General features: G+C 47.0%; 101 protein-coding genes, 1 pseudogene and 1 riboswitch (1 of these 103 cut by a window edge). Of the genes and pseudogenes, 69 read left to right on the forward strand and 33 right to left on the reverse strand.

Annotated elements, in window-relative coordinates; all coding sequences use genetic code 11:
- The 21 genes from nifB to MKY35_RS05320 form a co-directional block, all read left to right on the forward strand.
- Positions 1-620, forward strand: the 3' end of a protein-coding gene (nifB, locus tag MKY35_RS05220; protein ID WP_342445793.1) for a nitrogenase cofactor biosynthesis protein NifB. It extends 880 nt beyond the left edge of the window; the window shows 620 of its 1500 coding nt (coding positions 881-1500); its start codon lies off the left edge, out of view; its stop codon occupies positions 618-620.
- A 6-nt stretch (positions 621-626) separates the two neighbouring features.
- Positions 627-1493, forward strand: coding sequence for a nitrogenase iron protein (gene nifH, locus MKY35_RS05225; RefSeq protein ID WP_025683102.1), 867 nt, complete (start codon positions 627-629; stop codon positions 1491-1493).
- Between the two features lie 88 nt (positions 1494-1581).
- Positions 1582-3030: a nitrogenase molybdenum-iron protein alpha chain gene (gene nifD, locus MKY35_RS05230; protein WP_342445794.1), complete on the forward strand. Its 1449-nt coding sequence runs from the start codon at positions 1582-1584 to the stop codon at positions 3028-3030.
- Complete coding sequence (nifK, locus tag MKY35_RS05235) at positions 3027-4556, forward strand: nitrogenase molybdenum-iron protein subunit beta (RefSeq protein WP_342445795.1); 1530 nt, start codon at positions 3027-3029, stop codon at positions 4554-4556. Before nifD ends, nifK begins: the two co-directional genes overlap by 4 nt.
- Before the next feature lie 79 nt (positions 4557-4635).
- A complete protein-coding gene (nifE, locus tag MKY35_RS05240) occupies positions 4636-5997 on the forward strand; it encodes a nitrogenase iron-molybdenum cofactor biosynthesis protein NifE (protein ID WP_342445796.1) in 1362 nt (453 codons plus the stop codon).
- Positions 5987-7294, forward strand: coding sequence for a nitrogenase iron-molybdenum cofactor biosynthesis protein NifN (nifN, locus tag MKY35_RS05245; RefSeq protein WP_342445797.1), 1308 nt, complete (start codon positions 5987-5989; stop codon positions 7292-7294). Before nifE ends, nifN begins: the two co-directional genes overlap by 11 nt.
- Entirely contained in the window at positions 7291-7680 is a 390-nt protein-coding gene (locus MKY35_RS05250; protein ID WP_069010336.1) for a NifB/NifX family molybdenum-iron cluster-binding protein, read from the forward strand. Before nifN ends, MKY35_RS05250 begins: the two co-directional genes overlap by 4 nt.
- Positions 7681-7774: 94 nt before the next feature.
- Positions 7775-8539, forward strand: a complete 765-nt coding sequence (locus MKY35_RS05255; RefSeq protein ID WP_342445798.1) for a HesA/MoeB/ThiF family protein — start codon at positions 7775-7777, stop codon at positions 8537-8539.
- Positions 8517-9653, forward strand: coding sequence for a homocysteine methyltransferase (locus MKY35_RS05260; RefSeq protein ID WP_322251209.1), 1137 nt, complete (start codon positions 8517-8519; stop codon positions 9651-9653). Before MKY35_RS05255 ends, MKY35_RS05260 begins: the two co-directional genes overlap by 23 nt.
- 246 nt (positions 9654-9899) lie before the next feature.
- Positions 9900-11636, forward strand: a complete 1737-nt coding sequence (locus tag MKY35_RS05265; RefSeq protein ID WP_209950078.1) for an ABC transporter ATP-binding protein — start codon at positions 9900-9902, stop codon at positions 11634-11636.
- On the forward strand, positions 11617-13455 hold the full coding sequence (locus tag MKY35_RS05270; protein WP_342445799.1) for an ABC transporter ATP-binding protein: 1839 nt from the start codon (positions 11617-11619) through the stop codon (positions 13453-13455). The genes MKY35_RS05265 and MKY35_RS05270 overlap by 20 nt, the downstream gene beginning before the upstream one ends.
- A gap of 322 nt (positions 13456-13777) precedes the next feature.
- Positions 13778-14434 carry a DJ-1/PfpI family protein gene (locus tag MKY35_RS05275; RefSeq protein WP_039269397.1) on the forward strand — a complete coding sequence of 219 codons (657 nt, stop codon included), beginning with the start codon at positions 13778-13780 and terminating at the stop codon, positions 14432-14434.
- A 143-nt stretch (positions 14435-14577) separates the two neighbouring features.
- Positions 14578-15777 carry an MFS transporter gene (locus MKY35_RS05280; protein ID WP_342445800.1) on the forward strand — a complete coding sequence of 400 codons (1200 nt, stop codon included), beginning with the start codon at positions 14578-14580 and terminating at the stop codon, positions 15775-15777.
- A 16-nt stretch (positions 15778-15793) separates the two neighbouring features.
- Positions 15794-16429, forward strand: a complete 636-nt coding sequence (locus MKY35_RS05285) for a TetR/AcrR family transcriptional regulator (protein WP_342445801.1) — start codon at positions 15794-15796, stop codon at positions 16427-16429.
- A gap of 146 nt (positions 16430-16575) precedes the next feature.
- A complete protein-coding gene (locus MKY35_RS05290; RefSeq protein ID WP_069010343.1) occupies positions 16576-17487 on the forward strand; it encodes an AraC family transcriptional regulator in 912 nt (303 codons plus the stop codon).
- Positions 17488-17944: 457 nt separating this feature from the next.
- Positions 17945-18604, forward strand: a complete 660-nt coding sequence (locus tag MKY35_RS05295; protein WP_342445802.1) for a hypothetical protein — start codon at positions 17945-17947, stop codon at positions 18602-18604.
- A complete protein-coding gene (locus tag MKY35_RS05300) occupies positions 18592-20016 on the forward strand; it encodes a phage baseplate assembly protein V (RefSeq protein ID WP_342445803.1) in 1425 nt (474 codons plus the stop codon). Before MKY35_RS05295 ends, MKY35_RS05300 begins: the two co-directional genes overlap by 13 nt.
- A gap of 15 nt (positions 20017-20031) precedes the next feature.
- Positions 20032-20460 carry a DUF4280 domain-containing protein gene (locus tag MKY35_RS05305; protein WP_342445804.1) on the forward strand — a complete coding sequence of 143 codons (429 nt, stop codon included), beginning with the start codon at positions 20032-20034 and terminating at the stop codon, positions 20458-20460.
- Between the two features lie 20 nt (positions 20461-20480).
- Positions 20481-23666, forward strand: a complete 3186-nt coding sequence (locus MKY35_RS05310) for a contractile injection system protein, VgrG/Pvc8 family (RefSeq protein ID WP_342445805.1) — start codon at positions 20481-20483, stop codon at positions 23664-23666.
- A gap of 13 nt (positions 23667-23679) precedes the next feature.
- Positions 23680-24012, forward strand: coding sequence for an Imm8 family immunity protein (locus tag MKY35_RS05315; protein ID WP_340954497.1), 333 nt, complete (start codon positions 23680-23682; stop codon positions 24010-24012).
- 357 nt (positions 24013-24369) lie between these two features.
- Positions 24370-24681 (forward strand): hypothetical protein, encoded by a 312-nt coding sequence (locus MKY35_RS05320; protein ID WP_340954499.1) that lies wholly within the window; start codon positions 24370-24372, stop codon positions 24679-24681.
- A 237-nt stretch (positions 24682-24918) separates the two neighbouring features.
- On the opposite strand, the gene MKY35_RS05325 is transcribed toward MKY35_RS05320, so the two are convergent.
- The 5 genes from MKY35_RS05325 to MKY35_RS05345 form a co-directional block, all read right to left on the reverse strand.
- The gene (locus MKY35_RS05325) at positions 24919-26319 is read right to left on the reverse strand and encodes a sugar porter family MFS transporter (protein ID WP_342445806.1); all 1401 of its coding nucleotides are present in this window, start codon (positions 26317-26319) and stop codon (positions 24919-24921) included.
- A gap of 227 nt (positions 26320-26546) precedes the next feature.
- Positions 26547-27884, reverse strand: coding sequence for a helix-turn-helix domain-containing protein (locus tag MKY35_RS05330; protein ID WP_342445807.1), 1338 nt, complete (start codon positions 27882-27884; stop codon positions 26547-26549).
- A complete protein-coding gene (locus MKY35_RS05335) occupies positions 27859-29304 on the reverse strand; it encodes a sensor histidine kinase (RefSeq protein WP_342445808.1) in 1446 nt (481 codons plus the stop codon). Before MKY35_RS05335 ends, MKY35_RS05330 begins: the two co-directional genes overlap by 26 nt.
- Positions 29301-30299 (reverse strand): substrate-binding domain-containing protein, encoded by a 999-nt coding sequence (locus MKY35_RS05340; RefSeq protein WP_342445809.1) that lies wholly within the window; start codon positions 30297-30299, stop codon positions 29301-29303. Before MKY35_RS05340 ends, MKY35_RS05335 begins: the two co-directional genes overlap by 4 nt.
- 229 nt (positions 30300-30528) lie before the next feature.
- Positions 30529-31374 carry a Cof-type HAD-IIB family hydrolase gene (locus MKY35_RS05345; protein WP_069010348.1) on the reverse strand — a complete coding sequence of 282 codons (846 nt, stop codon included), beginning with the start codon at positions 31372-31374 and terminating at the stop codon, positions 30529-30531.
- Positions 31375-31638: 264 nt separating this feature from the next.
- Here MKY35_RS05345 and MKY35_RS05350 point away from each other — a divergent pair, with 264 nt between their 5' ends.
- From MKY35_RS05350 to MKY35_RS05405, 12 genes are all read left to right on the forward strand, one after another.
- Positions 31639-33138 carry an alpha-glucosidase/alpha-galactosidase gene (locus MKY35_RS05350; RefSeq protein ID WP_342446609.1) on the forward strand — a complete coding sequence of 500 codons (1500 nt, stop codon included), beginning with the start codon at positions 31639-31641 and terminating at the stop codon, positions 33136-33138.
- Positions 33139-33686: 548 nt separating this feature from the next.
- Positions 33687-35831 carry a glycoside hydrolase family 6 protein gene (locus MKY35_RS05355; RefSeq protein ID WP_342445810.1) on the forward strand — a complete coding sequence of 715 codons (2145 nt, stop codon included), beginning with the start codon at positions 33687-33689 and terminating at the stop codon, positions 35829-35831.
- 175 nt (positions 35832-36006) lie between these two features.
- Entirely contained in the window at positions 36007-36942 is a 936-nt protein-coding gene (locus MKY35_RS05360; protein ID WP_322251225.1) for a nucleoside hydrolase, read from the forward strand.
- Between the two features lie 148 nt (positions 36943-37090).
- On the forward strand, positions 37091-39766 hold the full coding sequence (locus MKY35_RS05365; protein WP_342445811.1) for a PAS domain S-box protein: 2676 nt from the start codon (positions 37091-37093) through the stop codon (positions 39764-39766).
- A 164-nt stretch (positions 39767-39930) separates the two neighbouring features.
- On the forward strand, positions 39931-40320 hold the full coding sequence (locus MKY35_RS05370; RefSeq protein WP_025723754.1) for a GntR family transcriptional regulator: 390 nt from the start codon (positions 39931-39933) through the stop codon (positions 40318-40320).
- Positions 40313-41215, forward strand: coding sequence for an ABC transporter ATP-binding protein (locus tag MKY35_RS05375; RefSeq protein WP_342445812.1), 903 nt, complete (start codon positions 40313-40315; stop codon positions 41213-41215). Before MKY35_RS05370 ends, MKY35_RS05375 begins: the two co-directional genes overlap by 8 nt.
- Positions 41190-43286, forward strand: a complete 2097-nt coding sequence (locus tag MKY35_RS05380; RefSeq protein WP_342445813.1) for a multidrug ABC transporter permease — start codon at positions 41190-41192, stop codon at positions 43284-43286. Before MKY35_RS05375 ends, MKY35_RS05380 begins: the two co-directional genes overlap by 26 nt.
- Positions 43287-43495: 209 nt before the next feature.
- Entirely contained in the window at positions 43496-44260 is a 765-nt protein-coding gene (locus MKY35_RS05385; protein WP_322251230.1) for a class I SAM-dependent methyltransferase, read from the forward strand.
- Between the two features lie 196 nt (positions 44261-44456).
- Positions 44457-45911 carry a substrate-binding domain-containing protein gene (locus MKY35_RS05390; protein WP_342445814.1) on the forward strand — a complete coding sequence of 485 codons (1455 nt, stop codon included), beginning with the start codon at positions 44457-44459 and terminating at the stop codon, positions 45909-45911.
- Positions 45912-46060: 149 nt separating this feature from the next.
- Positions 46061-47302 carry a hypothetical protein gene (locus tag MKY35_RS05395; RefSeq protein WP_342445815.1) on the forward strand — a complete coding sequence of 414 codons (1242 nt, stop codon included), beginning with the start codon at positions 46061-46063 and terminating at the stop codon, positions 47300-47302.
- A gap of 13 nt (positions 47303-47315) precedes the next feature.
- Positions 47316-48179, forward strand: a complete 864-nt coding sequence (locus MKY35_RS05400; protein ID WP_342445816.1) for an aldo/keto reductase — start codon at positions 47316-47318, stop codon at positions 48177-48179.
- Positions 48180-48193: 14 nt separating this feature from the next.
- Positions 48194-48739 carry a mismatch-specific DNA-glycosylase gene (locus MKY35_RS05405; RefSeq protein WP_029516095.1) on the forward strand — a complete coding sequence of 182 codons (546 nt, stop codon included), beginning with the start codon at positions 48194-48196 and terminating at the stop codon, positions 48737-48739.
- A gap of 81 nt (positions 48740-48820) precedes the next feature.
- Here MKY35_RS05405 and ald read toward each other — a convergent pair whose 3' ends face one another.
- Complete coding sequence (gene ald, locus MKY35_RS05410; RefSeq protein WP_342445817.1) at positions 48821-49951, reverse strand: alanine dehydrogenase; 1131 nt, start codon at positions 49949-49951, stop codon at positions 48821-48823.
- Between the two features lie 244 nt (positions 49952-50195).
- Here ald and MKY35_RS05415 point away from each other — a divergent pair, with 244 nt between their 5' ends.
- The 7 genes from MKY35_RS05415 to MKY35_RS05445 all read left to right on the forward strand — a co-directional run bounded on the left by MKY35_RS05415 (position 50196) and on the right by MKY35_RS05445 (position 59864).
- Complete coding sequence (locus MKY35_RS05415) at positions 50196-51860, forward strand: PucR family transcriptional regulator ligand-binding domain-containing protein (protein WP_342445818.1); 1665 nt, start codon at positions 50196-50198, stop codon at positions 51858-51860.
- Between the two features lie 101 nt (positions 51861-51961).
- Positions 51962-53485 (forward strand): copper amine oxidase N-terminal domain-containing protein, encoded by a 1524-nt coding sequence (locus MKY35_RS05420; protein ID WP_029516098.1) that lies wholly within the window; start codon positions 51962-51964, stop codon positions 53483-53485.
- 189 nt (positions 53486-53674) lie between these two features.
- Positions 53675-54985 carry a galactokinase family protein gene (locus MKY35_RS05425; RefSeq protein ID WP_342445819.1) on the forward strand — a complete coding sequence of 437 codons (1311 nt, stop codon included), beginning with the start codon at positions 53675-53677 and terminating at the stop codon, positions 54983-54985.
- Positions 54986-55101: 116 nt separating this feature from the next.
- Positions 55102-56019 (forward strand): PD-(D/E)XK nuclease family protein, encoded by a 918-nt coding sequence (locus MKY35_RS05430; protein WP_209950039.1) that lies wholly within the window; start codon positions 55102-55104, stop codon positions 56017-56019.
- A 168-nt stretch (positions 56020-56187) separates the two neighbouring features.
- The gene (locus MKY35_RS05435) at positions 56188-56847 is read left to right on the forward strand and encodes an SGNH/GDSL hydrolase family protein (RefSeq protein WP_342445820.1); all 660 of its coding nucleotides are present in this window, start codon (positions 56188-56190) and stop codon (positions 56845-56847) included.
- 141 nt (positions 56848-56988) lie between these two features.
- Positions 56989-58329: a hemolysin family protein gene (locus MKY35_RS05440; protein WP_342445821.1), complete on the forward strand. Its 1341-nt coding sequence runs from the start codon at positions 56989-56991 to the stop codon at positions 58327-58329.
- Positions 58330-58592: 263 nt separating this feature from the next.
- Positions 58593-59864, forward strand: coding sequence for a methyl-accepting chemotaxis protein (locus MKY35_RS05445; RefSeq protein WP_029516103.1), 1272 nt, complete (start codon positions 58593-58595; stop codon positions 59862-59864).
- 94 nt (positions 59865-59958) lie between these two features.
- Here MKY35_RS05445 and MKY35_RS05450 read toward each other — a convergent pair whose 3' ends face one another.
- Positions 59959-60171, reverse strand: a complete 213-nt coding sequence (locus MKY35_RS05450; protein WP_013309048.1) for a hypothetical protein — start codon at positions 60169-60171, stop codon at positions 59959-59961.
- Between the two features lie 140 nt (positions 60172-60311).
- Here MKY35_RS05450 and MKY35_RS05455 point away from each other — a divergent pair, with 140 nt between their 5' ends.
- Positions 60312-61106 carry a TIGR02206 family membrane protein gene (locus MKY35_RS05455; RefSeq protein ID WP_342445822.1) on the forward strand — a complete coding sequence of 265 codons (795 nt, stop codon included), beginning with the start codon at positions 60312-60314 and terminating at the stop codon, positions 61104-61106.
- Positions 61107-61235: 129 nt separating this feature from the next.
- Here MKY35_RS05455 and MKY35_RS05460 read toward each other — a convergent pair whose 3' ends face one another.
- On the reverse strand, positions 61236-62027 hold the full coding sequence (locus tag MKY35_RS05460; RefSeq protein ID WP_029516105.1) for an SDR family NAD(P)-dependent oxidoreductase: 792 nt from the start codon (positions 62025-62027) through the stop codon (positions 61236-61238).
- Positions 62028-62092: 65 nt separating this feature from the next.
- Here MKY35_RS05460 and MKY35_RS05465 point away from each other — a divergent pair, with 65 nt between their 5' ends.
- The 3 genes from MKY35_RS05465 to MKY35_RS05475 all read left to right on the forward strand — a co-directional run bounded on the left by MKY35_RS05465 (position 62093) and on the right by MKY35_RS05475 (position 64438).
- On the forward strand, positions 62093-62224 hold the full coding sequence (locus MKY35_RS05465; RefSeq protein WP_275041130.1) for a hypothetical protein: 132 nt from the start codon (positions 62093-62095) through the stop codon (positions 62222-62224).
- Positions 62214-63647 (forward strand): N-acyl-D-glucosamine 2-epimerase, encoded by a 1434-nt coding sequence (locus MKY35_RS05470; RefSeq protein ID WP_342445823.1) that lies wholly within the window; start codon positions 62214-62216, stop codon positions 63645-63647. The genes MKY35_RS05465 and MKY35_RS05470 overlap by 11 nt, the downstream gene beginning before the upstream one ends.
- A gap of 119 nt (positions 63648-63766) precedes the next feature.
- Entirely contained in the window at positions 63767-64438 is a 672-nt protein-coding gene (locus tag MKY35_RS05475) for an MgtC/SapB family protein (protein WP_165144485.1), read from the forward strand.
- Positions 64439-64664: 226 nt separating this feature from the next.
- Here MKY35_RS05475 and MKY35_RS05480 read toward each other — a convergent pair whose 3' ends face one another.
- Entirely contained in the window at positions 64665-65342 is a 678-nt protein-coding gene (locus tag MKY35_RS05480; protein ID WP_029516108.1) for a peptidylprolyl isomerase, read from the reverse strand.
- 329 nt (positions 65343-65671) lie between these two features.
- Positions 65672-65929, reverse strand: coding sequence for a YqkE family protein (locus MKY35_RS05485; protein WP_029516109.1), 258 nt, complete (start codon positions 65927-65929; stop codon positions 65672-65674).
- Between the two features lie 130 nt (positions 65930-66059).
- Here MKY35_RS05485 and MKY35_RS05490 point away from each other — a divergent pair, with 130 nt between their 5' ends.
- Positions 66060-67292: an MFS transporter gene (locus MKY35_RS05490; RefSeq protein WP_342445824.1), complete on the forward strand. Its 1233-nt coding sequence runs from the start codon at positions 66060-66062 to the stop codon at positions 67290-67292.
- A gap of 150 nt (positions 67293-67442) precedes the next feature.
- Positions 67443-67622 (forward strand): aspartyl-phosphate phosphatase Spo0E family protein, encoded by a 180-nt coding sequence (locus MKY35_RS05495; protein ID WP_023987319.1) that lies wholly within the window; start codon positions 67443-67445, stop codon positions 67620-67622.
- Between the two features lie 116 nt (positions 67623-67738).
- Here the strand turns inward: MKY35_RS05495 and MKY35_RS05500 are convergent, their stop codons facing one another.
- The gene (locus MKY35_RS05500; RefSeq protein ID WP_342445825.1) at positions 67739-68641 is read right to left on the reverse strand and encodes an EamA family transporter; all 903 of its coding nucleotides are present in this window, start codon (positions 68639-68641) and stop codon (positions 67739-67741) included.
- A gap of 154 nt (positions 68642-68795) precedes the next feature.
- Between MKY35_RS05500 and MKY35_RS05505 the strand changes: the two genes are divergently transcribed.
- Positions 68796-69656 (forward strand): TrmB family transcriptional regulator, encoded by an 861-nt coding sequence (locus tag MKY35_RS05505; protein WP_029516112.1) that lies wholly within the window; start codon positions 68796-68798, stop codon positions 69654-69656.
- 83 nt (positions 69657-69739) lie between these two features.
- On the opposite strand, the gene MKY35_RS05510 is transcribed toward MKY35_RS05505, so the two are convergent.
- The 4 genes from MKY35_RS05510 to MKY35_RS05525 all read right to left on the reverse strand — a co-directional run bounded on the left by MKY35_RS05510 (position 69740) and on the right by MKY35_RS05525 (position 73762).
- Positions 69740-71359, reverse strand: coding sequence for a nucleoside hydrolase-like domain-containing protein (locus MKY35_RS05510; protein ID WP_342445826.1), 1620 nt, complete (start codon positions 71357-71359; stop codon positions 69740-69742).
- 236 nt (positions 71360-71595) lie between these two features.
- Positions 71596-72678 (reverse strand): bifunctional 3-deoxy-7-phosphoheptulonate synthase/chorismate mutase, encoded by a 1083-nt coding sequence (locus MKY35_RS05515; protein WP_029516113.1) that lies wholly within the window; start codon positions 72676-72678, stop codon positions 71596-71598.
- A gap of 553 nt (positions 72679-73231) precedes the next feature.
- Positions 73232-73411, reverse strand: coding sequence for a hypothetical protein (locus MKY35_RS05520; RefSeq protein WP_029516114.1), 180 nt, complete (start codon positions 73409-73411; stop codon positions 73232-73234).
- Positions 73412-73501: 90 nt separating this feature from the next.
- Positions 73502-73762 carry a hypothetical protein gene (locus MKY35_RS05525; protein ID WP_029516115.1) on the reverse strand — a complete coding sequence of 87 codons (261 nt, stop codon included), beginning with the start codon at positions 73760-73762 and terminating at the stop codon, positions 73502-73504.
- A 183-nt stretch (positions 73763-73945) separates the two neighbouring features.
- Here MKY35_RS05525 and MKY35_RS05530 point away from each other — a divergent pair, with 183 nt between their 5' ends.
- Positions 73946-74233 carry a hypothetical protein gene (locus tag MKY35_RS05530; RefSeq protein ID WP_023987328.1) on the forward strand — a complete coding sequence of 96 codons (288 nt, stop codon included), beginning with the start codon at positions 73946-73948 and terminating at the stop codon, positions 74231-74233.
- Between the two features lie 132 nt (positions 74234-74365).
- The gene (locus MKY35_RS05535; RefSeq protein ID WP_342445827.1) at positions 74366-76255 is read left to right on the forward strand and encodes an ATP-binding protein; all 1890 of its coding nucleotides are present in this window, start codon (positions 74366-74368) and stop codon (positions 76253-76255) included.
- A 99-nt stretch (positions 76256-76354) separates the two neighbouring features.
- On the opposite strand, the gene MKY35_RS05540 is transcribed toward MKY35_RS05535, so the two are convergent.
- Both MKY35_RS05540 and MKY35_RS05545 read right to left on the reverse strand, forming a co-directional pair.
- Positions 76355-76591 (reverse strand): NHLP leader peptide family RiPP precursor, encoded by a 237-nt coding sequence (locus MKY35_RS05540; RefSeq protein ID WP_013309068.1) that lies wholly within the window; start codon positions 76589-76591, stop codon positions 76355-76357.
- A 75-nt stretch (positions 76592-76666) separates the two neighbouring features.
- Complete coding sequence (locus tag MKY35_RS05545; protein WP_342446610.1) at positions 76667-77602, reverse strand: hypothetical protein; 936 nt, start codon at positions 77600-77602, stop codon at positions 76667-76669.
- Positions 77603-77794: 192 nt separating this feature from the next.
- Here MKY35_RS05545 and MKY35_RS05550 point away from each other — a divergent pair, with 192 nt between their 5' ends.
- Positions 77795-78265 carry a hypothetical protein gene (locus MKY35_RS05550; protein WP_342445828.1) on the forward strand — a complete coding sequence of 157 codons (471 nt, stop codon included), beginning with the start codon at positions 77795-77797 and terminating at the stop codon, positions 78263-78265.
- A gap of 92 nt (positions 78266-78357) precedes the next feature.
- Here the strand turns inward: MKY35_RS05550 and MKY35_RS05555 are convergent, their stop codons facing one another.
- From MKY35_RS05555 to MKY35_RS05565, 3 genes are all read right to left on the reverse strand, one after another.
- Entirely contained in the window at positions 78358-79236 is an 879-nt protein-coding gene (locus tag MKY35_RS05555; RefSeq protein WP_342446611.1) for a (Fe-S)-binding protein, read from the reverse strand.
- Between the two features lie 161 nt (positions 79237-79397).
- On the reverse strand, positions 79398-79856 hold the full coding sequence (locus MKY35_RS05560) for a MarR family winged helix-turn-helix transcriptional regulator (RefSeq protein ID WP_342445829.1): 459 nt from the start codon (positions 79854-79856) through the stop codon (positions 79398-79400).
- Between the two features lie 211 nt (positions 79857-80067).
- Complete coding sequence (locus MKY35_RS05565; protein WP_342445830.1) at positions 80068-80517, reverse strand: AbrB/MazE/SpoVT family DNA-binding domain-containing protein; 450 nt, start codon at positions 80515-80517, stop codon at positions 80068-80070.
- A 204-nt stretch (positions 80518-80721) separates the two neighbouring features.
- Here MKY35_RS05565 and MKY35_RS05570 point away from each other — a divergent pair, with 204 nt between their 5' ends.
- Both MKY35_RS05570 and MKY35_RS05575 read left to right on the forward strand, forming a co-directional pair.
- A complete protein-coding gene (locus tag MKY35_RS05570) occupies positions 80722-82104 on the forward strand; it encodes a helix-turn-helix transcriptional regulator (protein ID WP_342445831.1) in 1383 nt (460 codons plus the stop codon).
- 221 nt (positions 82105-82325) lie between these two features.
- Positions 82326-82508: pseudogene (locus tag MKY35_RS05575) on the forward strand (aspartyl-phosphate phosphatase Spo0E family protein); the annotation flags it as partial.
- A gap of 266 nt (positions 82509-82774) precedes the next feature.
- Here the strand turns inward: MKY35_RS05575 and MKY35_RS05580 are convergent.
- Positions 82775-84001 (reverse strand): acyltransferase, encoded by a 1227-nt coding sequence (locus MKY35_RS05580; protein WP_342445832.1) that lies wholly within the window; start codon positions 83999-84001, stop codon positions 82775-82777.
- Between the two features lie 218 nt (positions 84002-84219).
- Here MKY35_RS05580 and MKY35_RS05585 point away from each other — a divergent pair, with 218 nt between their 5' ends.
- From MKY35_RS05585 to hcp, 4 genes are all read left to right on the forward strand, one after another.
- Complete coding sequence (locus tag MKY35_RS05585; RefSeq protein ID WP_342445833.1) at positions 84220-85227, forward strand: substrate-binding domain-containing protein; 1008 nt, start codon at positions 84220-84222, stop codon at positions 85225-85227.
- A gap of 34 nt (positions 85228-85261) precedes the next feature.
- Complete coding sequence (locus MKY35_RS05590) at positions 85262-87262, forward strand: sensor histidine kinase (RefSeq protein WP_342445834.1); 2001 nt, start codon at positions 85262-85264, stop codon at positions 87260-87262.
- Positions 87213-88514 carry a response regulator gene (locus MKY35_RS05595; protein WP_342445835.1) on the forward strand — a complete coding sequence of 434 codons (1302 nt, stop codon included), beginning with the start codon at positions 87213-87215 and terminating at the stop codon, positions 88512-88514. The genes MKY35_RS05590 and MKY35_RS05595 overlap by 50 nt, the downstream gene beginning before the upstream one ends.
- A 144-nt stretch (positions 88515-88658) precedes the next feature.
- The gene (gene hcp, locus MKY35_RS05600; protein ID WP_342445836.1) at positions 88659-89951 is read left to right on the forward strand and encodes a hydroxylamine reductase; all 1293 of its coding nucleotides are present in this window, start codon (positions 88659-88661) and stop codon (positions 89949-89951) included.
- 41 nt (positions 89952-89992) lie between these two features.
- Here hcp and MKY35_RS05605 read toward each other — a convergent pair whose 3' ends face one another.
- Positions 89993-90340: a helix-turn-helix transcriptional regulator gene (locus MKY35_RS05605; RefSeq protein WP_029516129.1), complete on the reverse strand. Its 348-nt coding sequence runs from the start codon at positions 90338-90340 to the stop codon at positions 89993-89995.
- A gap of 353 nt (positions 90341-90693) precedes the next feature.
- On the opposite strand from MKY35_RS05605, the gene MKY35_RS05610 reads away from it, so the two are divergent.
- The 5 genes from MKY35_RS05610 (at position 90694) to mmsB (ending at position 95867) form a co-directional block, all read left to right on the forward strand.
- Positions 90694-91233: a hypothetical protein gene (locus tag MKY35_RS05610; RefSeq protein ID WP_342445837.1), complete on the forward strand. Its 540-nt coding sequence runs from the start codon at positions 90694-90696 to the stop codon at positions 91231-91233.
- A gap of 76 nt (positions 91234-91309) precedes the next feature.
- A complete protein-coding gene (locus tag MKY35_RS05615; RefSeq protein ID WP_342445838.1) occupies positions 91310-91642 on the forward strand; it encodes a nucleoside triphosphate pyrophosphohydrolase in 333 nt (110 codons plus the stop codon).
- Between the two features lie 409 nt (positions 91643-92051).
- Positions 92052-93137 (forward strand): multiple monosaccharide ABC transporter substrate-binding protein, encoded by a 1086-nt coding sequence (gene chvE / locus MKY35_RS05620; RefSeq protein WP_165144542.1) that lies wholly within the window; start codon positions 92052-92054, stop codon positions 93135-93137.
- Between the two features lie 32 nt (positions 93138-93169).
- The gene (mmsA, locus tag MKY35_RS05625; RefSeq protein WP_342445839.1) at positions 93170-94720 is read left to right on the forward strand and encodes a multiple monosaccharide ABC transporter ATP-binding protein; all 1551 of its coding nucleotides are present in this window, start codon (positions 93170-93172) and stop codon (positions 94718-94720) included.
- The gene (mmsB, locus tag MKY35_RS05630; protein ID WP_023987351.1) at positions 94704-95867 is read left to right on the forward strand and encodes a multiple monosaccharide ABC transporter permease; all 1164 of its coding nucleotides are present in this window, start codon (positions 94704-94706) and stop codon (positions 95865-95867) included. The genes mmsA and mmsB overlap by 17 nt, the downstream gene beginning before the upstream one ends.
- A 105-nt stretch (positions 95868-95972) precedes the next feature.
- On the opposite strand, the gene MKY35_RS05635 is transcribed toward mmsB, so the two are convergent.
- Both MKY35_RS05635 and MKY35_RS05640 read right to left on the reverse strand, forming a co-directional pair.
- A complete protein-coding gene (locus MKY35_RS05635; RefSeq protein WP_029516135.1) occupies positions 95973-96872 on the reverse strand; it encodes an SDR family oxidoreductase in 900 nt (299 codons plus the stop codon).
- A 76-nt stretch (positions 96873-96948) separates the two neighbouring features.
- Entirely contained in the window at positions 96949-97701 is a 753-nt protein-coding gene (locus MKY35_RS05640; protein WP_342445840.1) for an MBL fold metallo-hydrolase, read from the reverse strand.
- 159 nt (positions 97702-97860) lie between these two features.
- On the opposite strand from MKY35_RS05640, the gene MKY35_RS05645 reads away from it, so the two are divergent.
- Positions 97861-98286, forward strand: a complete 426-nt coding sequence (locus MKY35_RS05645; RefSeq protein WP_165144551.1) for an Lrp/AsnC family transcriptional regulator — start codon at positions 97861-97863, stop codon at positions 98284-98286.
- 249 nt (positions 98287-98535) lie between these two features.
- On the opposite strand, the gene MKY35_RS05650 is transcribed toward MKY35_RS05645, so the two are convergent.
- A complete protein-coding gene (locus MKY35_RS05650; RefSeq protein ID WP_051717886.1) occupies positions 98536-99012 on the reverse strand; it encodes a GNAT family N-acetyltransferase in 477 nt (158 codons plus the stop codon).
- Positions 99013-99145: 133 nt separating this feature from the next.
- Between MKY35_RS05650 and MKY35_RS05655 the strand changes: the two genes are divergently transcribed.
- Entirely contained in the window at positions 99146-100060 is a 915-nt protein-coding gene (locus MKY35_RS05655) for an EcsC family protein (protein ID WP_342445841.1), read from the forward strand.
- Positions 100061-100161: 101 nt separating this feature from the next.
- Here the strand turns inward: MKY35_RS05655 and MKY35_RS05660 are convergent, their stop codons facing one another.
- Both MKY35_RS05660 and MKY35_RS05665 read right to left on the reverse strand, forming a co-directional pair.
- Positions 100162-101430, reverse strand: coding sequence for an MFS transporter (locus MKY35_RS05660; RefSeq protein ID WP_342445842.1), 1269 nt, complete (start codon positions 101428-101430; stop codon positions 100162-100164).
- A gap of 208 nt (positions 101431-101638) precedes the next feature.
- On the reverse strand, positions 101639-102325 hold the full coding sequence (locus MKY35_RS05665; RefSeq protein WP_342445843.1) for a hypothetical protein: 687 nt from the start codon (positions 102323-102325) through the stop codon (positions 101639-101641).
- 286 nt (positions 102326-102611) lie between these two features.
- Between MKY35_RS05665 and MKY35_RS05670 the strand changes: the two genes are divergently transcribed.
- The 5 genes from MKY35_RS05670 to MKY35_RS05690 all read left to right on the forward strand — a co-directional run bounded on the left by MKY35_RS05670 (position 102612) and on the right by MKY35_RS05690 (position 110769).
- On the forward strand, positions 102612-104381 hold the full coding sequence (locus MKY35_RS05670) for a phosphatase PAP2 family protein (RefSeq protein ID WP_342445844.1): 1770 nt from the start codon (positions 102612-102614) through the stop codon (positions 104379-104381).
- Positions 104382-104670: 289 nt separating this feature from the next.
- Positions 104671-106077: a sucrose-specific PTS transporter subunit IIBC gene (locus tag MKY35_RS05675; RefSeq protein WP_322251256.1), complete on the forward strand. Its 1407-nt coding sequence runs from the start codon at positions 104671-104673 to the stop codon at positions 106075-106077.
- Between the two features lie 18 nt (positions 106078-106095).
- Positions 106096-108351: a beta-glucosidase BglX gene (bglX, locus tag MKY35_RS05680; protein WP_342445845.1), complete on the forward strand. Its 2256-nt coding sequence runs from the start codon at positions 106096-106098 to the stop codon at positions 108349-108351.
- On the forward strand, positions 108344-109723 hold the full coding sequence (locus MKY35_RS05685) for a glycoside hydrolase family 32 protein (RefSeq protein WP_342445846.1): 1380 nt from the start codon (positions 108344-108346) through the stop codon (positions 109721-109723). Before bglX ends, MKY35_RS05685 begins: the two co-directional genes overlap by 8 nt.
- Positions 109724-109935: 212 nt before the next feature.
- Positions 109936-110769, forward strand: coding sequence for an AraC family transcriptional regulator (locus MKY35_RS05690; RefSeq protein WP_029516146.1), 834 nt, complete (start codon positions 109936-109938; stop codon positions 110767-110769).
- Between the two features lie 113 nt (positions 110770-110882).
- Here MKY35_RS05690 and queF read toward each other — a convergent pair whose 3' ends face one another.
- From queF to MKY35_RS05720, 6 genes are all read right to left on the reverse strand, one after another.
- The gene (queF, locus tag MKY35_RS05695) at positions 110883-111380 is read right to left on the reverse strand and encodes a preQ(1) synthase (protein WP_029516147.1); all 498 of its coding nucleotides are present in this window, start codon (positions 111378-111380) and stop codon (positions 110883-110885) included.
- Between the two features lie 218 nt (positions 111381-111598).
- Entirely contained in the window at positions 111599-112462 is an 864-nt protein-coding gene (gene queE / locus MKY35_RS05700) for a 7-carboxy-7-deazaguanine synthase QueE (protein ID WP_342445847.1), read from the reverse strand.
- Complete coding sequence (queD, locus tag MKY35_RS05705; RefSeq protein WP_342445848.1) at positions 112455-112946, reverse strand: 6-carboxytetrahydropterin synthase QueD; 492 nt, start codon at positions 112944-112946, stop codon at positions 112455-112457. Before queD ends, queE begins: the two co-directional genes overlap by 8 nt.
- A complete protein-coding gene (gene queC, locus MKY35_RS05710) occupies positions 112939-113622 on the reverse strand; it encodes a 7-cyano-7-deazaguanine synthase QueC (protein ID WP_342445849.1) in 684 nt (227 codons plus the stop codon). Before queC ends, queD begins: the two co-directional genes overlap by 8 nt.
- A 133-nt stretch (positions 113623-113755) precedes the next feature.
- A riboswitch (PreQ1 riboswitch) is annotated at positions 113756-113799 on the reverse strand.
- A 79-nt stretch (positions 113800-113878) separates the two neighbouring features.
- The gene (locus MKY35_RS05715; RefSeq protein ID WP_069011542.1) at positions 113879-114583 is read right to left on the reverse strand and encodes an AIM24 family protein; all 705 of its coding nucleotides are present in this window, start codon (positions 114581-114583) and stop codon (positions 113879-113881) included.
- 25 nt (positions 114584-114608) lie between these two features.
- The gene (locus tag MKY35_RS05720; protein WP_342445850.1) at positions 114609-115049 is read right to left on the reverse strand and encodes a hypothetical protein; all 441 of its coding nucleotides are present in this window, start codon (positions 115047-115049) and stop codon (positions 114609-114611) included.
- Positions 115050-115077: 28 nt separating this feature from the next.
- Between MKY35_RS05720 and MKY35_RS05725 the strand changes: the two genes are divergently transcribed.
- Complete coding sequence (locus tag MKY35_RS05725; protein WP_069011544.1) at positions 115078-115266, forward strand: hypothetical protein; 189 nt, start codon at positions 115078-115080, stop codon at positions 115264-115266.
- Positions 115267-115343 lie beyond the last annotated feature (77 nt).

Here is a 115343-nt window from a genome sequence, read left to right on the forward strand (position 1 = left end):
AGAACATTGCGGCTGCTCCTCCCATGGATGAAGAGGCAAGGGCACAATTTCAGAAAGAACTGGATGAGAAGGTGAGAGTGAGAATGGAACGCAAGGAGGGACAATCGCACCCCAAACAACCGTCAACCGGGGCTGGATGTAGCTGCCCGTTATCTGGGGATAAGCCTGAAGTGAGCTTTACCTCAAAGCCAGTCCTAATCGCTGTGGCCAGTCGTGGCGGAGGGAAGGTGAATCAGCATTTCGGCCGTGCCAAGGAATTTATGATCTATGAAAGCGACGGGATTATCGTAAATTTCATAGGCATTCGTAAGGTGCAATCCTACTGCCACGGGAAAGCCGATTGCAATGGAGACAAGGCCGAGACGATGAAGGAGATCCTTTCCATGGTGCATGACTGTGCATTGCTGCTGTCGGCCGGCATAGGCGAGGCCCCCAAAGAGGCATTGCAGGAAGCTGGCGTGCTGCCTATTGTATGCGGCGGGGATATTGAGGAATCCGTTCTGGAATATGTAAAATTTCTACGTTATATGTATCCTGTGCAGAGCAATAAGGGAAGTCAGCGTAATAAGGGAGTTAAGGGCAGTCATTCGGATTTACCCATTGAACATTTTGGAGGCTGAGAAAATATGAGACAAATTGCGTTTTACGGTAAAGGCGGTATCGGCAAATCGACAACCTCGCAGAATACACTGGCTCAACTCGCGACCAAATTCAAACAAAAAATTATGATCGTAGGCTGTGATCCCAAGGCAGACTCCACCCGTCTTATTTTGAATACGAAGGCCCAACAGACTGTGCTGCATCTGGCGGCTGAAAGGGGTACGGTGGAGGACCTGGAATTGGAGGACGTTGTCCAGAAGGGCTTCGGTGACATTCTGAACGTGGAATGCGGTGGGCCGGAGCCTGGTGTCGGCTGTGCAGGGCGCGGCATCATCACGGCCATTAATTTTCTGGAGGAAGAGGGGGCCTACGAAGGGCTGGATTTCGTATCCTACGATGTACTGGGGGACGTCGTGTGCGGGGGCTTCGCCATGCCGATCCGGGAGAAGAAGGCGCAGGAAATCTACATCGTATGCTCAGGCGAGATGATGGCTATGTACGCTGCCAACAATATTGCACGCGGGATCTTGAAGTATGCCAACAGCGGTGGGGTGCGTTTGGGCGGCTTAATCTGCAACAGCCGGAATACGGACCTGGAAGCGGAATTGATTACAGAGCTTGCAAGAAGACTGAACACGCAGATGATCCACTTTTTGCCGCGTGATAATGTTGTCCAGCACGCTGAGCTGCGCCGTATGACTGTTACCCAATATAACCCGGAACATAAGCAGGCTGCGGAGTATGAAGAGCTGGCAGGTAAGATTTTGAATAATGACATGCTAACGGTTCCCACCCCTATTTCCATGGAAGAGTTGGAGGATCTGTTGATGGAATTCGGCATTATTGAGGATGAAGAAACCGCAATTAACAAAGCTGAGGCGTCCGGGCAGTAGGCTACAGCCAGAAGGCTTAATGACGGAACCATCGTGTGATGATGGGAGGAGCTGAACGCGTAGCTCGCAGGAGGGAGGAATAGGTCAAATGAGCAGTATTGTGGATAAGGGTAAGCAGATCGTAGAGGAGATACTGGAGGTATATCCCAAGAAGGCCAAGAAGGACCGGACCAAGCATTTTGAGATCGCGGATGAGGAGCTTGTGAACTGCGGGACCTGTTCCATCAAGTCCAACATGAAATCACGACCCGGCGTCATGACAGCAAGGGGCTGTGCTTATGCAGGGTCCAAGGGTGTGGTATGGGGCCCGATTAAAGACATGGTGCACATTAGCCATGGTCCCATCGGCTGCGGACAATACAGTTGGGGTACTCGACGTAATTATGCGAATGGGATATTGGGAATCGATAATTTTACCGCCATGCAGATTACAAGCAATTTTCAGGAAAAGGATATCGTGTTCGGCGGAGATAAGAAGCTAGAGGTGATCTGTAGGGAAATTAAAGAGATGTTTCCGCTGGCTAAGGGCATCTCCGTGCAATCTGAATGTCCGGTCGGACTGATTGGTGATGATATCGGGGCTGTGGCCAAGAAGATGACAGAGGAGCTGGGCATTCCGGTCATTCCCGTACGCTGTGAGGGCTTTCGCGGGGTGAGTCAGTCTCTGGGCCATCACATTGCTAATGATGCTATCCGCGATTTTCTGATGGGGCGCCGCGAACTGAAGGGGTGCGGGCCTTATGATGTCTCCATTATCGGAGACTACAATATCGGCGGTGATGCCTGGGCTTCGCGTATTTTGCTGGAGGAAATGGGACTGCGGGTCATAGCGCAGTGGTCGGGTGACGGTACGATCAATGAGCTGGGGATTGCGCACAAATCCAAGCTCAATCTGATCCATTGTCATCGTTCCATGAATTATATGTGCACAACGATGGAGCAGGAATACGGAATTCCCTGGATGGAATATAACTTCTTTGGCCCGACCAAGACAGTGGAGAGCTTAAGGGCGATTGCAGCTCGTTTTGACGAAACGATTCAGGAAAAATGTGAGCAGGTCATCGCCCAATATATGCCGCAGATGGAGGCAGTCATCCGTAAATACCGCCCACGTCTGGAAGGTAAAAAGGTGATGCTTCTGATTGGCGGGTTGCGGGCAAGGCATACCATCGGTGCCTATGAGGATCTGGGGATGGAAATTGTGGCTACAGGCTACGAATTTGCCCATAAGGATGATTACGAGAAGACATTTCCCGATGTAAAGGAAGGCACTATTCTGTACGATGATCCAACTGCCTATGAGCTGGAGGAACTGGCCCAGCGGCTGAATATTGACTTAATGGGCGCCGGAGTCAAGGAGAAATACGTGTATCACAAAATGGGCATTCCCTTCCGTCAAATGCACTCCTGGGATTACAGCGGGCCTTATCATGGTTTTGACGGCTTCCAGATTTTTGCACGTGATATGGATATGACCATAAACAGTCCAGTTTGGAGCCTGCTGCCGTCCCGGCAGACTGCGGAGGTGTCGGTATGAGCGAGCGTCTGAATATTGTCGATCACAATCAGCTGTTTCGGCAGGATAAATATGTGCGCCAGCGTGAGGAGAAACGAGCCTTCGAGGCCCCTTGTTCGCCAGAGGAGGTTACCGACACCCTGGAGTACACCAAGACCAAGGAATACAAGGACAAGAATTTCGCCCGCACAGCCGTAGTCGTGAACCCGGCCAAGGCTTGTCAGCCGCTGGGAGCGGTCATGGCTGCACTGGGCTTCGAAAAAACGCTCCCGTTCATTCATGGCTCACAGGGCTGTACGGCTTATTTCCGCAGCCATCTTGCCCGCCACTTCAAGGAGCCTGTTCCTGCCGTCTCCACCTCGATGACCGAGGATGCCGCCGTATTCGGCGGCATGCGCAACCTCATTGACGGTATAGAGAACTGTATTGCCTTGTATCAGCCGGAGATGATTGCGGTATGCACGACCTGTATGGCAGAGGTGATCGGAGATGACCTGTCTGCCTTCCTGGCTAATGCCCGTCAGGAGGGAGCCCTTCCCGAGGATATGCCAGTTCCTTTTGCCAATACCCCCAGCTTCTCCGGTTCACATATTACAGGCTATGATGCCATGCTGCGCTCTGTGCTGGAGACGCTGTATAACAAGTCAGGCCGGACGCCGCAGCCTGGTCATGAATTGAAGCTGAATGTACTGCTCGGGTTTGACGGGTATACGGGAAATTTTGCGGAAATGCGGCGCATACTGGGGATGTTCGGCGCTACGTATACCATTTTGGGTGACCACAGCAGTAATTTTGATTCAGGAGCTACTGGAGAGTACAGCTACTATTACGGGGGAACGCCGCTTGAGGATGTGCCCAAGGCCGCAGATGCTGCCGGCACGTTGGCGATCCAGCAGTACTCTCTTCGTAAAACATTAGGTTATATGAAGCAAACCTGGGGGCAGCAGATGTTCTCCATCTCCACACCGCTGGGTATCCGGGCCACAGATCGCTTGCTTGAGGAGATTAGCCGCCTGTCCGGAAGAGAAATACCCGAGGCATTGAAGCAGGAGCGTGCTCGAGTTGTGGATGCCATGATGGATTCGCATGCTTATCTGCACGGCAAACGAGTGGCTATGGCAGGAGACCCGGACATACTCATCGGCCTGATTGGCTTTTGTCTAGAGCTGGGCATGGAGCCGGTGCATATTGTTTGCTCCAATGGAGACCGGAAATTTGAGAAGGAAGCAGAGCTTCTGCTGAAGTCCAGCCCTTACGGTGCAGAAGCCACGGTTCATTCTGGTCAGGATTTGTGGCATATGCGTTCGCTGCTGTTCCAGGACCCGGTGGACCTGGCTATTGGCAGTTCCCATCTGAAGTTTGCGGCGAAAGAGGCGAAAATTCCTTTGCTCCGTGTGGGCTTTCCGATCTTCGACAGGCATCATCTACATCGTTATCCGATTATCGGCTACCAGGGTACGCTGAATCTGCTTACCCAATTCGTGAATACCGTACTGGATGTCATGGAAGAGCAGGCTCCGGATCATAGCTTTGATTTGGTGCGCTAATTGCTGTATCGCGTAGATGGAAGTTGGCAGCTTGGCTTGTGATTTCAATGGATTCTATCTGAAATAAGGGGGTGTGCGGATGGAGCCGGCTGTGTCTAACGGAAGGCTGGAGGTATCCTGCGGCAACAAAATTCCCAAAAGCACGCCCTGTCCCCGGCCTGTGCCGGGGGAGGCTTCGGGTGGCTGCTCCTTTGACGGGGCCCAGATTACACTGATCCCCATTGCAGATGCGGCTCATCTGGTGCACGGGCCGATTGCGTGTCTCGGCAATAGCTGGGAGAGCAGAGGCAGCCTGTCCAGCGGCCCGGGGCTGTCGGCGTATGGCTTCACTACTGATCTTGGAGAACAGGATATCATTTTTGGTAGTGAACAGAAGCTGCATGAATCGATCCGCTACATTGTCAGCCGTTTTGCTCCTCCCGCTGTATTCGTCTATACCACATGCGTCACAGCCCTCACCGGTGAAGATATCGAGGGGGTCTGCAAGGCTGAATCGGAGCGGCTGGGGACGCCGATCATTCCGGTGAACAGTCCGGGATTTGTGGGCAGTAAGAATCTCGGGACTCGGCTGGCCGGAGATGTATTGTTCCAGCATATTATCGGCAGTACCGAGCCGGAACAGACAACCTCCCATGATATCAATCTCATCGGGGAATACAATATTGCGGGCGAGATGTGGCATATCGAGCGGCTGATGCAGCAGACGGGAATGACTATCCTGTCCCGAATTACCGGGGACGGTCGGTTCCGTGAGGTGGGATGGGCGCATCGTGCCAAGGCCAACATGGTCGTATGCAGCCGAGCTTTGCTGGGCCTAGCAGTCCAAATGGAGCGTAAATACGGCATTCCTTATTTTGAAGGTTCATTTTATGGAGCAAAGGAGACGAGTTATTCCTTGCGCCAGATGGCTTACCTGACCGGAGATCGTGATGTAGAGCGACGGGTGGATAAGCTGGTCGCACGGGAGGAAATGAGGCTATCGCTGGAGCTGGAGCCTTATCGCAAGCAGTTGAAGGGAAAGCGGGCAGTGCTCTATACCGGGGGTGTAAAGAGCTGGTCTGTCATTACGGCTTTGCAGGAGCTGGGCATAAAGGTGGTAGGTGTAGGCACGAACAAGAGCACTGCCGAGGATGTATCCCGGATTGCTGACCGTATCGGGGATGATGCGGAATACATCCCGGAAGGCGGTGCCCGGCAGATTCTCAAAACCGTACGGAGCCGCAAGGCAGACATGGTCATTGCCGGGGGCCGGAATATGTATATGGCGCTTAAGGAACAGATTCCTTTTGTGGACATCAATCAGGAGCGGCACAAAGCCTATGCGGGCTATGACGGGCTGTTGTCTCTGGCGAAACAGCTTGTGCATACGCTGCAGCATCCGGTGTGGGAGCTGACCGCCAAACCAGCTCCATGGGAGGAGGAGACGGAATTTGCCGATTAAATCCGCCACGAAGCCTGTCAGTATCAACCCGCTCAAGGTAGGACAGCCTTTGGGGGGCGTGCTGGCTCTGCAGGGGATGTATCGCTCAATGCCTCTGCTGCACGGCGCTCAGGGCTGCTCGGCCTTCTCCAAGGCGCTGCTGACTCGCCATTTTCGAGAGCCGATAGCCGTTCAGACCTCTGCACTGCAAGAGATGGACGTTATATTTGATGCAGACCGGAATCTGGAGGAGGCATTGGATCATATCTGGTCCAAACACCATCCAGATGTCATCGGCGTCATCAGCACAGCCCTCACCGAGGTGGCAGGCGTTGATTTTCAGTCCAGGGTAAAGGCGTTCAAGCGAGAACGGGCCTTGAAGGACAGTCTGCTGTTTTCTGTATCGCTGCCTGATTTTCACGGCTCTCTGGAGACGGGCTATAGCAGTACAGTAGAGTCGCTAATGGATGCCGTACTCGGGTTGGCCGGAGGTAAGTCTCCCAAAAAACAGCGCCGGACGCAGGTCAATCTGCTGCCGGCTTCTCATCTGACTGCCGGAGATGTCATGGAAATCAAGGATATTATCGCTTCCTTCGGCCTGGAGGTTATTACGCTCCCCGATATCTCCACTTCCTTGTCCGGTCACCTGCTGACAGGCTTCTCCCCTTTGACAAGAGGGGGGACTCCGCTGGATTCAGCCTGCCAGATGCTGGAGTCTTCCTGTACCATTGCCATTGGCGCGAGCATGGAGCGGCCGGCGCGCAGGCTGACTCATGCCGCAGGCATTCCCTACCACTTGTTCGCTGGTCTGTCTGGCTTGGCCGCGAGCGATGCGTTCATACATTTTTTGCAGAAAATCAGCCGCGAGCCAGCCCCCGTTCGCTTCCGTTGGCAGCGTGAAAATCTGTTGGACAGCATGCTGGATGCCCATTTCTATTATTCCGGTGCTTCGGCTGTAGTGGCGCTAGAACCGGATCATATGCTGTCGACTGCAGCCTGGCTGGAGGAGATGGGAGTGGAACTGAAGCGGCTAATTACACCCTGCAGCACGCCCGCACTGCAAAAGACAGAACGGGAAGTCTGGGCCGGTGACCTGGATGATGCAGAGGAGAGCGCGCAGGGTGTTGATTTGTGGATCAGCAATTCACATGGAAGAAAGGGAGCGGCACGGGCTGGGGCCTCATTCGTACCGGCAGGCTTGCCGGTGTATGACGAGCTAGGCGCCCACACATCCGTAAGCGTCGGATACCGTGGAACCATGGAGTGGGTGAATAAGGTGGGCAATGTATTGCTTGCCGAGAGGGGGAGGGGAGGATGAAGGTTGCATTTGCGACGGAAGACGGCGTGCTTGTGAATGCTCATTTTGGGCAGAGTCCTATGTTCACTGTATTTGAAATCCGGCACTCAGGCGTCCAGTTCCTGGAGCATCGGCGGATAGCCCTGGGGAGCGATGAGAACGAGGCAGGTAAGATCGCCAGCCGAATTGGCCTGATTGAGGATTGTACCTTGATCTTCCTGGTACAGATTGGCGCTTCGGCCGCCGCACAGGTTACCAAACGGACCATTATGCCTGTGAAGGTGGCCTTCGGTAGCACCATTGAGGAGCAGGTCCAGCGTCTCCAGAATATGCTGGCTCGCAATCCGCCCATGTGGCTTGCCAAAATCCTGCATGCTGAGGAGGGCAGCGGCAAAGCCGAATCATGAGCTCTCCTGTAAGGAAGAGCAACCCTATAAGTTATCAAGATCCTGCGGACCGAATATCTTAAAGGCGGGAGCCGCACATGGAGGGGGTGGACGAATGGTACAGCTGCTGGAAGACAGTAGATACGGACGCCAGTTGAAGCTGTTGGGAGTAGAAGGTCAGAACAGGCTAAAGCAGGCTACTGTTATGGTTGCAGGCATCGGAGGATTGGGGGGGACAGCGGCCATGTACCTAGCCGCTGCTGGAGTGGGAAAGCTGATATTGGCCCATGAGGGCGTAATCCATCTGCCCGATATGAACCGGCAGGTGCTGATGGACAGCGGACGAATCGGGGAGGAACGGATGGAGACGGCATTACAGCATTTGCATCGTATCAATCCGGAGACGGAGCTTGAGGGCCACGCCCACAGAATCACGGAAGAATCCTCTGGGCCATGGGTAGAAGCGGCGGATATCGTGATTGATGCACGATATGACTTTCCGGAAAGATATGCGCTGAACAGACTATGTGTTCGACATGGCAGACCAATGATAGAAGCGGCCATGTACGCCTATGAAGTATCATTGATGACCATTGATCCCGGTAAGACGGCATGCCTGGAATGTCTTTACCCGGAAGGCGGACAGCCTTGGGAACCTTTGGGATTCCCGGTCCTGGGAGCCACCTCCGGCTTGATTGGCTGCATGGCTGCACTGGAAGCGGTCAAATGGATTACAGATGCGGGCAATCTGTTCACTGACCGCATGTACCGTATGAATGTGCTGGATATGAGTAGCTGCACCATAGCAGTCAAACGCAACCCGCGTTGTCCGTGCTGCGGAACGGGAGGGGATACAGATGAGTCGGTTGCATATTTGTGATACAACACTTCGTGACGGAGAACAGGCTCCGGGCGTTGCCTTTTCAGCCGAGGAAAAAACTGAAATTGCCATCATGCTGGACTCGGCGGGGGTGGAGCAGGCTGAGATCGGAATTCCGGCAATGGGAAAGGCGGAGTGCAGGTCTATTGCCAGGATTGCTGCTCTCGGACTTCAGATGAAGTTAATGACCTGGAATCGCGCGGTATTCACAGATATTGATGCAACTGAATCGACAGGTGTCGGCTGGGCCCATATTTCGGTTCCCGTGTCGACGGTGCAGATGAAGGCCAAGCTGGGTATGAATCCTGAGCAGGTGACGGAGCTGATCCGCAAGTCTGTCGATTACGGTCAGTGTAAAGGAATGACTATTTCCGTAGGCTTTGAGGATGCTTCAAGGGCAGATGACCTGTTCCTCGAGCAGTTGGCGAATCAGCTCTACAGAGATGGTATCCGGCGCTTTAGATATGCCGACACGCTGTCCGTTCATCATCCTGCTGCCATAGCTGCCCGTATAGACAGGTTTGTATCGCGCGTGCCGCAGGATGTGGAGCTTGAGATTCACTGTCATAATGATTATGGCCTGGCGCTTGCCAATACTTTGGCAGCTTTGCAGGCGGGAGCTGTCTGGGCCAGTACCACGGTGTCGGGGCTTGGGGAAAGGGCAGGTAATACGGCGCTGGAAGAGGTGGTGATGTCGTGGAGGGACCTATATCAAGGAACCTGCAGCGTCCGTCCCGAACTGCTGAACCCGCTGGCTGCACTGGTGTCCCAAGCCTCCAACCGAATCATTCCCGAAGGCAAGCCCATTGTGGGAGACATGGTATTCGCCCATGAATCCGGCATACATATCAACGGTCTGCTAAAGGAGCGCGCCGCCTACCAGGCCCTTGATCCGACCGAGCTGGGCACTGACCATTCGTTCGTACTCGGCAAGCATTCGGGCAGAAGTGCAGTTCAATATATGCTGGAGCAGGAAGGAATCGCGGCAGGCTCCGGTGAAATCAACTTCCTGCTGGAGCGGCTTCGCCTAGTCGGTGAAGATCCCAAGCGTGTCATTCATAGCGCGGATTTAAGGCGCTGGCTGCAGTATTATCCGGCTGAGCTGCCGAAATAACCGAAAAGGCGTTCCCGTCCGGTAAGTGTGACCGTGACTGGAATGCTTTTTTTGTATATTTGTTAATTCCTGCAACCGGAGTCTCCAATTTGCTGGTTAAACGAAGCCGTTCAGAAGGGTATAATAAAATATAGTGCTGTATAAAGTGCGTATATATGGTTTTACAGCAGGCAGGTTCAAATCTTATAACCATTACACGCTGACCTGGAAGGACGGCTATAGGCAATTGGAGGAATGCTTGTGGGGATGATGTTCTCTTTTCTGAAAAAATATCGGGTTCCAGCCATCGCGGCGCTCGTGATGATGTTGCTGGAATTGACGGTAGAGTTATCGCAGCCGTATTTGATCTCCAAAATCATAGATGAGGGCATTCGGCAACAGGATTTGTCTGTCGTCTGGTTATGGGGCAGTGTACTGGTGGGCAGTGCTGTTATCGCTTTTATGGCGGGGATATCCAGTTCTTTTTTTGCTTCACATGCAAGTCAGGGCTTCGGCTATGATTTGCGGGAAAAGCTGTACCGTAAAGTGCAATCCTTTTCGTATCCTGTGTTTAAACGTTTTGCTACTTCGTCGCTGATTACGCGCCTGACCGGGGATGTCACGCAAGTACAGGATACGGTGTTTATGAGCCTGCGGTTTATGACACGGGTTCCGCTTGTAGTCATCGGCAGTATTGTGATGGCACTGGTTGTACATTTCAGGCTTGGACTATTATTGGCGGTTATGGCCCCGGTGCTGTTTGTGTTTGTGTTGGTGATGATGCGGCGAACGGTCACTTTATTTAAGGGTGTCCAACGTCGCTTAGATGACGTTAACGGAGTAATCCAGGAGAACCTGACAGGTATCCGCCTCATCCGGGTTTTTGTACGGATGCGGCATGAAATCGAACGTTTCGCCCATTACGGAGGCGAATTGATGAAAGGGACGGTGTCCGCTCTACGCTGGACGGAAACGACGATGCCGTTCATTTTGTTTACGATGAATGCAGGGATTATTGCAGTACTTTGGTTCGGACGCGGCCAAATTTCCACTGGGGATGCCAGTGTAGGACAGGTGGTCGCAGTCGTCAATTATTCACTGCGGACGATTGGAGCCTTGTCTGCCTTATCAGGTATCGTTGTTGTGTTTTCCCGGGCAACTGCATCTACGGGGCGGATCCGAGAGATATTGGAAACTTCTAATGAAGATAGGCATGGGCTGGAGCCTGTTTCAACACATCATACACGGATTGAGGGACAGGTGGAAATGGACCGGGTGAGCTTTCATTATCCGGGCAGTGATCTGGCTGTCCTAAAGGAAATATCTTTTAAAGCGCAATCGGGCGAGCGGATAGCTATTATGGGGGCCACTGGCTCGGGAAAATCCTCACTTGTGCAGTTGATTACGCGTCTCTATGAAGAGGATGAAGGTCATGTGCGCTTTGACGGAAAGGACGCTCGTGAACTGGATGCGTCCATATTGCGAGAGGCCATTGGCTATGTCCCTCAGGAGGTACTGCTATTCACCGGCTCGATTCGGGATAATATTGCTTGGGGGCTGGAGAATGCCAGCCTGGAGGAAATTAAGGAAGCCGCACGCATGGCGCAAATCCATAATATGATTGAACGCTTGCCGCAAGGCTATGATACGATGCTCGGGCAGCGTGGCGTCAATCTGTCTGGCGGACAGAAACAGCGACTTTCGATTGCCCGCGCGCTGGTACGCCAGCCGGCAGTGCTGATTTTGGACGACAGCACAAGTGCGCTGGATGTAGGGACGGAAGCAGCACTACTGAATGCACTCGATGGCCTGTCCTGTACGACATTTCTCATTACGCAGAAAATCAGCTCGACCGCATCGGCAGATCAGATTTTACTGCTGGATGAGGGTCGTCTGATGGCAAGCGGAAGTCATAAGCATCTCATGGATAGCTCGGATCTGTATCGACGTATCTATGGATCACAATATGGAAAGGAGGAGTCGCATGTTCAAGGAACTCATTGAACCGTTCCGTCAGCCTACACCGCCGTCCGGTGTGCTGCGAAATCCGGCGGGAGCTGAAGGACGCCGCAAGGCCAAAGCGAAAAACTGGTCTGGCACCTTAGGACGGATATGGGCTTATCTGGCTCGTCGTAAGGCCAAACTGATGCTGGTACTGTTCATGGTGCTGCTCAGCTCCGGGCTGGCTCTGCTGGGTCCATATCTGGTTGGTGTAGCGGTGGATGATTTTCTCGAAGGTCCGGGTGGACGCACGTGGATTTATTTTCTCATCGGATTAGGGGCTGTATATCTACTGAACTCGCTGACCTCCTGGCTGCAAAATATCTGGATGATTGAGATTGCCCAAGAGACGGTGTACCGTATGCGTTTCGATCTGTTTTCACATTTGCATCGACTACCGATTCCTTTCTATGGCAAACGTCAGCAGGGAGAGATCATGAGCCGTCTGACCAATGATATCGAAAATGTCAGTTCTACGCTCAACAGCTCCGCCATTCAGATTTTTTCGAGCATATTGACGCTAATCGGTACACTCACGGTGATGCTGTGGTTAAGCCCGCTGATGACCCTGCTGACCTTTATCGTAGTGCCACTGATGGCTGCCGGGATGCGCTGGATTACACGTCGCACCGGGCCCTTATATAAGGAACGCCAGAAGAATGTGGGCGAACTGAACGGATACATCGAAGAAACGCTGTCCGGGCAGCAGATTATTAAAGCATTTTCGCAGGAAAAGAGAGTCATCCATGGTTTTGGCGAGCGCAATGACCGTATTCGGCTGTCGGGCTTCTGGGCACAAACGATTTCAGGCTTTATACCGAAGCTGATGAATGGACTGAATAATCTCAGCTTTGCTATTGTAGCGGGGATCGGTGGGATTTTGGCCATTCGCGGCTCCATTACTATAGGTACAATTATTGTATTCGTAGAATATGCCCGCCAGTTCACCAGACCGCTGAACGATTTGGCTAACCAGTGGAACACCCTGCTGTCTGCTATTGCCGGAGCTGAGCGTGTATTTGAAATATTGGATGAAGATGAAGAGTCCAAGGATGAACGCGGGGCAGTGGAGGTAGCGCATGTGGAGGGGGCGGTGCGGTTTACGGATGTTTCCTTCGGTTATGATGAGGGAAGTGCTACACTGGAAGGTATCTCTTTTGAAGCCAAACCTGGTGAAATGATCGCGCTGGTCGGTCCGACCGGGGCAGGAAAAACAACACTGATCCAGCTCCTTTCTAGATTCTATGGCCCCGACAAGGGCACGATTACGCTGGACGGACGCGATATTACCACCATACAGCGTGAAAGCTTGCGCTCCCGCATGGCATTTGTGCTACAGGACTCCTTTCTGTTTCAGGGGACGATTCGTGAAAATATCCGTTTCGGCAGACTGAACGCCACCGATGAGGAGGTTGAACAAGCATCGAAACTGGCCAACGCCCATTCCTTTATCATGCGAATGAAGGACGGATACGACAAGGTGCTGGAAGCGAACGGCAGCGGCATCAGTCAAGGGCAAAAACAGCTGCTGGCTATTGCTCGTGCTATTTTGGCCAACCCTTCCATTCTTGTACTCGACGAGGCAACCAGCAGCATCGACACCATTACTGAGATGAAGATACAAGAAGGACTGGAGCGGCTTATGCAAGGGCGAACAAGTTTCGTCATCGCGCATCGGCTGAATACCATTCGTCAGGCAACCCGGATTCTGGTCTTGAAGGATGGCCGTCTGGAGGAGCAGGGCTCTCATGATGAGCTGCTGGCTCACAAAGGCTTTTACAGTGATTTATATTATGGTCAATTGAGTAAGCAAAGCTCTTAAGCCGGCTCTCGATTCACAGATTTGTAGGCAAGATGTAGAAGCCTTATGATGCTAAAAAAAAGGACTACCCTGGGGGTAGCCCTTTTTAAGTATGCCTTTTTGTGACAAGAGATGTTTGAAATTAACATACCCCCTTGAGGGCAGAGGCTTTTACGCTGGTAAGCGTATTATTACTTCAAAAGGTCACTGTTCTGGTTGTGGGCAATATCGTCTATGAAGAAAGCCGAGCAGTTTTTTTACAAAATTAAATATACCCATACCCCGTATATGTATGTTAGTATGGGTGTGCAAGAATAAAATCCCACTTCAAAGGAGAGTCATCATGAAAATCGCAATCATGCTTTTCGATGGAATCACAGCATTAGATGCCATAGGTCCATATGATGTATTTGCTGCTACACTGAAATGTGAAGTGAAGTTTGTCGCTAAGAAAAAAGGGTTAGTCAAACTGGACTCAAATATGGGTTATTTGCATGCCGATTACAGTTTTTCTGAAGTACCTTCAGCTGATATTCTTGTTGTTCCAGGCTGCAGTCCGCCAAATTATAAAACTCCAATGAATGACGAAGAAACGTTAAACTGGATTCGCCAAATACATGAAACTACGAAATGGACCACGTCGGTTTGTAATGGCTCTCTGATTTTGAGCGCCGCAGGCTTGTTAAATGGAACCGTAGCCACCAGTCATTGGGGCTCCTTAGACCTGCTTCAATCTCTTGGAGCCATTCCAACAGATGAGAGAGTGGTTCGTCAGGGCAAAATCATTACAGCAGCCGGTGTCTCCTCTGGTATTGATATGGCACTCCAGCTAATAGCATGGGAATTGGGAGAAGACATGAGTAAAGGAGTCCAGCTGATTTTGGAATACGATCCTCAGCCTCCGTTTGACACGGGTTCACCCAAGAAAGCACCTGCTATATTGGTAGAACAAATAAGAGGTATGTTACAAGAGTTTGCAAAAAGGGAGCCTCATGTGTAAATCAAGAATAACAAGATCTCTTTTCGGTATTAGCTAGGCTCAATAGGTTTGTATTTTTATTTACAATGCCCCCTATTTCAACTAATATAGTTTACACATAGTAAAGGGTTACATAGTGTAAAGGGTTGGAGGGGGTTACAAACATGAGCAGCTTACCTAAGTCTGCTACATTTCCGCTTTTCATTCTGATGCTGAATTTGTTTATTGCTTTATTGGGTCAAGGCATGGTGATTCCCATTCTGCCTGAATATCTGAAACAATTTAATGCGGCAGGAGCTGCTGCGGGGTATCTTATTGCCGCATTTGGAGCAGCACAGTTTATTTTTTCGCCCCTAGGTGGGCAGCTTTCGGATAGATGGGGTCGAAAATCCATGATCATCACCGGTCTGTTTTTAACGGTCATTTCGGATCTCATGTTTGCTGTATCTACGACATTGCCCCTTCTATATATCGCCCGATTTATTGGGGGGATGGGTATTGGATTAATGGTTCCTTCCAATATGGCCTATGTTGCTGATATTACCACTCCTGAAACTCGCGCTAAAGGGATGGGGTACTTGGGTGCTTCCATGAATTTGGGGATGGTGCTTGATCCGGGGTTAGGCGGTATGATCGCTGAGTTTGGCATAAGGGTGCCCTATTTTTTTGCTGGTGGACTTGGACTTGTTGCTACGCTGCTTAGCTTGTATATGCCAGAGACACTACCCAAGGAAAAACGAAAACCCGCTAGCCATTGGGTCCGCCGGGAACCCATTCGCAACCAAATCCTAAATTCATTTCGGACATCCTATTTTCGTTATCTTCTCCTCATTCTGATCATGACATTAGGTTTGATGAATTACGAAACAGTGTATGCTCTTTTTGTGGAACGAAAATATGGTTTTGATGCCACCAAAATCTCAATGATCATTACGGTTGGTGCAATTATAGGCATCGTTGTACAGATATGGCTACTTGATTATCTCATCAAGAGACTTGGTGAGATGAAGCTTATACGTCTTTCTTTGATCATGACAGCCATCGCTTTACTGTTAATGATCATTAAGATTAATCTAGGTTATTTGCTGGCGGTATCTGCTCTGTTTTTTGCTTTTAATGCCTTCCTAAGGCCAACGGTAAGTACAATGATCGCGAACTCAGCTGGTGATCGCCAAGGATATGCCGCTGGATTGAATACGACGTATACCAGCCTAGGCAATATATTGGGACCCATTTTAGCGGGCTTGTTGTTTGACAAACACATTCATATTCCTTATATTTTTGGTGCACTTATCCTTGCATCTGCCCTTTTCTTAACCTTACAAAAATCGAAAAATAAGAAACGGATGGTTGTGAATGACTGAGAACTGGCATCAGAACTTGAAAAACAAAAATCGGGAAGAACTCATTGCGGCTGCAAAGGAACTTTTTATGAAGCAAAGCTTTCTCAAAGTTAATATTAAGGATGTATGCAACGTGGCTGGTGTAAGCAGGGTCACATTCTATAAGCACTTTCAGTCCATGAACGAACTGATCTTTGAGGTCCAGATGGAAATCCTTGAGAGCATGACCGAATTTGTTAGAAGAGCACCTTCAGCCGAAATGAGCGGTAAGGAGATGCTTACTTCGATGCTTGATGCATGGATTAATTACGCTTGGCAACATCCGGAATACATCAAGTTTATTCTTTTATTCGATCTGCATTACGAAGCTTATGATTCAAATCAAGAACTCAAAGAACAGTACAACAATTTTGTTAGCCGGGAAAAGGAACAACATTTCCTGATAGATGCTCTGGAAGCTGGAATCCAAGATGGATCATTAAAGTCCGACACAGAACCCTTGAAGACCGCTCATTTTATTTTCACTTCTATGATGGGTATACTCCAGAAAATGAGTCTGACGTCCAGGGGCGATTGGAATAACGAACTTGAGGATATACAAATCGCTAACCGATTTGTGGGAATGTTGATTCAGTATTTAAGTCCAGAAAGTGATGAACCCCCTACCTTTTAGGTAGGAGTCGCCTGCTACATTCCAAAGGATTATAGATCGTCCAATGGACGAAATAGAAGTACACGGTTCAGTCTGCTAAACTGTGAAAATAGAGCGATTACATATACTTGCCATATTAGCCTTATCTATTTCACGGAGGTGCGGGGATGAACGGAAGTCTGTTTGAGCCACGGCTGCGTGACGGGGATTATATTCCCCGCTTTTTTGCTTACTATTACAAGCAATGGCATGACTATACGATGTCTTACCACGATCATCATTCCACTGAAATTATGTACATGATTTCCGGCTTTTGCAGGGTAGATGTACAAACGGGAGAGAACACGGAAGAAAGCATCACGCTGCGTAAAGGCGAGTTTATTATGCTGGACGCAGGTGTACCGCATCGACTGGTGGTGGAAGGAGAACAACCGTGCCGGATGCTAAATGTAGAGTTTGGTTTTACGGAAGGGGTGAGGGTAGGGCCGTCTATCCGACAAATCGCAACGGAGGAGCAGGAGGTCACGACTCTCATGTCACGTCCGTTCCCGTATCTGGTACTATCGGACCCGGAAGAGGTATATTATGCGCTGAAAAGTCTCGTGCTGGAGCTGGACCAACGAAAAGAACAGCCGGGTGCAATGGCAGAGATGCTTTTTATGCAATTGCTAGTACGAATTGCACGTCTACGGGAAGAGGCAGAGCGTAGCAACACGCAGCAAACGGATATGTACATCAAACGATGCATTGAATTTCTCCATCTGAACTATGATCGAGAGATTGTGGTCAAGGACATGGCGGCGGCCGTGAATCTGCACCCAGGTTATTTGCACCGTATTTTCAAAAAACATACGGGGCTAACACTCACCGCGTATTTAACAATGCTGCGAATGGACAAGGCCCGTATGCTTCTTCAGCAAACGGACATTCCCATTCAAGAAATTGCCGATTATGTAGGCGTAGCCAGCAGGCAGTATTTTCATATGCTGTTCAAAAAGCACACAGGCCAAACCCCTGTAGAATACCGCTCTGCTGTAGAGCGCAATGTGAGGAACTATGCGGAGGAGGAAGGGGACTGAATATATAGGAAGTTTTATGATTTATTCATATTCGCGTGGAGCTTACCTGATAAAAAGGTAGGCTTTTTTTGATTTTGAAAATAGGCAATTGGATTCAGGTTCAAAAGAATCATTTTTTGGGAATTGAAATTCATATGATTATTTTAAATTGAAGATGTTCATAGGCGAATTAACTTTATTTCTTTGAAAATGAAGACGTATTTTCACAAGTATGGATGCTTGCTTTGGGTAAAAAGAATCTGAATGATAGTAAATCTTTCATTTTTATGCATGATAATAGGTCTTATATCTTGATTGTTTTATAAGAGTTATAAATTGACAATAACAAAAACACTTCGTATGATACCTATAATGTAAGGTATAAATTGGAATTCAAATGGTTCTTTGGATTCAATTATGTTATAAAGTTCCATGAAATGAATATTGAGATTGAACATATAAAGGAGTTTTACCGTCGATGGGACATATGGATGAACAAATTGCAGACATGATTAATGCTGCACGGAAGGAACAACAGGGTGCATCTGGTCTCCCGAAATCGGATTTACACAATTACATAGAATCTGAGAGCGGCTTGGAACTTTATCCACTTAAGATGCTGGACGGAGAACGAATCGCTTTTGCAGAACGTCCTTTGCTGAACGACAAAATTTCGATATGGTTGCCCCGGACTTTCACCGAGATGGGTGAGCGGGAGATTGAACTTAAATATCCTTCGAGTTATCGCCCACCGCTCATTTTGACCGATCCAACAGGGGAGATCAATTTTTCTTTTAACCTGACACCAAGCGAACTGACGGATGAGGAGCTAGAGGCGTTCACCAGCGAGATGATCTACATTTTGCACCACACGCAAAAGTTGACGGAATGGTATGCAGACGGTGTGTGCAAGGTGTACGGACGACGGGTCGGATACTGTGAATTTATGACTCCGGCTTTGAATACGCGTCTGTATAATCTGACCTTTTTTGCAGCTCTGGAAGGGCATGCGCTTATATGCTCATTTAACTGTACGGAGGAACGTATGGATACATGGCGTCCGGTCGCTCAACGTATGATGACCACACTAAAAATCCTGCCTAGTGAGGCTGAAGGAGAAGGAACATGGAGCAGATAAGCACCACCTATTCTAATCTGAAAATCACGCCTTATCAGCTTATCAATGTACAGGAGCTCTACCTGGTCAAGCAGCTGAACGACCACACTCGGTTGCGTTTTACCGCTGTCGTGCCTGAGGAACTAAAAGACACTTATGTGGATATGACCCAATTTGACTCACCTGTCGGAATCTCGCAGCTGGCTGAGGATGGCACGGAGGTTCCCTTGTTTAGCGGAACAGTGCTGGCGATTGAAGTGAAGGCGGTACGAGATGTGTACTACCTGGAGGTAGAGGCTGTGTCGCATACCTACAGGCTGGATGTACGCCCCCAAAGTCGTTCTTTTCAGGACAAAAATATGAAGGTGGATGAACTGCTGCGTCGTATTTCGCTTCTTTATCCTAGCTTGGACATCATGGATTCGGCCACCGGAGGAGTGTCGATCGGGCGGATGTGGGTGCAGTACCGCGAGACTGATTGGGCTTTTCTCAAGCGGCTGGCTTCCTATTACCATACCTCCCTTATGCCCGCGGCCATATTTGATACCCCAAAGTTCTATTTTGGCATTGAGGAAAGCGGAACGGCTGTTCAACTGGACAATTATCATTACACGGTAAGCAAAAGAATCTCGGCATATCGCTACTTTGCAGGCAATGATACAGCTTCGGTGGACGAGCAGGATTTTCTCGATTATACCGTTGAAACAGAGCAGGTGCTGGAACTAGGCAATGAAATCCAATTCCGTGGCAAAACGCTATATGTATACGAGGCACAAACTCGTATGACGCAGGGAGTACTGCTGCACACATATACCTTGACGACACATAAGGGGTTGCGACAGAAAGCGTATTATAACGAGCAGTTGACGGGTCTGTCTCTGGAGGGAAAAGTGATCTCTGTCGAACGTGATCGGGTTAAAGTGCATCTGGATATCGACCTGGAGCAGGACAAAAATACAGCCCACTGGTTTCCATATGCAACAGGGTATAGTGCAGAGGGGCATAGTGGCTGGTATGTGATGCCTGAGCTGGGGGATAAAGTGCGTATTTATTTCCCGAACCAGCATGATGATGAGGGCATCGCGAGTAGCTCGGTCCGGCAGGATCGGGGGGATGGCGGCCACAATCATTTGAAGCATCCCGACGTAAAAATATTCCGAACGCCACATGGTAAGGAAATCCGCTTGACACCGGAAGAGGTGGTGATTACCGGCAAGGATGGCGCTGTTTTCATCAAGCTGAATCAGGGCGACGGTATTCATATGGTGAGCAACAAAGATATTCATTTTTCGGCAGGCGGTAACATCCACATGGAGGCGGGGCAAAAGGTGACTATTTCCGCCGGTCAGGAAATCAACCTGTCCAGCCGCAGCAGCCATATTACACTCGGTGGTGACACATCGGTCGTTGGCAGCGAAGTCAAAACGAATTGACGGAGGAAGCAGACCATGGCAAAAGAAAAAGCATCCATGACCATTCAGGCCGGATCAGGTGCAAAAAAAGGATATGTGGTTGCAGGGGCTATTTTGAAATGCAACCGTGGTACACAACCCACCCGGCTCAAGCGTCCGTTTAGCCACGGTGTTTACATCAAGGACAAGGCCCAGATGAATGTGGGGGATCACGAACCGGGAGTTCATATATCTGGGTTTGGTAACTGTTTTAGCTCGGCCAATCCGGCGGTTCAAAATAGCGAGATGGTGGACATTTTCGGTGTGAAGAAGGCGCCTTGTGTTCCGGTCATTCTTCGACCCTGGATTGGGGGCAAGCAGGATGTGCTCGTCGAGGGACAGCCTGCCTTGCTGGAGCATTGTACCAATGCCTGCCTGTATTGCGGAGCAATAACGATTGAAAATGACGGGCAGAATCTGGAATGATAGTGGGGGTTTCTCATCAAATGGACAAGGTGCAGGAAACATCCGGTTACCGTCATGTGGAATTACTGAGTAAAGTTCCGCTGCAAACCATGACAGACATTCGTATTGAGCGTAGATTGGGCGACCATGTACGTTTGGTAGTAAGTGGCATCGTGCCGGAGGAAAAGCAGGAACGGTTTATGGAGTTAGAGAGTGAAGCCGAACCGGTTGAAGTCATCGAAAAGGACAAGGATGGCCAGCGGCTGCGTACGTTGTTTCATGGACAAATGACGCGTATCACGCTGAAGCAAGTACACGGTATTCATTACGTACAGTTAGAGGCCATATCACATACGATTCGACTCGATGCGAGGCCTGTGACCCGGTCTTTTCAAGATCATACCATGACGTATGGGCAGTTGCTGAAGCAGGTACTTACTGGTTATACAGGTGCAGATGTAATTGATACGGTCAGCGGGGATACCCAACTGGGCGCTTTGACATTGCAGTACAGAGAAACAGACTGGGCATTTTTGAAAAGGATGGCTTCCAGATTTGGAGCCGTGCTTGTGCCGGAGGCTGCCGCAGATGGTCCCAAGTTCTGGTTCGGTATTCCCGAGGGACGACCCGCAACACTGGATGAGGTCCCGTATCACTCAAGAAAAAGCTTTGTCGGCGCGGATGCAGCTTTTTCTGACGGGGACGGTTTGACATATGGAGCGTCGTTGGTGTACGAAGCCGATGGAATCCATGGCGGTCCGCTTCTGGGATCGGGTCATATGGACGACGGAATAAAATATTTTTGGAGTGATTCAAGTAGCAGTGAGCGACTATCTGCTGTCAGCGTGGATGGCTTCATGGGTAGAGCATTGCCTGGAGGAGCATACCTTTGGCAAAGACAGCCGGGGATTCAAATCGGTATGCGCCATAACGAAGCCAACACCCCCTATGGTACGTTCTATACTGTGGAGAGTGCACGATATTTCCGCCCGGGAGATGTACTTTCTTTTCAAGGCAAGGAACTGCTCGTTGCGGATGTCGTGTCCCGGATGGACCGGGGGTTGTTTTTACATACCTATACACTGGTTTCTGAAGATGAAATTCGGCAAAAGCCGATCTGGAACTATTCAGTGAGAGGGGCCTCCCTAGAGGGCCAGGTACTGGAAGTTGAGCGGGATCAGGTACGTGTACATCTCACCATAGATGCTGTACAGGAACGGGAAAAGGCATGCTGGCTCCCCTATGCAACAGGCTATAGTGCAGAGGGCCATAGCGGCTGGTATGTGATGCCCGAAAAAGGAGACATGGTGCAGGTACAGTTCCCGACCCTGCAGGAGTCGGATGGTTTTGCAGCCAGGTCTGTGAGGCGTAGTGGCAAACCTGTACCGGAGCTGAGCAATCCGGACATTAAATACTGGGGCACTCCTCATGACAAGCTGGTTAAGCTAAGCGCGCAAGAGTTGCTGGTATCGGCTAAAACGAATAGCGTATATATTTCACTTGATGCAAAGGGAATACAGGTACACAGTGACCATATGCTTTCAATTGCGGCCAAACGGGAGCTGACGATCCATGCGGAGGACACAGTGGATATAGCGGCAGTCGAGGCCATTTATTTGCAAGCAGGCAGCAGCAGTATGGTGATGGATGGCGAGACGGATATTCGTGCATCCAGGGTTAAACTGGATGGATTTACAAAACGCCCTGTTTTCGTAGCGGATTTAGAGCCTGTACCGGAGCCGCCGCTGATGTCCATTCAGGCTTATCAGGCTGCTCATGCGCCCAAAAGTACTGGCGGATCTGGAGCGGGCTCACCTAACGGAGGAAACTCAAGTGGTGGCCAGGCGAGGAAGACAGGTGCTTCACCCACCACACCTGCATCGCCGAAGGCAAACCTGCTTGGGGGGATACTAAACGTAGCTCAGAAGGCGCTGAGTATCATCGGTACGGTTCCCGTATTGGGGACGCCTGCCCGGATGGCGAACAGCAAGCTCACTTCGATTCGCCGTGACGTTGCCAAGGGAGGGCCAACCCGTGCCTTGAAGTATGCGGCCGCTGGTTTATCCATGCTGGCAGGCGTGCCATCAGGAGGCTGGGCTGTGCTGGGCGGAAGGAATCTGGCGCGGGAAGCCGCAGCCTTTAGCCGCCGGGTAGCTGCTTATAAAAAGAACGGCGTCGGACAACGCTACGCCTCCGCTTACAGGGGCAAAGTATGGACAGCAGCCCGCAACGTCGCTAGTTCCAGATCATTAGGGGAGCTAGCGAAAAATCTAGCCCATAATATGGACAAGCTAAACACGGAGTATCACAAAATTCCGCTTGAAGTAAGAGCGGGCTGGAAGCCCAAGAATATAGAACAGCCTCCAAGGCAACCTTGGGGAAAGATGAGTGTGCAGGAAAGGATAGAGCCTACAGAGGAAGATAAAAAGAAATGGGGAATTCGTGGAACGTATGTTTATATAACAGTTAATGAGGACTACAGACCTGATATACCGGAAGGAAGTTATTGGGCAGCAGATCGAGTGGTGCGCAAAGCAAATGGCGATCCTGATTTAAAATATTATGAGGATTGGAAAAAAAGTTATCCTGACGACTTTTTGATTTTATCGAATAAAGAAGGTATATCTCAAGAAGAGCAAAAATGGATGTCATTATCTAACATGACGGAAGGTCCTTTTGTATTTGATGGACGAGGCGGAGGACGTGGCCCAAGTGCAGAAGAATTTAAACAGTTTTTCTCACAATCAAGCAAGAAACAAATAACCGAGGAAATAATTTCAGATAGTGTCCCATTGAAACAGCAATCGAAAAATATACTCCAGCAAGAAGTTAAACTTGGGACTAAGGAGACGGGCAAGCCTAAATGGTGGCATTCTGGATATGTAGATAACTTGACTAATTCTCAAATTCTTCTTGGAGTTAAACAATCATCAAAAGGATTATCAACTCTTGGTAGTTCTACTCGTGCAGAGGCGATGAGTGCCGGTAAAGCATGGGTAGGTAAGGGGGGGAAAGATATTCTTAATAAAACGACAGGTGAAATTGTTGGTTTTTCAAGTGTAGATGGAATGAGGGCTTTTAGAATTCAATTTAAGAAGGGAGAAAATATGGTAAGAGCAAATTTTCAGGAAAATATCATGATTAGGACAGAACGTAACTATAACGACTATAATAAGACTTGGGCACCGAAACAGATTAAAAATGTTCATATTGATATTTTGGATTAGGAGGGCACATTAAATGCTTGCTATAAAAGCTCTAACAAAAATATTTGAGGATTGGGGTGAAGATATAGACGATTTTTATATTACTTATCATGTAGATATCGGCCCTAAAGAGATAAGTGGAGCATCAGACTTATTTTCATTTGAACTAGTTAGTCCCAAAAGGTTAGACAGGATGGTAGGTCAAGGTAGTATCATTATAGGACGTGGTCATATTATAACAAGTGACTTTAATGAAAAAAAACTTGAAGAAACATTAAGTCATATTATTAATAAGTGTTCAGATGATGATATTAATAAGGCAAACCATAATCTTTCTAAATACTTTCGTTGGGAGATGGATGAGTAGTTAAGAGTCTGAAAAATAGTTTGTGTAAACGGAGTTTACAATCCCATTAACAAGATCGTACAATATACAACCAACAAACCAAACGCTTTAAAACTTGACAAGCACACTTGATAAACTTTCAAAGGCTTATTCCAACTTGAATTATGAGTTAGGAGTGAGCCCTTTTAGTATAGAGAAATCAATGAAGGAGTTGAATGAAATGGCAAAACGTGAACAGGTAGTAGCAGAAAAGATGAACGAACAACAACAGAGTTAGATTCTGTACCGAAGCCGTCGCTGATGTCAATTCAGGCTTACAGGCCACCCATGCGCCCAAAAGCGCGCTAGCAGATCTGGAGCGGGCTCACCTAACGGGGGATGCTCAGGTGGTGGTCAGCGAAGAGGGCAGGTGCTTCCCCTGTCACACTTGCATCGTCAAAGGCAAACCTGCTGGGCGGGATGCTGAATCTAGCGCAGCAGGCGCTGAGTATCATCGGCACAGTCCCCGTGTTGGAAACGCCCGTCCGAATGGTGAACAGCAAGCTTACCTCCATTCGCTGTGACGTCGCCAAGAAAGGGCCAACCTGTGCCTTGAAGTGCGCGGCTGCAGGCTTATCCATGCTGGCAGGAGTGCCATCAAGAGGCTGTGCTGGGCAGAAGGAATCTGGCGCGGGAAGCCACAGCCTTTAACCGCCGGGGAGCTGCTTATAAAAAGAACGGTGTTAGTCAACGCTACGCCACAGCTATCCATTAATCAAAAACAGCCTATTCATAATTTCGAGTGATTAAAGGAGAAGCAGGAGGATAAATTACACATAAGCAACAAGAAGCCTCTGAACCATTACCGATTTAGGTCGGTATGAATTCAGAGGCCGTGTGATTTCATGCATTATAACAGTGCTGGGCTTCTTGAGAGCTAAAGTTGGGTCATTTCCCAAGCCACATATTTTCCATCTGTTCAAGTGATCTCCCCTTGGTTTCGGGAACCTTGCGCCATAAAAAGATTACGACGAACAACGAGATGGCTCCGAATAACCAGAAGGTATTAGACGGGCCAGCTGAGCTCAGCAGAGGAGGGAATGCCTGCGATACCAGATAATCACCGGCCCATAGTGCCATCGAAGCGATGGCTACAGCTTTGCCGCGAATGCGGTTCGGAAAGATCTCAGAGATCATGACCCATACGATTGGCCCAAGCGATATAGCGTAGGAGGCCACGTAGATCAATATCATGATGAGTACGAGCGGTCCGGTGGTCAAACCCATTTTGAATGCGGCTCCAATAATGACCAAACAGCAGGTCATCAACGAGGTGCCGATTATCAGCAGGATTTTTCGTCCCGCTTTGTCGATCAGCCATACAGATACGATGGTAAACAACACATTGATCAACCCGATCCAGATGGTCTGGGTCAAAGAAGCGTCCGTACCGAGTCCCATTCCTTTAAAGATAACCGGCGCGTAGTACAAAATGGCATTGATGCCGGTAATATGCTGCATAATGGCGAGCATGACACCGATAAAGAGAGCGACCCGAATACCGGGAGCGAACAATTGTTTCAATGAGTTGTTCTCATTTTTGAATGATTCCTTGATATCAAGCACTTCCTGCTTAGCGGCTTCTTCACCGTGAATTTTCAGCAATATCGGCAACGCTTCATAAGGCCGATTCTGTTTAATAAGCCATCTCGGGCTTTCGGGTATGAAGAGCATCAAGAGCATAAAGATCAGTCCTGGAACAGCTCCCACTCCGAACATCCAGCGCCAGGCTGTTGAGACACCCCAGGCTTCATCCCCCAGGCTGACGATCCACGAATTCTGAAAATAAACCAGGAAAATGCCCGTTACGATCGCCAGCTGATTTAAAGCAACCAAACGGCCGCGGTATTTGGCAGGAGCGATCTCCGCGTTGTACACCGGACAAACGGTGGAAGTGATGCCTATGCCAATGCCGCCGATCATGCGAAAGATAACATACCCGGTGAACGAGTCTTGAAGCGCAGAGCAGATCGAGCCGACGACGAATAAAAATCCGGCGGCCAGTAATACCTTTTTTCTACCGATCCTTTCACTCATGTAGCCAGAGAGAGCCGCTCCCGTGATACTCCCTACAATCAGACTCGACACCGCCCAACCGACCTGAAATTCGCTCAGCGAAAAACGCTGCTGTAGGAATTCAACTGCTCCCGAAACGACCGCGATATCAAAACCGAACAGTATCCCTCCAAGCGCAGCTACGATGGATACTAGCGTCACAAAAAGCATATTGGGTTTTTCCGATTGAAGCGCTTTCTGTTGAGCGCTTTCATTATGAATGATTACTCCCATATAATCATCTCCCCTCCAGATTCCTAAAACCTCATTCCGTTCTTCGAGGAGAAGTATAACATGCGCTTATAAAAGAAAGGCCGGTTATCGTCTTCAATAAACGGACCTTTTCACGCACGATTTTGGCTTCGGTTCCCGAATTGGAGACGGAGGGGCTAAATCTAGCATTACCTTGTCATTCGAGCTTAAAAAAATCCATGCCGATGGTCGGCATGGATGAATTTCTACTATTTTTGGCCTTTGAACTCAGTGGGAGGAACGCCCGTTATCTTCTTAAAGACACGGCTAAAATAGTTTGGGTCCTTATAACCCACTTCAAAGCTGATTTCCTTCAGAGCAAGGTTACCCTCCTTGATCAGAGAAATAGCTTTATCAATCCGTAGCCGGGTTACGAAGTCGATGAACGTCTCTCCGTATTCCTGTTTGAAAATTTTACTGAAGTAGTGGGGATTCAAATGGACAAAATCAGCCACTTCTTCCAGCGAAAGCTCATCGTTGAATCGTTCCTCGATATACATTTTTGCTCTGCCCAGCATAGTCAGTGTTTGAACCTCCCGCTGTTCGCGGATCCGTTGCAGTGCTGACATGACGTACGTCTGCTGAAGCATTCCATTCTCCGCTTTGACGGCAAGCACAGAAGCGTTTCCAGCCTCTGACGACTTCAGTTCGTCAAAGTGGCAGTAACCTCCATCCCGCTTGCGTAGGGTGGAGGCAAAAACGGCTTCGAAATAGGACTTGCGAAGTCCTTCCTCGCCGCTATGCAGCGATCCGATTCCAATGGCCGTCTTAATGCCAAGTTGCTGCTGGGCAAGCTCGGAGAGCTGCTGAACGAGGTGTTTAACCAACTGGCGCCAGTCGTTTTCGCTGGTGGCAGGCGGCTTGCATAAAAAAGTGGCTACATGATGGTCGATCAGGGAGCTTACAATGGCATTCGGGCCATGTGTTTTTACATAGCTTCGGAAATGCTCGTAAATTTTCTTTTTATCCTGCTCGTCCGTATATCCGTCAAAGGCGGCAATGATGGCGCTTCCCTGATCAAGAGGAAAGTCCAGCCATTCTGATAGCTGGGAAGCGCTCGAATCCACTGTCTGGTCGACCATGAGCATTAAAGCCAGCTCATTTTCTGCGAGCGGCATCAGCTGTGAGATTTTGTGCCTAAGCTCCAATTCTTCCGTACGTGCTCGCTTCTCGCACTCAATTTCTTCAATCAGTCGTTTCAGTGTGCCGATGATCAGTTCTCGCTTCGCCGGCTTCAAAATATATTCTTTTACGCCCAAAGAGAGCGCCTTCTGGGCATAGGCAAAATAATCGTAGGCAGTGACGAGCACGAATCGGGTATCGGGAAGCCGCTCCTTTAATTCACGAAGCGCTGCAAGCCCGTCGATTCCGGGCATATTGATATCCAGAATCGCAATATGGGGACGGTGCTCTTCCGCACATTCAATCGCCATGCGACCGTTGCCGGCATGAATAAACCGGAATATCCCTGGCATCGCCCGTTCCACTGTCAATTCCAGTCCTTCTCTCTCTAAAGCCTCGTCATCCGCGATTAACAACCGATACATCAGTCTGCTCACTCTCCTTCTTGACTGGAATTCGTATGGTTATGGTAGTACCTCGTCCGGTACTGCTACTGATTTCAACCATTCCTTCTTTTCCGTAGAACAACTGCAGCCGCCTAAACACATTTTGCATTCCAAGTCCTGTTGAACTGTCACTTTCGACTTTGCCTTCAAGACGGAGCACGGACAGTCGGGTTTCCTCCGTCATACCCTTTCCGTTGTCTGAGATTTCAATTTGTACATCCTCGTTCGCTCGCGACAACGTCAACGTGATAATGGCTCCGTCCTCCATATCTGCCACACCATGAAGAAAAGCGTTTTCAATAAATGGCTGGATCGTCAAGGCCGGAATTTGCTGCTGAAGAACGGAAGCGTCAAAGTGAAGATTAAAGAGAATTCTGTCCCGAAAGCGTGCCTGCTGGATGGTTACGTATTCGCGAATATGATCCAGTTCCTCCTGAAGTGTTACGGGTTTGTCCAGCTTCTGCAGGCTGTACCGTAGTAGATTGGACAGCGAGACGATCAGGTCGCTGGTTTTCTCCGCCCCTTCCAGGATTGCCAGCTTGGAGAGCACATTTAAGGTATTGAATAAAAAGTGCGGATTAATTTGATTTTGCAGAGCCAGAAGCTCCAGTTCCTTCACAAGCCGCCGCATTTCCAGACTCTGTTTATCCTTCTCAATGAGGATACTCAAATCGGCGGACATTTGCGAAATGGCGTCCGACAGTACGCCTAGCTCGTCATCCCGTCGCGGTGGGGGCTTGATATTCAGATCACCTGTAGCGATTCGCTTCGCCAGTCCGACAAGTCTGCCGACAGGGCCAGTAATGCTGCGCGAGATCCAGATTGCAAGCAAAACCCCCATCAGCGCGTTCATGCCGAACAATGCCACTCCTAAAACGTTCATTCGCTCATTTTTGTTCCGAATGTTCTCGATGATCGGCCGGTAATAGGCCAGTTCAGCATCGATCAGTCGCTGTCCCTCCTCATGAATATAGCTGACGGTTTTCTCCGCTTCAATATAATGTTCAAAAGCCGATTGAGGATCTTGTGTATTTGCATCCAGAACTGCGGCTTGTTTCTGTTCAAGAAATGTGGTCAACAAATTCACGTAGTTCTCCTCGGCGAAGGAAGGGTCGGTCGAGTCGGAGACTTCTTGGATTTTGCCTTTCAACTGCATTAATTGGTATTCTGTCGGACCCTGCATAGCCTTATCGTCCCTTGGATTAAGCAGATAGGCATATAGGAGCTTTAAGTTGCTCTCCGCCGATTCGGAGGTTTGCTCGATGAGGAGAATGCGGCCAAGCATTTCATCGTAGCTCTGTTGTACGACCTTTCCGCTTTGGAATACAAAATAAGCGATGATATTGGCGAACACAACTAGAAGAGGGATGAACAGAAGCAGCTTCGTTCTGATCGTCATCGTCTGTCATCTCCGGACATGTTGTCGGGAGTGTCCGCATGCACTTCATATACCCTGGTGTATGTTAATTGCTGGGGATCATTCCCCTTTAGATAATCATTCAGCAATTTTATGGCCTTAGCCCCCATTTCTTCTGGCTGTTGAACAAGGGTCAGTTCGATTTTGCGATCTTTGATCGCTTCCAACGTCTCGGCCATATCGTCAAAAGCGAAAATCTGCAAATTCCGCGCGCCGCGCCGCTCCGAGGCTTCCAGAATGCCAAGGCCGTCCAGCGCACTGAATCCGACCATGTAGCGGATCTGCGGATATCGGGCGAGCATGTTTTGAGCTTGCTGGGCTGCCTGAAGCCGTGAAATATTTGAGGAGCGAATCTCCACAATGTAGAGATTGGGATAGCGGCTGATCACGGAGCGAAATCCGGCAAGCCTGAGTCGCTGATTCTCGACGTGCTCGCTACTGATCATAACTCCAATGTCGCCACGCTCTCCAGAGGCTTTCGCTAACAGCGCGCCCATCTGTTTTCCTGCTCCTTCGTTATCCGTTCCGACGTAAGCCAGCCTTCGGGAGTCCGGTTCGTCCGTATCGATCGCGATGACAGGTATGCCAAGTCCGGCTGCTTTGTCGATTAATCGTCGATACTCCGGATCATTTATCCCTTGAACCAGAATTGCATCCGCCTTGGCAGCGATCGCTTTATCCAGCAGTTTGATCTGCTCGGACGGATTAATGCGGTCTGGACCGATATAATCGAGCCGCATACCGTACTGTTCCGCTTCTTTTCGGGCTCCTTGTTCAATGGACCGCCAGTAATAATTGTCTAGCTCTTGCGATATCAATACCACTTTTGTATCGGAACCCCCGTCGTTTGGTGAAACCGTCTTCAATTGTTCTGCAAATTGGTGGATTTGAAAGGAAGACAGAGTGAACTGAAAGAGCAGCCAGGCAAATAGCAGGAAGACTGGGATAAGGATAAATGTCCATTTACGGTTTGACATGTCTTGCTCCTTTGTAAATATTTAGAGACTTAACTCATTATACAGTAACCAAAAAAGCGTAGGCAGCTATCGCCAGCATAAGCGCGATTATTGAGGAGATGGAAGTCGAGCAGGCACTAAGTGAATTCCGTGGAAAGATAGCATTGGAGATAGGCCCCTACCAGTAGGATTAGGACATTTTTAAGTTGAGAAACTGCTGCAGGGGCTTAAGTATATAAAAATAACCTCACTAAATCAGACCATGCTTTTTAAAGCTGTGAAACAGTCCATCTTCATCCACAGCATCCGTAATGTCATCTGCAATGGCTTTGAGGCCCGGTTTGGCATTTCCCATGGCAATTCCTAGTGCACAATATTCAATCATTTCAGCATCGTTCATCCCGTCTCCGATAGCAATGGTGTCTTCTTGGGATCTTCCCAAATGCTCAATAAGCTTTTCAATAGCTACGGCTTTGTGAATACCGGGAACCATTAGCTCACCACTGTCTTGCCCGAAAGCAGATACAGTACATTGAATAACCTCAAATTTCCCTGCGAATTCCTTTTTGATTTGTTCAAAAGGAACATTTTTATTTTCCAAAAAACATGCTTTGTTCACGTCACTACGGTACAGGTTGTCCTCTCCTATAGTTAGGCCGGTGATAAAAGGATGCGGGCGTTGTTCTTTTTTTTCTCTGGCTACGGGATCATTGTCCACATCTCCATAGATAAGCCGTTCCACATGGGGCAGAAAGTTTTTACTCGCAAACAGTCCCCCGTTCGATTCCAAATAAAAGTCCAAATCATGTTCATCAAAGTAATCGACCATATGCCTAACATCTTCATCCGATACTTTGTGGTGATATAACATCTCACCTTCGATTTCTACAAAGCCCCCGCCAGCTCCGATGATCCCGTCAAAACCGACCTCCATGATAAAATCATAAATCTCCGCTTTGGATCGGCCAGTGCATAAATAAATCAGATGTCCGTTCTTTCTCGCTTCGATACATGCTGTTTTTGCAGATTCGGGAATCATACCATCATCATTCACTAGCGTTCCATCTATATCTAAAAAGATAATCTTTTTGTTCATCTTAGGCTGCTCCTTGCTCTCCAATGTTTTCTTTTATGTTACTACATTTACCGCACTTAAAGTACATATTGAACTGAAAAAACACTAGATAGAAAGAGAGAAACAGGATGGATCAAAATGGAAATGGGCAACTCTCTGATCACGCGAAAGTTAGGATTTTTGACACCTAAATACGAAACTGGTCATGATTTTGATAACGCTTTCCACATCCCTATTGCTACAATGACGGTATATACCCATTCTAATTACCGGAGGTTGAATGCCGTGTCATTTAAAGTAGCTTTTATTGGAGCAGGAAGCATCGGTTTTACCCGTGGAATTTTGCGAGATCTGTTATCGGTGCCGGAATTTAATGATATTGAAGTGGCTTTTACGGATATCAGTCAGCACAATCTGGATATGGTTACTGAGCTGTGCCAGCGGGATATTCGCGAGAATGGTTTGTCCATACAAATACAGTCCTCTACGGACCGTAAGATAGCTTTAAAGGATGCCAAATACGTCATTTGTACGATCCGGGTTGGCGGGCTGGAGGGCTTTGCAACCGATGTGGATATTCCGCTGAAATATGGCGTGGATCAATGCGTGGGCGATACACTGTGTGCAGGAGGGATTATGTACGGTCAGCGTGGTATTGCTGAAATGCTGGCCATCTGCAAGGATATCCGCGAGCTAAGTGCACCGGATGTATTGCTGCTGAACTACTCGAACCCCATGGCAATGATGACGTGGGCCTGTAATAAATACAGCGGTGTGCGTACAATCGGTCTATGTCACGGCGTACAGCATGGGCATCACCAAATTGCCGAGGTGTATGGTCTGGAGAAGCAGGATGTGGACATTGTGTGCGCCGGAATCAATCACCAGACGTGGTACATTCAGGCGTCACATGAAGGCAAGGATCTGACAGCCGGGCTGCTGGAGGCTTTTGAAAAACATCCCGAATATAGCCGTACCGAAAAGGTGCGCATCGACATGCTTCGCCGTTTTGGCTATTACAGCACAGAGTCGAATGGTCATCTAAGTGAATATGTACCTTGGTACCGGAAGCGTCCGAATGAAATTATGGACTGGATTGATCTAGGCAGCTGGATCAACGGAGAAACAGGCGGCTATCTGCGTGTATGTACAGAAGGACGTAATTGGTTTGAAACAGATTTCCCTAACTGGATGAAAGAAGAGCCATTGGAGTACAAGGCGGAAAATCGCGGTGAAGAGCATGGTTCATACATTATCGAAGGTCTGGAAACCGGACGTGTATACCGGGGGCATTTTAATGTCGTTAATAACGGTGTGATTTCCAATTTGCCGAACGACGCGATTATTGAAGCGCCTGGATACGTGGATCGGAATGGTATCTCCATGCCACATGTAGGAGACCTACCACTTGGTCTTGCTGCCGTCTGCAATGTAAGTATTTCCGTTCAGCGTTTGGCTGTTGAAGCGGCTGTACACGGAGATGATAAGCTGCTGCGGCAAGCCTTTATGATGGACCCGCTAGTGGGCGCGGTGTGTAATCCGAAAGAAATTTGGCAGATGGTTGATGAAATGCTAGTGGCGCAGGAAGCATGGCTGCCGCAATACGGAGCAGCAATTGCCGAGGCGCGTCAACGTCTGGCTGCAGGCGATCTGATTCCAACCCGACATTATGAGGGAGCAGCACGACTTAAGGTGAAGACGGTTGAAGAAATGCAGTTGGATCGGGATGCCGCCAATAAAAATGCAGGGCAATCCGACAAGGGCAAGGATCGCGAAAAAGTGTAGAACAACAAGAGCAGAGATTGACTTCACAACAATAAAAGGGTGTTTTCACGGTCATGAGGGCCTGAAAACACCCTTTTGCTGTCGATAGATATAACGATTTGGCATAGTTGGCGTGCTGGAGTTTATCATTGTCGATTTAGGCTGACGGAAATTAAAGAATACGGTCTTGCTTTTTATGAATTTGCTCTTTTGCCGTCGATCCTAAATCTCCCGAAAGCTTGTTATAGCAGGGATGTTCAACAAATGAAGAAACCGACTTCAGAAAAAGAGGGGCCGTGATGAACCACTAGGGTGGCAATTCATATGCCTAATTAATAATGTAGTCCTTAATTTATTCAATTTACAGCAGATTTCCAGCTCACTATAATCTAACATAGGAGGTGACAAAAAGGGGAAAATGTGAGCGCATGCACAAATAGAAAGCGCTTACCTTTCGCAACTATGAACGCCACTTTTTTTGGAAAAGTAGAGTAGGCGTAACTCACAATTAATCATGTAACAATCAGGTGCCGACATAGGAAGATTCAACAAAATCCACGGAAAGATAGGTGAAGCAATTGAAAACAAAGCAAGTGCTTCGTAAAAGCATGAAATATGCTTTTGCGCTATCACTCGTCGCAAGCAGCTTTCTACCAGGTGCAGGATTTACGGATAAAATACATGCAGAATCCCATGTGGACAATCCTTACCAAGGAGCGACAAAGTATATTAGCCCTGATTATGCGGCTAGTGTCGACACATCGATTGCCAAAATTACGGATGCCAATCTGAAAGCAAAAATGCAAACGGTCAAAACGTTCCCGACAGCCGTATGGCTTGATCGTATTGCTGCTATTAATGGCGGTGGAGGCAAGCTTGGTCTGGAAGCGCATTTGGACCAAGTATTGGCGCAAAAGAAAGGCAGCACACCGATCACGGCGGAATTTATTGTGTATGATCTGCCCGGACGGGATTGTCATGCCTTGGCTTCCAATGGTGAATTGCCGCTGACCCAGGCAGGTCTGGAAACCTATAAAAAGGATTATGTTGACAAAATTGCTTCTATTTTTGCAAATCCCAAATATAAGGATATTCGTATCGTAGCGATCATTGAACCGGACAGTTTGCCAAATCTGGTAACCAATCTGGATACTCCCCAATGTGGACAAGCCAAATCTACAGGAATTTATGAGGCTGGCGTTAAATACACAATGAATAAGCTGAACGAGATTCCGAATGTGTACAAATACGTGGATATCGGTCACTCTGGTTGGTTAGGTTGGGATAACAACCGTGCAGCAACGGTATCCCTGTTTACAACTATCTTCAAAGATACGAGCAAAGGTTTGTCCAGTGTGGATGGCTTTATCACGAATACAGCCAATACTTCACCGTTGACAGAACCGAATCTGCCTGATCCCAACCTGAATATTGGCGGGCAGCCGATCAAATCGTCCAAATTCTACGAATGGAATCCTAATTTCGATGAATCGGATTTCGCTGAGTCCTTGCATAGAGATTTTGTCAATGCAGGCTGGCCAAGCTCGCTCGGCATGTTAATTGATACCGGCCGTAATGGATGGGGCGGACCTAACCGTCCGACTTCCGCAGTCGGCAATGATATTAACTCCTATGTAAACTCAGGTCGTGTGGACAAACGTTCGCACCGTGGTAACTGGTGTAATAGCAGCGGAGCAGGGATGGGAACACCGCCACAAACGGCTCCAGCTGGCCATATCGATGCCTATGTCTGGGCGAAACCTCCAGGGGATTCCGATGGTTCCAGTTCACTCATTCCGAACGATGAGGGCAAAGGCTTTGACCGTATGTGTGATCCTACCTATACAACCAAGGATGGCACATTAACAGATGCTTTGCCGAATGCACCTATTTCAGGAGCATGGTTCCATGATCAGTTTGTGATGCTGGTACAAAATGCGTACCCTGCAATCGTGCCTTCCACTGGTGGTGTGGACCCAGCGCCTACAGCTCCAGCTGTACCGTCTGGCTTAAAGGCCGTAGCTGGTAATGCTCAAGTGACGCTGACTTGGAGTGCGTCTACTGGTGCCGATAGCTACACGGTAAAACGTGCCACTAGCGAAGCAGGTCCTTTTACAGCCGTTGCCCCTCTTGTAACGGAAAGAGAGTACACAGATAAGGGACTGACGAACGGAACAACTTACTTCTATGTTGTAAGTGCTACGAATGCGAAAGGAACAAGTAAGGATTCTGCAACGGTAAGTGCTGAACCTAAAGGTACACCGACTGATCCAACAGAACCAGCGGGTGATCTGGTTGTAATGTACCGGGCCGGGGACACCGACCCAGCGAATAACGCAGTTAAGCCTTTCCTTAACCTGAAAAATAAAGGCACAACACCCGTAAAGCTGAGTGAGCTGAAAATCCGTTACTATTTTACGAAGGATGGCAGCCAAGAGCTGCAATCCGTAGTAGACTATGCGCAAGTAGGCAATGATAACGTGCTGCGTACCATTACAGACAACTATATTGAAATTGGTTTCAGTGCTGCTGCCGGCACGCTTGCTGCTGGAGCGCAAACAGGTGATATTCAGATCCGCATGAACAATAGCGACTGGTCTAACCTGAACGAATCCAATGATTATTCCTTTGATCCAACTAAAACCTCTTATGCAGAATGGAACAAAGTAACGTTGTTCCACAATGATAAGCTGGTGTGGGGAATCGAGCCTTAGGATTCGGCTAGAACATGTGCCCCTTGAGTGATTGAAAAGTAGTAAAAGAAGGCTACGGCATAACTGTCGTAGCCTTCTTTTACGTCTTCGAATAAAGAATTTGATGACCAAGGGAATAAGCATTGAAATTGTGTATAATGAAAAAAAGAATGCTGTTCTACTGTGGAGGGTCATCATGAGCAAAAAGTTAATCTTAGATGTAGATACGGGCATTGACGACGCGCTTGCTATTGCGTACGCGGTCCATTCGCCGGAATTGGAGCTACTCGGTATTACAACCACCTTTGGCAATATCTCGGTGGAGGAGGCAACACGTAACTCACTGATTCTGCTGGAAAAACTGGGGGTAGAGGCTCCGGTCGTGTCTGGGGCTCACAAGCCGTATGCTCGGGAGCTGTTCAAACCTTATTCTCGGCATATTCACGGTGAAGACGGTATTGGCAATCAGTTGAAAGGAGCGCCCTCCCGTCAGGCTGCGTCTGGGGATGCCGCTGATTTTATAATCGGACAGGCTCGTCGCTATGAGGGCAAACTTACCCTGGTAGCTGTAGGACCGCTGACCAATCTTGCGATTGCATTGGATCGCTGTCCCGAATTGCCCCAATTGCTTGAGCGCCTGATCATCATGGGCGGCGCGGTCACAGTGAAAGGGAATGTAACTCCAACGGCTGAAGCGAATATTTACGCCGATCCAGAAGCCGCAGCCTATGTGCTGGGAGCGGGCTTTCCGCTTACGCTCGTTGGGCTGGACGTCACGATGCAAACCCTGCTTCCACAGCGGGATGTGGACAAATGGCGTGAGCAAGGGACCGAGCTGGGCGCGTTTATGGCAGATATGACAGACTTCTATATGGAAGCTTATCGCAATTTCAGACCTGGTATTGCAGGCTGTGCTTTGCATGATCCTTTAGCCGTAGGGTTGGCTATTGACTCCAATTTTGTGGAGACGCGTCCAATGCACATTGCCGTTGAGGTGGGCGATTCCGCCGAGGTTGGTCGCACCCGTGAGGTGCAAAATGAGAACGAAGCTCAATCACTGACTACGGTTGATGTGGCACTTAAAGTCGATGCGGAACGATTTTTGCGTCATTTTCTAAGCCGGGTGGTATAAATTAGCCGGATGGTATAAAAAAATAATTCAAAGATTGCCGATGAATCTGCATCGGCAATCTTTTGTGCATACATGTTTTTAAGGGCTTTCGTCTAGAGGTGGACTCACATTGGATAAAAATACCAGACTACGGAGGAGGAGATTGATTGTGTTTTCTGGTGCTCGACGACTACCTTTGCTGGAACATATGTATAATCATGCCCCGACAGGAATCGTGATTTTGTCGAGGGAAGGGAAGTGCCTGTACGTCAATCCCGCCTTTTGCAAAATGGTCGGATATGAGCAGGAGGAATTACTGGATATCCGATATTACCATCTCTTGTATAAAGAGGCTCAGGATCAGCGAGGATTGAGGGAGGCTTATGCAGGTTGGCTACAGGCTACGGATCAAGTCTACAAGACTGAGTTGCGTTTGAAACATAAACGGGGAACATCCGTCTGGCTAGCGCTGGAACTAACCATATTTGATGATGTGGCTACCGAACAATCTTATTTGATTGCGTATGCAATGGATATCACGGAGAAAAAGGACATGGAGCAGGTGCTCTCGGATAATGAGGATTTGTATATGCTGATTACGGAAAATACGCCGGATGTTATCTCATATAGCACGGCGGACGGCATACTCCAATATATCTCTCCTTCGGTGGAAAAACTCCTAGGCTATACGAAACAGGAGATGCTTGGGAAAAAACGATTGCAATTTTACCATGTCGAAGATGCCGATTACATGCGTGTACATGGAATGTTCAAGGAAACAGGCATCATGAAGCGGCGTGTTCGTCATAAGGACGGGCACTATTTGTGGCTGGAAGTATCGTACCGCATTATTCGGGATGAACGGGGCAGAATCAAGCGAGTTCTATCCATCGGACGAAATATCACAGAGCGCCAGAAGAGCGAGGAGAACCTGGCAAAAGCTCAACAGTTGGCGATGTTCGGCTCATGGGACTGGGATCTGGTCAACAATGTTATGCATTTTTCCAAGGAATTTCGCAGCATATTTGGCTATTGTGTCAAGCCGGTTGAAACAAGTATTGACGCGTTCATGGCGGCTGTTCATCCAGAAGATACAGAGCGCATGAAACAGATTATCACCAACGTTATATTGAAGGGAATACACGAAGAGACCTTTTACCGAATTGTATTGCCGAATGGGGAACAAAAGGTACTGCGTTCAATCTGGGAAGCTGAAATGGACGAGCATGCAGGCAAGCCCGTTCAAGTGGTGGGTATGATCCAGGATGTTACAGAGCACCGGGAAATGGAGCAGCGCCTGCGTGAAAGTGAAAACCGCTATAAGTCACTATTTCAACATAATCCACTCGGGATATGCGCCGTGAATATGGAAGGTCATATCTTAAGTGTGAATCCGAGCTTGGAGGAGCTTACAGGTTATACGAAGGATGAGTTGCTTGGGGCTGACATACTTATCATGGCTTCCTCTGAGGAACAGGATAAAATCAAGCGTCACATGGAGCTGGCCAAGCAGGGTGAGACGCAAACCTATGAATCGGAATTTATACATAAGGAGGGGGAGCGTCTATTTATCAAGATGACGAATATCCCGATTTTCGTGCAAGAGGAAATTGTAGGCTGCTACGGGATTATAGAAAATGTTACCCCTCTTAAAAGCTACATTGCTCAAATTGAGAAGCTCAGTAATGAGCATTCGCTTATTTTGAATGCTGTATCCGAAGGAATTGTGGGTTTAAGTACCGAAGGACATGTCCGCTTTATGAACCCGGCAGCTGTCGAGATGTTCGGCGTAGGATCGGCCAAACCGCTGAATGGCGCATGCATAGACATGATCCGCCATGCTGACGAAATTGGCAGTCATTTTCCGGACGAACAGTCCTCTATTCTTCAAGCGATTCGAAGCGGAGCCTCTTATCAGGCAGAGGAAGCAGTATTTTGGAAAAAAGGCGGGTCCAGCTTTCTGGCCTCCTATCGAATCAGCCCTTTGATGGATAATGGCGAGCGAAAAGGGGCTGTGATGGTTTTTGTAGACAGGACGAATGAAAAGGAGATCATTCGGGCCAAGGAGTCTGCCGAACGCGCCGATCGGGCCAAGTCAGAGTTTCTCTCTGTGATGAGTCATGAGCTCCGTACACCGATGAACGGCATTATAGGTATGGCGGGGTTACTCGCAGATACTGAATTGGATGAGGAGCAGCGTAGCTATATAGACATTATTACCAGTAGCAGTGGTGCTTTAATGCAGATATTGAACGAGATACTGGATTTGAGCAAAATCGAAGCTGGTAAAATGTCTTTGCTGCACGAATCCTTTGTGCTAGATGACGTGGTCGGCAGTGTGGCTGACCTATTCATGACGCAGGCTATGGAAAAAGGCATTGAGCTGGAATGGCATGTGGATCAGGAAATGCCGGGGATGCTGGTCGGTGATCATGTGCGTATCCGGCAGGTGCTGGTGAATTTGGTGAGCAATGCGATCAAATTTACGGAGCGAGGGCGTGTAAATATCTTTGTGGAGAGAAAGGCTTACAGCCGTCGTAAAAATAGATGCCTGATTGAGTTCAGTGTTACTGATACTGGAATCGGTATCCCAGCAGACCGCCAGCATCTATTGTTTCAGCCTTTTTCCCAGCTTCATCCGGCACTGAACCGAAAATATGGAGGGACAGGACTGGGATTGTCCATCTGTAAAAACTTGGTTAAGCTGATGGGGGGTTCCATTGGTGTGGATAGCGATGAGGCCAGAGGAGCGACGTTCCGGTTCCAGTTGGATCTTAAGCTGCCGGATGGTTCAACGCTCGCGAATATAAGCCGTGATGAACCTTATGAGTCAAAGGAAGGCTAAAAAGAGATAGCCGTGATGCATCATGCATCACGGCTATTTTTTTTGTAAGAAATCCCCAAAGAAAAGATTGACAAACTGTTCTAACTGTACTATTAATTATAGTACAGTTAGAACAGTTGAGCATATACAAGTGAATCAGATTAAGTCTTGAAAGGAGGAAGTCCATGTTCGAGCTGGATATCCGCAGCCGCAAGCCGATCTACGAACAGCTTATGGACAGGGTAAAGGAAATGATCGTGTATGGATCACTTCAGCCGGATGAGCAATTGCCTTCTGTGCGGACATTGTCCGCTCAGCTAACGGTGAATCCGAATACGATTCAGAAGGCGTATCGCGAGTTGGAACGAGAAGGATACATTTATTCCGTTCAGGGCAAAGGCAGCTTTGTCACACCTGCCCAACATCAGCCACAACAAATCAAGCGAGATGAGATTCGGGCGGCGTTGTTAAAACAGATGATTGTAGCCGTCCATTTCGGTTTTACACAGCAGGAAGTGGACGACATGTACGTGGAAGCTATACAAACAAAGGAAAGGGGGATGTCCCTTGATTGAATTAAGGGAAGTCACAAAGACATTTACAGAAGAAAAGGCTGTCGACCAGCTCGCCCTTAGAGTGAAGAAGGGCTCCATTTTTGGACTGCTGGGCTCGAACGGGGCAGGGAAAACAACACTGCTCAAAATCATTGCCGGAATTTACCGACCGGATACTGGCAAGGTGCTAATTGGTGGACAGCCGGTGTATGAGCAGCCTGAAGTCAAGCAGCACATTCTGTTTTTGCCGGATACCCCTTATTTTTTCCCGCAAGCGACAATTCGTCAGATGGCCCGGTTTTACCGCTCCATTTATCCAACTTGGAGTGAGGAACGCTACACACAGCTTACTGAGATTTTCAAGCTAGATCCTAAACGAAAGCTTCACCGTTTTTCCAAGGGGATGAAGCGTCAGGCCGCTTTTTTGCTTGCCTTGAGCTGTATGCCTGAGCTGCTCATTTTGGATGAACCGATTGATGGGCTGGACCCGGTGATGCGTAGAATGATCAAAAATTTACTGTTCCAGGAAACCGCTGCACGCGAGATGACCGTCGTGATCTCATCTCATAATTTGCGTGAAATCGAAGACATGTGTGATCACGTCGGCATTATGCACCAGGGGCGGATGCTGTTGGAAAAAGAGGTCGACGACCTCAAGTCTGATACGCATAAGGTGCAGGTTGCCTTTCGTGAAAGCACGCATGAGGAAACCGTATGTGGACAACTTTCGGTTGTACATAAGGAGCGGAGGGGCAGTGTTCTGCTGCTCATTATCCGGGGGGAACGAGAGCGGATTGCAGAGACGATTGAGGCGTATGAGCCGCATGTGTTTGATTTGCTGCCGTTGACGCTTGAAGAAATTTTCATTTATGAAATGGAGGACGCAGGTTATGACATCCAACCGATTCTTCTATAGCGGCGGCGTAATTCGCCAATGCCTGAGACAGCATGGCTGGATCGGTCTACTGTACTTGGCGGGATTACTGTTTACAGTACCGCTGTCATTGTTTATGAGCATTGGTGATGAACAACCACGAGTGGTTTTAAAAAGCTTGTTCGATAGTACAAACTCGGGTAATGAATTGCAAAAATTGATTTTAATGACTGTACCGGTGCTGGCAGGTGTGATGCTGCTTCGTTTTGTTCAGCGACAGGGGCCATCCGATTTGTATCACAGCCTACCTTTGCGTAGAGAGCATCTATTAACGTCACATTTCATTAGCGGTCTTATTCTTTTACTTGTACCTGTATGGCTGACTGCGGGAGTAACTGCTTGGGTTAACACGTCAGTCGAACTGCCTTATATTTTTCAAATTAATGATGTTGGATCGTGGGCTTTGGTCGTGTCCGTCCTTACGATTTTCTTGTTTACTTTTACTGTGTTTGTAGGGATTTGTGTGGGACAATCGTTGCTACAGACCGTAGTAGTGTATGTTTTGCTGCTATTGCCTCAGTTTCTATTCATGATGATAGGGCGTTTTCTAGAACGTAATTTATACGGATATGTGCGGGTGCGAGAAACCGTTGTTCAATATATTAATGGTGGGGAGTTTCGCAGCAATAATAATGTTTGGGAAAACTTATCGCCGTTTGTACGCATTATGGACAACTTGCCACAGCGCGCCTTTTCCTACATGGAGTTACTTGCCTATTTAGGTATCTCCCTGCTGTTTGTCGCCTTGAGTTATGGTTTGTATCGTAAACGCTTGGTCGAGAAGGCGACTCAGGCCATGGCGTTTTCTTTCTTTCAACCTTTGTTCAAGGCAGGGGTTATACTATGCGCTATGCTTGTACTAGGCGATTATTTTTATAATGCAGGTACAAGAGGAGCTAATTGGTCGATTTTTGGGTATGCACTTGGAGCTATTTTAGGCTATATCATTGTAGAGATGGTCATCCGCAAGACGTGGCAAATTGTGCGTGTTCGTGCTTTGGTGGAAATGGTCGTGTACGGTGTGATCATGGGGCTAGTACTATATATCCCGATTTCAGGCTGGTTAGGTTATGAGGGAAGGATTCCAACAGCACACTCTGTAGAAAAAGTTTATGTAGGGCAAGAGGAGCCTTTAGGGGGAGATGCAGAAAAAGAAGCTTATTACTCCCAAGACAGGGCCTATATCGCCTCTGTGCTAAATTTACATCGTGAACTCGTACGTGCACATGCAGCTGGCGAGAAATCGTTGTCCAAAAACCTGGCCGTCGAATCGGCATTCATAGTCTACCGTTTGGATGATGGTTCCACCATGACTCGGCGCTATACATTCCCGGAGAAGCCTTTCAGGACAGAACTGACTAAGGTGATGGAAGCAGAGCCTTATAAAACGGTAAGATACGAGCTGGATAAGCTGCAAGGAAAAGCAGAGACGATTAATATCCAATCCGTAGATGATAATGAAAGACGAGTGGTCTTAACCAATCCCAAAGAAACTCGTGAATTTGAAGATATACTCAGAGAAGAAGTATTAAATATGAGTTATAGCGAAATGCAATCACATCGATATCCCCTAGGGAGTGTTTCTATTACAAATAAAGAGTCATCCTTTACCAATAACGAACCGAAATGGAAGCGTGAACTCTCATTTAATTGGCCGGCTTCCTATCACAAGCTTACAGGTTGGCTAGAACAAAAGGGATATGCGGATAAGGTCGTCATCGACGCCAAGGATATTTTTTCGATACGGGCTGTTCCTATTATTACTGAAGAGCTTGAACCTTATCAACCCAATCAGTATATTGAAGACTATAAACTATTTAAAAGCATCCAACAGAAGCATAAAGCAATAACGATTGAAGATCCGAAGCTCTGGAGCACTGTACTGGAAAAGCGCAGACCCTATAGCTATACTCCAAATATGGCGAAAGGCACTTACCTGGTTCAGGTCAAGATCAAACCTTTATTTAGTTCAGACCCCCATACACGCTATTGCTATTTTACTCCGAACGATATGACACCGGAGCTTGCGAAGGCATTACCGACAGTTCCTTAAGTGGGACAGCATCTGGTTTGGATGGCATATGGACGGAGGTAGATGAACATGGGATGGTTGGGACACGACATATAAAAACCTGATCGACGGGCAAGAGCTCCTCCACATTAGAGATGACATAAAATAGATGCACAGAGAGATAGAACGTAGAACATACAGAGAGAAGAGTTCAATAACGTACAGCTCAATGGTGGAGGAGCAAAAATAATATGAAATATACAGAAGATCGTGAATTTCTACAGTTCTTGGAGAATTATAAGCAGTCATTTTCCGGATGGGATTTTTCATTCATCTCGGATACGGGACGTGTGGCGAGCGAGCCCTTGGAATGGTCTTATGTCAGCAAGGCTATGAAGTTTATTCATTCATCCAAGGCGATGCTGGATATGGGAACAGGCGGGGGAGAGCTATTATCTCGGCTACGCCCTTTTCCAGAGATCGTATGTGCGACAGAAGCGTATGCACCGAATGTTCCTATCGCCAAGGAAAGATTGGAGCCGCTGGGTGTGCGCGTTATGACTATACAGGATGACGATTCCCTTCCGTTTGGCGATGCCGGGTTCGACCTCGTGCTGAATAAGCATGAGTCATTTTCGCCAACGGAGGTACGGCGTATTTTGCGACCAGGTGGGACGTTTTTGACTCAACAGGTAGGGGGCCTAGATTGTGCGGGCATCAACGACCGTTTGGGAGCACCTGATTACGAGTATGCGGACTGGACCCTTTCTCAAGCACTTGCAGGTTTGAAAAGCAATGGCTTCGAAATTTTAGAGCAGCAGGAACAGTTTCCGATACAGCGCTTTTACGATATTGGAGCGATTGTATATTACTTAAAAGCAATCGAATGGCAGATTACAGACTTTCAGCCGGAGAAATATATAGAACAGCTATATGGTCTGTATTTAGATATTAAACGTGATGGCTATTGGGACGTGAAGCAGCACCGTTTTTTGATCCATGCCAGAGCGATATAAAGAAGATTCGATGAAAAAAGGCCTTTCCCGTGGGGGAGGCCTTTTTTGCCATACGCAGCTTGAGTAATTCATCGCTGGGATGATCGGATAAGGACATTTTTATCCTCCTCTCGTATACTAATCTTTACCATAATTGTACAATGAAGAAGCAATGGCTTACAGTCTCATTTCATTCATTAGTTATAGGGGGATGTACATGTCTGATCCAAAGGAAGTTATAACCAAGCCGGAAAAGGACGGGTCTGTGCGGATAGCATGGTTTTGGCCATGGTTGGGCGGTACGTTTATGTTTGGATTGTTTTCAGTCATGTTTAATGTAGTTTGGAGTATGGTTGTGGCACCCCAAGTGCAGCTTCTGCTGAGGCATGAAGGTGTAACGGATACAACTGTGATTGTAATACTGCTTCTATATGCATGGATTATCGGTCTCATCTTTGCAGCTTATGGTGCCTTGAGTGCGCGTATGTCCAGCATGGGCAAGCTTTCGCTGATGCTGACCGGGCTATTATCATTATTATGTGGGCTGTGGTTGTGGATTGTAGGAATACAAGGGTCTGGTGGTCAACCTGCTGAAGTGTCGGGAGGGGCGTGGGGGCTCTTTTCACTCTATCATGCTTGGGCGGAGCCTGTGTTAGAGGTATTGGGTCCATATACACAGCATGGTGAAATCTGGTTTCTACTGGCTGCACTGCTGCCGATAGTTGGCATGGTAGTAGGAGTTGGGGTGAATCGTTATCCAGCGCTAACCGACAAGAATGGTAAGGTGGATCATAGATGGCAATGGATTGTTGCCGCGATATCTGCTGCGCTCGTCATTGTGCTGACGATTACACTGATGCTTCCTCAACGCCCATACATTGCAGAGAGAGATTTTCCGGTAGTTGACGGGGCTACAGCGGCCATTCCGTTTGCGCAGGATATGCTGCATGAACTGACCGGAATGAGCAAGGCGCGAGCAGCGCACGAACTGAGATTCAACACGACCCATCAGGCATATGTCAATTTGATCAAAAAGAAGGCGGATCTGATTCTGGTGGCTGGTCCTTCCGATGAGGAACTGCGGCTGGCGAAAAGTCGGGGAATACAAATGAAGCTCACACCCATTGGGTGGGATGCGTTTATTTTCCTCGTACATCAAGACAATCCGGTTAGAGGACTTTCTTCGGAGCAGGTTCGCCGTATATATGAAGGGGCTATCCGCAATTGGAATGAGGTAGGGGGCAAGGATCAGCCGATCATTGCTTATCAGCGAGAAGAAAATTCAGGCAGTCAGACATATATGCAAAAGAAAGTGATGGCAGGCCATGAAATGGCTGACCCGCCACGTGAACTACAAATTGGCATTATGGGTGGTATGATTAATGCAGTCGCAGATTTTAACAAGGATCACAACGCGCTCGGATATTCATTTTATTATTTTGCAAATGTGATGCATAATCGTCAAGAGGTCAAATTTTTGTCTATTGATGGAGTGGAGCCGAACAAAGAGCACATCCGCTCGAAGCAATATCCATTCACAGCTCAACTGTTTGTAGTCACACGGGAAGGCGAGGAACCAAGCCCTTCGATGCAACGATTACTCGAATGGCTGCAAAGTGAAGAAGGAACTCGGGCCATCGAAAAAGGCGGCTTTGTTCCTGTAAACTCGTAATCCTGTAACGCTGGTTTGCATTCAGTCCATTCCATATATTCACCTTAAGAGTGAAACGAAGACAGCAGGGTAATACATAGAATATACATGGCTGTGAATACAATACCCGCACAGCCATGTATATCACCAACATAAGGGGATGAACGAAAATGAAGAAAAAAACATCGGTCTGGGTGCTTTTACTCGCCGTAGCCATAGTGACAGCGGGGTGTGAAACAGGCTCACAAACAAGTTCGCAAACAGGACAAACGGCTCAAAATGAGCAAAAGGGTGCCGTCTCGGCACAAGCGAATGGTTCGGGAGCGACTGTAGATACACCGAAAACAGGAGGACAAGCAACCACAGACACTACTATAGCGAAAGTCCGCATGGACAATATTACCGCGTTGCGTTTGATCGACGGCCAATCCGGCTGGATCGGCGGAAATGGCTGGATTGCCCGAACGGACGCGTCTGCATCCGGTTCAGTCGGATCGACGTGGAATGTGCAATATCAGGGCCAAGGTACGGTTCAGCAGATTTTTGCCTTGAACGGGCAGCAAGGCTGGGCTGTTATGGCAGACAGCGGATCGCTGCTGGCCACTCGCGATGGCGGCAAACGCTGGGAGGTTGTCGGGACTATACCTGAGCAAGGGCAAACGGGCTTTTTACACTTTGTATCATCCAAGGAAGGGTTCAGTGGCAACCAATATACGAAAGATGGCGGGCAAAGCTGGTCTTCGCTCCCCGTGCCTGGCCACATGGTAGGACAGCCATATTACCATGATCGGCAAAACGGCTGGGCGGTTACGCAGGACACAGACCGTTCATTCCAGATTTTACATACCGTTAACGGGGGCCAAAAGTGGACTACTGTCATGTCACGGACAACGGAGACGCCTCTAAATGGAGCCATTATTCGTTCGGTAGAACGTGGCAACGCATGGATTGAGCTGGTTGGAGATACGGGGATGAATCAGACGTCGTATTCGCTTTGGCATACTGCCGATAGTGGACAAAGCTGGCGTCCTGTACTGGCGAATGCCACCGCGGGCGGTGGTCCGGCACCAGGTATTAGCCAGCAAGACAATCAGGTTCCCAAAAATGAAGGGGCGGCACCAGGTATGCTCTATGCGGTTAATAGCAGTACCGCATGGATGGGCGGTTACTGCGCACCATGCGACAAGCCCAATACGATCGGCTGGACGACTGACGGCGGCAAGACGTGGAACAATGGAAAGCAAGGCTTTGACGGTTATGGCGGTCAGCAAATCGGGATGGCAAATGCCAAAGAAGGCTGGGCTATTTTTTCGGACTCAGAGCAGGCCCCAGTTATGTACACTACCTCGGATGGTGGACAGCATTGGACGCAGAGCCATGTATTTGATAAGCCTGTGACACCAGGCTCATAAGGAGGGAATGCATATGAGCCAACATAAGAAAAGTGTGATCACATGGACGGACGGTCGTGAAGTACCGCTCATCGGGCAGGGCACGTGGAATATGGGCGAAAAAGCCTCACTTCGGCAGGAGGAGGTGCGTGCGCTTCAACTTGGCTTCGAATTGGGTATGACGCTGGTGGACACGGCTGAAATGTATGCGGAGGGCGGCGCAGAAGAAATCGTCGGAGAGGCCATTCAGGGGCGCCGGGACGATGTCTATCTTGTCAGCAAGGCTTACCCTCATCATGCGGACCGCCAAGGACTGGCTCAAGCGTGCGAAGCGAGCTTAACCCGCATGGGAACGGATTACATGGATATGTATTTGTTGCATTGGCGAGGGAATATTCCACTGGAAGAGACAATAGAAGGTATGGAAAAACTGCGGGAGCAGGGCAAAATCCGCAGCTGGGGAGTGTCCAACCTGGACAAGTCCGACATGGAGAAGCTATGGAGCCTGAGTGGAGGCGAAGCCTGCGCTGTCAATCAAGTGCTGTATCACGCGGCTTCGCGGGGCATCGAATATGATCTGCTACCTTGGAGCCGTACGAATGGAGTGCCTGTGATGGCCTATTGCCCGATTGCCCAAGGTGGTCGCCTGCGACGGGGCCTGCTGGAGCATCCTGTTATGGTAGACATTGCTGCCAGCCACAGGGTAACTCCATCGCAAATTGCGCTTGCGTGGGTCATACGAGACGGTGATGTCTGGGCCATTCCGAAGGCGGTACAGGAATCGCATGTACGAGAAAATGCAGCGGCAGCAAGTATTCGGCTCACCCCTGAACAACTTCAACAAATAGACGAAGCTTTTCCTCCGCCGACGCGGAAGCAGCCGCTGGATATGGTTTGAGGAAGGAGGAGCCCATGACAGAGCGAGAGACAGAACTGCATGAGGTAGATGATCATCTGGATTATGGATTATCCGTTGTATTCATCGGCTTTAATCCCAGCCTGAAATCAGGCGAGGTAGGACATCATTATGCGAATCCGCGCAACCGCTTTTGGCGCATACTTGAGGGAGCAGGCTTGACACCTCGCTTGTACAATCCATCGGAAGATCGGGAGCTGCTGAAGCTGGGCTTCGGTTTTACGAACATTGTTTCCCGTCCCACGAGGGGAATGGAGGACATTGCACGCGAGGAATACGCCGAAGGACGTCTGAAGCTATACGAGAAGCTAAAGGAATACCGCCCGAAGGTTGCTTGCTTTGTCGGCAAAGGCGTGTACACCGAATACAGTAAAAGATCCAAAGTAGATTGGGGATTTCAGCCTGAACCGCTAATTCCTGAGATGCATGAATTTGTGGCACCTTCGTCTAGCGGACTGGTGCGCATGTCGCTGGAAGAAATCACAGATATTTATCGCCGTCTTCAAACGTTCCTTTCGTCAGAAATATCTGAAATGCAGTAAGTACGGTGAATATAGCTAGTACAAAAAGAACCACACGCTTCGGTCCCTGCTGGGAAGAGCGTGTGGTTCTTTGAGCTGTTTCTATTGTAAGGCTTTCGCCTGCCATGCCTGTTCCACGGGAACATAAGGATATCCCAGATCACGTGCGACCGCTTCGTAGGTAATATGTCCATTCAGGACATTGGTGCCACTAAGCAGTGGTTTGCTTCTGCGAAGCGCCTCCTGCACACCCAAATCTGCGAGCTGGAGAGCAAAGGGGAGCGTCGCGTTCGTCAGGGCCAGCGTCGAGGTTTGCGGTACCGCGCCCGGCATGTTTGCTACCGCATAGTGAATGACGCCATGCTTCACATAGGTAGGCTGGTCGTGTGTCGTAATGTGGTCAATCGTCTCGACAATGCCGCCTTGGTCGATGGCGACATCCACAATCACAGAACCGGGCTGCATCGTCTGTACCATGGCTTCCGTTACGAGCCGCGGAGCTTTGGCACCAGTGATTAGGACAGCGCCGATCAGCAAATCACTTTGCGCCACGGCTTCAGCAATGTTGGACGGGGTGGACACTAGCGTATGGAGCTGATTGCCAAAAATATCATCCAGTTGGCGCAGTCTTGGCAGGCTTAGGTCGATTAGTGTCACATCTGCCCCGAGACCGATGGCGACCTTGGCAGCATTGGTACCGACCACCCCTCCGCCAATAATGGTCACTTTACCGCGTTTGACCCCCGGCACACCTGCCAGCAGGATACCTTTGCCACCCTTTGGTTTTTCCAGCAGTTGTGCTCCAATTTGTACAGCCATTCGACCGGCAACCTCACTCATCGGAGTAAGCAGCGGGAGGCTGCCCTCAACATCTAGTGTCTCATAGGAAATAGCGGCTACGCTGTTGTCTGTTAAAGCGCGGGCCAGTGCTGGCTCGGCGGCCAAATGCAGATAGGTGAATAAAATCAATCCTGGTCGGAAATATCCGTATTCAGAGGAGAGCGGCTCTTTTACCTTGATGATCAGATCCGCCTGGGACCACACGTCCGCAGCTTGCTGCACAAGAGTCGCACCCGCAGTGGCATAATCTCCATCCGTAAAGCCGCTTTCAACACCTGCGTGGCTTTCCACAAACACATGATGTCCGTGTTGGATCATTTGAGCTGCACCTGCGGGCGTTAGAGCGACACGATTCTCATTGTTTTTAATCTCTTTCGGAACCCCAATTTTCATTTCATTCACCTCTCCTAAAAATAATGGTTAAGAAAATTACACTATCATTTTTACGCAGCCTGCTGATTAGTTACATGGACTCAAGCCGATAAATGCAATTCATGTTAGATTAGGTACAGTTTACAAGGGGTGAAGCTCCTTGACATCATACATTTTGTCGGATTATCTGACTTAAAGGCTCGACTTTTTGATGAATATATGTCATGTAAAATGACATAAAGACATATACATAAGGAGAATGCCGATGAACGGTAAAAAAACATTTACCATTGCGGATGTGCTGGAACGTCCCGTTTTCCGGCGGGCGAAGCTGGCGGCGGGGGAACAGGGCGTACATCGCCGTGTGGGTTGGGTCCATGTGCTAGAAATCACAAATGTTTCTCCGTTTGTGAGCCGTCATGACTTGATTTTGACGACCGGCCTGTGGCTCACCCGGAAGGGGGAAGAGCGCGCCGAGTATATGGAGCAACTGATCCGCTCGGAAGCCGCGGGATTGTGTGTGGAGCTGGGCACGAGCATTCATGAAATCCCTTCTGAAATCCTGGAGTTGGCGGAACGACATCACTTCCCGGTCATCGTATTTGAGCAGCCAGTGCGTTTTGTTGAAATTACACAAGATATTCATTCCCTACTTATTAACCGACATCATGAACTCCTAAAAGATCTGGAACGATTTTCACGTCAACTTCAGCAGGAAACCCTGCGCAGCACTGATATGAATGCCCTCTTACGTGTGCTTCATGACTATGCAGCCCGGCAGGTCATCTACATGTCTTCTATTGACACCAATCGATTCGTACCTTCCGTCCAGCCGGATCTAGCGGACCGTATTGCAGATTTTTATGCCCATGAAGTGGAATCTAGTATGACCGCCGATCGGGAGGGGCATCTGCTGTTTCACCTGAATGAATCCACTGCCGTGTTGTTCCAGCCCGTTGTATGCTTCGGTCAGGTGTTCTCCGCGGTAGGTTTGGTGCTGCATAGTGAAATGCCGACAGAAGAAATGTCGCTGCTGCTCGATTACACGGCCAAGGCAGCCGCTACATTGGTGCTGAGAACACAGTTTCTTGAAGACCGATTGCTGCGTAATCAAAATGAATTGATTCAGGATGTACTGAGTGGACAGCTTCCCAGTGAAGAACAGGCCCAGACCCGAATGGGCTTGCGATTGTTATCGAAGGGGCAGTATTTATTTTGGGCAGGGGTCATTGAGGTGGAACATCAGGACAAGGATGCCAGTCAGGTGCGTAAGGAATCCATCAATCAGGATGTGCTAGTGCTGCTTCGTTCATTGTTGAAAAAAGAAACGTTGCACAATCTGCTGATGATGAAGGGGAGTCAATGCTACATCCTTTGTGCCAAGGAGGAATTAACACTGCGTTCCGCAGCGCAAATGAAAAAAGTGCTTGCCCATACAGTTCAATATATTCAGAACTATGCCGCAGGACAGCTGGATAAGGTGCGCATTCATGCAGGCTTTGGTAAGGTAAGGCATCGCATGACAGGAACAGATCGCAGTTTTGAAGAGGCATATGAGGTCATTGAAGTGGCACGAAGCGTCCCAGTACTGAAGGATCGGTTATTTTACGACAGCATCGGAATCTATCAGTTGTTGAAGGCGGTGCCCCGCATTCCTTTTCTACAAGAGTTCATAGAGGACCATTTGGGTGGACTGATTGCGCATGATCGTGAGCACCATATGCAGCTTTTGGATACACTGGATGCCTACTTTCAATCCCATGGCTCCAAGCGTGATACCGCCGGGATTTTGTACATTCACAGACAGACCCTTTATAATCGGCTGGATAAAATTAATGAAATCATAGAGGGAAATCTGGCAGACCCTGACAAACGTCGTTGCCTAGAAATGGCACTACTGGCTTACAGGATGCTGCAGGCTGAAAATTGATCCTAAATAACTAGTTCTATTTTCCATTCTACTCATTTACAATGCGTGTTAACACTGAGATAATAGAAGAGATTACGGAAATATCTTGAAAGGGGATTAATATGAATATAAAAAAATGGATCGCCGTCCCTCTTATTCTGTTAATGGTAGCTTTGACAGGTTGCCAGGCAGTAGGTGGATTTGATGTAAGTAAAAATTTATTGGGAACACTAGATGTGAAATCCCAGCAGACAACGGAGAAAATCTCTCTTAAATTGACTCCAAAAGAAGGAATCACGCAAGGAGATAAGGAAATCGTAGATTTGATTAATTCGATTTCCGTCACTGTGGATGAAGCCAAAGTACAATCGGAGGAACTTGCTTCTGCCAAAGGTACATTGCACATCGATAAGTATAATTTGCCGTTTGAACTTGCTTTAGACCGCCAAGGTTTGGCTATTCAACTGGAAGGTGCCAAAAAACCTTATTACATATCTTTGAACTCGCAAGAGAGTTTGAGCGGTCTGCCTGCTGGATTTGATCCATATGTATATTCCAAAGACGTGAGAGAACTGACGAAAACAGCCGCTGCACTTATGCTTAAGCATGCGCCTAACCCTTCGACCATTTCTGCAACGTCTGTAACCGAGGAAGTATACGGTGAGAAAGACAAAGTGAAACTGACCCATCTGCATGCTGAACTTCGTGGTGATGAGCTGGTAACATTGGTAAAACCGTTCCTGGCGAATCTGGCCAAGGACGAAGCAGGCTTGAAAGAGCTGATCGGGCAAGCCATTGATATGACGAAAACGATTGCTTCCGGCATGAATATTGAAGATAGTGATAAAGTAACAGCGGAACTGAGTGCTAACAAAGAAAAAATGGTCAATGAGGCTTATACCGAAGTTAAAAAATATTTGGATCTAGCTGTTGATCAATATGATGTAGGAGTTAGCACCATGTATGCACAGTCCCCTGAAATCAAAACGGTCCTGAGTGCTAACACGGTTCTGAAAAGCGACATGTATTTTGATGAAAAAGGAAATGTTCGCAAAGCGGCAACAGACTTGACGGTTGCTTTGCCAGATGTGGATGGTCTTCCGGTGAAGTCCTTCACAATTCTGACCGAAACTCAATCATGGAACGTCAATGGTAGTGTGACGGCTGATAAAGTGGATATTTCTAACGGTGTTATTGACTTGAATAAACAAGCTGAATTAACTCCGGGAGCGACGCTGCGCAATTTTGAAGCGAATTCTCCGATCTACAACATTTTAAAAAATGATTTGGAAATTACAAAAGTAGAAACAACTTTCGATCCTAAAGACGATTACTACGTCTTGGAGAATCGTGGTGGTACTGCCTTTATTCCATTGCGTGAACTGACGAGCGAACTGAACTCCGAGTTAAAATGGGATGCAGCTGCCAAACAGACTACTGTAATTGATGATATTACAGGTAAGACGATTAAGCTGAAAAGTGGCTCTAAACAAGCTGTATTGGAAGGAAGCACATTGACGTTGCCACAAGCTCCATATACGGATGAATATGGCACATTGTATGTTCCTTTCAAATCAGTTGCCGAGGCGCTTGGCGCCACAGTAACTCGTAACAGTGATGGAGAATATGTACTGAAACGCGACTAAAAAGAAATTCAAGGAACCAGCCCAGTTAGGGGCTGGTTCTTTTTTAGTTATATTGGTAAAATGCTCAGTAAAGCGATTAAAATAAGCGCTTACAAATTTTAAAAGTGCCATACTTTCATACAGGGAAAATTGAGATAATGATAGTATCATTCCAGCATAGGAAAACACATACAATTAGGGGGATATACGATGAAAGATATGGAACTATTGAATTCCAGAGAGGGACAAATAGTGCTTGCCCGAATGTACGGTCAACAGCAAATCTCTGAGCAAACGACTCGATATGAATCACTTATACAGGCGTATCGGGAGCATTTTGGTGTAGGAGATATTGAACTGTTTAGTGCTCCGGGGCGCTGCGAAATTGGTGGAAATCATACAGACCACAATCACGGGAAGGTGCTGGCAGGCAGTATTACACTTGATACCATCGCTGTAGCTTCTAAAGTGGAGGAGTCTGTAATTACATTCTTTTCTGAAGGCTACAAGACGAAGTACGTCATCGATTTAACTGACTTGTCGCCAAAACCGGAGGATGACAGTACGATGCTGCTGGTCCGTGGTATTGCCGCTGGTCTACTTGAATTCGGATACCGTATCGGGGGATTCCAAGCTTATATATCAAGTAATGTATTCTCTGCTTCAGGTTTAAGCTCTTCCGCTTCTTTTGAAATGTTGATATGTACGATATTAAATCATTTTTATAACGAGGGAGCGTTAGATGCTGTTGCTAAATCCAAAATTGGTCAGTATGCAGAAAATGGCTATTGGAACAAGCCGTCGGGGCTGCTCGATCAGATGGCTTGCGCATATGGCGGCTTGATTTCCATTGACTTTGAAAATCCCAAGGAACCGATCATAAATCCTGTTCATTGGAATTTTGAACAAAACGGATATTCCCTCGTTATTGTCAATACAGGCGGAAATCATGCCGATTTAACGGACGATTACGCGGCAGTGCCCAACGAAATGCGTGCAGTGGCACAATCTTTAGGCGCAACAGTTTGCCGTGACTTATTGCCGGAGGATATATATGCCAACCTCAAGATGGTCAGGGAAAAAGCAGGAGACCGTGCAGTGCTGCGGGCGTTGCATTTTTTTGAAGAAAATAGACGTGTGGATGAACAGGTGAAATCACTGGAGGAAGGGCGCTTTACTGATTTCCTGAGGCTCGTTACCGAATCTGGTAATTCCTCATGGAAATGGCTCCAAAACGTATATAGAAGTGGGATTGCGCGGGAACAAGACGTATCGGTTGCACTGGCTTTAACCGAAATGTATTTAAAGTCAATAGATAACAGCGCATGCAGAGTACATGGTGGTGGCTTTGCTGGTGTCATCTTGACGATTCTTCCGAATGATCATGTGGATGATTATAAGGAGTGGATCAGCGGCATGCTGGGAACTCCGGTACTTGTTGTCAACGTCCGTGAGGACGGTGCCGTTAATGTTAGTAATTTGATCAATGTTGAACGGACTCATTGCGAGTCTACAAACTAGTCAGTCATTAGAAGACTTTAACCCATGGGTTAAGGTCTTCGTCCTTTTTATCGCCGATACAGCTTGGGTTTGCGTTATAATAAAGAGATGATAGTTTTAATGAAGGAGGGCCTGTCATGGCTATATACCCGTCCTGGTCCTATTCGCAATCGAGGGCTCAAACGTTCGATGAATGCTTACGCAAATACTATTATCATTATTACGGCTCGCATAATGGCTGGAATTCGGCACAGGGCACTGAAGAGCAAGTTACATTGTATCGGCTCAAGCAACTGAGCAACTTATATATTTTATTCGGGAATATTACGCATCAAATGTGTGAATCCGTCATACGTGGATGGATGGAAAAAGGGGCTATCCCGCGCACAGCATACCTTGAGACAGCTATGAAGAACATGTTGAATAACAGCTACAAGGAATCGCTACACCGTGAGCTATGGCTACAAGATCCGAAAAATCGCGTCATGCTGGCGGAGGTTTATTACGACGACGAGGTGCTTCCAGAACGGATCGCCCTTATTAAGGAGCGGCAGCACGCGGTGATACACAATTTGTACCGTACTGCGGTTTGGCGTGAACTGCAACAGGGAAAGGCCCGAATTGTAGAAGTGGAGAAGTGGGATACGATGCTCCTTCATGAGACGAAGGTGTATGTCAAAATGGATTTGCTCTACCGTAGAGACAATGGAGACATGGTCATCGTGGATTGGAAAACAGGCAAGGAAGGCGATTTTTCCGACCAGCTTTTTTTGTATGCTTCCTATGTGCAGGAGCACTATCAGCTTCCTTTGGAGAAGATTGAGGTACGTGTGGAGTATTTGATGACAGGAGAGCATGAGGTATATCGTCCCGCGCAAGAAGATATCGACAAAGTGGTTGGTAATGTCGGACGATACATCGATGAAATGAAGTCCTGTCTCGATGACGATTACTATAATCGCCCCAAACCCGAGTCTTTCTTCACTCCGATGCCTTCACGCAGAGCGTGCGGAGGCTGTAATTTTCGTGAGGTGTGTAAGTACCGAGCGGTATGAAATGACTTGATCGCCGTTGCCACCGGATTCCTACCCTAATTAAAGCTAGTGAATCCGGCCATATGGCAAATCTATAATTCTTCTATATTTTGAAACCGCTTTATAATTTAGATGGCGCGAGGTATGATAAGGGTATTATTGGAAAATGCGAAGGAGGAATTTAGGAAGATGACGAGTACAGAACACGCACGTATTCTATTTCAGGGAGATTCTATAACAGACGGAGGAAGGGGACGAAATGAGGATGCGAACCATTGGCTGGGTCAGAGTTATGTGTATCTCATCGCAGGTGCATTGGGGAGCCGTTTGACGACCACACAGCCAGAATTTGTGAACCGGGGAATTTCGGGGGATCGAGTTTCGGATTTGTATGCACGCTGGAATGAGGACATGTTTAGCCTGAAGCCAGACCTGCTCAGTATTCTAATCGGAGTGAACGATGCCTGGCGGATCGTCGAGCAGGAGCCGTCCGGGGTGACGGACCGATTTGAACGAGCCTATCGCCACCTTCTGGAAGAAACGCGTGAGGTGATGCCCGATATCGGGCTGGTGTTGTGTGAACCGTTTATTTTGAAAACGGGAGCTACCGAGGCACGATGGGACATTTGGCAAGAAAAATTAACGGGGTATCAGCGTATTGTACGTCAGCTAGCGGACGAATTTGGTGCTGTATTTGTGCCGCTCCAGAGCATGTTGAACGAAGCCGCTACCCAGGCGGACGCCTCCTATTGGCTGCATGACGGGGTTCATCCGACAGCGGTTGGGCATCAGTTGATAGCTGATCAATGGATAGATATCGTGCAAAAGAGTCCGCTGGCGATTCGCTAACAGGGTCATACATAGTCTACTCCTTGTCATTTTTGGGTAATACACGATTATGGACATCATTACTTATGTTATGGTTCCATCCAAAAATGAATGTCAAAGGGGGTGCTTCTTGCTTCATCATGAACGGAGCAAGAGAGGGCTATGGAAACGATAAATATCATTCTGGTTATATTACTTATCGCATTAACTGCTTTTTTTGTGGCCTCGGAGTATTCCATTATTCGTGTGCGGGTATCTCGCATCAATCAATTGGCCTCAGAAGGTAACAAAAATGCGAAAGCTGTTAAAAACATTCTGTCTCGGCTGGACGAGTATTTATCTGCTTGTCAGCTCGGAACGACATTAACCTCAATGGCGCTAGGCTGGCTAGGGGAATCTACTGTTGAACATCTGCTACACCCCCTGTTTGTGCTGGCTCATATTCCGCCAGGCCTGACGGGAGTGCTCTCCTTTTTGCTGGCTTTTCTGATCTTGACCTATTTCGAGGTGGTCATTGGGGAGCTGGTACCCAAAACATTCGCCATACAGATTGCGGAACCGATGGCATTGTTTTTTGCCCGTCCGATCACGATATTTTATAAAATGACCTATCCTCTGAATTGGGTTCTTAGTCGTTCATCGCGTGTCATTACAGGTCTCTTTGGGCTCAAAAAAGTATCTGAAGAAGATGCAGCACTTAGTGAAGCTGAGCTTCGTTTGGCATTATCTGAAGGTTTTCGTAGTGGTGAAATTACACCGACAGAATATCGATATCTGAACAATGTATTTGATTTTGACGACCGTGCGGCGCAGGAAATTATGGTACCGCGCATCCACATCCGTTCCATCTCCCACCAGGCAACAGTGGCCGAGTTTATGGAGTTGATCGAGGACAAAGTTTATAATTTTCTACCTGTAGCTGAACATGGCGACCGGGATCGTATTATCGGGATGATTCGCGTTAAGGAAGCCCTGCATGATTTGGCACGTGGGCACAGCACAGGGAATACGACGATGGCTTCTTATATTCATCCGGTGCTTCAGGTTATCGAGACGGTTCAGGCTCGGGATCTGCTGATTCAGATGCAAAAACGACGCATTCCAGTAGCGGTGCTGGTGGACGAATATGGTGGAACATCTGGACTTGTCACACTGGAGGATATTATGGAGGAGATTGTTGGAGACATTCCTTCCTATACCGACACCGAAACCCCCGCAGCGTTAACTCCACTCATTACAAAAACAGATGATCATCGTTACATACTCAAATCACAGGCGCTCATTCATGAGGTCAATCGGCGCTTGGAGACGGATATTGAGGCCGGGGACGTATATACGATTGGTGGATGGATGCTTTCAGAGCGTTTTGATATCCAGCAAGGAGACAAGCTGACCATCGGTTTATGGGAGTTTACTGTACTGGAAAAAAACAGTCACCAAATAGACACAATTGAAGCGATAAAGAAAGCAGTCGTTGAACAGAAAAATGACAATGATTTTTAATAATGGAAAATGGCTTTGTCGAGTAACAGCTTGCTTAAGATGTGACGAATAGCCTGTAAAGCTTGTGGCAACGCGATTTGTCCATCTTAAGATGCAAGCTGCTACCTGGTAACATATTGTTTTTTGTAATTAGGATAGGGGACTTAAGACTCTGTATCTTTATGCTCATAAATATATCTGTCTGTGAAAAATTCTACTAGAAATGTAGCAATTTTATGGTAAAATGGAATCAAATTTGAGTTTTTTGGGGTGGGCTACAGTACATGAAGATGTCACTAGGTACGAAAATGGTTACTGCATTTGTCTCAATTTCTGCAATAACCTATGGAACAAGCGCTTTTTTTATTTTTGTACTCAAGGACTGGCTTGCTCAAGGTACACAAGAATGGGTGTACACTTCGATCATTCTGTTATTGGGTGTCCTGTGGAGTGGCATTTTGGGCTGGTTGATCTCAAAATTACTCACGCGGCCCATTGTTAGGTTGGCGAAGGCGGCAGAGGAAGCTTCGGCGGGGAACCTGTCTGTTGTGATTCCTGAACGTCGCTCGGAGGATGAAATCAAAGTTCTGTATGATGCATTTCGGCACATGATGCTGAACATTAAAGATATGTTCAATGAGATCTCGTACAGCACCAGAACCACTTCGCAAAGTGCGGAAAATCTGAGCTTGGCTATTGTACAGGCTACCACACAAATTGAGTCCATGTCTTCGGTGGTAGAAGATATTTTGAATGGCGTGGAGCAGCAAAAGCAAGCATCTGCCCAATCGATTAAAACAGCAGACCGAATGCTGGGCGATTTTAAAATGATGCGTAGCAAATCGGGACATATGCTGGAACTGTCAGGCCATATGGAGCATTCAGTAGATTCGACGCAGACCGTATTTTCATCCCTGATGGATGGAATGGGAGAGCTGACAGCATCACATGGTCGTTCGCAGCAGGTAATTGCACGACTGGAAAAAGAAGCTTCCCAAATTGAAGCGATTACAAGCACCGTGAAGGATATTGCCGAACAAACCCATCTGCTGGCGTTGAATGCTTCTATAGAAGCGGCGCGTGCGGGAGAAGAAGGGAACGGGTTTGCGGTAGTGGCTCACCAAATTCGCGCACTTGCCGCCCAAAGTACGGAGTCTGTGCAGCAAATAAATGCCATCGTTAGCCGTGTGCAGTCACAAATCGTAGAGACAGTGCAGTTGATGCATCAGCAAACGTCATTGGTCAGTGCCGAGGCGGAACGGACAAGCTCTGTGGATCAGACGTTGAACCATTTGAACGCTATTGTACGTGAATTTGTCGAGAGCATCCGTTTAATGGAAGAGGCCGTGACGGAGCAGACGAATCGGGTAGATCAAACCTTTGAGCAGATCCATCGTATTCAGCAAATGTCTGGGGCCTTCTCTGAAGGGGCTCACAAAATTTATACAGCTGCTCATGAGGAGACAGCAATTATGCAGGAAATTTCATCTTCTTCCGAGGATTTGAAAGTGCTTACGAATAAACTCATGATGAAAACACGTGGAATGCAACTATAATCAGAAATCGTCATGTGAGGCATGATATATACGAACAAAATGTAGCCGCTATACACCGGAAAACGCAGCAAGATGGTTTCCCGGTGTGTAGCGGCTATTTTTTAATTTCAAAAAACTCACATTGTTTTCTAGGGTGGTAAGCCAGATCACTGACGCTGGATTGCACGACGATGGTTTGATCGTCGAAACGGATTATGATTCCGCCAGAGCCAATCAATTGGTCATCCTGAAATACTCGGACACGAAGATGACGTTCCAGTGCCTCATTGAAATCCTGATCTGTAATTAATCGGCGATTAATGGCCATGAGGGTTCTCCTTTGAATATAATATCTTTTATCATAAAGGTAAGGTATTGAACAAGCAAGAAACGCGGCTAGAACATAATCGGCTATTGGGTATAAAATAGAATGCAACGAAGAGAGAAAGAGATTAAAGGGGGCTAGCTATGGATAGGTCGTGGTCAGGGCCTTGGTTTGATGCCAACGCGCCAGAAGGGTTCGAGGCTTTTACTCCGTCACATGGGTTGGCTGTATTGGGACTCATTATATGCGCTTTGCTGCTGTGGCTGACTAGGGCATGGATTCGGTCGAACAAGCCTGTAAGTGAGGGAATTCGCTGGTTGTTAATTACAGTCCTCATTCTGTCAGAGGTGACTCTGAATATTTGGTATGTGATGCAGCATATTTGGGATGTCCAGACTTCATTGCCATTAGAACTGTGCAGTGTGACACTGCTGTTGTCTATCCTGATGCTCATTTTTCGAAGCCGCTGGTTATATCCGATCATCCTTTTTGTCGGAATTGGAGGGGCGCTCCAAGCAGTACTCACGCCTAATTTGGCATATGCCTTTCCGCATTATCGTTTTATCCATTTTTTCGTAGCTCATAGTGCTATTATTTTGGCAGCCTTGTATATGACCTGGATAGAAGGACTCAAACCGACATGGAAGAGTGTGGGGGGAGCTATGCTTTTTCTGAATGGCTTGGCGCTGATAGTGTGGATCGTAGACGATGCTCTCGGTGCTAACTACATGTTTCTAGCCGGAAAGCCGTCGACACCGTCGATATTGGATGTTTTGGGGCCATATCCTTTGTACATTTTGGCAGAAGAAGCCATTGCACTGCTGTTCTTTTCGCTTCTGATGCTGTTGTTCGAGGTGCTCCCGGGAGGCAGGCTATATGTCCGCTTTCGCAAAGGAGCTGTGCATGGTGCTGATAGGTCGACATCAAAGCCGTTGTAAAGCCATATAAAAGCAGCCTTCACAAGTATCTGACCAAGGATAAGGCTGCTAATAATGCTAAGAATGCTAAGAATGCTAAGAATGCCTAAACAGTAGTACGCATGGGTACAACTTTTCTCATTCTAATACTTAACGCAGTAGTGATTCTGCTCCGTCTACATAAATTTCCGTACCCGATACATGAGATGACTCGTCTGAGGCGAGAAACAGGACCAGATTGGCAACCTGCTCTGGCTCACCAGGGGCACCCTCTAGCGGGTGCTCTCCACCCTTCGGAAATTCGACTGGAATTTCTACCTTCTTCAAGTCTTCCGAAGGGTACGTGTTATTATCAATTTGCGTGTCGATGGCTCCCGGGCATATCGCGTTGACCCGAATTTTGTAACGTGCCAGCTCCAGCGCTGCCATTTTCATAAACGCAACCTGAGCTGCCTTGGTGGAGGCGTAGGCTGAGAATCCAATACCCGAAAAGGTTCGATTACCGTTGATGGAGCTGGTAATGATAATGCTGCCGCCGTGTTCTTTCAGGTAAGGGACGGCATATTTAACGGTAGCAAAGGTGCCGCGAAGATTAATGTTCATCGTGCGGTCCCATTCCTCTAGCTCCAGTGTCTCGATAGGGGCCATGGTGCCGTTAATGCCTGCGTTGGCGAACACGATATCCAACTTTCCGTACGTTTCCACGACTTTAGCGAACCCCTGCTGAATCATATCCGGCTTGGAAATATCACATTCCAGGACAAGTGCTTCACCGCCAGCCTGCTCAATAATTGCTTGGGTCTCCTCTGCATGCTTGGGTGTCCGATCCAGCATGACCACCTTGGCGCCTTGTTCTGCAAAACGGATCGCGGTCGCCTTGCCGATTCCTGAACCTCCACCACTGACCACTGCTATCTTTCCTTGCAATCTCTGCTCTGCCATTGACTATTCCTCCCATTCCGTTCATAAACTAAACCTGACTCGTTATTCCATACCTCTGTACGTTGATGGTGAAACAGTCACCGCTGGATTTCACCCCATTTGCGAAATATGGTAACATAGGGAACCAGCAGGAACTTATAGCAGGAACACGTATCGGGGAAGACCGGGTGACGGAGGTGGATCGAATTGAGCTATAACGCAAATGACCAAACCGAATCGACAGACGCTATAGCACTGACCGGAAAAGTGAAACCGTGGGCACTGAGCGGCCCCAGTATTCAAATCGATCCGTTGTTTCCCTATTACGCGAACCGTTCGCGGGACAGTATAGCAGATGAGATCGCCCTTGCGGGCTACCAGACCGTTCATTATTTTGTCGTGCGTGAAAATGAAGTGGATGGAGCGCTTGTTGCTGCTTTTCAACGCAGAGGCATAGCGGTGTGGGCGATGGTGCTAGGCAACGGTTCTTTTGGCGTGTCCCAGCTACCGCCGGAGTGGAAAGGATGGCGCATGGAGCTGCTGCGCGAACCGAACGACGGATTTCAGCGGCTTTCGCATTTTGCCCAGGAGTATGTGGAATGGAAAAAGAAGGCCGCTGCCCGGCTCGTCACCGACATTCCGTTCGACGGGTTCGAGGTGGCGGAGCCTTATTTCCCCGAATGGAACGGGCTGCGCAGTGGAGTGTACGGGGATATTGGGCCACATGCACAGCGCGCCTTTCGCGAGCGTAGCGGTGAGGACATTCCGGATTTTCGCGACAAGCATGCGCGGAATTATTACCGGAAGGTTCCGAAGCTGTACGCGCAGTGGGTTGATCTGCGTGTGGACGCCGTGAATGGCCTGATCAGCGAGCTGGTAAACGGTGCGGGTGGTGTGCGAGATGTCCGACCGGACATCTGTGTGGCGACATGGTCGCTTGCTGTGAGCGGACGCGGCGATGTCCCCGGCCAGCTACGGGAATGGCAGGGTCTGGACGCGGTAGCCATGATCGGGTGCGTAGCCCCGGATATGCACGTGCTCCAGACCCATTGGCCGGACTGGATGCGTCGCCGTCTGCCGCCGCAGTATACTCGCGGCTACGCCTGCATCGCGCAGTCGATACGGGCCGATTATCCGGGTCTGCCCCTCGGGGTGCAGGCGGATATCGGTTCTCTCGCGCGTATGGTTCGGGACCGTGAGTGGACGCGGCGGTTTGGGGCTGCCGCCCTGGAGGGCGGGTACGACGTCTGGACCGCCTATGAATACCATTTGGGTGGTTACATGTACGATGAGCCGCCCAAACCGCTTAAGGCGGAACGATCAGCTGAAGATGAGGTGGTTATTTCTTTCAGCAAGCGGATTGCTACACCGTCTGTAGATGAGCTGCGTATATGGAGCCGGGAGGACAGAGCAGGTACAACACGCGACCTGAGCCGTCACCTAAGGAAGGATTCACTAACGTTGTTGGAGCTTGTGGATGCCGTAGCAGACGGAAACCGTCTATTGCTGCGTATACGCAATTTACCAGCGGGGGCGTTCAGCTTGCGCCTTGATGGTGTACAGGATACACCGGAGTTGTGGCTGCTTAAGGGGAGAAAGGTACATCGCAATCTGCCAGAGCATGAAGTGAGGATACCTTAAAATTTGGGTAATAACAAAATAACAGCTGTATAAACGGCTCATTTGCCGTAGCATTATTGAGTTGTATATATTAAGACAAATCTTTTCAAAACATAAATAAATAGTGGAGTGAAAAAAGTATGTGGGATTGGGATTATCTGATTCGGGTCATGTTCGCTGGCTTGTGCGGTGCGTTAATCGGCTATGAACGGAAGAGTCGGATGAAGGAGGCAGGCATTCGCACGCATTTCATTGTCGGTATTGGCGCAGCGCTCATGATGGTGGTATCCAAATATGGGTTTCAGGATCAAGCCGTCTGGTCTAACCTGTCGCTGGATCCTTCCAGAATAGCAGCGCAGGTTATAAGTGGAGTCGGCTTTATCGGCGCAGGGATGATTTTCACACAAAAAAATAGAATCAAAGGACTGACCACTGCCGCAGGCATCTGGACTACCGCCGGAATCGGTATAGCCGTAGGTGCAGGGATGTATGGGCTTGGTGCAGGTGTGACGCTGTTTATTTTAGCAGCTCAGTCCTTGCTCCATAGTCGGTTTTATCAGATGGCTACCCCGTCTACGCGACAAGTGGTTGTTCAGGTCGACAATGAACCGGGCGTACTGAATCGGATCAAAGAACTACTGGAGCACAAGAAGCTGACCATTCACAGTTTTCACGCCGAGCGCATCAATAACGGTGAACAGTTGGTTATTCATATGCTTTTAAAGCTGTCCCGGTCAGAGGGAGTGGAGGAATTGCTGTCACTGCTGCAAGAGATGGAAGGTATTCGTTCAGTCGAGACCAAGTCCAATTAGACGAATTTACTGCTCATACAGTAGCTTTTTTGTCGAACGATGGCGGCTCTTATAACGGAAAAAAACTTTAAAAATAATGATTGAAAACGCTTCCTTTTGTGTATATACTCTTACTACATCATAGAGGCAGCAGCTTAGAGAGCATCAAGGGATAAGCAAAAACGACCTCATGCGTATGCACAAGGTCGTTGCTGTTATCCCGTTTTGAAAGAGTGATTTGAAAGTCTTACTTTACTTTGACTGGAGCTGGATATTTTTTACCCAGCGTATCCACAGTTACTTTTTTCATCGTAGCCGGTTGGATCGGTTTGTCATTGCTATCCCGTTTGGAATTGACGATAGCATCGACCACGTCCAGCCCGGACGTTACTTTACCGAAAGCGGCATATTGACCGTCGAGGTAGTCCGCATCGGCAACCATGATGAAAAATTGCGATCCGGCCGAATCCAGATCCGCTGAGCGGGCCATGGATAATACGCCACGTGTATGTTTGAGTGTATTGTTAACACCATTGCTCTTGAATTCGCCTTTGATACTGTAGCCGGGGCCACCTGTACCGTTACCTTGCGGATCACCACCCTGAATCATAAAGCCTGGGATCACCCGGTGGAAAATGGTGCCGTTATAGGCTCCCTTTTGTACCAAAGAAATGAAATTGTTAACCGTGTTCGGTGCTACTTCCGGATACAGCTCAAGCTTAATTTTCTTGCCATCATTCATGACAATCGTGACAATCGGATGGGAAACAGCTTTGTTCTTGTCTTTAGTCGCAGCAGGAGTTGAAGTGCTTGTCCGGCTGGCAGCTTCCACATCGGCCGCTTTTGTACCGCATCCAGCAACCAGCACGAGCATGATGGCCAGTAGGCACAGCGTGTACCATGGGCGTATCGTTTTTCGGTTCATTGATATTCCTCCTGAAAGGTTGGATGTGTAACATCCTAATTTAAAGTTTGGGGGCAGCGCAGAACACTTTTCCATTTTCTATCATACCTTTTTTGCTGGGGATAAGGAAATACGGGTTTGAAAGCCGTATTCTTGACCCATACTGCTGCTATTCCCAAGGAAAGGGGCAGGATCATGATGGAGGTAGACAAAAAGCTGGCAAAAGGTCTCATATGGGGTATGGCGTTCAGTCTGCCGGTTTGGGTAGGGGTGCTGTACTCAGTACAACATATTCGTGACTGGCTATAACATAAAGCGTAAAGATAGGCCAAAACCGTTATGGTTTTGGCTTATTTGTATTTGTGCCAGTCCAAATTGCTGTTATTCAGCAGATGCTCAAAGTTGTTATCTAGCTTCTTCTGTTCAGCTTTTTTTGCTTCGACGGCACGCTGCCGTTCGTCTTCTTTACGCTTGTCCTGTTCTGCTTGGGCTTCATTGGCTTGAGCCTTAAGCTTATTCAGCACATCCTGACTCAACAGGTCCTTTAACGTAGCAGGTTTGTCCTGAGGCGCAGGAGCAGGGGAAGACGAATTTCTCTTCTTAGCCATGTCATCATCTCCATTCCATTCGATTATATCAGCTTCTTCACGGTTGTTCCACGATGGAAGGATGAGGGGGCGGTAGACTTTTCTAATTGAGGGGGTAATAATGGAATGAGCAGAAGGGACGTGTGGCATCATGCATCTATATTGGAAGCGAAACCTGGTCATTTTGTGGATTGGCGTGTTGTTTTGCAGCATGGCCTATTCCGTGTCTATTCCGTTTTTACCTATTTTTCTGAATACGGAAATGGGCGTAAATGATCATTTGGAACTGTGGTCGGGGACTGCCTTTGGAGTCACTTTTTTAGCCAGTGCGCTGATTGCCCCATTTTGGGGTTCGCTTGCAGATAAATATGGACGTAAGCCGATGCTGATTCGTTCAGGCTTTAGCCTGGCGGTGTTGTACCTGATATGTGCTTTTGTGACAGATCCATATGTGTTCGTAGGAGTACGACTGTTTCAAGGCCTTCTATCCGGGTTTATTCCTGCTGCGATTGCGCTGGTCGGAACGGGTTCGCCAGAAGAGAAAACGGGCTATGCGCTCGGTATAATGGCGACCGCTGGGGCGACAGGCAGCATTATAGGCCCGTTGATCGGTGGTGTAGTGAGCCATTATTATGGCAATCGGAATGCCTTTTTTTTCTCTGCAGCTCTTGTACTGGTATCTGCATTAATTGCGACCTTTGGCGCTAGAGAGGACAGCTTCAAGGGAACCCGTACCCGCTCGCATGTTCGTGATGATATCAAGGAGGCTATTGCTAACCGGCCATTGTATTTTTTGCTTATTTTGGCTGGGATAAGTACCTTTTCCGTTATGATATTGGAACCGTTAATTACGGTATATGTGCTTGAGATGGGAGTTGACCGCAGCCGAGCTTCTTTAAGTTCCGGGATTGTATTCTCAGCCGTAGGCATTGCGGCGGTGTTGATGGCTCCTCGATGGGGACGAATTGGGGGACGGACCGGATTTGCACATGTGCTGCTGATTGGACTGATCGGTTCGGGAATCGGGAACATCCTACAATTTTATGTAACCAACTTCGTTGGTTTTGGTGCGCTTCGGTTTGGATATGGATTGTTTTATGCGTCCGTCATGCCTGCTATCAACGCAATGACTGTGGAGGTCACCAAGCCGGAGTTTCGCGGACGAGCCTTTAGCTTGAATCAATCAGCCACCCAACTCGCGACCATGGCGGGGCCGTTGATTGGCGGCATGCTTGGCAGCTGGATGCCAATCCGCTGGATCTTTGTGTTAAACGGTGGCATATTGCTGCTTGCAGCGTTGTTGCTATGGGCCAAGGGAAAAAACGTTTTTCCGGTTTCAGCCAAGAAGAACGTCACGGATCAGGATATTCATTCTGCCGGATAGGAGAATGACAGCAGATTGTCTAATGGCATAAGCTTAAGGCTCCTAGAGCAGGTCTTTTTTTGCGCGATTAGATAATTATCCCAAACCTTTACTTTTAGTATACTTATTCATAACCCTCTACACTGATAATATGACAAGGAGGGATATATTATGATAAGAGACGACATTTTGCGTCAACAGCTTGAGAATGCTCGTCAAAAGCTGTATATTTTGCAAGCAAAACATGGTTTTAATCATGCCAGTGTGCTCAGACAGTCTGTAATTATGGATAACCTCATCAATCAATATAACCACCTTTTTTATATAAAAGAAAAAAAACCGACGGCATAAATGTAACCGATGGGCGAGAAACTTTTGGTGAGGTCACTCGCCCTTGTATTGTAGCGCTGATAATTATAACAACGATGCTTGTCTTAACTTTTCTAACTAGTGTGCAATCTATCATTTTAGGTACGGTTTGTTTGATGGGCACTTAGTAAAACACCGATAATAACGACCAAACCGCCGATGATTTGGCGCCATGTAATCGTTTCTTGCAAAAGCAACACAGAAAATAAGACTCCAAATATCGGAACCAAATTCATCAGAGAAACGGAACTGCTTGGTGACAGCTTGATTAATCCGTAATTATAAAGCAAAAACGCGATAACGGAGCAGAATACACCCAGATATACTAACAACATAAACGATCCTGTTGTTGGAACCTGCCAACGATCCTTTTCTAATAGAGCCAACGGTATAAAAAAGATACTCCCTGCAACGGTTTGATAAAAAGATAACGTCACGGGTGGATATTTGTCCACAACCTTACGCGTCATGAAAGTGTAAAACGCCCACGCAAAACCCGTTCCAATCAATATTAAATTTCCGATGAGTTGATTCTTACTATCGGAAATTTCGCCAACTGAAGTCAAGAAATATACCCCGATCATGGCCAGTGCTATGCCGCAGATTTTATATTTGGATAATTTCACTTTATACAAAATAAGTTCAAGCAGCGATGTAATTGCGGGATATGATGCAACAATTAATGCTGCGTTGGAAGCGGTAGTCAGGCTAACCCCTATATTCTCCATTGAAAAATAGAGAGTGATTCCCAAAACACCACTAAACGAAATCGTAGCCAAATCTTTTGGCTTTACTTTGACATGTTCTTTTTTAATCAGCAAAACGATACCTAGCACAACGGAAGCTATAATAAATCTGGATAGACCCAAGGTAAGAGGGGGGAACGTCGTGTAGGCTGCTTTGGTGGCAATAAACGATGTACTCCAGATCAATAGGGCCAGGATCGTAGAACCGTAGTAAATCCTGTTGCTTTCGCTGTGATGAGCTATGACTTTGTTCAAGTTAAATCCTCCCTGAGGTAATCCCCTGTGAAATACAATAGTTGCTACTATAGTGACTACTATAAAAACGTTACTAAAAAGATAGTGTGTATATCAGTTTTTGTCAAGGGGAAGTGATATAGTAAGGATGAACACGAATTGAGGAGAAGACGTCATGAAACCAAAACCAAATATATTAGAAATTCTACGGGATTTGAATTTTAGTGAATATGAAGCCAAGGCTTATGTGACCTTATTGGAAAGCTCTCCGCTTTCGGGATACGCCGTTTCATTGAATTCCGGGGTACCGAGATCCAAAATTTACGAGGTTTTGTCTGGAATGGTCAACCGTGGGGACATCATGGTCAGTCAAGAAAATACGCCTCTGTATGTGCCGCTTCCGCCACATGAATTGATTGCCCAGAGAAAACGCAAAGCAGAGCAGATTTTCAATGTGGCGCAAGAGAGTTTGGAGCAGTACACGGCATCATTTCAAAACAGAGAGAATATTTGGAATATTTCGGGGTATGAAGCCATTATCAATCGCATAAATGAAGGGGTAAAAGGAGCAAAACACCGAATTTTATTGGAAATTTGGAAAGAGGATGCCGAGGTGTTCCGAGATGCCTTAGAGCAAGTAGCCCAACAAGGAATTGAAGTGATCATTGTAGCGTATGGGGAGCTTAACTTTGATTTCGCTACTGTTTACCGCCATGATATGAGTGAAGAGATTACGTCCGAAATTGGGGGGCGGTGGATTGTACTTAGCATAGACGACCGGGAGGTCGTAGCTGGCATACTTTCACTAGGAGATGACAGCCGCGCTGCATGGACGTTGCATCCGGGTCTGGTGATGCCGATTACGGAAGTGATTATTCATGATATTTATATCATGGAAATCCTATATGAGTTCCGTGAACAATTAGAAGAGAAATTCGGCCCTAATCTAATCCATCTCCGCAATAAATTTGCTATGGGTCCGAATGGCAAGGGATATTATATTCCTTTGACTGAAAAAAGCATGAAACGTGTATAGAGATTGTCTGAGGTCCGATGTGCAAAAATAAACAGGCCCATGGAGTGTTCCATGAGCCTAATTTTATTGGATGTTGTGTTCTATTATTTTACGGTTACAATCACACGTTGATAATGCTTTAAAGGATGTTTTCCATTGTCCTGTACTTCTGCAATGATATGAAGCGTATTCCCTGACTTAGCATCTGCGGGAATTGTGAAACTAACTGCATTCGTATCACTACCTTGCAAGTCAATCGTGTTTACTTTCTCGCCTTTAGCTACTTCACGATGAAGCCCAAGCTGCATTTCACCCAGCAATTCAGGCTTAACTTGTGCTGGTTTTACTTTAGAATCTTCATACGTGTCGGCTTCAAAATACCTCCACCATTTGTAAGTCAATTGATCACCGTCGGGATCTGCACCTTCTGCATGCAGGGTTATTTTCTCCCCTGGGCTAGCCGTTAGGTCTAATCCTTCTTTGACGGTCAATGTTGGATTATGGTTGGCATCTTTGTAGTCGGATGCAATAGCCCAATCTGCACGAGCAGCAAAGTCATTTTGAATATCATCAAACCAACGCATCAGAGAATATTCTGCTTCGAATTTTTTCGTATGCACATCATAATCCAACACGGTATTTCTAAATAATTTATCGTTAACGACACCGAAACGGCCTCCCCAGCCACCGTAGGTTGGGTTTTCCATACTCCGCAATCCGTTATCTATTAAATAGAAGAAGGATGGAGAATCACCTTCAGAAATAAAGTCATACTTGTCGTATTGTGGATTTTTCTTTAAGTAGGCTTCACTGCCTCTTTGTTCTTCATCCAACTCGCCTTTGATGATATTGCCATCGCCCATCAAGGCATACATATTGAGCAACTTGCCATGACCATCTTTAATATTTTTGAAGTTCCATTCCCCGTGCAACTTGCTGTTTACTTCTTCTGTATGCATTTTCCAAGCATAAGCGAAATGCCAGAAGTTAGATTGATCATTAATAATTCTGATGTCAGGCCAATTTTTAGCGATGTAATCGTTGTAGCTATCGTCCTGGTCCAGAATGATGTACAGCACGAGTTTATCACTTACTTTTTTTTGAATCGTTTCCCATTGATCTGTATTTTTATATTCGTCTTCAATAGACTTTAGAGCTCTGGCCGTGGTATTGGTTCCACCCCAAGTTTGTACGTATAAATCTCTTTTGTCATCGTCCAGGAAAAGCGTTTTCAGGAAATTGGAGCCTTCCGTTTCTTTCTCCATTTCACCTTTATTTGAAATGTTGCCTATTTTGGTAACGCTCTTGATATATTCAGGCTTTGGATATCCCTCGGCATGCTTGATTAAGTTGGGATAAATCTCTCCGTAGGCATCAATCATATCCGTTACCCATTGTGTTCCGGTCCATCTAAATGGCTTGATGCCAGCCTTTTCATCACCTGCATAATGATATACAGAACTAGTCAGTACAATCCCGGACAAATCCATTTCATTGGAGTAAAGAAGGAAGCGAATGACAGAGTTCATATCATCAACTTCTCCATCGGTAGTGATCACCGTTCTGGCCTTGGTTGTTTTATTTTCTACTTTATTTTCCGTTTTTTCTGTTGGAGCAGCGCTTTCATCTTTCACTACGGCGGGCGCCTTACCACTGCATCCACTGATGATCAGAATACATATCATGGCTAATAAAAAAATGTTTAACCCTTTTCTTTCTCTCATTTCTGTTCCCCTCTCTGAACGTTCCTATGATGTTTTTTTAGGATTATGACCATGTAAGTATTCTTTTTATTCAAGATTTAGGCATAAAAAAAACCTAAACATATATATGTCTCAACAATAGTTGAGCATATATACATTTAGGTTTTGCCTGCATGATCAGTCACAATCCTGATTCGATTTTACATCAATGTCCGAGAAAATGAAAGCGGTTTACAAGTCCCAGCATAAAATTAGTTTTACGCTTTGAATAAACCGGATTCTTTGACTTCAGATAGGAAGTTGTGGAACTCAGGAATGTTCAGCTGTTGCTGAGCATCGGACAAAGCGACTGCCGGGTTCGGATGGACCTCCACCATGATACCGTCGGCTCCAGCAGCCAGGGCAGCTTTGGCGCAAGGGGCCAGGATGTCCTTACGGCCTGTCGAGTGAGTCACGTCCACCAATACAGGCAGATGACTTTCCTTTTTCAAAATCGGAACAGCGGAAATATCCAGCGTGTTACGCGTCCATTTTTCGTACGTACGGATACCGCGTTCAATCAGCATGACTTGCGTGTTACCACGGGAAACGATGTATTCAGCAGCATGAAGGAACTCTTCCATTGTTGCAGCCAGTCCGCGTTTGAGCAGAACCGGAGTTCTGGTTTCACCCGCAGCTTTGAGCAATTCAAAGTTGTGCATGTTACGCGCACCAATTTGAATAATGTCGATGTATTGGATCGCTTCCTCCAAATGTCTTGGATCGACGATTTCACTGATTGTAGCCAGTCCGAACTCATCACCTACACGTTTGAGAATTTGCAGTCCTTCCACGCCCAGTCCTTGGAAATCGTACGGAGACGTACGTGGTTTAAACGCGCCACCACGAAGAATCGGCACACCGGCTTCCTTGAGAGCCGCACCTACTTCACGAGTTTGCTGGTAGCTTTCCACCGAGCATGGACCTGCGACCATGATGGAGGCTTTGCCGCCTACCAGCGTATCTTTAACCTTAATAATTGTGCTATCTGGTTGATTTTTACGGCTGACGATCAGATGTTTTTTGTGTTCTTCTTTTTGATAGTTCAAAGAAGCCTTGAAAATATTTTTGAACAGTTGGCGAATCGTAGCATCGTCAAAAGGCCCACGGTTAGCCGCGATCAGCTTGTCCAGCATTTGTTGCTCACGTACCGGATCAAAGTCAGGTACCCCTTGAGCTTCCTTCAATTTTCCAAGTTGTCCGGCCAGTTCAGCGCGTTGGGACAGCAGCTCCAGCAATTGCAAATTTGTAGCATCGAGTTGTTCACGCAGCAGCTCCAGAGAATTTTCATTTGTAGACATACAGTACTACACCCTTCCCGAATTTAATTTGTTTTTTCTGTCAGTCCATAAACTTTTCTTGCAGAAAATAACACAAAAAGGCACTCGTCGCAAGGGACGAATGCCGTGGTACCACCCTAATTACAGAAGTATACATACGAATCGTCAACGTCGTTCAGTCGACAGCAGTAACTTCTGAGCTTGATGCCCGTAACGGGGGCTTCCGGAAACCTCTACTCGGACAAAGGAATGAATCCTTCTGTCGGTTCAAGGCTCGACTCGGGAGTGAATTTCAACGCGGGATTGCGGTACGCTCTCAGCAATTCGTACCTTTCTGTGGGAATCCGTTAGACGTTTACTTGTTTCCGTCGATGTCTTTGTTCATGGTATTCAAAAGATTTGACCTTATTTTAAACAAAGTAGGTGCAGAAGGCAAGCCCTGATTATCAGGTTCAAGTTTTTGCCCTTGAATTGTTGCCCTTGCAACAGGAGAAGTTTAAAAGGGTGCACACAAGCCATGTGTATCATCTGTGTGGCTTGGGTAGCACCCTTTTTGCATTCTCTATCTGTCCTTTCATTTTCCTTGATCCCTGGGTTCGGGATTCGCAGATGCGACTCCTCGTGGGTTATCTTCGGTCGAGGTATCGTCCGTATTCGTCTTGTCCGCAGTCCTACGGTCGTCTGCTTCCACAGGATTCAGGGCTTTATACCGTTTGTATTCCATATCGGCCTGAGACATCGGATCTTTATACATAGGAGATCAGTCAACTCCTTTCTGTTATACACTACATTACCCGCATAGCAGAATGGGTAACCGTTTTCTTCCATTCGTTAAAATGAGTGGTTAATCCAGCATATCGTCGCTTTCCAGTTGATCTTCTTCATCCCCATCGGTACCATTCAGCAAATCGGTACCATGTAGGAATTCGGCAGGAGCAGAAGGATCAACGGGACTGTTCGGTGTCAGTTCATCGGCATCTGGTACGTCCTCCAGAGGAGTATCCGGCCCTTCGGTCAGATTCTCCCAGTTGGTTTCTGCATTTTGCAGAGAAGGCTCAAAATCATTGTCATGTAGCTCAGTAGTTCGATCGTCACGATTTGCCATGTTGCTCAGCTCCTTTACTTTTTGTTGCTTATTCCGACCTTACCCAAACAGCGGAACGGCTAAACCTTCAGTTAGTGTGTCTGTAGGAAGCTAAAATCATGCGAATAGGGATATGCCCATTCTCAATTAGCGTTTTTTTGGTAACTGCTGTGATATGATAAAGAAGATAGGGAGGGATATGAATTGGAATGGTACATGTTTGGTCCGATGATTAGTCGTATCCGCGTAGGACAAAAGGCATCTACCCCGGGATTTTCCCGCACCCTCATTAGGCGCCCGGAAGGCTTATACTGGACAGATGGCGGACAGGCCGGAAAAATAGTAGAAATACGCGATTATTTATTTTCCGATATTTGGACGATCTATGAAGATGAAGATTGTGAACCATGGTTGGGGCTTAGAGAGCAGAAAGAGCGGCGCGAACAGGAAATGATCATTAATCAATATGAAGATTTTACAAAAAATGAGTAAAAAGAACATGATATCCTTCTTATGAAGAAGGTATGCACATCATCGTATAGAATAATATAATTTCAGGACGTAAAAAATGTTAAAACGTATACAAACTTGTAAATCCTACTATGTAACTTTGAGGTGCTTAATATGAGGCATGTGCCCAAAGCTGTCGCCGCCCTGCTAGCGGTCATTGTGATGCTGTTGTCGCTGGGTCACTCCGCCTATGCGGCCAAAATGACCCCGGAAGGGGATTATAAAATACCCTCCTGGGATATGAGATGGGGAGAGGTAGACGAGGATGGCTCTTTAGATGAGGTAAAGAATCCCAGCAAGATCTGGATGCATATTGAAGATGATACACAACTGCTTAGGCAGCCCGGCAATATAGGCTCCGCCTGGATTCGTATTAAGTTACCTTCGCTAAATGATGAAACGCCAGCGATCCTTTTTGAAAATATTTATGGCAGGCATATTACGCTGTATAAGGATGGGACCAATTTTTACGAATCCTACCGTGGGTACAATTATGAGAATAATCGTATTCTGATTCCGCTGAAGCCGGAAGACAGCGGTAAAACATTATACATATGGACGGAAAGCAGTAAGAAAAGACTGGGCATCATCGGTAATGTGATGACCGGTGATTACCGTGATTTGTTGGGGACCTTGGTCAGAATGGATGTTTTAGATATTGTACTGGGCAGTACGTTTATCTTTATCGCCCTGGTGCTACTGATCTGCTCGTTTTTTCTGTTCCGTCCGAGTATGGCCATGTGGCTGTCCCTAAGTGCGATTGTATTGTCTATTGGTCTGATGATCGTAACGTATTCACCGTTCTTGTATACATTCTATCGCGGCTATGGCAAGCTGTACTTACAACTTTTTGATGTGGCACTATTTATTCTGCTGCCCTCATTAGCCTTCTTTTTTGAGCAAAATATCAATTCGATTATACTGATTCGTAAATTCAGAAAGTTGTTAACCGCCTACTCTTTGTTCTGCTTTACCATGATGATTGTGAATTTAGGAGCACAGGAGCGGTTGAACAACATATATTATTTTTTTAGTGTAGTCATTCTGGGTATATTACTCGTCGCCTTAATGATACTGCTGGTATTTGCTTCGGTTCGCATGGCACTTAAGGGTGATCACGAAGCGATCATCTTATCGACAGGCTTTGCATTTTTTGCAGTCATCTCTATCGGGGAGCTGAGCTGGTTTTTCATTCTGGACGGACACTACAATATGTTTTTGTGGAAATGGGGCGTGTTCGGTTTTGTACTGGCGTTGATCGCGATTTTGGGCAGAAGACTGGCAGAAAAGCACAAGCAGGTGGTTCGGTATTCCAGAGAACTGGAAATGTTCAATAATGAGCTTCAACGTTCGGAGAAAATGGAGATTATTAGCGATCTGGCTGCATCTGTAGCTCATGAGGTACGTAATCCCCTTCAAGTTACACGTGGATTTCTTCAGTTGATGAGCAAGCAGGAGGATGGTAAGAACAAAGACTATCTACATATCGCTCTGGAGGAGCTGGATCGAGCTTCCGCGATTATTACTGATTTTCTGACCTTTGCCAAGCCAGAATTTGACCAAACCAAAACGTTGACCATATTGGACGAATTCAAGCATATTGAAGGAATCATCAGTCCAATGGCTAATTTGCAAGGTGGAAAAATTTCGCTGGATATTCCCCAGGAAATCAAAGTACGCGGGAATTCCTCCAAGTTCAAGCAGGCGTTCATCAATATCATCAAAAACAGTATTGAAGCGCTGCGAGACCAGGGGCATATTCATATATGGGCTTATGTGGATAACGGAGAAGCTGTCATTCATATTCGGGATAATGGTGAAGGGATGGATGCTCAGACTTTATCCAGACTAGGTGAGCCTTATTTTTCGAATAAGACAAAAGGCACAGGTTTAGGAATGATGGTGACTTTTCGGATTATTGAAACGATGAACGGAAAAATAACTTTTACAAGTGCAAAAGGGGTGGGAACAGAAGCGACCATCCGCTTCCCCGTAGCCGGATAATATCCGGCTTTTTTGCGTTCGGAGAAAACGGAGGGAAGCTTGCTGAGCCCACCCCTATGAGGTTAAGGAACCTAGATTAAATAAGCATTAACAACCATTCTACCACATTGAGCGAGGTTTCTGGGATGCAGCGAGCACGCCGGAGGGGTCTGGAGGAATTACCAGAAAAAACTGATCAGGCGTTTCTTCTAATGTTTTGATTTGGATATGATCGGGGATCACGACTCCTAACACATCACGAATTGCAGATTTGGGATCAGTCATCAGTTTCTCTCTGAAACTGGCATCCTCCCAAGCTTTTTGAATGACTTGTGTTTGAAGAACTTCAGTAGCCATCAAAAATCACCCTCTCATTCAATTGGTTATATTTACCTAGTCAGTATACCACGAAGGGCTCAGAAAAATCTAGCATTATTTCATATTTTTGGAGAGCCAGTAGTCAAGTCCGCCTCTTCTCAAATGCGAGCGTCCGCCTTCAATTTCTGCCGCCACTTCGCCCAGCTCAGCTGCGATAGAATGTGCAAAGCTATGTAGGCCGTGGATAGAAGGCTCCAGGGTCTCTAACTGTTGGACTGTTTGATCGGCAATGTTCACATAGCTGGCAAGCGCACCGCGTACATAAATCGCTTCCTGGATCTGTTTGGGTCCCAATCCTTCACAGTAAGCCGTCTTTTGCTCGGCACTGATATGGGACAAAAGACAGTTATAGCTATGTTCGACCAAATCTTCTGACCAATCCGCCCAATCATCCGACATTTGAAGCACGAGTAGCGCCAAGTCCGTCATATTTGTAATGTTTTGAATCAGATCGGCACGGCCTGCGAGCAGCAAAGCACCTGTTCCTGCCATTTTTAATGGACTTGCTTTCAGCGCGACCTTATTTTTTTCTCCTTGAAAATAGTCCTCTGTTCCTTCGGATATCACACTAACGGCCCATTCATCAACATACGTTCGGGCATATGACCAAAAAGGAGAGGTTGCCGGAAAAAGGTCCCGATATACGCTTAGACACTCGGTATAGAATAGTTGACTTAAAGCGAGTTGCGTTTTACGGTTGTCTGCTGCTGTGTCCATCACATCGTCTTGAATTAAATAGTGAGCCATGACGAACACGTTGCCAAGTGACAGCCTGCGGCATGTTTCGGGGGGCAGTCCTGTGAGTTCTTGCAGCCAAAATGGAAGCAAATAGCATATGTAATTACGCGTGCTGTCTTCTCGCAACGGATTAAAACGCGCCAGATAGTCCAAACCCTCTTGCTGAAAGGGAGCTGGAAACGTGGACGTCCGTTCCTCCGCTTGACGAAATACTTTTTCCAATTCGTCTTTGTATGCAAAATACCATTCCATCGCCATCACCTGCATCTCTTATGAATATTTTTATAGCGATTTCTAGTTGTTACCCGCCATTATACAACAGATTGCAATTTTCAATATTTTGTTATTTTTACATTGAGAATGTTATGAAAAAACATATGGAATGAATAAAAAAAGCAGAAAGAGAAAATATAGATGAAAAAGGATGAAAGAAGGGTCTGCAACATGAAAAAACAATGGAAATTGACCGCTGCTATTCTGTATGGAGGAGTGATGATGTTTGGCACTGCGGGTGCAGCTGGAGCTTCGGGGACGGAACCGAGTAATTCGTTGCAAACTCTCACTCCCAACGACTCTATCCAAGGGGCAGCCCGCCAATGGAATGCTGAACCACAGGACGAACACGGGCATGTTCACAGACATAGGCACGGCAAAAGGCCTGGCGGCTTGAATCACCATCTCAACGAGAAAGTAGCCAAGCTGCTGGGCATCACTCCTGTCCAGTTAGAGAAAGAGCTGGGACAAGGGAAGTCGTTGGCCGAGGTTGCTAAAAGCAAAGGCATCAAAGAGGACCAGCTCATTGATAAGTTGAAGAATGAAATGACCGTGGACTTGAAACGGCTTGTGAACCGTAAAGGCCCGATTACATTCGATCGTAAGTCCGGCGCTTCGAATGAAGCTCAATTGAAGCGTTAGCCGGGGAGGCCCTCAACCTCGACTAACGAAAACTAAATGTATCTTTTTGCACTAAAAAACCTTGAGAATGGCGGTCCTCAAGGTTTCCATATTCACCGGGCGGTCCGCATCGGATTCCTGCTCTCGCAGGGTACCTTGGTCTGGCACAGTCCGCAGCCAGCACCCGATTTGGCCTCGCCACCGTTTAGAACCGCAAAGTCTCGTGAAGCCTGACCGTACACAAATTTCATGCAGGCGATTTTGTCATGTCCGCCGTCCTTGCTGATGGCTTGCACAGGGCAGCGGGTAATGCACACACCGCAGATGCCCTTGCTGCACAGCAGACAGTTTCCGGTATGGCCTGTGGCTGAAGATGCTCTGGCATCAGGCGAAACTTTGAGATCGGTCACCACGGACAGCAGACGGATGGCAATTCCTTTTTCGGTGATGAAGCCGTCGTTGATACTGAAGGTGCCAAGACCCGCAGCATATGCAATATGTCGCTCCGACCAGTTGGAAATCGGCCCCCCTGTGGCACTATGGATGCTGTACCAATCCGTATCCAGCGGCGCAACCGCACGGTAACCAAGGCTTGTTAAGTATCCTGCCAAATGCCGCCTTGCAGACTGTATAAAATATTCATCGCCAAAGGTCCGCAGTAGCGCCCATTCCCTTGAGGCTTTTTCTTTTTGCGCACGATTAGCCTTACGGATCGTCGCGCTGATCGGCAGAACAACGCTGATAACGGTGCCTCCATCAAAACTCCCCGTTCCAAAGGAACGTTCAAATGCTTCCTGCGGCGTGGCGTGGTCGGGCCCCACCACTCTTTTGTACTGCTCAAACAAAGGGTCATGGGCGGCGGCAAATTGAATAATCGGCTCCTCGTAATAAGGACTCTGCAGTTCTTCACAAACATTGCCTTTGTCTTCGCTCACATAGGTTTTCATCTCGGCTACGATGTTTTCTCTCATATCCAATACGGATTCAACCATCCTATCCACATCCCTCTCCATGGTTATTGTTCATAGTAAAGTTTCCTTTCAGAAGCCTTGTGGCGGGCTAACATATATCACTGACCAGCCTTGGTACCGCGAAACGTTTTTTTCGTGTATATACACGAATTGAGCACAACCCCTCCTGGATGAGGAGCCGTCTAATATCCATCCAAATTTTCAATTTTGGATAAGAGTGAGGTCAGTATCTGCAGATTCTCGTTTCCCAATGACTTCTGCAAAAAACGTTGCGCCTCCTCCCAAAGCTCGGCTGCGTCGTTGTACACCGTTCTTCCCCTCTCCGTCAGAGTAAGGCAGCGGTTGCGACTGCCTTCAGCAGATGTATCCTCCACATATCCGCTATGCTCCAAGGCCTTCAAATTACGCACAATCGTTGTCCGGTCGAGCCGCATCTCCAGCGCCAATTCGCTTACACTTGCCGGTCCCAGCGCAGTTAAGTGCTTAAGCAGCGAGAATTGACTAATATTGAGTCCGCTCGGGGCCAAATATCGGTCATACAGTCCTGTAACAGCCATCGAGGAACGGCGCAGATTGATGCAGGTACAGACTGAGGCTGATCGCTCCTGCGAAGATTTCTTATTCTTTCCTGTCGTTTTCATAAGTTCTCCATTCGTACTATTTCGTGTATCTACACCATCTCAAAAGTGGTAGGTTTTGTAAGCGATATTTGTCACAGCAGCCAGCTCTATCGGTCTATCATGATTTATCCCCTGTAATCCTTCCTACTAATGAAAAGTTGAAATAACCAGTCGCACGAAATCAACCAGCGACTGGTTATTTAGCTTTGCTAGAATAAGAGTTGAGCGATACCTATAATAGCTTTTTAAGCTGGGAAATACGGCCTTGGGATACGCCGAGCCGTTCAGCATATTCGCCTTGCTTGGCGTTTGGATGCTCGCGCATGATTCTTCTTAGCTTCTCAACCAAATGTTGTGAAGACAACCGATGTACACTTTTTTCTTTGCACGCAGGTTCCTTAATAACAGGTACAGGCATTTGACTCACACCTATGTTTCCCTTCAGATCGTTTATGCATTTTTTACATAAAAATGAACCCCTGAAATAGCTTAAATCCCGAACCGAATAGCATAAATGACAGCAGACTCCTATATACTTCCGCATACTCAATAATCCTGTTTCAACATCCAAATAAAATTCTAAAGACTCACCAGCTTGAATCCCCATAGAGGTTCGCATCTCCTTAGGAATAACAATCCGGCCTAACGTATCCAAGGGACGTGTCATACCTGTATTTTTCAAGTGATCTTCTCCTTCCATTGTCCAACATCCAATGATCTCCTAAAAAAAATATAAAAATCAATAAAGTAAAAGCATTTATGTTTGTTCCAAAAGATGGTATTATCGTGAAAGAAAATCAATAATTATACCATTAGTTTCCAAACTACATTGTTTATTGAAATTGAAATTGAAATTCTATGAAAATGCTGAAAGGGTGGTTTATCCATGGAAATCACACCTACGATACAGGCAGAAATTCAAACTTATCTGAAACGAAAAGGCTTAACGATGACCAAGTTTGGTCACACGATTGATTTGAATGTAGGTACAGTTAGTAGCATTGTGACTGGTAACCGATCTATTTCTGTTCATCAACTGGATAGTATTACTGCGGGAATGAATTTACCACCGGATTATTTTTACGAACGTTATATTGAAGAATGCATTGAAGAATCTCCGCTAAACTGGAAAAAAATCAGCCCTTTCCTATACCGATGCATTGAGCTAGGACGACTGGACTGCTTGCAGCGAGTTGTAATTTTGCTATTGGATAACCCTAATTATCCGCCATCGCTCTTTGAAGTTGCCGAAAATGTATACAAAGACGGTTACAATGAAGCAGCGGCTTACCTTTACAAAAAGGTGGCTGAAAGTGAGAAGCAGCAGCATTCAGAGCGATTGGCGATCTGCCAGTATCGCTTGTTCCAAATCAATATTGGACAAGATAGAGCTATAAATCTTCAAGCTGCCATTGAATTTGCCCCTTTTGTGGATCGTTTAGACGAGATAGAGCAATTAGATGCCCTAAAAGATTTGGCGAACATACATCGTTCATTGAATCATTGGGACACTGTATATGAGTTAGCTCAGGAAATGGGGCGTAGAGCAAAAATACAGTACAAATTGAATCGTGACTGTGACAAACAAAAGAAACCAAGCAGGCCGCTTTTTGTATATATTGCTTACGCAGACCTGTTGTGCGCAGCCGTTTGTCATGCTCAGGGAGATTACGTACAAGGTCTTAAATACATCCAGGCTCACGCTGATTTAAGTTGGGTAAAGGAAAGTGATCCTGAAACACAACATTGGATCGGTTTGTTTCAAGGATGGGGAAAAATCAATACATGTGTAAATCAGCTGATGGCAGGTGATGCTACTGTTTTGCCGGAATACGTAGAGTATATGGAAGGCAAAGATGAAATTTTTGCCGAACTCTTAAATATCGTAGAAGCAGCCAATCGGTATAATATTGATATAGATCATATCCTGAAACACTTTGAGCCTCAAATTGCAACCTATAAGGAACCAATGTCTGCTGATATGTATACTCAGCAAGTCTTGCCTGAGGAAGCTGCGCGGTTTTGGTACAAGTTAGCTAAGTACAACCTAAATAAAGGTAGATATCCATATGGTTTCAAATGTTTAATAGACGCATTGGAAAAATCTGATAAGATAAATAATGCACAGCTCTCTCATACTTGCGCAGGTTTATTTGATCGTTTCAGAGCTTGTGCCGATCCTGAAATACTGGATCAGTACGAAAAATTGTCACAGGAGGTGTGGGAAAAAAATGATCAAAAAGATGGCTTTGCTTTTGGCAATGACTAGCTTATTGTTGGTATTCGCAGTACCAATCCAAGGCTTGCCTCAAGGTCATGGAACAATTTCTACAACTGGAATTATCGGCGGTGCATAATTCGAAAGTTTACCACTGGACCAGCTTACTGCTGGTCTTTTTTTGTATTATTTTGTAATTTTTTGGTTCAAAAAAGGTTCTTAAGTAGTTGGACATCCCTCCTTAAAATAAGATTCAATAGGAGGTATGCAGGATGAACAGGGATAAAACGGAAACGTTAATTCAACAAATGGAACACGCCAGACAACACTTGCATGATCTTTACGCAGAGTATGGCTTCGGACATGCTTGTGTACTTGAACAGTCTATGCTTTTGGATGAACTGATTAATCAGTACAACCGTATGTATCAGACCAGAAAGCAGCCTCACCATGTTTTGGATCAGATCATTAACAACGACGATGTTATGTTCAGTCCATCCTCCCCTTTCTCTTTATGCAAAACTGTGACTTCTCCCACGTAATGTTTATTATTATTCTATATAATGGCTTATTTTAAAATAAAATACATATTCATGTCATAAAATGTTAATCATTTTTTGGGGGCAGCATACTAAGGCAACAAAAAAGCAGAGCTCCATAAGAGAGCCCTGCCAAAGTCCATTGGATTTATAACCCCATGCTGAAACACAGACGCACAAGTTTAGCCAAGCTCCTGCGTGCTTTTGGAAGCGCGCTTAGAGGAAAGGAACTGGAAACGAAACGCATGCCAGTTCAACCGCTGTCTGCCTTTGGAGCCAACAATCCAGTTGCCGCCGGGCAGATGGGCAAAGAGCCAGCTGATGCCCAGAGAAACACTTGCCACGACGACAAACGTAATGAGCGTAGCTGTAAAATGATGATCACCCAGTGCAAGCGGGCGGGTGTAGTAGGATATAAAGGACAGCACGAGCGCATGGGCCAGATATCCTCCGAAGGAATAGCGTCCAATCCAGTTCAGCATACGGCGAAACGGCTCGGATCGCTGGTCTTTTTGCAAATGAAGCAGCAGTCCGTACAACAAAAGCAACTGCGAGACAATCAGCACGAAGGTGCTTGGTTTCAGATAAGTAGAAATATTGAGATTGATCGTATCACCCGACTGGATCAGCATCGTGTGACCCATGAGCATGAACAAACCAATAAAGACAAATACATTCCACGGCAACGTCTGTCGGGCCAATCCCCGCCAGGTGTCCGTCATATAGGCGCACACTGCGCCCAGCATAAAATAGAAAAAATACATAACAAAGTTATAAGTGCGGTAATCTAACAGAGTCTGCCAAAAGGACGGCAACCCAGTGCTCCATGCAGACATGTCATAGTAGGACCATTGTAACAACAAAGCGTAAGCCGCAGCGGCAATCAGCATAACAGCCAAAACAAGCTGTTTGCGTCTTTTTGTGCTGTAACGACGTAGAAACGCTTGAACCTGCCCGGCTGCTTTTGAAAATAAAGGAAACAAAATATAAAACTGAAAGATCATCACTACAAACCATAGATGATATCCGCTGACGGGGATGATCATTTCCTCGAACATACCTTTGTAAAAATAAATATTTCCCCACTGCGCCGTTGACCAGTTTTGAGTACATACCCAATAAATAACCGTCCAGCAGAGGAAAGGAACATAAATATCTCGAAACCGCCTGCCAATATAGCGAGGGTAGCCAATCGGTTTGTTACCATTATAAAAAAGCAGCGCCGCAGACAGGAAAACGAACGTCGGTGTGCCAAAACGTGTCAAATGATACAGCATCGCGAGCATCACAGAATCTGGCTGTTGGATGTCGCTGCGATAAATATATTCGCCAATGCAATGCTGAAGCACGACAGCGAGGTAGGCAAGGCCCCGTAGTTCTGTCCACTCCGCGATACGCGGCTTGCTCATCCTTATCACTCCTTTTCCTCAAGATACGCACATGGTTTTCCTAGCACAATTGTAGGTATTGTAACGTAGAAACATTAGTGCAGGATTAACGCCACCTGAAAGTAAGAAGAGTGAAGTAGTTCCAATTTAATATGATTGCGTTTACAATCTAAGTGAAACCAGAATAAATTAAAGTGAATTTATAACTTAAGGATACACACAGGAAGAGGAGAGGAAGGATGAAAAAAACGCTGCTGGTATATATGCTGTTGATTGCGGCCTTTGCTCTCTATGTGTTCAGGTATGAACAAACTGGCCCGTTGAATGGTACTTGGGAAGATAAGGGGCTACGAGGCAGCATCGGAGAAACGTATATGATGATTACCTTCCAGTCTGGTTTGGAGTATTGGAAAAGCGGGCTCAAGGGTTTCGAGGATGCAGGAGATGCTTTGGGGGTGACCGTAGAGTATCGGGGAGCTACCCGTTATGATGCGCAGGAGCAGACGACCGTTATTGAGCAGGCGATTGCTCGTAAGCCCGCAGGGATTGCCATATCAGCGATTGATCCTCACTCTCTGATTCCGGTAATTAATAAGGCGCTGGATGCGGGAATTCCTGTGGTACTGTTTGATGCCGAAGCGCCGGGGAGTCGGGCGTATTCTTTTTTGGGCACGGATAATTATAAGGCGGGCGTGACCGCTGCGGATAAAATGGCAGAGCTGTTGGGACGAGAAGGTCAAGTCGCTGTTTTGACGCTACCCGGTCAGCAAAATCATGAGGAACGCTTGCGTGGCTTTCGCGATACCATACAGCGGCAGTATCCTGCCATGAAGGTGGTGGAAGTAGCGGATGGCCGCGCAGACGCGATGGTCTCCCGGGATGAGTCGCAAAGGCTGATGAAAGCTTATCCGAAACTGGCGGGCATTTTTGTGACCGAAGCAACGGGAGGAACAGGTGTAGGTGAAGCGGTACTGAGTCAAAAAAACAGCCACCCGCTGAAAATCATTTCTTTTGATACGAATAAAGCGACATTGGATATGATTCGTGGTGGTACAATCTCGGCAACAATTGCCCAGGGAACATGGAATATGGGCTATTGGTCGCTTCAATATCTGTTCCATCTGCATCATCATTTGACGACTCCTGCGCCTTCTTCCACCGGAGACAACACTCCGCTGCCCGTGCGGGTAGACACTGGAATCTCTGTTGTCACCCAGACGAATGTAGATGATTATTATGCGAAATAAATTTTGGAAGCGTATCCAGCTAGGAGTGCACCACATGATGCCGCGGTTACGCTTGCGCAATATGCCCTTACGCTATCAACTCATGCTGCTGTTCCTGTTGTTTGGCATTGTACCTTCGCTGGGATTAGGTCTGCTGGTCAATTGGACGGTGGAACGGATTATTGAGCGGCAGGTGGAAGACCATACGATGCAGTTGATTGGCAAGGTAAACGAAGCACTGGACACCAAAATGGAAAATTTGCAGAACATGACGTATCTGATTGCTTTTAACCCTGATATCGGGGAGTTCTGGAAAGGGAAGACGCTGGCTGACGGCCACGCGGGTCATGCGGGTATAGTAACGCCGGAAAACCAGGGGGAGCAGACTCAGAACTCGGTGCAAAATCAGGCTCTCAGCTCCAAGCAGGCATTAAGTTCTGTACAGGAGCAGGATACGCTGTATAAAATGAAGCAATTTTTGCAGGGCTATACTACGTTATATCCTGAAATTGCAGGGATTCTGATCGTGAACGAAAAAGGCGACTATATCAGCAACGAAATGTATGCTCGAAGCACGCGTAGCCTGACGGAAGAAGATTGGTACCAACAGGCGGCGCAGCATGCAGGCATATTCACTGTGCTAGGACAGCCGAGCCACCGTAATGTGACCACTCATGTCCGGTACAAGGACAGTGAAATTGTCTCCGTCGTTCGTTCGGTTACGGATTCGGAAACCGGACGCGTGCTAGGCGCGATTATGATTGACCTCAAGCTACGGGCTGTGTCGCAGGCCGCCAGAGATGTAACCTTGGGCAAAAGTGGCTATTTAATGGTGACAGATGCTAAGGGACGCAGCGTGTACAGGCCGGATATGCCTTTGATTGAGCGCATTCCACCGCAATGGTTCGGGGCAGGTGACAGCGGGATGTTTACCCGTGAAGCTGGGGGCAGAGAATTGCTGTTCATGTTCAGGGCTTCTGAGTTCACGGGCTGGAGAACAGTGGGGGTATTCCCGGCACGCGAATCTACACTGGAAGTGCGGCAAATTCAGTTCTATGTCGTCTGTTTTGTTTTCATTGTATGTCTATTTGGCTTAACGGCATCCTTGCGATTGTCGAGTTCCATTGCGCAGCCAATTTTCCGGCTGATGTCCTATATGCGGACGGCAGAGACAGGGGATCTTACAGTTCGCCAATGGAGTGACCGTGGGGATGAAGTCGGAATGCTGGGGCGGAGCTTTAACCGGATGCTGGAGCAAATTCGCCGTCTCATGTCACTTAGCGAACTGAGAGAACGGCAAAAACGGGATGCCGAGCTGCGCAGCCTTCAGGAGCATATTAAGCCCCATTTTCTATACAATACGCTAGATACGATTCATTGGATGGCCCGAAGAAATGGAGCAGACGACGTATCTGACATGGTAGGAGCGCTATCGAGATTGTTCCGTCTCGGGCTGAGCAAGGGGGATGACTTTATTCCGCTGCGCTCCGAGATTGAGCATATATCTAGCTATATGCAAATCCAGCAAACCCGCTATCGTGACCGACTTCGCTGGGAATTGAATGTACCCGACGAGCTAAAGGATCTGTTCGTGTTGAAGTTAATGCTTCAGCCTGTAGTGGAAAATGCGATTTATCACGGCATCAAGGCCAGACGTGGCCCAGGCACGATTTGGATAGAAGCTAAAGCTGAAGGCGACAAGCTGCTGCTGACGGTGCGTGATGATGGCGCAGGGATGGCGGCAGAAAGGCTGCGTGAGCTGCGTGAATTGCTGGAAATACCGCTGGAGGCGATGGAAGGACAGCAGAAGCAAAGTGGGGCTAGTACAAATGGTAGAAGCTACGGCATGCTGAATGTACAAGCGCGTATCCGGCTGTCTTTTGGTGAGGAATATGGAATTGTACTGGATAGTAAAGAAGGAGCAGGCACCTGCGTGACGATCATTCATCCGCTGCTGCTGGATATGGCGCAACTGAAGAAGCCGCATGAAAAAGGAGAGGGTCAGGATGACGAAATCAAAGGGCAGAGACAACTCAACGACGGTGAGTCTGATTGACCAGGCCATAACGGAAGTGATAACAGGGACAGCACAGCGTTACCAAGTATTGATTGCAGATGATGAGCCGATCATCCGAGAGGGGATACGGGATTGCATAGACTGGGCGGCACTCGGCATGGAGGTTACAGCTGAGGCGGAGGATGGTGAAGAAGCGCTGGAGCTGGTGGGTCAGCTTAGCATAGACATCATGCTGGTCGATATGAATATGCCGTTCATGGACGGGATTGAACTAATTCGTCGGCTGCGGGAAGTACGTCCGGAGTGCCGCTGTCTAATCATTTCCGGGCATGATGAATTTGCTTATGCGCAGGAGGCAGTCCGACTTGGCGTAGAGGATTATATCTTGAAGCCGGTAGATGCTGAGCAGCTTCACGCTGCGCTGTCACGGCTCGGTCAGCGGCTCGAGGAAGAGCGTAAGCGTGCCGCCTATGTAGAACAAGCTGCCGGGCAGATTGAGCGGAATATTCCGTTGTTGCGCCAGCGGTTTTGCCTGGAATGGCTGGAAGGGCAACACACGGGCATAGACGTCATGGAGCAGTTGGCGTTTTTACGGCTTCCATCGCGCCCGCCTGCTCAGATCGGTGTCGTACGGTGGCCAGCGGCAGAGGCCCGGCAGACGATTATGCGCGAGAATGACCGCCAGTTGTTTCTTTTTGCCGCTGAGAATATTATTGGCGAACTGCTGGAGGACCTGCCACATGTATTGTTCCGCGATGCGAACGGGCTGATCGGCATATGCCTGTGGCAGGAGGCACCCGAGACGATTGGCGCTGCCATGGAGCAGGCGATTGGACGCTACCTGAATATAGCGGTTCATACGCATGTGGAATCCAACGCGGGTGGGCTGGAAGGCGCAATGGATGCGTACCGGGTGTGTCGGGATCGAGTGTATGGCGAATCGCAGCTTTCTCCCATCGTACGCCGTGCTCGGCAGCTTATTCAGGAAGGCTACGCAGACCGGGAGTTGACGCTGGAAGCCCTTGCCTCGCGGCTACAAGTATCCGCCGTATATCTCAGCCGTGTGCTGAAAAAGGAGCTCAACGACAGCTTCGTGACCCTCGTCACGCGTGCCCGTATCCGTAAAGCAGTGCAGCTACTGGATTCCACGACGTTGTCTATCTATGATATAGCAGAACGTACGGGTTACGACAGTCAGCACTATTTTAGCACCGCTTTTAAAAAGACCATGGGTGTGTCCCCTGTGCAGTACCGTAAAGGCGGGGGAATTCAGGAAAATTCGCTGGAGTAGGAATGATTGGCATGTGGAATTGTCCTACACTGTTCTATGATGATAAATGCTAAAAAATGTGTGTGTAATCACACCTACGCATTCAGGGGTTTGTTACGCTGGGGATAACGAACAAGTATCTATCAATATTTGGAGGAAAACGATATGTTTTGTTATCAGTGTGAACAAACGCCGAGTGGCGGGTGTAAAGTAATTGGGGTGTGCGGGAAAGATGAGACGATAGCAAGCTTGCAGGATACGATGATTTTTGCATTAAAAGGGATTGCTGCCTATGCGACACATGCTCGCCAGTTGGGCTATACCGATCCTGAGGTAGATCGCATCACGCATGAAGCGTTATATATGACCTTAACCAATTCTAACTTTAATGTACAAGAGCATTTGGAAATGGCGATGAAGGTCGGAAATGCGGCTGTACGGATCATGGATGTGCTGGATCGTGCGCATACGGATCGTTTTGGCATTCCGCAGCCGATTACGGTCAGCCAAAATAAAATCGAAGGCCAATGCATCGTCGTGACCGGACATAATTTATATGCGCTGGAGGAATTGCTGCGGCAGACAGAGGGCAAGGGCATCAATATCTATACTCACTCGGAAATGCTGCCTGCCCACGGTTATCCAGCATTGAAGAAATATGCACATCTCAAAGGGAATATTGGTAAAGCCTGGTACGATCAGCGTAGACTGTTCGAAGAGTTCCCGGGCGCAATTCTGGCTACGACGAACTGTGTTATGCCGATTAAAGGCACGTATGCAGACCGCTTCTTCTCTTATGAAGTAGCCGGGCTGGAGGGAGTAGCCAAGATCATGGACGACGACTTTTCACCATTGATCGAGCGTGCGTTAGCCCTGCCAGCCGCAGATGTAGATTCGGAGCAGGTGCTTACAACGGGATATCATCATGAGACGGTCATCGGGCTGGCTCCTGAGATTATTCAGGCCGTTAAAGACGGACATATCCGCCGTTTCTTCGTCATTGCAGGCTGCGACGCACCAGGCAAAGGCGGCAACTATTATCGCGAGCTGGCTACATCCTTGCCGAACGATACAGTTATTCTGACCACGTCCTGTGGTAAATTCCGCTTTAATGACGTGGATTATGGCACCGTTGGAGATACCGGCATTCCGCGTTATATTGATTTGGGACAATGCAACAATTCGGGTTCTACTGTGAAAATCGCTCTGGCATTGGCGGATGCTTTCGGCTGTACAGTGAACGAGCTGCCTGTCAGCATTGTTCTGTCCTGGTTTGAGCAAAAAGCCGTTGCCATTCTGCTGGGCTTGTTCAGTCTTGGCATCCAGGATATTCGCATTGGGCCGAAGCCGCCTGAGTTCATTTCTTCTGGCGTGCTGGATGTACTAGTGGAGATGTTTGGCTTGAAGCTAATTACGACCGCAGAGGAAGATATGAAAGCGATGTTGGCATTGTCGTAAGAGATTGGTGGGGAACTGCAAAGCGCAGTTCCTTTTTTGTTTCATCGTTCATCGATTCTTATAAAGATGTCCGTAAGAATCTTTAATGCCAGTTCAGTATCTTTGGATTCACGAGTTCTAAGGAGAGTTAAAATGGTTTTTATACTTGAATGTTCTTCGGTAAGCTCATCATTGTCCTTCACATATGTAAGCAACTGATAGACGCCCACGTTCAATGCCTTCGCTATTTTCTCCAGATTTTTCAAAGATATATTTCTCTCCGCTCGCTCAATAAATCCAATATAACTCGAATTGAATCCTGCTTTTTCGGCTAAAGCTTCCTGGGAAAGCCCTTTAGACTTTCGAATATCTCGAATACGTGTACCGACTAATTCCAAAAGTTCTGACATGAATACACCTCTCTATAGTAAGGGTTCTACAAAATCGATTTCAATCGCTCCAAAGTGCAATATATAGACGAACTAGATCATCACGACCTATATATTATTATTGGAAGTCGCTTGTTGGATTTTGCAAAATCCTCTAGTTAGAAGTGTAGAGAAAGAGTTACATCTAATTAATAAGTGTTAGTAAGTAAATTGAATTAAAAACTACTATATAGTAATATTTATTAGGAAGCTTGTCCGGTAGCTAGAAAATTATACATCTTGATGGTTACATATTTGTGCTACGTTGCTCACATTTGTTTCAGGATTTTGCAAAACCCTTATTTATGAAATTTTAATTCAGGAGTTGATTCCCCATGAAACATTACTCCTTAAGTCCCCAACTACATAATGGTTCTGATTTCAAATTGCCTAAGTACAGCGACACCTACATATTCAATTGCATGATGGATTTTCAAAAGCTTGCCGAATACCAGATCAAGCTTGCACAGATGATGCGCGACCATCATCAGTTTCAAAACTGTCTCATTCTTTGTGATCGAGCGATGTTTTCTATGGCTAAGGCCATGTATGTTCATCGAAACCGAATCATTCCATCGTACATTCGATCCATGACTGACCTATTCCCTTTAATTCACACAGATGCTGAACCCAATTTAGATATGGTGCTGTTTATCGGTACGGTACATTATCTGGTTTCGGGAGAGGATGAAGCATCCGAGGAGACGATGAGACAGGAGGAAGTAGACAAGTTGCTTTATAAAACGGACTCTATTCTAGAGTCTCTGTCACAGCGGATCGTAGCTGATCCGTCTAAGCGGTATCCATCTATTTATAAAGAAAATTCGTTCAATGAATCGGTAGATCTTTTATCAATAATACCCGGTTCTTTTTGAGCTAATGATATAATGACGAAAAGGAAGATGTTGGATGATGGCTAACACCTCCACATCAGAAAGGGTGTTATTTCATATGCCTACATACAACAAACTGGTGCGGGATCGGATTCCGCACCTCATTATGTCTCAGGGTAAGGAATGTCGGACACGTATCTTGGAACCTGAGGAATATAAGCAGGAACTGCGAACGAAGCTTCGTGAAGAAGCCGGGGAATATTTTGAAGCGGACAAAGATCAGGATGCGCTGGAAGAACTGGCGGATATGCTGGAAGTCATCCGGGCGCTGGCAGAAGTACATGGGACGAATGCGGCAGAGCTGGACAAGCTGCGGGCAGACAAAGCCGAGGCACGGGGTGGCTTTCAGGAGCGGGTGTTTTTAATTGATGTAGATGAAGATAAAAGTTAACTAAATATTTCAAGGATAGCACATTCAAAAGGGGAGCTTGATAATTGGAGCTACCTTTTTTGTCTCTTTTTAAGCACCTAGTATAGCGAAAAATTTATAAAGTGGAAGTTATTTTAATTTATTTACAAGCCATATGATTATTTAGTCAACGAGTTTCATTTTATCTTCTCCAACTTCTAACTCCCCCAACACAAAGGTTAAAATTTTATAAAAAAAGTTCAAAACCAGCAAAGACCTTTCCCGGCCTGGAATGATACCATGTGTTTGCACATAAAAAAAGGAGAGGCACTCATTGCCTCACTTATGTAAGCGCTATCTCATTTCGACTCTAATCAGCACTAACCTGAGGATTTTACAAAATCCTTACCTTCAAATTGACCCGCATCACATGAGGAAAGGGGAACTTCATATGAAAAAAGGAGCTGTTGTCGTTTGGCTTCTGGTTTTGGCCCTGATGCTTTCGGCCTGTAATTTGGCGGAGAGTGGAACGGGCAGCAAGGAAAAAGGCTATGTGGGCATTTCCATGCCGACCAAATCGTCCGAGCGTTGGGTAGGAGACGGGGAGAATATGGTCCGGTTGTTTCAGGAGCAAGGCTATAAAACGGATTTACAGTACGCCGAGGACGTAGTGGAAAACCAAATCTCCCAAATCGAAAATATGATCACCAAGGGCGTCAATGTTATGGTGATCGCTTCGGTCGACGGAAACACGCTGACGGATGTGATTCAGAAGGCACACGACCGAGGCATTCAGGTCATTTCTTACGACCGTTTGATTCGCAACACACCGTATCTGACGTATTATGCGACCTTCGATAACTTCAAGGTGGGCGTACTACAGGCAGCATATATTGAGAAAAAGCTGGGACTCAAGGAAGGCAAAGGCCCTTTCAATATCGAGCTGTTCGGTGGTTCACCGGATGACAATAACGCTTATTTCTTCTTTAATGGTGCGATGTCCGTTCTTAAACCGTACATTGATTCCGGTAAGCTGGTCGTACGCAGCAAGCAGATGACGATGGCGCAGATCGCTACACTGCGATGGGATGGAGCATTGGCGCAGTCGCGGATGGATAATCTGCTGAGTGCCTACTATTCAGGGGCCAATCTGGACGCGGTACTATCCCCGTATGACGGCATTAGCATCGGTATCATTTCATCCCTGAAAGGGGTCGGATATGGATCAGCGAACAAGCCGCTGCCGATCATTACGGGGCAGGATGCGGAGCTGGCTTCGATCAAGTCCATTGTGGCCGGGGAGCAGACGCAAACTATATTTAAGGATACCCGCAAGTTGGCTGAGCAAACGGTCGTGATGGCCAACAGCATTTTACAGGGCAAGCAAGCGGAAGTGAATGACACCAAATCCTATAACAACGGTAAAAAGGTCATTCCTGCCTACTTGCTTGATCCGATCTCGGTAGATCGGACGAATGTGGAGAAGGATATTGTCGGTAGTCACTATTACACCAAAGAGCAAATCGGATTGAAATAAGAGCAGGAATCCAACCGAAAGGAGCGTATCCCATGACTGGAATCATTTTGGAAATGAAGGGAATTACCAAAACCTTTCCCGGCGTGAAGGCATTGGAAAATGTAAATCTCAAGGTCAAGGAAGGCGAAATCCATTCCCTGTGCGGTGAGAACGGTGCGGGTAAATCGACGCTGATGAAGGTACTAAGCGGTGTATATCCGCATGGAACCTATGAAGGGGATATTGTTTTCCAGGGCAAAACGTGTGAGTTCAAGGATATCAAGCAGAGCGAGGAACTGGGCATTGTCATTATCCATCAGGAGCTGGCGCTGATCCCGTATCTCTCAATTGCGGAAAATATTTATCTGGGCAACGAACGTGCCAGCGGCGGCGTGATTGATTGGAAAGAGACTTTTGTAGGGACACGCGATCTGCTGTCCAAGGTCGGTTTGAGTGAGAATCCTAATACATTAGTTACGAACATCGGGGTCGGGAAGCAACAACTGGTCGAAATTGCGAAAGCGCTCTCTAAAAGGGTAAAGTTGCTTATTCTCGATGAACCGACAGCGGCGTTGAATGAGGATGATAGTGAAAATCTGCTTAATTTGATGCTGGAATTTAAAAGACAGGGCATTTCCTGCATTCTCATCTCCCACAAGCTGAATGAGGTCGCAAAGGTGTCGGATTCAATTACGATTTTGCGGGACGGGAAGACGATTGAGACACTGGATATGAAAAAGGATGAGGTCACGGAGGATCGGATCATTAGCGGGATGGTTGGACGTGATCTGACCAGCCGTTATCCAGAGCGTCATGCCGAGATTGGCAAGGTCGTTCTGGAAGTGAAGGATTGGACGGTGTATCACGAGCATCATGCAGACCGCAAGGTGCTGGATCAGGTGAATTTGAACATCCGTCGCGGTGAAATTGTCGGTATTGCCGGACTGATGGGAGCGGGACGGACCGAGCTGGCGATGAGCATTTTTGGCAAGTCGTATGGACGCAACATTTCCGGTCAGCTGATTAAAGACGGCAAGCCGATCCAGAACAACACGGTTACAGACGCGATCAACAACGGCTTTGCCTATGTGACAGAGGATCGCAAGGAGTATGGCCTCATTTTGATGGATGATATCAAGCGTAATATTTCGCTGACTGGCCTGAACAAGCTGACGAAGGGCGCTGTCGTCAATGAGCAGGAGGAAGTCGTCATTGCAGAGGAAATGAAAAAAAGCATGAACATCAAAGCGCCGAGCATTTTACAGAAAACGGGTAACCTGAGTGGCGGCAATCAGCAGAAGGTGGTGCTGAGCAAATGGATTTTCGCCGGGCCGGATATTCTGATTCTGGATGAGCCGACACGCGGCATTGATGTGGGTGCCAAATATGAAATTTATACGATTATTCATCGACTTGCCGCTGAAGGCAAGGGAGTGCTGGTCATTTCGTCCGAGCTGCCAGAGGTACTAGGTTTGTGTGACCGGATTTATGTCATGAATGCTGGGCGGATCACTGGAGAGGTTAGCCGTGAGGACGCGTCGCAGGAAACGTTGATGAGATATATGACCAAGTCAGGAGGCGTGAAGCATGGAAACCATAACTAAACTATTTAAAAATAACATCCGCCAATATGGCATGATGATTGCGCTGGTCGTCATTATGATTTTGTTCGAGGTGCTGACGGGCGGCCTGCTGTTGAAGCCGATTAATATTACCAATCTGATTCTGCAAAACAGCTATATTCTCGTGCTGGCCATCGGGATGGTGCTGGTTATCATCACTGGACATATTGATTTGTCCGTCGGCTCCATAGCTGCTTTTGTCGGTGCGGTTGCCGCCATAATGATGGTCGATTGGCAGCTTCCAGCATGGATCGCTGTGATTGCATCTTTGCTGGTCGGAGCGTTAATCGGCGCATGGCAAGGGTTCTGGGTCGCTTATGTACGGATTCCGGCATTTATCGTTACATTGGCAGGAATGCTGCTCTTCCGTGGATTGACCATGATCGTGCTGGAAGGTCAATCGATCTCTCCATTTCCGGGGGGCTTCCAGAAAATCAGTTCAGGCTTCCTACCGGATTTTTCATCTACCGGTTATAACCTGGTATCCATCATTGTCGGCATTGCACTCACGGTATGGTTTATCGTGAACGAACTTCGCGAACGTCGTTCTCAGCTTAAATATGGATTCGAGGTTCCGTCACAAACGTTATTTGTACTCAAGTTGATTGTGGTAGCTGCGGTCATCAATCTGTTCACCTTCATGCTCGCGAGCTACGCGGGGATACCTAACATTCTCGTGCTGCTGTTCATACTGATCGTTGTGTACTCCTTCGTCATGAACCGCACGATTATGGGCCGTCATGTGTATGCGTTAGGTGGAAATGAAAAGGCAGCGGGTCTGTCCGGTGTCAAAACGAAAAAAGTAACGTTCTGGGTATTCGTTAACATGGGCGTGCTGGCCGCCATTTCCGGTCTGATCTTTGCTGCACGTCTGAACGCGGCTACGCCGAGAGCAGGTACGAACTTCGAGCTGGATGCCATCGCAGCCTGCTTTATCGGTGGAGCTTCGGCGTCTGGTGGGATCGGAACCGTTTTTGGAGCCATTATCGGTGGTTTGGTCATGGGCGTACTGAATAACGGTATGTCTCTGATCGGTCTGGGTATTGACTGGCAGCAAGGAATCAAGGGCTTGGTGCTGCTGCTGGCGGTTGCCTTCGATATTTACAACAAAAACAAAAGATCTGCTTAAGCTCAGATTCGGTATCGTAAAACAAGAAAACCTCCAGTTCCACTAGAAATGTGGATGCTGGAGGTTTTCTTGCTTGTTGGGTCTTGTGGCTATCAGCCAACGAAACTAAGTGGTGACCATTTGGCCGCCGTTTATATGCAGCGTTTGGCCTGTAATGTAGGAACCGTCATCCGAAGCCAGCAGCACATAGGCAGGAGCCAATTCATAAGGCTGCCCGGCACGCTTCATTGGTGTATTGCTGCCGAAGGTGCGAATGACTTCAGGCGACTGTGTGGCCGGATTCAGCGGAGTCCAGATCGGACCGGGAGCAATCGCATTCACGCGAATACCCTGATCGACCAGATTATTAGCCAAAGCGCGGGTGAAGCTGACGATAGCTCCTTTGGTAGCTGAATAATCAATCATATTCTTTTGACCCACATAGGCTGTCACCGATGCCGTATTGACGATGCTGGCCCCAGCCCGCATATACGGCAATGCTTCTGTAGTCATATGGAAGAAGGAAATAATATTGGTATCAAACGTATCACGAAGCTGCTGCTCACTGATATCCAGATACGATTCGCGCACAAACTGAATACCTAGGTTGTTAATCAGGATGTCAATACGACCAAAGGTTTCCATCGTTTGTTGAACAACCAGACAGCAGTTGCTTTTTAGCCTTAGATCCCCCGGAATTAACAAACAACGTCGGCCAAGCCTGTGAATGACATCACGGGTTTCCATAGCATCTCGATGCTCATCGAGATAGGCAATGACCACATCGGCCCCTTCCTTGGCAAATGCCACTGCAACCGCGCGACCAATACCACTGTCCCCACCGCTAATAATAGCCACCCGATCCTGAAGCTTTCCAGTGCCGATATACTTTGGATTATCATAAATAGGGCGTGGAACCATCAGGTATTCCAACCCCGGCTGTCTATATTGATGCTGGGGAGGAAAAGTAATCGGAACTTCTTTACATTGGGTTTCTGTACCGTAATAAGGATATTGCCAATTCATTGATATTCCCTTCTTTATACGTTTTGAAATCCAATATATTCAAAATAGGCGCAAACGGTGACTCAGGACAATCGTCTTACTCCGAAACCGTCGCTCCATCTGCCGGAATATGGACGCGCCCCTTTAAACCTTTACGGTTGATATGTTCCGTAAGCTCTGAACGAGTTAGTAGACAATGGTTGATTGCTTCCATGTGGACAGCCACGATTTGTGAATAAGGGGCATTTTGTGCTATCGTCGTTACATCCTGGGCATTCATAATAATGGGATCACCTACCGTAAATCGAGCTCCTCCAGCGTTCACAATCGTCCAGTCAGGGCGGTATTTATCCAGTATTTCCGCGACTTCACTGCACCAGATCGTATCCCCGGCCAAATAGACGACAGGCTCACCTGGAGCCTGAAAAACAAAGCCGGATACGGGGCCCATCTGCTCCCCGATTTCTCCAGTGCCGTGATGCCCGGTTGTACGGATAATCTCAATTTCTCCCACAGAACCAGCCACCCCAATCGGGGTAACCTGTGTAAAACCATCAGCAGTGATTTGCTCTTCATTTCCGGGCTGACAGAAGACGGGAATTTGTTTGTCCAACCAGCGTACTGCTGCCGGATCCCAATGATCGGGATGTAAATGTGTGACGATGACAACATTAGGCTGTCCGAGTGCCTGCCATTGCGGCGGCAAGGGAACCAGCGGATTACGGCGGGCATTTTCCGTATTGGGGACCGGCGGATTTGCGCCAGCATCGCTCAACATCGGATCGATCAGAAATTTTATTCCAGCGTATTCCAGCCATAAGGTTGCGTTACGGATTAGTGTGATTTTCATATATGAAAGCTCCTTTGTGATGAATGTTATTTTTGACCAAGTGTATTTTCGGTAGTTCATTGTTTCTGTTACAATCATATCTGACGCAAGGAGCTACAGGCTACGGTCTGCTGAAAGGAAAATCAGCATTATCGTTTCATCATGAAAGGAAAAATAACTATGGAACTATTCGCACCTGATGACACCGATTTGCGCATTCTTCATCATTTAATTGAAGACAGCTCTTTATCGCACAAGGAGATCGGCCAGCTTGTTCATTTGACAGGCCAAGCCGTAGGGGCGCGTGTTCGAAGAATGCAGGATGCGGGCATTATCGAAGGCTATACGCTGCGCTGGAACCCTGAAAAAATTGGACAGACGATTCATGCCTTTATTACGGTTTTTTTGAATTCAGGAACGACTCACAGTGCTTTCCAGGCTTTTGCACGGGAGCATCCCTATATTGTTGAAATCCACCGGGTGAGTGGGGAGGGCTGTTATTGGATGCGGGTGCGCATGTCCTCACAGACAGAGTTAAATACCATGCTGGATGAACTTACGAAGTTTGGTAATTACAAATTGAGTTTTTCTATTGGTGAGATTTAACGATAAAAGCTTTTGGCGTTGGTGCCGAAAGCTTTTTTATTTGGGCGAGGGCTATCGAGGTCAACTTATAGTGTGTGTTCAAAAAGTCGGCTTTTCAGGACCGAGAAGGTTGGATGAAGCTAGGGACAGAGTAGCGGAGCGTAGACAGATCTACGTGAGCAACGGAAGGCCCGGCTGAATTCAAGATTCGACGTCGAATCCGCTTCTTGAATAGCTTCGTTATGGAAAGACGACTTTTTGAACAACCTCTTATAGGCTCATTTTAAAAATATGCTGCAAGCCGTGTTGACCCATTTTAGTGTCACCTTCATCTATAAAGCCGCATTTGCGATACAGACTTTGGGCAGACAGATTACGGGCATTGACGCCCAGTACAATCTCGCGAATATGTGGGAAGTGTCTGGCGATGAAATGTGGTAGTAGAAGCAGCCCTTTTTTGGCGAATCCTTGTCCCTGATCTGCGTAATGAATAGAGAACGCGCGTAGCAGCAGTGCCTCAGAAGTATTCGTATAGTCCGCTAATTCATCCCCATCGTATAAAATGAAAAATCCAACGGGTCTTCTAGTAGCCGTAATCACGACAGGATGGCGGTGCGGATCTTCCTTGGCCAGTATGAGCATTTCATCCGGCATTCCAGTAAACTGCTTCTGCTCCTCAGGTAAGTAGAAGGTATGTAAAATGGCATCATGCCCACAATGGTAAGGGACAAGCTCTACATTATTCATCATTACACTCCGATCTTTACGAATTTTTAACTGACTATATCATCTAGTTTGCTAAAAAAAGAAACCTGAACTCGCCTTGCTTACGTATTACCCATACATAAACTAGCATAGTCAAAAGGAGACGTCTACGCTTATGAAGCAGCTTACAAAATATCGGGAAAGCCAGGACGTATTGCGTCATGAGTTGAAGAATATTGAAAAATGGGAGAAGGAACAGAAGGACATTTTTTTCTGGGAAAAAATCGGCAGATGGCCTTTTATGTTGCTGGATCGGCTGACGCCTAAAATCATTAAAGACAAGCTGGAGCAACTCCTTAACGAGTTGGGCAGCTTCATTCAGAACGGCGGCAAATATTTGGTGAAGGAAGAAACGGTTCTGAACAGGCTGAAAAAGACGGCCCATGAACATGTCATTCAGCAAAATGGTGCAGATTCCACTTCGGATACGCATGACCTGCCTCGTGCCGGGGAAAACGTTGATTCGGAACATAGTGTCGAACCTATGTGGGAGTTGAAGCAGGCGGCTGAGCTTCCGCTAACCATCATGGATCGGACTGCCGACGATATGACATCGGCTCGCATTACCTTTGCCACCGCTCAGGGAGCAACAACGGGGATTGGCGGTGTGTTTACGATTGCGGCGGATATTCCTCTTTTGCTCGGCTTGTCACTCAAAGTGCTTCAGGAAATCGCCTTGTGCTATGGCTTTAATCCTCATGATAAGCAGGAACGTATTTTTATTATTAAATGTATGCAATTCGCTTCATCCGATATTGTGGGTAAGAAGGCCGTATTAGAGGAGCTGTCCTTGTTCGATGATCCTTCACGTCAGGCACAGGTTTTTTCCCAGATGCAGGGATGGAGAGAGGTCATTAACACCTATCGTGATCAGTTTGGGTGGAAAAAACTGCTTCAGATGGTCCCGATTGCGGGCATTTTGTTCGGGTCTATCGCGAATCGAAGTGCTATTAGTGATGTAGCTGAAGCAGGGAAAATGCTGTATCGGAAGCGTCGGATTTTGATGCGTTTGGCAGAAGAAGAGAACTGACTGCAACTTAGGTGTAAACGAGGGAATTTTTTCCGTGAGGAAACACGTGAGTTGGCTATAAAGGTGTGCAGCGGCCAGGATGGCCGCCACACGTTAGCCTGTTACACTTCGGCTCCATTTTCTTCCGCCCAGCGGTTCAGAGTTTTATCTGTAGGAAGCAGGAAGGTTAAGATGCCGAGCAGTGGCAAAAAGCCGCACAGGAACATGATGTGGGTGATGCCTACTTTGTCGATCCAGTTGCCGAATACGAGCGCGCCTACACCGCCAAGGCCAAAAGCCAGACCTGTAATGAGACCGGACACGGTCCCGATTTTACCAGGCACGAGCATCTGCGCATATACGACTGTGACCGAAAAGCTAGATAGCATAATAAATCCGATAATCGCCAGCAGGATTGCCGTCCAGAATTGGTTGGCATAAGGTAGTGCCAGCGCGAGTGGTGCAGCTAATACCATGGACAGAAAAATCATATTGCGTTTACCAAAACGGTCCGCGAGCGGACCGCCAAAGAAGGTGCCCAGCGCTCCAGCTCCGAGGAACAGGAAAATGTAAAGCTGTGCATCAGCCAATGGCATTTTAAATACTTCCATCAGGTAAAACGAATAGTAGCTTCCGACCGAGGTCGAGTACCACGAACGGACGAATACCAGTAGAATCAGGACAATCATGGCAAACATAACGCGGTTACGCACTTCGGGCTTCATGCGGCGTGCCACCGCTTTTTTGCGTGCAATGCCTTCTGTACGTAGGACGTTACCGTACCAGCGTGCGATGAACGATTGCACCACAATTCCCGCTGCCGCAATACCTGTGAACCAGATCGCACCAAATTGTCCCAACGGGATAAAAATCCAGCTCGTGAGCATCGGCGCCAGCGATTGGCCCGCATTACCGCCAACTTGAAAAATGGATTGTGCCAATCCCCGACGCGGCCCGGCCGCCATATGGGATACACGCGAGCCTTCTGGGTGAAAGGCAGCCGAGCCCAGACCCACAAAAATGACTGCGATCAGAACCGCTTTATAATCGGCAGCATAGGCGAGCAACAGCATGCCAGTCAGCGTAAAGCCCATGCCGATGGGAAGGATAGCGGGCGTAGGCCGTTTGTCTGAAAACAAGCCAATCACAGGCTGCATGATCGAAGCTGTAAAATTGATCGCGAATGAAATCCAGCCGATCTGCGTGTAGTTCAGGCTCATAGATTCCTTTAAGATCGGAAAGATCGCTGGAATGACCGATTGAATCGAGTCATTGAACAGATGGACGAAACTGATCGCAATCAGAATCGCAAAAACGGTGCCTTTCACTTGCGGCCCTGGGAGGGGGAGCGATTGGCCCGTTTCATTTTTTGTAGCAGATTTACTAGTCATGGCAACCTCCGAATATGTATGTATATTTTAAGATATAGGAAGCGATCCGTTTGCAGCAAATGGCTGAAAGTGGGATAAAGCCCCATTTTACTCATTACTGCTTGCCCATTCTGCTGGATACTCTTTATTCCACGATCCTTTAATTCACGATAGATTATCTTGCTCTGAGTGCATTATATCTATTATAAGGTATCCTTTACTTCTCATTTTACTCGCTAATATGCATGAATGAGTTCAACTCAGCTTCAGGAATTATCAGATTTCCACAGTAGACCATGTTGGAATGAAATTCCCACGATCCATATGCCACCAAATGGTTATAATCCTTAACTCTTTTAATTAATGCCCAAATACCAAGATTACTTTGTGCGTTTGCATCCAAGAAAATCCAATCCTTGTATTGAAATAGTTGAGGCTCTCCAAACATATGAAATGAATCCAAATAGCCTGCTCCATCACGCGCTGGGATTTTATTACATACATCTTTTAATAACAGAACTTCCTCCACTCTGACATGGATCCAAGCTCTTTTTTCATTTTTGGATATGATGTCTTCAAATCTACATTTAATAAACGCAGAGAAGTTGATCTCATCAGGATGCTCATCCCAACCATTAAAATTTGAATAAGCAGGTCTGAATAGAGTCCAAAAAGTTTCTCCAACAGACATATGAAAAGGAAAATATACTTGTACTTTTTTTAAGTCACCTTTTGCCGGGGGTTTCAATGCTCTTTCCCATATTTCAGTATTTAGATCTGGAGTATCATGCTTGAAATCTGCCCAGTCCATAGCATCTTCGATGGCCACAATCTCAAAATTTTTGTCTTTTAATAGGGGTTTATCTGGTGCCTGTTTACACGATCCACACTTGAAAGCAATAGTTTCCTCGCTCATAAGACGACCTACCTTAATTAAATTTTATGGTCCACTATTCCAACTATATTGATCATAAGCACATATCAACATGGCGAAAGTATTACAAACACAATAAAACTTTTTCTATATTAAGTGTTGTTGATATTCTTTTACATATAAATAAGCAAGAATAATTTAACAAAACTAAGCTCTTAATTTAACAAACTTAAGATATGATTCTTTATGTCATACATCTTGTTATATAGATAATAGCTCCGTAGAGAAAGTATGAAGAGCACAAGAGAAGAGAGGATCTGATTTGAGAATGAAATCGCTAAGGAAACCATTATCAGTTGCATTACTATCTTTACCCTTACTTCTAGGTTCCCTGGGTGGAAGTTATGCGAGTGCAGCAACCCTACCAACAGCGGTAACTCCAACAGAACCGTCGTGGGGATATTTCGTAGATCATTATAAAAATAATAGTTCTGCAAATAAGACGGAAAGCTCTAATCCGACTCTCGGGTTGCTCTCCGAATTTAATAAGCTTTGGGCTCCCGGCGCTACCTGGGATACAGGTACCAAGCTAAACAGCAGCGTGCTGGACGCCAATATTCAAAAAGTGATTGATATCGCTGCCCGTCGCACTTCCAGTGAGGCCGATGCGGCTTATTTGGATGATCGCAGAAACCAGAGCTACAGTGTGATCGACGGGCTGGGTTCGCTCACTGATGTATATCGTAAGAATGCAGGTGCCACGACAACAATCAACGACATTCCGGCAGATGCTCTGACTAAGAAATACGAAGATGAGGGAACGAATGCTGGGAGTACAAGCTCCAATCTCAGCAACATCGTAAATCTGGTAAATACCCTGCGTGGAGAATATTCTACGACGAACCCGGCTAAGTCTTATTTTAGCTATCCTCGCCCGTTTCGCTGGAGCGATAACTCAGTAGTTGTTCCGAGCCTTATTCCCGCTCTCAAAGCTGATGCTACTAGCGATGGCGGCTTTCCTAGCGGTCATACCAATGCTGCGTATCTCAGTTCTATTGCTATGGCCTACGCCGTGCCGGAGCGTTATCAAGAACTGCTGACGCGAGCTTCGGAGCTGGGCAATAACCGTGTTGTTGCTGGTATGCATTCCCCGCTTGATGTTATGGGAGGACGTGTCATGGCAACAGCGATGGCTGCTGCTATCCTGTCTGATCCAGCCAATAGCAGTTTGAAGAAAGCCGCTTATCAGGATGCTCGCAAACAACTGCTGCCTCAAAAAGGTACAGCTCCAGATCGGTTCAGCAATTATGCCACAAACAAAAAAAATTATAATCAACGATTAACATACGGATTCAGTCGGGTTAATCCAACCGCGACGCCTATGATAGTGCCTAAGGGAGCTGAGGTACTATTGGAGACACGCTTGCCTTACCTGGATAGCACACAACGTCGTTGGGTTTTGGCTACCACGGGGATTCCTTCCGGCTATCCTGTACTTGATGATGCTGAGGGATGGGGACGATTGAACTTGTTTTCCGCTGCGGATGGCTACGGTGCTTTCGCCAATAATGTGACGGTAAATATGGACGCTTCCAAAGGTGGTTTCAATGCATTGGATCGCTGGCGCAACAATATTTCTGGCGTTGGAAAGCTGACTAAAAAGGGAACAGGTACGTTGAAGCTAATGGGCAACAATACGTATTCCGGTGGTACACAGATCGACCAAGGTACTTTGGAGGGAACTTCGGACACGGCTTTCGGAAGTGGCGGAATTACGAATAACGGGGGAACTCTTCTTAAAAATGCTTCTGGGAAGCTGATTATTGGCGGAAATTACAGACAATCTGCCAAGGGAACACTTGAACTTAACCTGCGCACTAAAAATGATGTGCTCAAAATGAAGGGAACAGCTATACTTAACGGAAAATTACGCCTGAATTTCTCTAACAAATATGTGCCGGCTAATGGTGCTACGATCTTAACTTATGGTAAACGGAATGGAGCATTTTCTTCGATTGAAACGGTAGGTTTACCAAGCAATTATAAAGTGAAGGTTATCTATACAGCTCACAGTGCTCAGTTGAAAGTCACTAAGTAAAACGTAAGTAACTCTCTATACAACAATTGAAGTGCACCTTTAAAATACACGGGGATAAACCAGAAGGTTATTCCAGTATGTATTCTAGGGTGCACTTTATTGTTTCATCAGGCACCAGTTGCTAGTATGCATTTATAATTAAGGATATAAAAAGGTCAAAATTTGACCTTAATGTAGTAAAATAATCCCGCTGTTTGAAAGCGCAGTCATGATATTCTTAAGAAGCATATTTGATCAACGTTTTAATGATTCAGACTAACTAAGAGGAACAGAGGAAAGGAAGAGACTGATGAGTCTTGAAAAAGAATACGTTAAAATAGCCCAAGATGTCATTAAAGGGCTTGGCGGAGAAGACAATATTATTTCCATGGCACATTGTGCCACACGGCTGAGGCTGATTGTAAAAGATAGAGAAATTATTGATGATGAATTTATTGAGAATATTGATAAGGCCAAGGGCGTTTTCTTTACCTCTGGGCAATATCAAATTATTTTTGGAACCGGTACTGTAAATAAAGTATACGATGCCATGGTTGGCCAAAGCATATCTGCTACATCAAAGGCTGATTTGAAAGAGATGGCCTCCACTCAAGGTGATAATCGGTTCAAAAGAATGATCCGTGTTTTCGGGGATGTATTTGTTCCGATTATGCCTGCATTGGTAGCTACAGGATTATTTATGGGAGTTAGAGGCTTAGTAACTCAGCCTGCGCTGCTCCAGTTATTTGGACTTACACCTGATCATATTTCTGCGAATTTCATATTGTTTACGCAAATATTGACCGATACGGCTTTTGCATTTTTACCCGTGTTGGTATGTTGGTCGGCCTTCCGGGTGTTTGGTGGATCACCACTATTGGGGATATTGATTGGATTAATGTTAGTAAGTCCTTCGTTGCCTACATCTTGGGATGTCGCCCAAAAAGTTCAGGAACCACTAGTGTTTTTCGGATTCATTAAAATTGCAGGCTATCAGGGCTCGGTTCTGCCTGCTTTCATAATAGGTGTCGTGGGGGCGATGCTGGAGAAGAAAATCAGAAAATCAGTCCCGGATGCATTGGACTTAATTCTAACACCGTTTCTGACATTATTAATAACACTGGTATTAGGATTGTTCGTGATTGGTCCCATTTTTCACGAGGTGGAAACTTTAATATTAATGGGTGTTACCGCCATTTTAAAATTACCATACGGCATCGGCGGATTTATTTACGGTGGCATCAATCAGATTATTGTAGTTACCGGACTGCACCATGCCTTAAACCTGATTGAAATACAGATGTTAGTAGGCAATGGTTGGAATATGGTGAACCCGATCAGTTCAGCGTCGATTTGCGCACAAGCGGGTGCTGCGCTGGCTGTCGGTCTAAAATCTAAAAATGTAAAAACCAAATCCATTGCGTATCCTTCTACCTTGTCTGCGTTATTGGGTATTACAGAACCCGCTATCTTTGGGGTGAACATTCGATATGGCAAACCGTTCTTGATGGGCTTGATTGGCGGAGCGGTTGGCGGTTTCTTCGCACGTATATTTAATGTTCAAGCAACGGGCATGTCAATCACAGCCCTACCGGGAATGTTATTGTACCTGAACAATCAGATATTCATATATATCTTAGTTTGTGTAATCGGCTTTGCTGTGGCATTTGCACTAACGTGGATCTTTGGGTTTAAAGAAAAAACAGATCACAAATAAAATGATGTGGGGAGAATCATGGACAACAACACACTGCTTAAGAAATTGGACAGCCTTTCAATAGAAGAGAAAATAGGCCAGCTCATCCAACTGACCGGTGATTTTTTTGAAGGGGATATAGACACTGTTGTGACGGGTCCTTTAAAAAAATTAGGGTTAAACGCCGGCTACAATATATATAACACAGGCTCCATATTGAACATCACTAATCCAGAAAAAATTATCCAACTGCAAACGGATTATTTGGAAAAATCGATTCATAAAATTCCGCTGCTGTTCATGGCAGATATTATCTATGGGTATCGAACCATCTTCCCGATTCCGATTGCACAAGCATGTAGTTGGAATTATGAGGGTATAGAACATGCAGGTTCGATTGCTGCCCAGGAATGTTATGACGAAGGTGTGCACGTGACCTTTTCCCCCATGGTAGATATCGTTAGAGATCCCCGTTGGGGGCGGGTGATGGAATCGCCTGGAGAGGACACTTTGCTGGCGAAGAAATATGCCGAAAGCATGGTTCAGGGGATCCAGGGGAGAAACTTGGAAGGAATCATACCAACGAATAAAATTGCCGCTTGCGTCAAACATTTTGCCGCTTATGGGGCACCTGTCGCTGGACGTGAGTATAACGCCGTGGATATGTCGGAGCACACGCTGCGAGAATATTATTTGCCAGGGTATCAAGCTGCAATCGAGGCGGGGGCAAAGCTTGTTATGACGGCCTTTAATACCCTGAATGGCGTTCCTGCAACAGGAAACGAGTGGCTTAACCGCGACGTGCTAAGACGAGAGATGAATTTTAATGGTGTGTTGATCTCGGATTACGCCGCTATAGAAGAACTGATCATGCACGGTTATGCTGAGGACGAGGCTTCAGCCGCAAGGCTGGCATTGTTGGCTGGTGTTGATGTGGATATGAAGACAGCTGTATACGCCAATCAATTGGAGAAAGTAGTATCTGATAACGAGCATATGCTGGGGCTGTTGAATGAAGCGGTATACCGTATTTTAAAGCTGAAAAATGATTTGGGGCTGTTTGAGGACCCGTTCCGCGGATTACAGGAAACCGTTCAGCGGTCGAGAAACAGCATTCTGTCAGATGAACATAAAAAAGCCGCGCTGTCCTTGGCTGAAGAATCCGTAGTCTTGCTGAAAAATGAAAATCAACTGCTGCCATTGTCTAAACATACCAAAGTAGCTTTAATCGGTCCTTACGCAGATGAAAACTCCACCCTGGGTATGTGGGCCATTAAGGGGGATGAGGCGGATACCGTCAATTTGAAAATGGGATTATTAAAGCATGTTGATCCCGACAATCTCTCGGTTTGCAAAGGGGCGCACATGCTTCCTGCTAATGCAAGAGAAGCCCTTGGCAAATATGCGGACAAGCTGGCTGCTGAAACAGTCGATGAGGAGGCCCTGCTGCGCGAAGCAATCCGAAATGCTAACGAAGCGGATGTCATTGTCCTCGCCTTGGGAGAAAGTATTTATCAGAGCGGAGAAGGGGGATCGCGAACGAACCCGACGCTTCCTAAGCCGCAAATGAAACTACTCCATGAATTAAGTTTACAGGGCAAAAAGATGGTTCTGATCGTTTATAGCGGAAGACCTTTGATTCTTACCGAAGTAGCCGGAAAAGTGGACGCTATTGTTCAAGCCTGGTATCCAGGAACGATGAGCGGAGAAGCACTGGCTAATATACTGTATGGGGAAGTCAATCCATCGGGGAAATTAGCCATGACCTTTCCACGGAGCGTGGGACAAATTCCGATATCCTACAATGAGTTGAATACAGGCAGACCGAATTTAAAGGAAAATGGCTCTTATCGGTTTGCATCCCGATATATAGATGAAGTGAATGAACCCTTGTATCCATTTGGCTATGGCAAATCCTATACCTCATTTGAATACAGCCTATTAACAATTAGCCAAAAAGAAATGAAGAAAAATGAGTCAGTTGATATCTGTATTTCTGTCACCAACACTGGAATTTATGATGGAAAGGAAACGATCCAATTATATATTCGCGATAAATTTGCAAGTGTTGCAAGACCAGTGAAAGAATTAAAAGACTTTAAAAAAATGTTTTTGCAAAGTGGCGAGACCCAAAATGTTGAATTTTCAATTCATGAAGAAATGCTTAAATTTTATGACCGTGAAATGCAATACAAAAGTGAACCCGGTGAATTTGATGTTTATATCGGGTCAAGCTCGCAGGAAATTTTGCTGAGTTTTAGTTTTGTTTTTTTACCGGAGGATGAGCATGAATAAAAGCGACGCGTATAGCCTGAAATATCATATCACCCCTCCTTACGGTTTGCTCAATGATCCTAATGGACTTGCTTATTTCAATCATCAATATCATGTGTTTTATCAGTGGAATCCAAAAGGAACTGAGCATAAAAATAAATGCTGGGGCCATGTTGTTTCCAGCGATCTGGTGCACTGGCAAAGGAAAAGTGTCGCGCTGGAGCCTTCGGAATGGTATGACAAGGATGGCATTTATTCGGGCGGGGGCATTGTTCATAATGAAAAGCTGTATCTGTTTTACACAGGAAATGTAATCCGAGATGATGGAGTAAAAGAAAGCTATCAATGCGCCGCGATTTCGGAGGATGGAGAGTATTTTCAAAAAATCGGCCCTTTGTTTGAGCATCCCAAAGGTTATACCAGGCATGTTCGAGATCCGAAAGTATGGAGAGACCAACACGGGAACTGGTGGTTGATTATTGGCGCCCAAAGAGAAGATTTGACTGGAGATACACTTATCTACAAATCTAAAGATTTGTCCGATTGGGAATGCCAAGGATCATTTGTTGATCATGACCAACAATTTGGATATATGTGGGAATGTCCGGACGTACTTCATTTTGCCGACAATGATGTTTTTGTTTTCTCTCCTCAGGGTTTACCGGAGAGAGGCGAATATTATAAAAATCCTAATCAATCGGGATATATTGTTGGTAAATTATCGAATACAGGCAAATTCAACGGGGACCTTTCCGATTTTAAAGAGCTTGATCGAGGATTTGATTTTTACGCGCCACAATCATTCAAAGTTAATGACAGAACCATTATGTTCGGATGGATGAGCGCCATGAATGAAGAAGCGGAGAGGGCTGTCCCGACCATTCAGGAGGGCTGGGTTCATGCGTTGACTCTTCCTAGAGAAATGGTGTTGATGAACGGTGTATTGAACCAGAAACCATTGCCGGAATTACAATGGTTAAGACAGGATGGCATGCATTACAAAGGGGAAATTCAAAGTAGTAGTGAGTGGGTGCTGCCTTCTACACAAGCGGAGCTAATTGTTGGTTTTTCCTTACTCACAGAAAACTTTAAAATGATCATAAGGGATGCTGTGCAAATTGACTATGATCAGGAACAAAATAGTCTGACCGTTTGGAGAACAAACTGGTTGACTGGCGAGAGAGAGTACAGAAGAGCAACATTAAATAATAAGCTTGCAAAAATGCAAATATTCATTGAAAGCTCAAGCCTGGAGATCTTTGTGAACGAGGGTGAAGAAGTGTTTTCCCTGCGTTATTTCATAGAAGATGCAGAGCAACGCAACGTATTGCTTGAGGCAGGAGACAATGTAGGAGAAGTTAGAATGTATCAGTTGCAGGAATGCGTAGGGTAACATTTTTTGCTTGCAGAGTTGCAAGCAGGCTAAGGAAGGCTGTTCATTAACCCGTTTGCGGGAAGAACTGCCTTCTTTTTTATTTTGTCCGTTGAATAGATTCTGCTTGTCCGGGCATTTTACTATCGGTATAGTATGAGTATCAGTACAAAAGTTTATCGCTAATATAGAATACAGATGGATCACTCATGGCTGGCTGATGAGGTGTGGTGATGAAAAAAATATATGAACATATCGAAATAGACAGAAAAAAAATGATTAACCTTTTTATGTTCCAATCCAGAGATACAGAAAGAGTCATTCCTATGCATTTTCACAGCAATATGGAGTTAATCTACTGTACAAGTGGAAGTCTAAAGGTGTGGCATGAAGGAAAAATAACTATTTTGATGGAAAAGGATGCGCTATTCATTAACAGCAATGTTCCGCATTCCACGCAGAGCATTACGGAGAACCAGGTCATAGTGTTGCAATTTCCAGACACTTTCTTTGCCAATGAACAAGTAATCATCCATTTAAACACGCAAGAGAAACAAGTTGAAGAACCTATAATCTCTAAATTAAGAGGATTGTTTATGGATATATATGATCTACATATTTCCAAAAGCAAATACGACTACATTTTAGAGCAAAGCCGAATTATTGAACTGAAATATTTGCTTGTCAATCATTTTAGTCAGACGACAGACATTCCACCGGAAGTATTCAGTGAAAAGCAACAAAAGATAAAGACAATCATGGACTTTATTAAAGAGCATTATACTGAAAATATTAGCTTGGCCAAAACGGCCCGTATCTGCGGTTATTCGGAGGCTTATTTGTCGCGAATGTTTCATAAATATACAGGCCAGACGTTTACCGAATACAAGCAAATTCTTTGTTTGGAGAAGGCGATCGATTTACTGGATTCAACTAATAAGTCACTTACAGAAATTTCTTACGAGGTCGGGTTTCCAAACGAGAAGTCTTTCAGAAAAGCTTTTAGAGAAGTTATGGGGAAAACACCTTATGAATATAAAAAATCAAGATTTGATCTGGATGTGTAATGCCACAAGCGTGCACAGTCTCCTTTCAGTAAAACGAAGGGGTTGTCCCTGAGTCATTTGATGACTTTAGGACAACCCCTTGATATTTACGCTATGTCAGAAGAGTTATTAGCTTAACGGTTATCAACCTTTTCTGGGTACATATCATGATTCATCATGCGGTGCTCCGCTATCTGTTCATACTTTGTTCCTGGCTTGCCGTAGTTGGTGTACGGGTCGATAGAGATGCCGCCGCGTGGCGTGAATTTGCCCCATACTTCAATGTATCGAGGGTCCATCAGCTTAATTAAGTCATTCATGATGATGTTGACGCAGTCTTCATGGAAATCGCCGTGGTTACGGAAGCTGAACAGGTACAGCTTAAGGGATTTGCTTTCTACCATTTTAATATCGGGAATGTAGCTGATATAGATGGTTGCAAAATCAGGTTGTCCTGTAATCGGACACAGGCTGGTGAACTCCGGGCAATTGAACTTAACAAAATAATCCCGATAGGGATGTTTATTATCAAAGCTTTCGAGAATGGCGGGATCATAGGCGAAAGTGTATTGTGTGCCTTGATTGCCAAGTAGGGTAACGTCGGTCATTTCTTCGGGTGTTCTTCCGGTCATATGGATAAGGCTCCTTAAAGTAAGTTGGTTTGGTAAAAGAGATAGGGAGTTATGGTGGTGGGAGGTCGCTCCGCGAATGATTTGAGTCTCCGCTTCGCTGCCGACCACCTTCATCACCATAAAGTCCTACTCGTTTACGTGTAGGTTGGGATAGAAGTGAGTAATGCTCTCCTTTGTGTATCACATACAGCGCATACGGAATATATTACATATAAGTGTTATACGCCGCGTTTGTTGCCCCATACGAGGGTGTGGAGCTGCGGGAGTACTCTTACATCGTTTAGTAGGGAATCGTCCATGACACGGTCGATAAGCCATTCATAACGATGGAGTAGAGACTCCGCTATCTGTCCGGTATTCTCCGTGTTTACATCTGGATTACCCGTCTGAAGGAACAGCGGTACGTGTGGATAGCGCTCGTGAACAGTGCGGGCATAGGCAAGATCGGTGTCATCGAAGATGACGACCTTCAAGCTGCAAGCTCCGGTATAGAGCCGCGCAGATTCATTAGCGGGTTCCTTCAAGTCTGTTGCGATTGCGACGTGGGACGTCGCTCGGGACTCATAAGCCATTTTCCGGTTCGACAGACGGGCGACAATATCATCCAGCACGTCCCAGTTGGTCGTCATACCAGAGCTGGGCGGTTTCGGGGATAGGGTTACCTCATCGATATCGTACAGCCATTCCTGCCAACGGGAGCCTTGTGTTTCGACAGCGGTGGCAATGCCTTGACTGCGCAGCAGGGTGATTAGCTCCCCAAGCTGCGGTAGCAGGGCAGGATTGCCTCCAGAAAGGGTCACATGCGAAAAGCGTTCGCCGCCGATGGCCTTCAGCTCCTGCCAAATGTCCGTGGCACTCAGACGACGGATCTGATCCTTGGCGCTGCCGTCCCAGGTAAAGGCGGAGTCGCACCACGAGCAATGGTAATCGCAGCCTGCGGTGCGTACAAACATCGTTTTACGACCAATGACCATACCTTCGCCCTGAACAGTGGGACCAAACACTTCCAGTACGGGAATAGGGGCTATTTTGATGCCTTGGGAGGCTGTCATGGGTTGGTGAGAAGTCACAGTATTACTCATCGAGCATCCACTCCCGTCGGAACTCGGCGTAGCTGGTAGGTGTCTCGAACAACCGTACAAACTCGGTACGTCCACCTTCGACACGGTTGCAGTATGCCTCCGAGGTCAAGGCTGTCTCCATTTGTTCAAAGATCCAGACGACCATATTTTCCGCCGTTGTATTCATTGGAGGAAGCGTCTCATTCAAGTAACGGTGGTCCAGAAAAGGCTCAATCCGCTCTTTCCAGATCGTTTTGATGTCACCAAAATCTAGTGTTAGACCCGTTTCGCCCGGTATGCCGCTTATGCCAAATACGACGATATAGGTATGTCCATGCAGATTTTTGCATTTGCCTTCGTAGCAGTGCAAATGATGTGCTGCATCGAATGTAAATTGTTTGCTGACGAGTACACGTTTGCGGTGATAACGCAGCTGGGAGTGCTCAATGTCTGTCCCAAACTGCTGGAGCTTGTCGACAATGCGAAAGGTACCTGGCTCACGCATGACCTTCAACTCCTTGGGATGAAGCTCCGCGTACCGCGAGATATTGCTCCAGTCCGGCACGGCGAAGTTTGCAAGCAGGGCATTCGCCACAGCCGTCGCCAATGATGCCGTTATAGCACGTTAGTGTACGTGTTCTTACAAATTCAAAAGCTTTCAGCTCATCCCCCATGTGCCAAGTTTCGGCCTTGTTCAACCACATAAGCGGGGTATGAATCACAAAGGGATAGTCCATCGAAAGATTCAGTGTGACATTCAGCGATTTGATAAAGGAATCCCGGCAATCAGGATAGCCGCTGAAATCCGTCTCACATACGCCTGTAATGATGTGGCGCGCTCCTTTTTGCTTGGCGAGAACTCCCGCGAAGCTCAGAAACAGTAGGTTGCGACCGTCTACAAAGGTGCTAGGCAGTTCGCCTTCCTGTTGAGTAATGTCAATGTCTGTGCGTGTGAGGGCATTAGGGGCTAGTTGATTAAGCAGGCTCATATCCAGTACCGTTTGCGGAACACCCAGTTCGCGGGCGATTCCAGCGGCTACTTCGATTTCCTGCTTGTGGCGTTGACCGTAATCGAACGTCACAGTTTCTACTTCAGCAAAATGTTTTTTTGCCCAAAATAAACAGGTTGTGCTGTCTTGGCCGCCGCTGAATACGACGACTGCTTTTTCGTTTGCAAACATAAAAAAACCTCTCGATCTTCTTGGAATGGTGCAAGACACAAGTCTTGTCACTTGGAAGAAGGAGAGTTCTTGAACCGACTTCAACAAAAAACAGGCCTTGCCCCGAGAAATCATTTTTCTTGCGGAGGACAAAGCATCGTTAGTTTTTTATAGAGGGAGTTCGCGAACCTCTCCCATGCATGACGCATGGATTTTCTTCATTAGTATCTGCCACGAGGACAGACGGCTTTAGCATTGTCATTATAGCATGGCAGGGCTATTTGATAAACACTCCACCAAATGGAATGACTTCCCTTAAAAATCGCTTGATCACGCCATCGTCGTTCATATCCTGTTGGAGCCGCCGATGATGCTCCCCGGCATGGAATAGTACGGTGCCCTGTCCGGTCATTTTAAAATGATAGTTCATATGCTGGCTGGCCAGATGGTTGCCGTACACGGTCAACTCCAGATGGGCGTTTTCGGGATAGGCAATGACGCTGCTCGCATCCACATATATCGGTTCTGTCGGATGAAGCTGTTCCTGACACACCAATCCCTGCGTCAAAAGACCGATTTGACCCACACCATCAAATTTCATTTTTATAACATCACGGCTAAACAACATGTTTTTCATGCTTAGCAGCTTAGTACGCATTTGAATACCGGAGCTGTACCAGAACAGGTTGCGAAAATCGTATAACAGATCATCGCTTCCTTCAAGCTTAATCATTTTTAGACTAAAGCCAGGTGGAAGTGCGGCAATTAGGCGACAAGCTCCTGTGAAATCGGCCTGAATCAGTTTGTGTTTGCGATACATGCCCTTAATATTCATCAGTTTATCACTGCGGCCTGAGCTGGGTCCGCGGTATGCGATGATTTGCTGCGGATGCAGAACGTGCAGCTTTTCTCCTTCCGCCAGATCGAGCGTTACGACCGAACCGACGCTTTCATCATGGTGTTGTCCTGCTTGTATGTCCATTCAGACCTTTCATCCTTTCAGACAGTTAGTATCTTCCCGAACGTCGACGCATCCCGTAACGCAACAGTCGGATACCCATAAAATAACCGGCCAGCAGAATTATAGCTGTGATGATGAGCATTTTATTTCGATGTGAAGCCTGATCGCGCTGGGTTTGAAGATTTTTTAATTCTGTGACTGTGTCAGTCAGCTTGCGGTTTTGCTCCAGCAATTGGGCGTTTTGCTCTTGATAGGCTTCTAAGCTGTTACGGGCCTTTTCCAGATCCTCCTGTGTTTGTCGATAGCTTTCCTTGAGCTGATATACATCACCAGGTAACCGCGAAAATTGCTCGAAGCCCTGATATACATCATCCCAATAAGCAGCATGTACTTCGGGTACACGAGTTATCCCAAAAATAAACAAAAGTGCTATAGCAGCGCAGACAATGCGGCGATACAAAGCAAAGCGACAAGTTGGTCGTGCCAAGAGATGTTCCCCCTTTTGATAAACCAAGATGTTAGATGATATAGATCATTACCCATATGACATGGTTACGTATAATATAACGATACGGATGCAGATTTTTGAAGAAACGGACGATAAATACGGAGAAAATGATCTCAAAAAAAGTCGATATATGAGTTTAAGTGTACCAAAAAACGGGTATATCAAGGAAGCGGCAACATTCCGGCATTTTTTCTAGCATACGAGTAAAGAATGATCCGCACCTGATCAGGTCTTAAATATGAATATATGAACTGAAATATATTAAAAATTAAT

Origin of the sequence: Paenibacillus sp. FSL L8-0638 (assembly GCF_038593075.1) — a bacterium.
GTDB classification, from domain to species: Bacteria; Bacillota; Bacilli; order Paenibacillales; family Paenibacillaceae; genus Paenibacillus; species Paenibacillus polymyxa_D.

Coding starts and splice junctions, on each gene's coding strand:
- MKY35_RS05685 (WP_342445846.1), top strand. CDS start 108,344: ATGAATAAAAGCGACGCGTATAGCCTGAAATATCATATCACCCCTCCT.
- mmsB (WP_023987351.1), top strand. CDS start 94,704: ATGGAAACCATAACTAAACTATTTAAAAATAACATCCGCCAATATGGC.
- MKY35_RS05635 (WP_029516135.1), bottom strand. CDS start 96,872: ATGAATTGGCAATATCCTTATTACGGTACAGAAACCCAATGTAAAGAA.
- hcp (WP_342445836.1), top strand. CDS start 88,659: ATGTTTTGTTATCAGTGTGAACAAACGCCGAGTGGCGGGTGTAAAGTA.
- MKY35_RS05255 (WP_342445798.1), top strand. CDS start 7,775: ATGGTACAGCTGCTGGAAGACAGTAGATACGGACGCCAGTTGAAGCTG.
- MKY35_RS05560 (WP_342445829.1), bottom strand. CDS start 79,856: ATGAAAACGACAGGAAAGAATAAGAAATCTTCGCAGGAGCGATCAGCC.
- MKY35_RS05655 (WP_342445841.1), top strand. CDS start 99,146: ATGAAGCAGCTTACAAAATATCGGGAAAGCCAGGACGTATTGCGTCAT.
- MKY35_RS05295 (WP_342445802.1), top strand. CDS start 17,945: ATGGGACATATGGATGAACAAATTGCAGACATGATTAATGCTGCACGG.
- chvE (WP_165144542.1), top strand. CDS start 92,052: ATGAAAAAAGGAGCTGTTGTCGTTTGGCTTCTGGTTTTGGCCCTGATG.
- nifE (WP_342445796.1), top strand. CDS start 4,636: ATGGAGCCGGCTGTGTCTAACGGAAGGCTGGAGGTATCCTGCGGCAAC.
- MKY35_RS05445 (WP_029516103.1), top strand. CDS start 58,593: ATGAAGATGTCACTAGGTACGAAAATGGTTACTGCATTTGTCTCAATT.
- MKY35_RS05455 (WP_342445822.1), top strand. CDS start 60,312: ATGGATAGGTCGTGGTCAGGGCCTTGGTTTGATGCCAACGCGCCAGAA.
- MKY35_RS05610 (WP_342445837.1), top strand. CDS start 90,694: ATGAAACATTACTCCTTAAGTCCCCAACTACATAATGGTTCTGATTTC.
- MKY35_RS05400 (WP_342445816.1), top strand. CDS start 47,316: ATGAGCCAACATAAGAAAAGTGTGATCACATGGACGGACGGTCGTGAA.
- MKY35_RS05480 (WP_029516108.1), bottom strand. CDS start 65,342: ATGAACCGAAAAACGATACGCCCATGGTACACGCTGTGCCTACTGGCC.
- MKY35_RS05515 (WP_029516113.1), bottom strand. CDS start 72,678: ATGTCTACAAATGAAAATTCTCTGGAGCTGCTGCGTGAACAACTCGAT.
- MKY35_RS05345 (WP_069010348.1), bottom strand. CDS start 31,374: ATGAACAAAAAGATTATCTTTTTAGATATAGATGGAACGCTAGTGAAT.
- MKY35_RS05390 (WP_342445814.1), top strand. CDS start 44,457: ATGTCTGATCCAAAGGAAGTTATAACCAAGCCGGAAAAGGACGGGTCT.
- MKY35_RS05450 (WP_013309048.1), bottom strand. CDS start 60,171: ATGGCCATTAATCGCCGATTAATTACAGATCAGGATTTCAATGAGGCA.
- MKY35_RS05510 (WP_342445826.1), bottom strand. CDS start 71,359: ATGAGAGAAAGAAAAGGGTTAAACATTTTTTTATTAGCCATGATATGT.
- MKY35_RS05325 (WP_342445806.1), bottom strand. CDS start 26,319: ATGGGAGTAATCATTCATAATGAAAGCGCTCAACAGAAAGCGCTTCAA.
- MKY35_RS05615 (WP_342445838.1), top strand. CDS start 91,310: ATGCCTACATACAACAAACTGGTGCGGGATCGGATTCCGCACCTCATT.
- MKY35_RS05570 (WP_342445831.1), top strand. CDS start 80,722: ATGGAAATCACACCTACGATACAGGCAGAAATTCAAACTTATCTGAAA.
- MKY35_RS05385 (WP_322251230.1), top strand. CDS start 43,496: ATGAAATATACAGAAGATCGTGAATTTCTACAGTTCTTGGAGAATTAT.
- MKY35_RS05425 (WP_342445819.1), top strand. CDS start 53,675: ATGAAAGATATGGAACTATTGAATTCCAGAGAGGGACAAATAGTGCTT.
- MKY35_RS05590 (WP_342445834.1), top strand. CDS start 85,262: ATGATGCCGCGGTTACGCTTGCGCAATATGCCCTTACGCTATCAACTC.
- MKY35_RS05725 (WP_069011544.1), top strand. CDS start 115,078: ATGTTAGATGATATAGATCATTACCCATATGACATGGTTACGTATAAT.
- MKY35_RS05650 (WP_051717886.1), bottom strand. CDS start 99,012: ATGAATAATGTAGAGCTTGTCCCTTACCATTGTGGGCATGATGCCATT.
- MKY35_RS05305 (WP_342445804.1), top strand. CDS start 20,032: ATGGCAAAAGAAAAAGCATCCATGACCATTCAGGCCGGATCAGGTGCA.
- queF (WP_029516147.1), bottom strand. CDS start 111,380: ATGACCGGAAGAACACCCGAAGAAATGACCGACGTTACCCTACTTGGC.
- MKY35_RS05485 (WP_029516109.1), bottom strand. CDS start 65,929: ATGGCTAAGAAGAGAAATTCGTCTTCCCCTGCTCCTGCGCCTCAGGAC.
- MKY35_RS05665 (WP_342445843.1), bottom strand. CDS start 102,325: ATGAGCGAGGAAACTATTGCTTTCAAGTGTGGATCGTGTAAACAGGCA.
- MKY35_RS05370 (WP_025723754.1), top strand. CDS start 39,931: ATGTTCGAGCTGGATATCCGCAGCCGCAAGCCGATCTACGAACAGCTT.
- MKY35_RS05275 (WP_039269397.1), top strand. CDS start 13,778: ATGAAAATCGCAATCATGCTTTTCGATGGAATCACAGCATTAGATGCC.
- MKY35_RS05320 (WP_340954499.1), top strand. CDS start 24,370: ATGCTCAGGTGGTGGTCAGCGAAGAGGGCAGGTGCTTCCCCTGTCACA.
- MKY35_RS05415 (WP_342445818.1), top strand. CDS start 50,196: ATGAACGGTAAAAAAACATTTACCATTGCGGATGTGCTGGAACGTCCC.
- MKY35_RS05335 (WP_342445808.1), bottom strand. CDS start 29,304: ATGACGATCAGAACGAAGCTGCTTCTGTTCATCCCTCTTCTAGTTGTG.
- nifK (WP_342445795.1), top strand. CDS start 3,027: ATGAGCGAGCGTCTGAATATTGTCGATCACAATCAGCTGTTTCGGCAG.
- MKY35_RS05395 (WP_342445815.1), top strand. CDS start 46,061: ATGAAGAAAAAAACATCGGTCTGGGTGCTTTTACTCGCCGTAGCCATA.
- MKY35_RS05675 (WP_322251256.1), top strand. CDS start 104,671: ATGAGTCTTGAAAAAGAATACGTTAAAATAGCCCAAGATGTCATTAAA.
- nifD (WP_342445794.1), top strand. CDS start 1,582: ATGAGCAGTATTGTGGATAAGGGTAAGCAGATCGTAGAGGAGATACTG.
- MKY35_RS05640 (WP_342445840.1), bottom strand. CDS start 97,701: ATGAAAATCACACTAATCCGTAACGCAACCTTATGGCTGGAATACGCT.
- queE (WP_342445847.1), bottom strand. CDS start 112,462: ATGAGTAATACTGTGACTTCTCACCAACCCATGACAGCCTCCCAAGGC.
- MKY35_RS05670 (WP_342445844.1), top strand. CDS start 102,612: ATGAAATCGCTAAGGAAACCATTATCAGTTGCATTACTATCTTTACCC.
- MKY35_RS05645 (WP_165144551.1), top strand. CDS start 97,861: ATGGAACTATTCGCACCTGATGACACCGATTTGCGCATTCTTCATCAT.
- MKY35_RS05505 (WP_029516112.1), top strand. CDS start 68,796: ATGAAACCAAAACCAAATATATTAGAAATTCTACGGGATTTGAATTTT.
- MKY35_RS05550 (WP_342445828.1), top strand. CDS start 77,795: ATGAAAAAACAATGGAAATTGACCGCTGCTATTCTGTATGGAGGAGTG.
- MKY35_RS05555 (WP_342446611.1), bottom strand. CDS start 79,236: ATGGTTGAATCCGTATTGGATATGAGAGAAAACATCGTAGCCGAGATG.
- MKY35_RS05690 (WP_029516146.1), top strand. CDS start 109,936: ATGAAAAAAATATATGAACATATCGAAATAGACAGAAAAAAAATGATT.
- MKY35_RS05580 (WP_342445832.1), bottom strand. CDS start 84,001: ATGAGCAAGCCGCGTATCGCGGAGTGGACAGAACTACGGGGCCTTGCC.
- MKY35_RS05260 (WP_322251209.1), top strand. CDS start 8,517: ATGAGTCGGTTGCATATTTGTGATACAACACTTCGTGACGGAGAACAG.
- MKY35_RS05540 (WP_013309068.1), bottom strand. CDS start 76,591: ATGGCTACTGAAGTTCTTCAAACACAAGTCATTCAAAAAGCTTGGGAG.
- MKY35_RS05430 (WP_209950039.1), top strand. CDS start 55,102: ATGGCTATATACCCGTCCTGGTCCTATTCGCAATCGAGGGCTCAAACG.
- MKY35_RS05290 (WP_069010343.1), top strand. CDS start 16,576: ATGAACGGAAGTCTGTTTGAGCCACGGCTGCGTGACGGGGATTATATT.
- MKY35_RS05420 (WP_029516098.1), top strand. CDS start 51,962: ATGAATATAAAAAAATGGATCGCCGTCCCTCTTATTCTGTTAATGGTA.
- MKY35_RS05270 (WP_342445799.1), top strand. CDS start 11,617: ATGTTCAAGGAACTCATTGAACCGTTCCGTCAGCCTACACCGCCGTCC.
- MKY35_RS05380 (WP_342445813.1), top strand. CDS start 41,190: ATGACATCCAACCGATTCTTCTATAGCGGCGGCGTAATTCGCCAATGC.
- MKY35_RS05330 (WP_342445807.1), bottom strand. CDS start 27,884: ATGTATCGGTTGTTAATCGCGGATGACGAGGCTTTAGAGAGAGAAGGA.
- MKY35_RS05465 (WP_275041130.1), top strand. CDS start 62,093: ATGGTGAAACAGTCACCGCTGGATTTCACCCCATTTGCGAAATATGGT.
- MKY35_RS05300 (WP_342445803.1), top strand. CDS start 18,592: ATGGAGCAGATAAGCACCACCTATTCTAATCTGAAAATCACGCCTTAT.
- MKY35_RS05715 (WP_069011542.1), bottom strand. CDS start 114,583: ATGGACATACAAGCAGGACAACACCATGATGAAAGCGTCGGTTCGGTC.
- MKY35_RS05475 (WP_165144485.1), top strand. CDS start 63,767: ATGTGGGATTGGGATTATCTGATTCGGGTCATGTTCGCTGGCTTGTGC.
- MKY35_RS05525 (WP_029516115.1), bottom strand. CDS start 73,762: ATGGCAAATCGTGACGATCGAACTACTGAGCTACATGACAATGATTTT.
- queC (WP_342445849.1), bottom strand. CDS start 113,622: ATGTTTGCAAACGAAAAAGCAGTCGTCGTATTCAGCGGCGGCCAAGAC.
- MKY35_RS05490 (WP_342445824.1), top strand. CDS start 66,060: ATGCATCTATATTGGAAGCGAAACCTGGTCATTTTGTGGATTGGCGTG.
- MKY35_RS05605 (WP_029516129.1), bottom strand. CDS start 90,340: ATGTCAGAACTTTTGGAATTAGTCGGTACACGTATTCGAGATATTCGA.
- MKY35_RS05265 (WP_209950078.1), top strand. CDS start 9,900: ATGATGTTCTCTTTTCTGAAAAAATATCGGGTTCCAGCCATCGCGGCG.
- bglX (WP_342445845.1), top strand. CDS start 106,096: ATGGACAACAACACACTGCTTAAGAAATTGGACAGCCTTTCAATAGAA.
- MKY35_RS05440 (WP_342445821.1), top strand. CDS start 56,989: ATGGAAACGATAAATATCATTCTGGTTATATTACTTATCGCATTAACT.
- MKY35_RS05280 (WP_342445800.1), top strand. CDS start 14,578: ATGAGCAGCTTACCTAAGTCTGCTACATTTCCGCTTTTCATTCTGATG.
- MKY35_RS05360 (WP_322251225.1), top strand. CDS start 36,007: ATGAGCAAAAAGTTAATCTTAGATGTAGATACGGGCATTGACGACGCG.
- MKY35_RS05520 (WP_029516114.1), bottom strand. CDS start 73,411: ATGTATAAAGATCCGATGTCTCAGGCCGATATGGAATACAAACGGTAT.
- MKY35_RS05495 (WP_023987319.1), top strand. CDS start 67,443: ATGATAAGAGACGACATTTTGCGTCAACAGCTTGAGAATGCTCGTCAA.
- MKY35_RS05585 (WP_342445833.1), top strand. CDS start 84,220: ATGAAAAAAACGCTGCTGGTATATATGCTGTTGATTGCGGCCTTTGCT.
- MKY35_RS05460 (WP_029516105.1), bottom strand. CDS start 62,027: ATGGCAGAGCAGAGATTGCAAGGAAAGATAGCAGTGGTCAGTGGTGGA.
- MKY35_RS05595 (WP_342445835.1), top strand. CDS start 87,213: ATGACGAAATCAAAGGGCAGAGACAACTCAACGACGGTGAGTCTGATT.
- ald (WP_342445817.1), bottom strand. CDS start 49,951: ATGAAAATTGGGGTTCCGAAAGAGATTAAAAACAATGAGAATCGTGTC.
- MKY35_RS05310 (WP_342445805.1), top strand. CDS start 20,481: ATGGACAAGGTGCAGGAAACATCCGGTTACCGTCATGTGGAATTACTG.
- MKY35_RS05250 (WP_069010336.1), top strand. CDS start 7,291: ATGAAGGTTGCATTTGCGACGGAAGACGGCGTGCTTGTGAATGCTCAT.
- MKY35_RS05660 (WP_342445842.1), bottom strand. CDS start 101,430: ATGACTAGTAAATCTGCTACAAAAAATGAAACGGGCCAATCGCTCCCC.
- MKY35_RS05405 (WP_029516095.1), top strand. CDS start 48,194: ATGACAGAGCGAGAGACAGAACTGCATGAGGTAGATGATCATCTGGAT.
- MKY35_RS05340 (WP_342445809.1), bottom strand. CDS start 30,299: ATGTCAAACCGTAAATGGACATTTATCCTTATCCCAGTCTTCCTGCTA.
- MKY35_RS05545 (WP_342446610.1), bottom strand. CDS start 77,602: ATGGAATGGTATTTTGCATACAAAGACGAATTGGAAAAAGTATTTCGT.
- MKY35_RS05435 (WP_342445820.1), top strand. CDS start 56,188: ATGACGAGTACAGAACACGCACGTATTCTATTTCAGGGAGATTCTATA.
- MKY35_RS05535 (WP_342445827.1), top strand. CDS start 74,366: ATGAGGCATGTGCCCAAAGCTGTCGCCGCCCTGCTAGCGGTCATTGTG.
- nifH (WP_025683102.1), top strand. CDS start 627: ATGAGACAAATTGCGTTTTACGGTAAAGGCGGTATCGGCAAATCGACA.
- queD (WP_342445848.1), bottom strand. CDS start 112,946: ATGCGTGAGCCAGGTACCTTTCGCATTGTCGACAAGCTCCAGCAGTTT.
- MKY35_RS05315 (WP_340954497.1), top strand. CDS start 23,680: ATGCTTGCTATAAAAGCTCTAACAAAAATATTTGAGGATTGGGGTGAA.
- mmsA (WP_342445839.1), top strand. CDS start 93,170: ATGACTGGAATCATTTTGGAAATGAAGGGAATTACCAAAACCTTTCCC.